Source organism: Pigmentiphaga daeguensis, from assembly GCF_039523035.1.
Classification (GTDB): domain Bacteria; phylum Pseudomonadota; class Gammaproteobacteria; order Burkholderiales; family Burkholderiaceae_B; genus Pigmentiphaga; species Pigmentiphaga daeguensis.
The window spans coordinates 270,532-385,085 of record NZ_BAAAEN010000002.1; the positions used below are offsets into that span (position 1 = coordinate 270,532).

At 67.7% G+C, this 114,554-nt stretch carries 102 protein-coding genes (2 of these 102 only partly in view); 56 read left to right on the plus strand and 46 right to left on the minus strand.

Annotated elements, in window-relative coordinates; genetic code table 11:
- Positions 1–944, plus strand: partial view of an NADP-dependent isocitrate dehydrogenase gene (icd, locus tag ABD104_RS04030; protein ID WP_087841436.1) — the 3' portion only. It extends 316 nt beyond the left edge of the window; the window shows 944 of its 1,260 coding nt (coding positions 317–1,260); its start codon lies beyond the left edge, outside the window; it ends in the stop codon at positions 942–944.
- A 49-nt stretch (positions 945–993) separates the two neighbouring features.
- On the opposite strand, the gene ABD104_RS04035 is transcribed toward icd, so the two are convergent.
- The 4 genes from ABD104_RS04035 to ABD104_RS04050 all read right to left on the minus strand — a co-directional run bounded on the left by ABD104_RS04035 (position 994) and on the right by ABD104_RS04050 (position 4,597).
- Positions 994–2,130 carry a PepSY-associated TM helix domain-containing protein gene (locus ABD104_RS04035; RefSeq protein WP_087841435.1) on the minus strand — a complete coding sequence of 379 codons (1,137 nt, stop codon included), beginning with the start codon at positions 2,128–2,130 and terminating at the stop codon, positions 994–996.
- Between the two features lie 59 nt (positions 2,131–2,189).
- A complete protein-coding gene (locus ABD104_RS04040; protein ID WP_279818651.1) occupies positions 2,190–2,399 on the minus strand; it encodes a hypothetical protein in 210 nt (69 codons plus the stop codon).
- A 148-nt stretch (positions 2,400–2,547) separates the two neighbouring features.
- Positions 2,548–3,522, minus strand: a complete 975-nt coding sequence (locus ABD104_RS04045) for a Bug family tripartite tricarboxylate transporter substrate binding protein (protein WP_279818646.1) — start codon at positions 3,520–3,522, stop codon at positions 2,548–2,550.
- A 100-nt stretch (positions 3,523–3,622) separates the two neighbouring features.
- A complete protein-coding gene (locus tag ABD104_RS04050; RefSeq protein ID WP_279818643.1) occupies positions 3,623–4,597 on the minus strand; it encodes a Bug family tripartite tricarboxylate transporter substrate binding protein in 975 nt (324 codons plus the stop codon).
- A 286-nt stretch (positions 4,598–4,883) separates the two neighbouring features.
- Between ABD104_RS04050 and ABD104_RS04055 the strand changes: the two genes are divergently transcribed.
- From ABD104_RS04055 to ABD104_RS04090, 8 genes are read left to right on the plus strand one after another with little or no spacing between them, the layout of a single operon-like run.
- Positions 4,884–6,080, plus strand: coding sequence for an FAD-dependent oxidoreductase (locus tag ABD104_RS04055; protein WP_279818640.1), 1,197 nt, complete (start codon positions 4,884–4,886; stop codon positions 6,078–6,080).
- A gap of 16 nt (positions 6,081–6,096) precedes the next feature.
- Complete coding sequence (locus ABD104_RS04060) at positions 6,097–6,711, plus strand: isochorismatase family protein (protein ID WP_087841430.1); 615 nt, start codon at positions 6,097–6,099, stop codon at positions 6,709–6,711.
- A gap of 10 nt (positions 6,712–6,721) precedes the next feature.
- Positions 6,722–7,462: a maleate cis-trans isomerase family protein gene (locus ABD104_RS04065; protein WP_087841429.1), complete on the plus strand. Its 741-nt coding sequence runs from the start codon at positions 6,722–6,724 to the stop codon at positions 7,460–7,462.
- A gap of 18 nt (positions 7,463–7,480) precedes the next feature.
- Positions 7,481–8,803 carry a histidinol dehydrogenase gene (hisD, locus tag ABD104_RS04070; protein WP_279818637.1) on the plus strand — a complete coding sequence of 441 codons (1,323 nt, stop codon included), beginning with the start codon at positions 7,481–7,483 and terminating at the stop codon, positions 8,801–8,803.
- On the plus strand, positions 8,800–10,203 hold the full coding sequence (leuC, locus tag ABD104_RS04075; protein ID WP_279818634.1) for a 3-isopropylmalate dehydratase large subunit: 1,404 nt from the start codon (positions 8,800–8,802) through the stop codon (positions 10,201–10,203). Before hisD ends, leuC begins: the two co-directional genes overlap by 4 nt.
- Entirely contained in the window at positions 10,200–10,805 is a 606-nt protein-coding gene (gene leuD / locus ABD104_RS04080; protein ID WP_087841426.1) for a 3-isopropylmalate dehydratase small subunit, read from the plus strand. The genes leuC and leuD overlap by 4 nt, the downstream gene beginning before the upstream one ends.
- A 33-nt stretch (positions 10,806–10,838) precedes the next feature.
- A complete protein-coding gene (locus ABD104_RS04085; RefSeq protein WP_279818632.1) occupies positions 10,839–11,702 on the plus strand; it encodes an isocitrate lyase/PEP mutase family protein in 864 nt (287 codons plus the stop codon).
- Positions 11,703–11,721: 19 nt separating this feature from the next.
- Positions 11,722–12,879 carry an iron-containing alcohol dehydrogenase gene (locus ABD104_RS04090; RefSeq protein WP_279818629.1) on the plus strand — a complete coding sequence of 386 codons (1,158 nt, stop codon included), beginning with the start codon at positions 11,722–11,724 and terminating at the stop codon, positions 12,877–12,879.
- Here ABD104_RS04090 and ABD104_RS04095 read toward each other — a convergent pair.
- The 9 genes from ABD104_RS04095 to ABD104_RS04135 all read right to left on the minus strand — a co-directional run bounded on the left by ABD104_RS04095 (position 12,861) and on the right by ABD104_RS04135 (position 21,823).
- A complete protein-coding gene (locus tag ABD104_RS04095; protein ID WP_165963221.1) occupies positions 12,861–13,607 on the minus strand; it encodes a GntR family transcriptional regulator in 747 nt (248 codons plus the stop codon). The genes ABD104_RS04090 and ABD104_RS04095 overlap by 19 nt on opposite strands.
- 86 nt (positions 13,608–13,693) lie before the next feature.
- Positions 13,694–14,296: a class I SAM-dependent methyltransferase gene (locus ABD104_RS04100; RefSeq protein ID WP_132980053.1), complete on the minus strand. Its 603-nt coding sequence runs from the start codon at positions 14,294–14,296 to the stop codon at positions 13,694–13,696.
- 27 nt (positions 14,297–14,323) lie between these two features.
- On the minus strand, positions 14,324–14,419 hold the full coding sequence (cydX, locus tag ABD104_RS04105; protein WP_087841421.1) for a cytochrome bd-I oxidase subunit CydX: 96 nt from the start codon (positions 14,417–14,419) through the stop codon (positions 14,324–14,326).
- A gap of 20 nt (positions 14,420–14,439) precedes the next feature.
- Positions 14,440–15,594: a cytochrome d ubiquinol oxidase subunit II gene (gene cydB / locus ABD104_RS04110; RefSeq protein ID WP_087841420.1), complete on the minus strand. Its 1,155-nt coding sequence runs from the start codon at positions 15,592–15,594 to the stop codon at positions 14,440–14,442.
- A 3-nt stretch (positions 15,595–15,597) separates the two neighbouring features.
- Entirely contained in the window at positions 15,598–17,187 is a 1,590-nt protein-coding gene (locus tag ABD104_RS04115) for a cytochrome ubiquinol oxidase subunit I (RefSeq protein WP_279818625.1), read from the minus strand.
- A gap of 16 nt (positions 17,188–17,203) precedes the next feature.
- Positions 17,204–18,889, minus strand: coding sequence for an amino acid ABC transporter ATP-binding/permease protein (locus tag ABD104_RS04120; RefSeq protein ID WP_279818624.1), 1,686 nt, complete (start codon positions 18,887–18,889; stop codon positions 17,204–17,206).
- Positions 18,886–20,613 (minus strand): thiol reductant ABC exporter subunit CydD, encoded by a 1,728-nt coding sequence (cydD, locus tag ABD104_RS04125; RefSeq protein ID WP_343927210.1) that lies wholly within the window; start codon positions 20,611–20,613, stop codon positions 18,886–18,888. The genes ABD104_RS04120 and cydD overlap by 4 nt, the downstream gene beginning before the upstream one ends.
- A 148-nt stretch (positions 20,614–20,761) precedes the next feature.
- On the minus strand, positions 20,762–21,073 hold the full coding sequence (locus ABD104_RS04130) for a hypothetical protein (RefSeq protein WP_087841416.1): 312 nt from the start codon (positions 21,071–21,073) through the stop codon (positions 20,762–20,764).
- 138 nt (positions 21,074–21,211) lie between these two features.
- Entirely contained in the window at positions 21,212–21,823 is a 612-nt protein-coding gene (locus ABD104_RS04135; protein WP_087841415.1) for an NAD(P)-dependent oxidoreductase, read from the minus strand.
- A 318-nt stretch (positions 21,824–22,141) separates the two neighbouring features.
- Here ABD104_RS04135 and egtD point away from each other — a divergent pair, with 318 nt between their 5' ends.
- The 3 genes from egtD to ABD104_RS04150 are packed head-to-tail and all read left to right on the plus strand — an operon-like array spanning position 22,142 to position 24,646.
- Positions 22,142–23,137, plus strand: coding sequence for an L-histidine N(alpha)-methyltransferase (gene egtD / locus ABD104_RS04140; protein WP_279818622.1), 996 nt, complete (start codon positions 22,142–22,144; stop codon positions 23,135–23,137).
- Entirely contained in the window at positions 23,134–24,405 is a 1,272-nt protein-coding gene (gene egtB / locus ABD104_RS04145) for an ergothioneine biosynthesis protein EgtB (RefSeq protein ID WP_279818621.1), read from the plus strand. Before egtD ends, egtB begins: the two co-directional genes overlap by 4 nt.
- 10 nt (positions 24,406–24,415) lie before the next feature.
- Positions 24,416–24,646, plus strand: a complete 231-nt coding sequence (locus tag ABD104_RS04150; RefSeq protein WP_087841412.1) for a hypothetical protein — start codon at positions 24,416–24,418, stop codon at positions 24,644–24,646.
- A 15-nt stretch (positions 24,647–24,661) separates the two neighbouring features.
- Here ABD104_RS04150 and ABD104_RS04155 read toward each other — a convergent pair whose 3' ends face one another.
- Together ABD104_RS04155 and ABD104_RS04160 are read right to left on the minus strand one after the other, a co-directional pair.
- Positions 24,662–26,611: an AsmA family protein gene (locus tag ABD104_RS04155; protein ID WP_279818620.1), complete on the minus strand. Its 1,950-nt coding sequence runs from the start codon at positions 26,609–26,611 to the stop codon at positions 24,662–24,664.
- 49 nt (positions 26,612–26,660) lie between these two features.
- Positions 26,661–28,103: an RNA polymerase factor sigma-54 gene (locus ABD104_RS04160; RefSeq protein WP_279818619.1), complete on the minus strand. Its 1,443-nt coding sequence runs from the start codon at positions 28,101–28,103 to the stop codon at positions 26,661–26,663.
- A gap of 217 nt (positions 28,104–28,320) precedes the next feature.
- On the opposite strand from ABD104_RS04160, the gene cls reads away from it, so the two are divergent.
- Positions 28,321–29,712, plus strand: coding sequence for a cardiolipin synthase (gene cls / locus ABD104_RS04165; protein WP_279818617.1), 1,392 nt, complete (start codon positions 28,321–28,323; stop codon positions 29,710–29,712).
- 8 nt (positions 29,713–29,720) lie between these two features.
- On the opposite strand, the gene ABD104_RS04170 is transcribed toward cls, so the two are convergent.
- Positions 29,721–30,797, minus strand: a complete 1,077-nt coding sequence (locus ABD104_RS04170; protein ID WP_243724576.1) for a sigma-54 interaction domain-containing protein — start codon at positions 30,795–30,797, stop codon at positions 29,721–29,723.
- 286 nt (positions 30,798–31,083) lie between these two features.
- On the opposite strand from ABD104_RS04170, the gene ABD104_RS04175 reads away from it, so the two are divergent.
- From ABD104_RS04175 to ABD104_RS04195, 5 genes are read left to right on the plus strand one after another with little or no spacing between them, the layout of a single operon-like run.
- Complete coding sequence (locus ABD104_RS04175; protein WP_087781354.1) at positions 31,084–31,245, plus strand: DUF1328 domain-containing protein; 162 nt, start codon at positions 31,084–31,086, stop codon at positions 31,243–31,245.
- A gap of 32 nt (positions 31,246–31,277) precedes the next feature.
- Positions 31,278–31,598 (plus strand): ElaB/YgaM/YqjD family protein, encoded by a 321-nt coding sequence (locus tag ABD104_RS04180; protein WP_087841408.1) that lies wholly within the window; start codon positions 31,278–31,280, stop codon positions 31,596–31,598.
- Between the two features lie 54 nt (positions 31,599–31,652).
- A complete protein-coding gene (locus tag ABD104_RS04185) occupies positions 31,653–33,038 on the plus strand; it encodes a sigma-54-dependent transcriptional regulator (RefSeq protein ID WP_087841407.1) in 1,386 nt (461 codons plus the stop codon).
- Positions 33,039–33,087: 49 nt separating this feature from the next.
- On the plus strand, positions 33,088–33,261 hold the full coding sequence (locus ABD104_RS04190; protein ID WP_165963223.1) for a hypothetical protein: 174 nt from the start codon (positions 33,088–33,090) through the stop codon (positions 33,259–33,261).
- A 54-nt stretch (positions 33,262–33,315) separates the two neighbouring features.
- Positions 33,316–33,933: a hypothetical protein gene (locus tag ABD104_RS04195; protein ID WP_279818613.1), complete on the plus strand. Its 618-nt coding sequence runs from the start codon at positions 33,316–33,318 to the stop codon at positions 33,931–33,933.
- Positions 33,934–33,954: 21 nt separating this feature from the next.
- Here ABD104_RS04195 and ABD104_RS04200 read toward each other — a convergent pair whose 3' ends face one another.
- The 6 genes from ABD104_RS04200 to fdxA all read right to left on the minus strand — a co-directional run bounded on the left by ABD104_RS04200 (position 33,955) and on the right by fdxA (position 38,274).
- Entirely contained in the window at positions 33,955–34,242 is a 288-nt protein-coding gene (locus tag ABD104_RS04200) for a hypothetical protein (RefSeq protein WP_279818611.1), read from the minus strand.
- A gap of 101 nt (positions 34,243–34,343) precedes the next feature.
- Positions 34,344–34,985 carry an endonuclease III gene (nth, locus tag ABD104_RS04205; protein ID WP_087841406.1) on the minus strand — a complete coding sequence of 214 codons (642 nt, stop codon included), beginning with the start codon at positions 34,983–34,985 and terminating at the stop codon, positions 34,344–34,346.
- A gap of 40 nt (positions 34,986–35,025) precedes the next feature.
- A complete protein-coding gene (gene rsxB, locus ABD104_RS04210; RefSeq protein ID WP_087841405.1) occupies positions 35,026–35,670 on the minus strand; it encodes an electron transport complex subunit RsxB in 645 nt (214 codons plus the stop codon).
- 13 nt (positions 35,671–35,683) lie between these two features.
- Positions 35,684–36,937, minus strand: coding sequence for a polyhydroxyalkanoate depolymerase (locus ABD104_RS04215; protein ID WP_087841404.1), 1,254 nt, complete (start codon positions 36,935–36,937; stop codon positions 35,684–35,686).
- Between the two features lie 97 nt (positions 36,938–37,034).
- The gene (locus ABD104_RS04220) at positions 37,035–37,841 is read right to left on the minus strand and encodes a ferredoxin--NADP reductase (RefSeq protein WP_279818608.1); all 807 of its coding nucleotides are present in this window, start codon (positions 37,839–37,841) and stop codon (positions 37,035–37,037) included.
- A 109-nt stretch (positions 37,842–37,950) separates the two neighbouring features.
- The gene (gene fdxA, locus ABD104_RS04225; protein ID WP_087841403.1) at positions 37,951–38,274 is read right to left on the minus strand and encodes a ferredoxin FdxA; all 324 of its coding nucleotides are present in this window, start codon (positions 38,272–38,274) and stop codon (positions 37,951–37,953) included.
- Positions 38,275–38,465: 191 nt separating this feature from the next.
- On the opposite strand from fdxA, the gene panB reads away from it, so the two are divergent.
- Together panB and pncB are read left to right on the plus strand one after the other, a co-directional pair.
- Positions 38,466–39,317: a 3-methyl-2-oxobutanoate hydroxymethyltransferase gene (panB, locus tag ABD104_RS04230; RefSeq protein ID WP_087841402.1), complete on the plus strand. Its 852-nt coding sequence runs from the start codon at positions 38,466–38,468 to the stop codon at positions 39,315–39,317.
- Between the two features lie 2 nt (positions 39,318–39,319).
- Positions 39,320–40,519, plus strand: coding sequence for a nicotinate phosphoribosyltransferase (gene pncB / locus ABD104_RS04235; RefSeq protein WP_132980054.1), 1,200 nt, complete (start codon positions 39,320–39,322; stop codon positions 40,517–40,519).
- A gap of 21 nt (positions 40,520–40,540) precedes the next feature.
- Here the strand turns inward: pncB and ABD104_RS04240 are convergent, their stop codons facing one another.
- The 9 genes from ABD104_RS04240 to ABD104_RS04280 form a co-directional block, all read right to left on the minus strand.
- Positions 40,541–41,251, minus strand: a complete 711-nt coding sequence (locus ABD104_RS04240; RefSeq protein ID WP_132980055.1) for an ABC transporter ATP-binding protein — start codon at positions 41,249–41,251, stop codon at positions 40,541–40,543.
- A gap of 28 nt (positions 41,252–41,279) precedes the next feature.
- Positions 41,280–42,026, minus strand: a complete 747-nt coding sequence (locus ABD104_RS04245) for an ABC transporter ATP-binding protein (protein ID WP_132980056.1) — start codon at positions 42,024–42,026, stop codon at positions 41,280–41,282.
- Positions 42,023–43,069, minus strand: coding sequence for a branched-chain amino acid ABC transporter permease (locus tag ABD104_RS04250; RefSeq protein ID WP_132980057.1), 1,047 nt, complete (start codon positions 43,067–43,069; stop codon positions 42,023–42,025). The genes ABD104_RS04245 and ABD104_RS04250 overlap by 4 nt, the downstream gene beginning before the upstream one ends.
- Before the next feature lie 153 nt (positions 43,070–43,222).
- Positions 43,223–44,092, minus strand: a complete 870-nt coding sequence (locus tag ABD104_RS04255; RefSeq protein WP_087841397.1) for a branched-chain amino acid ABC transporter permease — start codon at positions 44,090–44,092, stop codon at positions 43,223–43,225.
- A 199-nt stretch (positions 44,093–44,291) separates the two neighbouring features.
- Entirely contained in the window at positions 44,292–45,431 is a 1,140-nt protein-coding gene (locus ABD104_RS04260; protein ID WP_243724593.1) for an ABC transporter substrate-binding protein, read from the minus strand.
- Positions 45,432–45,590: 159 nt separating this feature from the next.
- Positions 45,591–46,442: an alpha/beta fold hydrolase gene (locus ABD104_RS04265; RefSeq protein ID WP_425543311.1), complete on the minus strand. Its 852-nt coding sequence runs from the start codon at positions 46,440–46,442 to the stop codon at positions 45,591–45,593.
- Entirely contained in the window at positions 46,439–48,028 is a 1,590-nt protein-coding gene (locus tag ABD104_RS04270) for a benzoate-CoA ligase family protein (protein ID WP_254914688.1), read from the minus strand. Before ABD104_RS04270 ends, ABD104_RS04265 begins: the two co-directional genes overlap by 4 nt.
- Positions 48,029–48,107: 79 nt before the next feature.
- Positions 48,108–49,685, minus strand: coding sequence for a 3,4-dehydroadipyl-CoA semialdehyde dehydrogenase (locus ABD104_RS04275; RefSeq protein ID WP_087841394.1), 1,578 nt, complete (start codon positions 49,683–49,685; stop codon positions 48,108–48,110).
- A complete protein-coding gene (locus ABD104_RS04280; RefSeq protein ID WP_279818602.1) occupies positions 49,682–50,146 on the minus strand; it encodes a 4-hydroxylaminobenzoate lyase in 465 nt (154 codons plus the stop codon). Before ABD104_RS04280 ends, ABD104_RS04275 begins: the two co-directional genes overlap by 4 nt.
- Before the next feature lie 171 nt (positions 50,147–50,317).
- Here ABD104_RS04280 and ABD104_RS04285 point away from each other — a divergent pair, with 171 nt between their 5' ends.
- The 7 genes from ABD104_RS04285 (at position 50,318) to ABD104_RS04315 (ending at position 58,258) form a co-directional block, all read left to right on the plus strand.
- On the plus strand, positions 50,318–51,247 hold the full coding sequence (locus ABD104_RS04285; protein WP_087841392.1) for a helix-turn-helix transcriptional regulator: 930 nt from the start codon (positions 50,318–50,320) through the stop codon (positions 51,245–51,247).
- Between the two features lie 322 nt (positions 51,248–51,569).
- A complete protein-coding gene (boxC, locus tag ABD104_RS04290) occupies positions 51,570–53,249 on the plus strand; it encodes a 2,3-epoxybenzoyl-CoA dihydrolase (protein WP_279817362.1) in 1,680 nt (559 codons plus the stop codon).
- A gap of 33 nt (positions 53,250–53,282) precedes the next feature.
- Positions 53,283–54,710: a benzoyl-CoA 2,3-epoxidase subunit BoxB gene (gene boxB, locus ABD104_RS04295; RefSeq protein ID WP_087841390.1), complete on the plus strand. Its 1,428-nt coding sequence runs from the start codon at positions 53,283–53,285 to the stop codon at positions 54,708–54,710.
- Positions 54,711–54,723: 13 nt separating this feature from the next.
- Positions 54,724–55,995, plus strand: coding sequence for a benzoyl-CoA 2,3-epoxidase subunit BoxA (boxA, locus tag ABD104_RS04300; protein ID WP_132980061.1), 1,272 nt, complete (start codon positions 54,724–54,726; stop codon positions 55,993–55,995).
- A gap of 112 nt (positions 55,996–56,107) precedes the next feature.
- Positions 56,108–56,893, plus strand: coding sequence for an enoyl-CoA hydratase-related protein (locus ABD104_RS04305; protein ID WP_279817360.1), 786 nt, complete (start codon positions 56,108–56,110; stop codon positions 56,891–56,893).
- Between the two features lie 91 nt (positions 56,894–56,984).
- Complete coding sequence (locus ABD104_RS04310) at positions 56,985–57,809, plus strand: enoyl-CoA hydratase/isomerase family protein (protein WP_087841387.1); 825 nt, start codon at positions 56,985–56,987, stop codon at positions 57,807–57,809.
- Positions 57,806–58,258 (plus strand): MaoC family dehydratase, encoded by a 453-nt coding sequence (locus ABD104_RS04315; protein WP_132980063.1) that lies wholly within the window; start codon positions 57,806–57,808, stop codon positions 58,256–58,258. The genes ABD104_RS04310 and ABD104_RS04315 overlap by 4 nt, the downstream gene beginning before the upstream one ends.
- Before the next feature lie 20 nt (positions 58,259–58,278).
- Here the strand turns inward: ABD104_RS04315 and ABD104_RS04320 are convergent, their stop codons facing one another.
- Genes ABD104_RS04320 through ABD104_RS04330 form a run of 3 tightly spaced genes read right to left on the minus strand, consistent with a single transcriptional unit; the run spans position 58,279 to position 60,670 of the window.
- Positions 58,279–58,557, minus strand: coding sequence for a DUF6587 family protein (locus ABD104_RS04320; RefSeq protein WP_087841385.1), 279 nt, complete (start codon positions 58,555–58,557; stop codon positions 58,279–58,281).
- A 16-nt stretch (positions 58,558–58,573) separates the two neighbouring features.
- Entirely contained in the window at positions 58,574–60,421 is a 1,848-nt protein-coding gene (gene feoB, locus ABD104_RS04325; RefSeq protein ID WP_279817357.1) for a ferrous iron transport protein B, read from the minus strand.
- Between the two features lie 6 nt (positions 60,422–60,427).
- The gene (locus ABD104_RS04330; RefSeq protein ID WP_087841524.1) at positions 60,428–60,670 is read right to left on the minus strand and encodes a FeoA family protein; all 243 of its coding nucleotides are present in this window, start codon (positions 60,668–60,670) and stop codon (positions 60,428–60,430) included.
- 197 nt (positions 60,671–60,867) lie between these two features.
- On the opposite strand from ABD104_RS04330, the gene ABD104_RS04335 reads away from it, so the two are divergent.
- On the plus strand, positions 60,868–61,086 hold the full coding sequence (locus ABD104_RS04335) for a hypothetical protein (protein ID WP_087841383.1): 219 nt from the start codon (positions 60,868–60,870) through the stop codon (positions 61,084–61,086).
- Between the two features lie 18 nt (positions 61,087–61,104).
- On the opposite strand, the gene ABD104_RS04340 is transcribed toward ABD104_RS04335, so the two are convergent.
- The 5 genes from ABD104_RS04340 to ABD104_RS04360 all read right to left on the minus strand — a co-directional run bounded on the left by ABD104_RS04340 (position 61,105) and on the right by ABD104_RS04360 (position 67,194).
- The gene (locus ABD104_RS04340) at positions 61,105–62,007 is read right to left on the minus strand and encodes a UDP-2,3-diacylglucosamine diphosphatase (RefSeq protein ID WP_425543312.1); all 903 of its coding nucleotides are present in this window, start codon (positions 62,005–62,007) and stop codon (positions 61,105–61,107) included.
- Between the two features lie 62 nt (positions 62,008–62,069).
- A complete protein-coding gene (locus ABD104_RS04345; RefSeq protein ID WP_279817353.1) occupies positions 62,070–62,993 on the minus strand; it encodes an esterase/lipase family protein in 924 nt (307 codons plus the stop codon).
- Positions 62,990–63,751: a tetratricopeptide repeat protein gene (locus ABD104_RS04350; RefSeq protein WP_279817364.1), complete on the minus strand. Its 762-nt coding sequence runs from the start codon at positions 63,749–63,751 to the stop codon at positions 62,990–62,992. The genes ABD104_RS04345 and ABD104_RS04350 overlap by 4 nt, the downstream gene beginning before the upstream one ends.
- A 511-nt stretch (positions 63,752–64,262) precedes the next feature.
- On the minus strand, positions 64,263–66,521 hold the full coding sequence (locus ABD104_RS04355) for a TonB-dependent receptor (RefSeq protein ID WP_243724580.1): 2,259 nt from the start codon (positions 66,519–66,521) through the stop codon (positions 64,263–64,265).
- A 235-nt stretch (positions 66,522–66,756) separates the two neighbouring features.
- Positions 66,757–67,194, minus strand: coding sequence for an RDD family protein (locus ABD104_RS04360; protein WP_132980067.1), 438 nt, complete (start codon positions 67,192–67,194; stop codon positions 66,757–66,759).
- Between the two features lie 457 nt (positions 67,195–67,651).
- Between ABD104_RS04360 and ABD104_RS04365 the strand changes: the two genes are divergently transcribed.
- The 3 genes from ABD104_RS04365 (at position 67,652) to ilvC (ending at position 71,075) form a co-directional block, all read left to right on the plus strand.
- Entirely contained in the window at positions 67,652–69,373 is a 1,722-nt protein-coding gene (locus ABD104_RS04365; protein WP_279817350.1) for an acetolactate synthase 3 catalytic subunit, read from the plus strand.
- 9 nt (positions 69,374–69,382) lie between these two features.
- Entirely contained in the window at positions 69,383–69,874 is a 492-nt protein-coding gene (gene ilvN, locus ABD104_RS04370) for an acetolactate synthase small subunit (RefSeq protein ID WP_087841377.1), read from the plus strand.
- A gap of 184 nt (positions 69,875–70,058) precedes the next feature.
- Complete coding sequence (ilvC, locus tag ABD104_RS04375; protein ID WP_087841376.1) at positions 70,059–71,075, plus strand: ketol-acid reductoisomerase; 1,017 nt, start codon at positions 70,059–70,061, stop codon at positions 71,073–71,075.
- Positions 71,076–71,196: 121 nt separating this feature from the next.
- Here the strand turns inward: ilvC and ABD104_RS04380 are convergent, their stop codons facing one another.
- Positions 71,197–72,105: a LysR family transcriptional regulator gene (locus ABD104_RS04380; protein WP_087841375.1), complete on the minus strand. Its 909-nt coding sequence runs from the start codon at positions 72,103–72,105 to the stop codon at positions 71,197–71,199.
- 103 nt (positions 72,106–72,208) lie between these two features.
- On the opposite strand from ABD104_RS04380, the gene ABD104_RS04385 reads away from it, so the two are divergent.
- The 3 genes from ABD104_RS04385 to ABD104_RS04395 are packed head-to-tail and all read left to right on the plus strand — an operon-like array spanning position 72,209 to position 74,608.
- On the plus strand, positions 72,209–72,811 hold the full coding sequence (locus ABD104_RS04385; protein ID WP_087841374.1) for an amino acid synthesis family protein: 603 nt from the start codon (positions 72,209–72,211) through the stop codon (positions 72,809–72,811).
- Positions 72,808–73,599 carry an alpha/beta fold hydrolase gene (locus tag ABD104_RS04390; RefSeq protein WP_279817344.1) on the plus strand — a complete coding sequence of 264 codons (792 nt, stop codon included), beginning with the start codon at positions 72,808–72,810 and terminating at the stop codon, positions 73,597–73,599. Before ABD104_RS04385 ends, ABD104_RS04390 begins: the two co-directional genes overlap by 4 nt.
- Positions 73,600–73,633: 34 nt before the next feature.
- Complete coding sequence (locus tag ABD104_RS04395) at positions 73,634–74,608, plus strand: Bug family tripartite tricarboxylate transporter substrate binding protein (RefSeq protein WP_279817343.1); 975 nt, start codon at positions 73,634–73,636, stop codon at positions 74,606–74,608.
- A gap of 178 nt (positions 74,609–74,786) precedes the next feature.
- Here ABD104_RS04395 and ABD104_RS04400 read toward each other — a convergent pair whose 3' ends face one another.
- Positions 74,787–75,755, minus strand: a complete 969-nt coding sequence (locus tag ABD104_RS04400) for a Bug family tripartite tricarboxylate transporter substrate binding protein (RefSeq protein WP_087841371.1) — start codon at positions 75,753–75,755, stop codon at positions 74,787–74,789.
- A gap of 4 nt (positions 75,756–75,759) precedes the next feature.
- Positions 75,760–76,674: an alpha/beta hydrolase gene (locus ABD104_RS04405; RefSeq protein WP_087841370.1), complete on the minus strand. Its 915-nt coding sequence runs from the start codon at positions 76,672–76,674 to the stop codon at positions 75,760–75,762.
- 311 nt (positions 76,675–76,985) lie between these two features.
- Between ABD104_RS04405 and pssA the strand changes: the two genes are divergently transcribed.
- The 8 genes from pssA to ABD104_RS04445 all read left to right on the plus strand — a co-directional run bounded on the left by pssA (position 76,986) and on the right by ABD104_RS04445 (position 97,038).
- Positions 76,986–77,771 (plus strand): CDP-diacylglycerol--serine O-phosphatidyltransferase, encoded by a 786-nt coding sequence (gene pssA, locus ABD104_RS04410; protein WP_165963228.1) that lies wholly within the window; start codon positions 76,986–76,988, stop codon positions 77,769–77,771.
- A gap of 389 nt (positions 77,772–78,160) precedes the next feature.
- Entirely contained in the window at positions 78,161–79,702 is a 1,542-nt protein-coding gene (locus ABD104_RS04415) for a 2-isopropylmalate synthase (protein ID WP_279817340.1), read from the plus strand.
- The gene (locus tag ABD104_RS04420; protein ID WP_243724581.1) at positions 79,702–80,232 is read left to right on the plus strand and encodes a GNAT family N-acetyltransferase; all 531 of its coding nucleotides are present in this window, start codon (positions 79,702–79,704) and stop codon (positions 80,230–80,232) included. The genes ABD104_RS04415 and ABD104_RS04420 overlap by 1 nt, the downstream gene beginning before the upstream one ends.
- Before the next feature lie 162 nt (positions 80,233–80,394).
- Positions 80,395–80,895 carry a YbaB/EbfC family DNA-binding protein gene (locus ABD104_RS04425; RefSeq protein ID WP_279817337.1) on the plus strand — a complete coding sequence of 167 codons (501 nt, stop codon included), beginning with the start codon at positions 80,395–80,397 and terminating at the stop codon, positions 80,893–80,895.
- A 203-nt stretch (positions 80,896–81,098) separates the two neighbouring features.
- On the plus strand, positions 81,099–81,752 hold the full coding sequence (locus ABD104_RS04430) for an STN domain-containing protein (RefSeq protein ID WP_279817335.1): 654 nt from the start codon (positions 81,099–81,101) through the stop codon (positions 81,750–81,752).
- Positions 81,749–82,357, plus strand: coding sequence for an RNA polymerase sigma factor (locus ABD104_RS04435; protein WP_279817333.1), 609 nt, complete (start codon positions 81,749–81,751; stop codon positions 82,355–82,357). Before ABD104_RS04430 ends, ABD104_RS04435 begins: the two co-directional genes overlap by 4 nt.
- Positions 82,358–82,375: 18 nt before the next feature.
- A complete protein-coding gene (locus ABD104_RS04440) occupies positions 82,376–83,371 on the plus strand; it encodes a FecR family protein (RefSeq protein WP_279817332.1) in 996 nt (331 codons plus the stop codon).
- Positions 83,372–83,529: 158 nt separating this feature from the next.
- Positions 83,530–97,038: a filamentous haemagglutinin family protein gene (locus tag ABD104_RS04445; protein ID WP_279817330.1), complete on the plus strand. Its 13,509-nt coding sequence runs from the start codon at positions 83,530–83,532 to the stop codon at positions 97,036–97,038.
- A gap of 63 nt (positions 97,039–97,101) precedes the next feature.
- On the opposite strand, the gene ABD104_RS04450 is transcribed toward ABD104_RS04445, so the two are convergent.
- Entirely contained in the window at positions 97,102–97,467 is a 366-nt protein-coding gene (locus tag ABD104_RS04450; RefSeq protein ID WP_279817328.1) for a hypothetical protein, read from the minus strand.
- A 236-nt stretch (positions 97,468–97,703) separates the two neighbouring features.
- Here ABD104_RS04450 and ABD104_RS04455 point away from each other — a divergent pair, with 236 nt between their 5' ends.
- From ABD104_RS04455 to ABD104_RS04500, 10 genes are all read left to right on the plus strand, one after another.
- The gene (locus ABD104_RS04455) at positions 97,704–99,335 is read left to right on the plus strand and encodes a ShlB/FhaC/HecB family hemolysin secretion/activation protein (RefSeq protein ID WP_279817326.1); all 1,632 of its coding nucleotides are present in this window, start codon (positions 97,704–97,706) and stop codon (positions 99,333–99,335) included.
- 55 nt (positions 99,336–99,390) lie between these two features.
- Complete coding sequence (locus ABD104_RS04460; protein ID WP_279817325.1) at positions 99,391–101,190, plus strand: DUF2341 domain-containing protein; 1,800 nt, start codon at positions 99,391–99,393, stop codon at positions 101,188–101,190.
- A gap of 14 nt (positions 101,191–101,204) precedes the next feature.
- A complete protein-coding gene (locus tag ABD104_RS04465; protein ID WP_087781292.1) occupies positions 101,205–101,615 on the plus strand; it encodes an ExbD/TolR family protein in 411 nt (136 codons plus the stop codon).
- A gap of 10 nt (positions 101,616–101,625) precedes the next feature.
- Positions 101,626–102,342 (plus strand): energy transducer TonB, encoded by a 717-nt coding sequence (locus ABD104_RS04470; protein ID WP_254914687.1) that lies wholly within the window; start codon positions 101,626–101,628, stop codon positions 102,340–102,342.
- Positions 102,343–102,392: 50 nt separating this feature from the next.
- Positions 102,393–104,219 carry a putative porin gene (locus ABD104_RS04475; RefSeq protein WP_087841360.1) on the plus strand — a complete coding sequence of 609 codons (1,827 nt, stop codon included), beginning with the start codon at positions 102,393–102,395 and terminating at the stop codon, positions 104,217–104,219.
- A 10-nt stretch (positions 104,220–104,229) separates the two neighbouring features.
- The gene (locus ABD104_RS04480) at positions 104,230–104,925 is read left to right on the plus strand and encodes a hypothetical protein (protein ID WP_132980082.1); all 696 of its coding nucleotides are present in this window, start codon (positions 104,230–104,232) and stop codon (positions 104,923–104,925) included.
- Positions 104,926–105,058: 133 nt separating this feature from the next.
- Positions 105,059–105,991, plus strand: a complete 933-nt coding sequence (locus tag ABD104_RS04485; RefSeq protein WP_132980083.1) for a peptidylprolyl isomerase — start codon at positions 105,059–105,061, stop codon at positions 105,989–105,991.
- Positions 105,992–106,016: 25 nt separating this feature from the next.
- The gene (locus tag ABD104_RS04490) at positions 106,017–106,529 is read left to right on the plus strand and encodes a YbjN domain-containing protein (protein ID WP_087841357.1); all 513 of its coding nucleotides are present in this window, start codon (positions 106,017–106,019) and stop codon (positions 106,527–106,529) included.
- 43 nt (positions 106,530–106,572) lie between these two features.
- Positions 106,573–106,812, plus strand: a complete 240-nt coding sequence (locus tag ABD104_RS04495) for a hypothetical protein (protein WP_087841356.1) — start codon at positions 106,573–106,575, stop codon at positions 106,810–106,812.
- 175 nt (positions 106,813–106,987) lie between these two features.
- A complete protein-coding gene (locus tag ABD104_RS04500; RefSeq protein WP_087841355.1) occupies positions 106,988–108,643 on the plus strand; it encodes a tannase/feruloyl esterase family alpha/beta hydrolase in 1,656 nt (551 codons plus the stop codon).
- A 174-nt stretch (positions 108,644–108,817) separates the two neighbouring features.
- On the opposite strand, the gene ABD104_RS04505 is transcribed toward ABD104_RS04500, so the two are convergent.
- Positions 108,818–109,684, minus strand: coding sequence for a pirin family protein (locus ABD104_RS04505; RefSeq protein ID WP_087841354.1), 867 nt, complete (start codon positions 109,682–109,684; stop codon positions 108,818–108,820).
- Between the two features lie 116 nt (positions 109,685–109,800).
- On the opposite strand from ABD104_RS04505, the gene ABD104_RS04510 reads away from it, so the two are divergent.
- Positions 109,801–110,703: a LysR family transcriptional regulator gene (locus ABD104_RS04510; RefSeq protein WP_087841519.1), complete on the plus strand. Its 903-nt coding sequence runs from the start codon at positions 109,801–109,803 to the stop codon at positions 110,701–110,703.
- 11 nt (positions 110,704–110,714) lie between these two features.
- A complete protein-coding gene (locus ABD104_RS04515) occupies positions 110,715–111,641 on the plus strand; it encodes a LysR family transcriptional regulator (RefSeq protein WP_087841353.1) in 927 nt (308 codons plus the stop codon).
- A 15-nt stretch (positions 111,642–111,656) separates the two neighbouring features.
- Here the strand turns inward: ABD104_RS04515 and ABD104_RS04520 are convergent, their stop codons facing one another.
- A complete protein-coding gene (locus tag ABD104_RS04520) occupies positions 111,657–112,631 on the minus strand; it encodes a Bug family tripartite tricarboxylate transporter substrate binding protein (protein ID WP_087841352.1) in 975 nt (324 codons plus the stop codon).
- 151 nt (positions 112,632–112,782) lie between these two features.
- On the opposite strand from ABD104_RS04520, the gene ABD104_RS04525 reads away from it, so the two are divergent.
- Complete coding sequence (locus tag ABD104_RS04525; protein WP_132980084.1) at positions 112,783–113,502, plus strand: class II aldolase/adducin family protein; 720 nt, start codon at positions 112,783–112,785, stop codon at positions 113,500–113,502.
- A gap of 99 nt (positions 113,503–113,601) precedes the next feature.
- Positions 113,602–114,021 carry a cupin domain-containing protein gene (locus ABD104_RS04530; protein ID WP_087841350.1) on the plus strand — a complete coding sequence of 140 codons (420 nt, stop codon included), beginning with the start codon at positions 113,602–113,604 and terminating at the stop codon, positions 114,019–114,021.
- A gap of 5 nt (positions 114,022–114,026) precedes the next feature.
- Here the strand turns inward: ABD104_RS04530 and ABD104_RS04535 are convergent, their stop codons facing one another.
- Positions 114,027–114,554, minus strand: partial view of a fumarylacetoacetate hydrolase family protein gene (locus tag ABD104_RS04535; RefSeq protein ID WP_243724584.1) — the 3' portion only. The gene runs 447 nt beyond the window's last position; only the last 528 of its 975 coding nucleotides appear in the window; its start codon lies off the right edge, out of view; it ends in the stop codon at positions 114,027–114,029.

The following is a 114,554-nucleotide window of genomic DNA, read 5'->3' on the forward strand; positions in this document are numbered from 1 at the left end:
TGGGCACGCCGCCGGGCGGCGGTTTCCGTTCGCTGAACGTGATGATGCGGCAGGCGCTGGACCTGTACGTCTGCTTGCGGCCCATCCAGTACCTGCGCGGGGTGCCGTCGCCGCTGAAGCAGCCGGAGAAGACCAACATGGTCATCTTCCGCGAGAACTCCGAGGACATCTACGCCGGGATCGAGTACGCCGCGGGTTCGCCCGAGGCCGTGGAGCTGATCACCGTGCTGGAGGAGAAACTCGGGGCCAAGCACCTGCGCTTCCCGGCCACCTCCGGCATCGGCATCAAGCCGGTCTCGCGCGAGGGCACCGAGCGCCTGGTGCGCAAGGCCATCCAGTATGCCCTGGACCACGACCGCCGCTCGGTCACGCTGGTGCACAAGGGCAACATCATGAAGTACACCGAGGGCGCGTTCCGGGACTGGGGCTACGAGATCGCCCGCCGCGAATTCGCCGCCGAGACCATAGACGCGGGGCCGTTCTGCCGCATCCGCAACCCGCGCACCGGCCGGGACGTCCTGATCAAGGACTGCCTGATCGACACGTTCTCGCAGACCATGCTGCTGCGCCCGGTCGAGTTCGACGTGATCGCCACGCCCAACCTGAATGGCGACTATCTTTCATCGGCGCTGGCCGCGCAGGTCGGGGGCGCCGGCATCGCCCCGGGCGCGAACATGAGCGATTCGGTGGCCGTGTTCGAAGCCACCCACGGGACGTCCGCCAAGTACGCCGGCAAGGATTACGTCAATCCCAGTTCCGAGATCCTGTCGGGCCGCATGATGCTGCAGCACATGGGCTGGCACGAGGCGGCCGACCTGATCCTGCCGGCCATGGAGCGAACCATCCAGTCCAAGCGCGTGACCTACGATTTCGCGCGCCAGATGGAGGGCGCGACCCAGGTGTCGTGCTCGGGATTCGGGGAATCGGTCATCGCCAACATGTAGGCTGCGAGTCCGCGCCCCCCGCGCCGCGCCCCCAAGGGGGGCGGCGCGGTCACGCGGACGCCGTGGCCTGCTTGCGCCGCGCCGCCGTGGCGGGTTGCCGCTTCCTGAGCCAGAGGTACAGGCCGCTGCCAAGCACAATGATGGTCGCGATGTCCAGCAGCGCCCAGATGATCTGCATGGGCAGGCCGCCGTAGTCGCCGAAGTGCAAGGGCTGAGAGACCAGGAGCGCCGTCAGGTACCAGGGCAGCCTGGGCGCCGCGGTGACCTCGGCGGTCTTGGCGTCGACCAGCACCGGCTGCAGCAGCTTGGAGGTGAGCGGTTCGTTGCCGGCCAGGAAGAAGGTGTTGTGGTGGGGGCTGGAGAACGCCGTGCCGGGGAAGGCGATGAACGACAGGCGGGTGCCGGGGGCGGCCGCCTTGGCTGCTTCCATGGACCGCTGCAGCGAGGCCCGCTCGGGCGCCGGCGTGAGGGGCTGGCCCTGATAGGGCGCGAGCAGGGTGCTGAGCTGATCGTACTGCCAATACTTGATCATCAGGTCGGCCCAGGTATTGATCATGCCCGTGCCACCGACGACGAAGGCCCAGACCAGGGTCACGATGCCCAGCAGATTGTGCAGGTCCAGCCATTTCACGCGCTTGGTGCGATGGCGCCGGACCTCGCCGAAGTCCAGCTTCTTCGTGAAGGGACCGTACAGGACGGTGCCGCTGACGATGGCGATGAGCAGCAGCAGCCCCATGAAACCCAGGAACAGCTTGCCGGCCAGGCCCGCGAACAGGTCGACGTGCAGCTTGAGCATCACGTACATGAAGCCTTCGTCGAAGCGCGGCTCGGCCAGGATCTCGCCGGTGCGCGCATCCACCGCCACGGAACGGAAATCGTCGGTGGGGGCGGGCGTGGGGGTAAGCGTGACGAACCAGATGCGCTCGTCATCCTCGTCTTGCGAGGCGAACTGGATGACCCGTTCGGGGTAGCGCGCATGCGCGACTTCCAGGATGCGGTCCAGGCTGACCCGGGCACTGTCGTCCTGCATCGCGGGCGCTTCGACCTCGGTTCCCAGCAGGTGGCCGATTTCATGGTGGAAGATCAGCGGCAGGCCCGTCAGGCACAGCAGCAGCATGAACACCGTGCAGACCAGGCTGCTCCATTTGTGCAGCCAGGCCCAGGTCTTGAGCGAGCGGGCGGACATGCGTCAGTCCTTCGTGAAGGTGGTGGGGCCGCGGGTGCCGGCGGAGTGGGTCGAGACGTTCATGAGCGGTGGGGCGATCCATGGGCGCGGGCCCGGACGGGACGGCGGCGCAAGCCGAACCAGAGCATGACTGCGACCGGGGTGCCCAGGCCGACCCAGGACCAGGCGTCGCCCCAGGTATCGGACACGAGGGCGCTGAGCAGTCCGGTGATGGTGAGGATGCCAAGCGCGAGCGGCCAGGCCCAGATGCGAAGCGTCAGGGTCGACATCGGTCCTCCATGGGAACCGAGAAAAAGAAGAATAATAATGATTTTTATTTAAAAAATAAACCGTGCGCGTGGGGCGCAATGGCGGTCCGGGGGAGGGGGAGGCAGGGGCGGAGGGCGGCGCGCGACCGCTCTCCGGTCGGCGGGGCCGCTACTTGCTGCGCTTGTCCAGCAGCGGGTCGATCTTGTTCCGTTCCTCCGTGAGGAACTTGGCGAAGCTGGCCGCACCGGGCTCCATGGCGCTGGCGCCGGCATCGACGAAGATCTTGTCCACTTTGGGGTCGGCCAGCGCCTTGCCGGCGGCTTGTTCGAGGCGGGCGATGATCGCGGGTGGCGTTCCCCTGGGCGCGAACAGGCCGAACCAGCCGTTGAAGTCGAAGTCCGGCAGGTTCAGGGCTTCGGCCACGGTCGGCACGTCAGGCAGTAGCGGCGATCGGGTCTTTGACGTAACGGCCAGCGCGCGCAGGCGGCCTTCCTTAAGGAAGGGGGCGGCCACGGGCGTGTTGACGAATCCCATCTGCAGCGTGCCACCCAGCAGGTCGGTCATGGCTTGGGCGTTGCCGCGATAGGGCGTGTGGGTGAATCGGGCGCCGGTCCGGGCGGACAGCATTTCGCCCGCGATGTGGCTGGAGGTGCCTTCGCCGGGCGAGCCGTACACGAACCGGTCCGGCGATTTCCTGGCCTCGGCTACCAGTTCGGGCAGCGACTTGACCGGAACCGACGCGTTGACGGTGATGACGTTGGTCATCTTGGCGACTCCCGAGATCGGCACCAGGTCGGTCGCGGGGTTGAAGCCCAGGTTGGAGAAAAGATGGGGGTTGGCCACGATGGGCAAGCCGTTGATGAGGATGGTGTAGCCGTCCGGCTTGGCGCGTACGACGTATTCGGTGCCGATGTTCGTACCTGCTCCGGGCTTGTATTCGACGATGACGGGTTGTCCGAGCGTCGATGCCATGTGGTCGCCGATGGCGCGCGCAAAGACATCCGAGGATCCTCCCGCCGCGCCGCCGATGATCATCCTGATCGGCCGGGTGGGGTAGGCGTCCTCCGGTTGAGCCGCGTGGGCGCCACCCGAGATGGCAACCATGAGTGCGAAGCAGCTGGCCTTGAGTCGCGTGTTACGCATGGTACGTGCTCCCTGCGTTGTCGGTCGGTCCATCGTCGAGGTCCGGGCACGAGGCGTGCCACGGACCCCTGCTCGAGCATCCTGGCTTTCCCGGGACGGGCTATTTGTTGACGGAGGCGCCCGATTGCTTGACCAGCTCCGTCAGGCGCTCGGTGTCCACGCGCAGTGTGCGCGCGAAGTCGGCGCTCGATCCGCCAACCACTTCGGCGCCCGCGTTCATGATCGTCTCGCGCGAGGAGGGGTCGGCCAGGGCCTGGGCCGAGGCCTTGTGCAGCTTGGCGATGATGTCGCCGGGCGTGCCGGCCGGGGCCAGCAGGCCGAACCAGCCCGTGAGTTCATAGTCGATGTTCAGGGCCTCGGCCACCGTGGGCACGTCGGGCAACAGCGACGAACGGGTCGAGGATGTGACCGCCAGCGGTCTCAGCTTGCCGGATTTCACGAACGGCAATGCCACGGGCAGGTTGACGAAGCCGACCTCCAGCAGCCCCGCGAGGTGATCGTTCGTCGCCTGGGCGTTGCCCTGGTAGGCCACGTGCGTCAGCTTGGCGCCCGTCTTCATCTCGAGCAGTTGGCCGGACAGGCTGGCGGAGCTGCCGAAACCGGGCGAGCCGTAGTTGTACTTGCCGGGGTTCTTCTTCGCCAGCGCGATGAGTTCCTTCAGGTTGTGGACCGGCAACTGGGGATTGACCGTGATCACGTTGGACATGGCGGCGGCTTCGATGATCGGTGTCAGGTCTTTCAGCGGGTTATACGGCAGGTCGGGATATAGCACCTGGCTCGTCGCCATCGAGATGCCATTGAGCAGCAGCGTGTAGCCGTCCGGTGCCGCCTTGGCCACGTAGTCGCTGCCGAGGTTGGTGCCGGCACCGGCCTTGTATTCCACGATGAAAGGCTTGCCCATGGACTCTTGCAGCTTCATCGCAAGCAGCCGGGCAACGATGTCCGAAGTGCCGCCCGCGGCTGCGGGGACGATGATCCGTACCGGCTTGCTGGGGTAGGACTGTGCGTTGGCCGTTGCGGGAAGGATCGCGACGGCGGCCGCGATGTGCAGGGAGGCTAGAAGCGGTCGAAGCATGGTGGTTCCTCGGTTGTGTTCGGGAGGGGCGGCGACTGCCACGATGGCATCCTGAGGATGTCTTGTTTTGTACACAATCCAATCCTAATCCTTATTTGCTCGATTGGTTCGATGTTTTGGTGAAAACCCCGAGAAAATTTTCGAATTCACCATTTTGGCGTTTGTTTTCGCCAGTTTGCGCTTGATTGGTGCATGGGCGGGAAAGTTTGAAAAGGAACTAAGCGCTGGACTGGCGGTTTTCTTTGGCTCATAATTTTTCTCAGATTGTGTACAAAGCGAGAAAGAGATGCCCAAAGCAAGAGTTCTGGTGGCCGGGGCCGGCCCGGTGGGCCTGGTCAGTGCCATGGTGCTGGCCGATGCCGGGATCGAAGTCGAGTTGTTCGAGCGCAATGCCAGCGTGATGGAGGACCTGCGTGCCTCGACCTTTCATCCGCCCACGCTCGATATGCTCGATCGCTACGGTATTGCCGACCCCCTGGTCGAGGCCGGCCTGAAGGCGCGCTATACCCAGCAGCGGGACCGTCGCAAGGGACTGATCGCCGAGTTCGATCTGGCTCGGCTGGCCGGCAGCACCAAGTATCCCTTCCGGTTGCAATGCGAGCAGTGGAAGCTCAACGACGAGCTGGTCAAGAAACTGGCCAGTTATCCGAATGCCAGAGTGCGGTTCGGCTGCGCGGTCGAGTCGGTGCAGCAGGACGAAGGCGGCGTCACGGTGCAATTGCGCACGGCCGACGGCATCGAGACCGCCCGCGGCGACTTTCTCATCGGCGCGGATGGCGCCTGGAGCGCGGTGCGCAACAGCGTCGGCATCGAATTCGAGGGCTACACCTATCCCGAGCGTTTCCTGGTGGTGTCGACGCAGTTCCCGTTCGAGCAGCACTTCGAGAACCTGTCGCTGGTGAACTACATCTCGGATCCGGAGGAATGGTGCGTGCTGCTCAAGGTGCCGTCGCTGTGGCGCGTGCTGTTTCCCACGCCCGAGCACGAGTCCGACGAGCGGGTCCTCTCGGATGCCGTCATCGAGCGACGCCTGCAAGGCCTGCTGCCCCAGCCGCGGCCCTACCAGATCGTTCATCGCACGCTGTACAAGGTGCACCAGCGCGTGGCCGCGCAGTTTCGCAAGGGCCGGGTACTGCTGGCGGGAGACTCCGCGCACATCAACAACCCGCTGGGCGGCATGGGCATGAATGGCGGCGTGCATGACGCCTTCAACCTGACCGGCAAGCTGATCGAGGTCCTGGCCGGACGCGCGCCCATCGAACTGCTCGACCTGTATGAACGCCAGCGCCGCACCGTCGCCATCGAATACATCAACGCCAACACCGCGCGCAACAAGAAGATGATCGAAGAACGCGACGAGGCCGTGCGCTCCCGCATCCACGATGAGCTGCGCGCCACCGCGACCGACCCGGTCGCGTCGCTGGACTATATCCGCAAGACCTCGATGTTCGACGCGCTGGAGCGCGCGGCGGAAATTGCGTGACCTGAAGGGGAAGGACATGGATGAACTGGATGTCTACCAGCGCCAGGGCCTGGGACATGCAAGCGGCGTGGGACGCCAGTGCGGGCTGGTGCTGGTCGATTTCATCAATGGTTTCGTCGATCCGGCGCTGTTGGGAGGCGCGCATGTGAGCGAGGCGGCGCAACGCACGCAAGGCCTGCTGCATGCCTTCCGTCAGCGCAACTGGCCAATCGCGCATGCGCGCATGGTGTATGCCGAGGATGGCAGCGATCACAACGTTTTCTGCCGCAAGACACCGAGCCTGACCCGATTCACCGAAACAGCCGAGTGTTCGCAGATCGTCCCGGGGCTCGCGCCAACCGCCGGCGAGTACATCGTGCGCAAGCAGGGCGCCTCGGCTTTCTTCGCGACAGGCCTGGCCGACTGGCTGCGCGGCAAGGGCGTGGACACCGCGGTGGTGGTGGGTTGCACCACCAGCGGCTGCGTACGCGCAACTGCGCTTGACGCCATGCAGCACAACTTCCTGACCGTGGTGGTGGCCGATTGCGTGGGCGACCGCGCGATGGGCCCGCACCAAGCCAGCCTGTTCGACATGGGGCAGAAGTATGCGGACGTGATGGATCGCGACGAACTGATTTCACTTTTTTCTTGAGGAGCAAGCCATGGATCACCTGGGTTATCGGATGAAGTTCGGCGTGATTGGACCGTCGACCAATACCATCGTGCAACCGGATTTCGACGACATGCGCCCGGTAGGCGTCACCAACCACTACAGCCGCATCGAGATTCCCGACTTCAAGGTCGATAGTGACGAGAGCTTCGTGCACATGATGGAGTCGATTTCGGGCAACACCATGCAGGCGGCCAGTGTGCTCAAGACCTGCGAGATGCAATACCTGATCATGGGCATGTCGGCGGTAATGTTCTGGGGGGGCAAGAAAGGGGCTCAGGCGTATCTGGAAAAGATGCGCGAGCACGTGGGCGTGGATGTGAGCTGCGGTTCGTTCGCGCTGGAGGCAGCGTTGAATGCCTACGGCGCGCGCAGGATTGCCTTTCTTTCTCCCTACTACCCCGTGGCGAATGCGGAAGCGCGGCAGTTTTTCGAGGACTGCGGCTTCACGGTCGTGCGCGACATCTGCCTGCGCCGCCCGAGCCCGGTCCAGATCGCGCATACCACCGACCAGATGTGCCGCGACGCGATAAACGAGCTCAATGGCGATGACGTCGACGCCATCGTGCAACTCGGTACCAATCTCTCCATGGTCCGGCTGGCCGCCGCCGCCGAACTCTTCCTGGACAAGCCCGTCATCGCGATCAACACGGCCACGTACTGGCACGCGCTGCGCCAGTGCGGCATCCAGGACAAGGTCCAGGGGCTGGGGCGCCTGTTGTCGCACTACTGAACACGATCAGGAGACGCCATGATTCGCTATCTCAAGCGCGGCCGTGATGTCCAGGCCCGTGCCAACGACGACGTCGCCGTCCGCAACACCGTCGAGGGCATCATCCGCGACATCGAGGCTCGCGGCGACGAGGCCGTCCGCGAGTACAGCAGGAAATTCGACAACTGGGATCCGCAGGACTTCCGCCTGTCGCGGCCGGCCATCGAGCGGGCGATGAAGAGCCTCTCGTCCGGCGAACTGGACGACATTCGCTTCGCCCAGGCGCAGGTGCGCAACTTCGCCCGGATCCAGCGCGAATCCATGCTGGACGTGGAGGTCGAGACTCGTCCCGGCGTTTTCCTGGGGCACCGCCATATTCCCCTCAACGCGGTCGGCTGCTACATCCCCGGGGGCAAGTATCCGCTGCTGGCGTCGGCGCACATGAGCGTGCTGACCGCGAAGGTGGCGGGCGTGAAGCGGGTGGTGGCTACCGCGCCTCCTTTCCACGGGGAACCCCACCCGGCCATCGTCGCCGCGATGCACATGGCGGGCGCGGACGAGATCCTGGTCCTGGGCGGCGTGCAGGCCGTGGTGGCGATGGCGGTCGGCACGTCTTCGATCGCACCGGTGGACATGCTGGTCGGTCCGGGCAACATGTTCGTGGCGGAAGCCAAGCGCCAGCTGTTCGGCCGCGTGGGAATCGACCTGTTTGCCGGCCCTACCGAAACGCTGGTCATCGCGGACGAGTCGGTGGATGGCGAAATCTGCGCGGTCGACCTGCTTGGACAGGCGGAACATGGGCCGACTTCGCCGGCCGTGCTGCTGACCGACAGCGAAGCGCTGGCGCACGCCACCATGGCCGAAGTGGAACGGCAGCTCAAGATCCTGCCCACCGCCGAGATCGCGGCTCGTTCGTGGGCGGAGTTCGGCGAGGTCATCGTCTGCGATACGCGGGAAGAAATGCTGCAGAAGGCGGATGAGCTGGCCTCGGAGCACGTGCAGGTGATGACCCGCGATCCGGACTGGTTCCTGCAAAACATGACCAACTACGGCGCGCTGTTCCTGGGGCCGCGCACGAACGTCGCCTTCGGCGACAAGGTGATCGGCACCAACCACACGTTGCCCACCAACAAGGCGGCGCGCTACACCGGCGGCTTGTGGGTCGGCAAGTTCCTGAAGACCTGCACCTTCCAGCACGTGACGACCGACGCGGCCAGTGCCGAGATCGGCGAATACTGCTCGCGCCTGTGCCATATGGAGAATTTCGCGGGGCATGGCGAGCAGGCCAACATCCGCGTGCGTCGCTACGGCAACCGGCCGGAACTGCCGTGGTACGAGCCAGTGGCGGCCTCGCAGCCATGACCACGCTATTCGACAAGATCTGGGCGGAACACTCGGTCGCCCGCAATGATTCCGGCGAAGACCTGATCTATATCGACCGGCATCTGGTGCAGGAGGTATCCAGCCCGCAAGCCTTCGCCAGCATGGCCGAGGCCGGCCGCTCGCTGCGTTCGCCGCGGCGGCACATCGCGGTGCAGGACCACAATGTACCCACCACGGCCGACCGGCTGTCGAACATTCCCAATGCGGAAAGCCGGGAGCAGATCGCCACGCTGCGGCGCAATACCCGGCGCACGGGCATGCGCCTGTTCGACCTCGACCATCCGCTGCAAGGCATCGTGCACGTCATCGCGCCGGAGCTGGGCTACGTGCTGCCGGGCAGCACCGTGGTCTGCGGCGATTCGCACAGTGCCACGCTGGGCGCGCTGGGGGCGCTGGCCTGGGGCATAGGCACCTCGGAAGTGGGCCATGTGATGAGCACCCAGAGCCTCTGGATGCGCAAGCCGAAGACGATGGGTGTCCGGATCTCGGGGCAGTTGTCCGCGGGAGTCTATGCCAAGGATCTCGCGCTGGCCCTGATCCACCACATCGGCACCAGCGGCGGGACCGGCCATGGCATCGAATACCTGGGCCCGCTGGTGCAGGCGCTCTCGATGGAGGCGCGGCTCACGCTGTGCAACATGACCATCGAGGCCGGCTCGCGCTTCGGCCTGATTGCGCCCGACGCCATCACGCTGGCCTACCTGCGCGAACGGGTCCAGGGGGCGGCGCGCGAACATTTCGAACAGGCGGCACAGGCCTGGGCCGCGCTGCGCACCGACGAGACGGCCGACTATGACCGTTACGTCGAGTTCGACGCCGACGGGATCATGCCGCTCGTGACCTGGGGCACGACGCCGGCCGACAGCGCCCCGTTCTCGGGCCGCGTGGGCGACGGGATCGTGCCCAGGGACGACGCCGACCGCGACCGCCTGCGGGAGAGCCTGGCCTATATGGGTCTCGAACACGGCCAGCCGCTCGCTTCGGTGCCCATCGACGTGGCTTTCATCGGCTCGTGCACCAACGGCCGCCTGGAAGACCTGCGCGCCGCCGCGCAAGTGGTGCGCGGCCGTCGTGTCGCCGCGGGCGTGCGCGCGCTGGTGGTGCCGGGCTCGACCAGCGTCAAGCGCGCGGCCGAGACCGAAGGCCTGGCGCAGGTTTTCGTCGACGCCGGCTTCGAGTGGCGAGAGTCCGGCTGTTCCATGTGCATAGGCATGAACGGCGACAGCCTGATGCCGGGCCAGCGCTGCGCATCCACCTCCAACCGCAATTTCGAGAACCGGCAGGGGCAGGGGGGGCGGACCCACCTGATGAGTCCCGCCGCGGTGGCGGCATCCGCCCTTCGGGGCCGCCTGGCCGATCCCCGGGAGTACCTGGCATGAAAGCAGTCATTGCGGAAGTCCACGGCCGCGCCGTCCTGCTGCCGCGCGACGATATCGATACCGACGCCCTGTTTCCCGGCCGCTTCCTGCGCGCGGTGCACCGCACGGGCCTGGGGGCGCACCTTTTCGCCGACTGGCGGGCCGAAGGCCGGCCCGAGGTGGCCTTCATGGAACAGGCCGAGCCGCCCAGCGTGCTGGTGGCGCTTTCCAACTTCGGCTGCGGATCGTCGCGCGAACATGCGGTGTGGGCGTTGGCGGACTATGGCGTGCGGGCGGTCGTGGCCCTTTCCTTCGGCGATATCTTCCGCAACAACTGCGTGAAGAACGGCCTGGTGCCTGCCACGGTGACGCCGGCCGACCACGAACGCCTGGTACGGGCATGGGCGGGGCCGGCCCAGCCCATGCTGCGCCTGCGGGTGGCGCAGCGGACTCTCACGCTCCCGGATGGCGGCGCCATCCCGATCACACTGGCCGACGGCCATGCGGAACAACTGCTTTCGGCCGAGGACGAGATAGACCGCACATTGCGTCACGACGCGGCGCTGCGCGCCTATGAAGGGCGTATCCAGCGCGACCGGCCCTGGCTGGCGTCCATGGACTGAATGGTTCCCTTTTCTTCGCTTAGTGGAGGCCGCATGGCCAATCCGATTCTCAGACAAAAACTCTCCAGCGGCGAATTCATCGTCATCCCGGGCGTGCAGGACATGATCGCCACCATCATGACCACCAAGGTCGGTTTCGACATCGTCTACGGTTCGGGCTATTGGCTCACGGCCTCCAACCTGGGGTTGCCGGACGCCGGCATCGCCACCTATACCCAGATGGTGGATCGCATGCGCACCATCACGCGCACGACCTCGGCGGCACTGATCGCCGACGCGGATACGGGCTATGGCGGCTTGCTCAATGTGCACCACACCGTACGCGGCTACGAGGAAGCCGGCGTCACCGCCATCCAGCTGGAAGACCAGGAGTTTCCCAAGAAGTGCGGCCATACGCCCAACAAGCGTTGCGTACCGATCGAGGACATGGTCGACAAGATCAAGGTTGCCTGCGATGCCCGGCAAGACAAGGAAAACTTCCTCATCATCGCCCGCACCGATGCGCGCGCCAGCCTGGGCGTGGATGACGCCATGCGCCGCATGGAAGCCTATGCGAAAGCCGGCGCCGATATCCTGTTCTTCGAGGCCCCCCAGAGCGAAGAGGAAATGCGCCGCGTTTGCGAGGCCTTCGACCTGCCCATGATCGCCAACATGGCCGACGGCGGCAAGACCCCGATCCTGCCGGCTCATGTGCTCAAGGAAATTGGTTTCTCGCTCGCGATCTTTCCGGCCATGACCAGCCTGGTCGCGGCCGCGGCGATGGAAAAGGCGCTGCGCCACCTCAAGGAGACGGGCACCAGTCTGTCGCCCGACATTCCCATGGCCGATTTCAGGGAGTTCTGCGAACTGATCGGCTTCGGGGAGGTGTGGGATTTCGAGAAGCGCTGGGCGCGTTGACGTATTCGGGAGCCCGAACGTGGACAGGTTCGAATTTTCCACCGTACCGCAGCTGATCGTGGAGCGGGGCGCCGCGCGTCGCTTGGGCCGGCTGCTGCGGGACCGTCATTCCGCCATGCGCCTGTGCCTGGTCACGGACCGGTTCCTGCATGCCAGCGGACTGCTGGCGCCCGCGCTGGCCGATTTGCGGGACCACGGCTGGGAGGTCACCGTCATCGACGACGTGGTGGCGGATCCACCCGATCATGTGGTGGCGAAAGCGGCCGATCGCGCGCGCGATGCCAGGGCGCAAGTCGTGCTGGGCATGGGCGGCGGGTCTTCGATGGACGTGGCCAAGCTCATCGCCGTGCTTTGCGGCTCGGCCCAGCCTCTGGCCGAGATGTATGGCATAGGCAAGGTCGCCGGTCCGCGCCTGCCGTTGATCCTGATGCCCACCACGGCGGGCACGGGTTCCGAGGTGACGGCGATCTCGATCGTGACGACGGGCGAGACCAGCAAGAGCGGGGTCGTCTCGCCGTTGCTGATGGCAGACCTGGCCATCCTGGATGCCGAACTGACCGTGGCACTTCCGGCCGCCGCCACGGCAGCGACGGGCATAGACGCCATGGTCCATGCGATCGAGGCCTATACGTCGGCGCGATTGAAGAACCCCTTGTCCGACATGCTGGCCCGGCGCGCCATGCAATGGCTGTCGAGGAATCTGCTGCTGGCCTGCCGCGAACCCTCGAATCTGGATGCGCGCGAGGCCATGCTGCTCGGGGCCATGCTGGCCGGGCAGGCGTTTTCCAATGCGCCCGTCGCGGCGGTTCATGCATTGGCCTATCCCCTGGGTGGGCATTTTCACGTGCCGCATGGACTGTCCAATGCCCTGGTCCTGAACCACGTGCTGCGTTTCAATCTCCCTGCCGCGCGGCCGCTGTACGCCGACTTGGCACGCGTGGTGCAGGCAGAGTATGCCGGCGCCGATGATCTGGCGGCGGCGGATGGCTTCATCCGCTACATGGAAGAGCTGGTGCGCGCAACCGGCATTCCCCGTTCGTTGCGCGAAGTGGGCGTGGCGCAGGCCGATCTTCCCATGCTCGCGCGCGATGCCATGATGCAGCAGCGATTGTTGGTCAACAATCCGCGGCCGGTGTCGGAAGAGGACGCGTTGGCGATCTATCGAGCGGCGTTCTGATCCACGGGGGACGAGGCGCGTTCGAGCAGCGCGAACTGGGCCGACCGCAGGTGGCCATGCATGACCGCGCGTGCCCATTCGGGGTCGCGCGCGGTGAATGCATCGATCAGTTCACGATGATGCTGGAAAGTACGCGCCAGGCGCGAGCGGTCGTAGCTGCGCCGCGTCAGCAGGATGATCTTGATGTCCACGCCCTTGGTGCGCATGGCCAGCAGCCGCGGGTTGCCGGCGGATTCGGAGATGCGCGCGTGGAAGTTCCGGTTCAGCGGGGCGATGCGGTCGAGGTTGGCGGGACTGATGTCCGGGCCGCGTGATTCCATCTCGTCCTGGATCTCGTGCAGCTCGGCCAGCGTGGCCGGGCTCATGCGGGTCGCGGCCAGGGCGGCCAGTTCCGATTCGATCAGGATGCGCACCGCGTAGAGATCCCGGATTTCCTGGGTGGTCCAGGTTCGCACGGTGGCCCCCGCGTTGGCGCGCAAGATCAGCAGGCCATCGGCCACGAGCAGCCTGAGCCCTTCGCGTACCGGCGTGCGCGATAACCCCAGTGCTTCCGAAACTTCCTTTTCCGTGATGCGCGCGCCCTCGGGAAACCGGCCCGAGATGATGCCGTCCCGCACGTAAGCGTAGGCTTGCTGGACGGACGGGGCCCGCGTGGTCAGATCGGAGGACAGCGAATACGTATCGGACGAGAGCGTCGGTACGGACGAAGATTTCGAAGTAGGGGACATGCGCGCGGCAGCCAGGCTTGGTGCAACAACTATAGCGGATATGCCGCCAGGCATGGGGCGGCTGGCATGGGCCGGCGTGCCGCAGATTAGGCCGCGCGCCGGCCCACGTAGCGGGTAACGAAGGCCGGCCCGCGGTGCCCGTCTCCTTCGTCCAGTTCCACCTCGCCTTCCCAGCCGTGCACTTCCTCGAGCAGGCCGGCGAAGTCCGCGCGTATCGTGGCCAGGTCGCTCAGCATGTCGACGTCACGGGGACCGCCGCTCCGGTAGGCCAGCTGGCGCGGGTGGAAGGATTCCAGGACCAGCCAGCCGCCGGGAGCCAGCGCGCCCGCCAGGCGACGGTGGGCGTCGGCCCGGAAGCCGCTGGGCAGGTGGACATAGATCAGCACGACCGCTGCACAGGTGGCCGGCGGCGGTGTCCAGGCGGCCAGGTCCGCGTTCAGCGTGGTGATGGTGACGCCGCGGTTCGACGCCAGGGCCAGCGCCTTGTCCAGTCCGACCTGCGAATTGTCGACCGCCAGCACCTGGTGTCCGCGCTCGGCCAGCCACACGCTGTTGCGGCCCTCGCCATCGCCGGGCAGCAGCACCCGGCTACCGGCCGGCAGGCGGGGTTCCTGCTCGGCCAGGAAGCGGTTGGGCGCGGTTCCGTACTTGTAGCCAGGTTCGGAAAAGCGTTGATCCCAAGTCTTCATACCGCTCGATATCTCCGATAGGGGGACTTACTCGTCTTGTTCCCTGAGTTCGTACCACATGGCGTTCAGGACGGCGAAGGTCGCCGCCAGGCCCAACCCCAGTATCCAGGAAAAGTACCACATGCTCGTTCCTCCCAGGTGTGTCAGTAGGCGTGGTTGCCGGGTTCTTTCAGGGACGCTTCGTCGACCTTGCCCCACAGGACCCGGTAGACCCAGGACGTGTAGGCGACGATGATCGGGACGAAGATGGCCGATGCCACCAGCATGATGAACAGCGTCAGGTGGCTGGACGAGGCATCCCAGACGGTCAGGCTGGCCCGCGGGTCGGCGGACGACGGCAGCAGGAACGGGAAGATCGAGACGCCCACGGTCAGGATGATGCCCAGTATGGCCAGCGAGCTGGCCAGCAGCGCACCGACCTCGCTGCGCACCCGGAGCAGCAGCAGGGCCAGCGCGGAGCCGGCCAGGCCGGCGGCCGGTGCGAGCATCAGCCACGGATGGGCCGCATAGTTGTCGAACCAGGCGCCCGTCGCGGTTTCCGCCGTCTTGCGCAGCGGATTGGAGGCGCCCAGGGGATCGATGGCGCTCGTGATCCGGTACCCGTCCACCCATGCCCACAGCGCGATGCCGCCCAGCGCGAACAGCAGCAGCGTCAGGAACGCCGCCGCGCTGCCGTAGCGGCGCGCGCGCTCGGCCACCTCGCCGCTGGTCTTCAGGACCAGCCAGCACGCGCCTTGCGTGGCCAGCATGGCCACCGATACCAGGCCGCACAGCAGGGCGAAGGGCGACAGCAGTCCGAAAAAGCTGCCGTCGTAGAAGATGCGCAGATCGCCGTCGAGCCTGAAGGGCACGCCCAGCAGCACGTTGCCCACCGCCACGCCCAGGATCAGCGAGGGCACCAGGCCGCCGGCGAACAGCGCCCAGTCCCAGACCGCGCGCCAGCGCGTGCCTTCGCGCTTGCTGCGGTACTTGAAGCCCACCGGCCGCAGGATCAGCGCGAACAGGATGGCGAACATCGCGAGATAGAAGCTCGAGAAGGACACCGCATACAGCGGCGGCCAGGCGGCGAAGATGGCGCCGCCTCCCAGGATCAGCCACACCTGGTTGCCTTCCCACACGGGGCCGATGGTATTGATGACCACGCGGCGCTCGATGTCGGTGCGGCCAACGAAGGGCAGCAGCATGCCCGTGCCCAGGTCGAAGCCGTCGGTCAGCGCGAATGCGATCAGCAGGATGCCCAGCAGCGCCCACCAGATCAGGCGCAGCACGTCGTAGTCGATGAGTGTGTGCAGAATCATGGCTTACTCCTGGGCGGTAAGGCGTTGGGACAGGTGCGGGGCCACGAGCCGGACTTCCGGATCGGGGTCGGGTTCCACGCCCTTGCGAATGGCGCGCAGCATCAGGCTCATCTCGACGATGAACAGCACGGTGTAGAGCGCGGTGAAACCCAGGATGGTCAGCAGTACCGTCTCCACGCCCAGGTCGGAGACGGCGGCGGCGGTGGGCAGCACGCCTTCGATGACCCACGGCTGGCGGCCGAACTCGGCCACGATCCAGCCCATCTCGGCGGCGATCCAGGGCAGCGGGATCGAGAACACCGCGACCTTGAGCAGCCAGCGGTGCGCGTCGAGCCGGCGGCGGGCCGACATGATGAAGAACGTGGCCGTCAGCAGGATGAAGAAGAAACCCAGGCCGACCATGATGCGGAAGGACCAGAACAGCGGCAGGACCATGGGCACGGTGTCCCAGGCGGCCTGGTCGATCTGCGCGGCCGTGGCCTGGCGCGGGTCGTCCAGGTAGCGCTTGAGCAGCAGGGCGTAGCCGAGGTCGCGGCCGTGCTCCTCGAACGCGTCGCGGTCGGCAGGCGCGATGGCGGCGGAGCTTCCCGCCGCGCGTATGCGCTGCAAGGCGTCGAAGGCCACGATGCCGCTGCGTATGCGGTCCCGTGCGTGGTCGACCAGCGTGGTGATGCCGGGGATCTCGGTGGTGAGCGAGCGCGTGCCGATCAGGCCCATGACGGCCGGGATGCGGATGGCGTAGTGGGTCTCGCGCGCCTGCTGGTCGGGGATGCCGACGATGGTGAAGGGAGCGGGCGCGGGCTCGGTTTCCCACATGCCTTCGATGGCGGCCAGCTTCATCTTCTGGTGCTCGGTCGACAGGTAGCCGCTTTCGTCGCCCAGGACCACCACCGACAGCGCCGAGGCCAGCCCGAACGAGGCGGCCACCGTCATCGAGCGCTTGGCCACGTCGATGTGCCGGCCCTTCAGCAGGTACCAGGCCGATACGCCCAGCACGAACACCGAGGCGGTCACGTAGCCGGCCGATACCGTGTGGACGAACTTGGCCTGTGCCACCGGGTTCGTCAGGACGGCGAAGAAGTCGCTGACTTCCATGCGCATGGTCTCGGGATTGAAGGCCGAGCCGACGGGGTTCTGCATCCACCCGTTGGCGATCAGGATCCACAGCGCCGAGAAGTTCGATCCCAGCGCCACGCACCAGGTCGCCACCAGGTGGCCGACGCGCGACAGCTTGTTCCAGCCGAAGAAGAACAGGCCGACGAAGGTCGCTTCCAGGAAGAAGGCCATCAGGCCTTCCAGCGCCAGCGGCGCGCCGAAGATGTCGCCGACGTAGTGGCTGTAGTAGCTCCAGTTCATGCCGAACTGGAACTCCATCACCAGGCCGGTGGCCACGCCCAGCACGAAGTTGATGCCGAACAGCGTGCCCCAGAATTTGGTCATCTGCCGCCAGATCTTGCGCCCGGTCATGACGTAGACCGTCTCCATGATGGCGATGACGACCGACAGGCCCAGCGTGAGCGGGACGAAAAGGAAGTGGTAGAGCGCCGTCAATGCGAACTGCAGGCGCGAGAGTGAAACGATGTCGAGGTCCATGGTGCCAGCTTCCTCCTCAGTCCGGGCGCAGGGTGTGAAGTTGATGATCGAAGGCGGGAGTGCCGCGGCGCAGGTCGGCGGCCACGATGCCGGCGGCCAGCACGACGATGCGGTCCGCCAGGGCGGCCTCCCGCCTGATATGGGTGGCGATGAGAAGGGTCCGGCCATGGGCCTGTCCGGCCAATCGGTCGACCACGTCGCGCGCGGTCGGCGCGTCCAGCCCTTCCGTGGGTTCGTCCAGCAGCCACAGCCGCGTGGGGCGCAGGAACAGCCGCGCCAGCGCGAGCCGGCGTGCCTGTCCGGCGGACAGCCCCAGGCCGCCTTCGCCCAGCCGCGTATCCAGGCCGGCGGGCAGGGCGGCGATGGCCTGGTCCAGGCCCGCGGCCCGCAGCGCGGCCCACAGCTCGTCGTCGCTGGCATCGGGGCGGGCCAGGCGCAGGTTGTCGCGCACGCTGTCCTGGAACAGCTCGGTGCGCTGGGTCAGCAGACAGGAGGCGGGGGCCTGGACCCGCCCGCCGGAGGGCAGCCGTTCGCCCGCCACCAGGGCCAGCAGCGTCGACTTGCCCGCGCCGCTGGGGCCGACCACCGCGACTCGCTCGCCGGGCCGGACCACGAGCGTGACATCCGCCAGTGCCAGGCCGGCGGGCAGGCCGGGCCGGCTTTCGTGGCCCAGGCTGGCGTGTTCGAGCCGGATGTCGCCGGAGGCGGCGCGGGGCGGGGGCGCGGCGGGTGCGTCCAGTCTTGGCGCCAGGCGGCGGATGGCCAAGAGGGTGCGGCCCAGCTCCAGGATTCCCCGCCGCAGCGGCGTGAGCGGTTCGGCGCTTGCCAGCACGAGCAGCAGCGCCAGCGCCGCCACGGGGGCGCCGATGGCCGAGCCGGCCACCAGCAGGACACAGGCCGCCAGCGTGGCGCCCATGGCAAGCGTGCCCGCCATGGCCTGCAGGAACCCGCCTTGCGTGTCGGCGCGGTTGATGGTGTCGTCGGCGGCGGCCAGCCGGTGTTCGGTCCGTGCCAGCAGCCGGCATCGCTGCGCCAATTGGCCGGCCATGGCCAGTTCGGTCTGGCCGGAGACGAGGTCGATGGCCTGCGCACGCAGGGCTTCGAGCGCATGGGCGCGGCGGCAGGCGGCGCGGCGGCTGCGGCGCATGGTCCAGGCCAGTATGCCGGCGCCGGCGGCCAGCAGCCAGCCGGCCATTGCCAGGCCCAGCGGCAGGCTGATCACGCCCAGCGTGACGCCGGCCAGCGCGATGGCGGCACAGGCGGCCCCGGCGGGAACCAGCACGCGCAGGTACAGCGCGTCCAGCGCGTCGGCGTCGGCGGTCAGGCGGAACAGCAGCCGGGCCGGCCGGGCGAGCAGCTTGCGCGCGGCCTCGGGCCGGGCCCAGCCCGCGAACAGCCGGGGACGCAGCGCGGCGATGACCGCCAGCGCCGCATCGTGGGTGACGACCCGCTCGCCATAGCGGGCCGCCGTGCGGACCAGGGCCAGCAGCCGTATGCCGGCGCCGGGAGTGAACACGTCGAACGCCAGGGCGGTGCCGGCGGCCAGTCCTGCCAGCGCGGTGGCGGTGATGAACCATCCGGACAGGCCCAGCAGCCCCATGCCGGCGAAGACCGTCAGCGCGGCCAGCGCGATGCCGCTCCACAACAGGCGCCGCCGGCCGGCGAAGAACAGCCGCAAGACGGCGCCAATGGAGGCCTTCATGACGCGGCCTCCATGACGTCCAGCGCGGCCAGGTCCATGCCGGCCGGCGCCGCGCGCGGGGGGGCCAGGTCGATCACCCGGTCCATGCGCGAGGCCAGTTCGGGGTCGTGCGTGGCGACGATCAGGGTCTTGCCCGCGGACTGCGCCAGCAGCCGGCGGGTCAGCTCCCGGGCCGTGGCGGCGTCCAGGTGGGCGGTGGGTTCGTCGGCCAGCCACAGGTCGCTGCCGGGCGCGGCGACTGCCCTGGCCATTGCCAGGCGCAGGCATTCTCCGCCGGACAGGCCGGTGCCGGCTTCGCCCAGCGGGCGTCCAGCTTCGCGTCCCGCGAGCAGCTCCAGGGTCGCGGCCCGCAGGGCGCGGTCCACCGCCCGCGGGTCCACGTCCGGGCGGCCCAGGGCGACGTTGGCGGCCAGCGTACCGGCAAAGACATGCGGCTTCTGCCCTATCCAGGCCATGCGTGCCCGCAGACGCGGCGCGTTCTGGTCATCCAGCGCCACGCCGTCGATGAGGACGGCGCCGGACTGGGCCGGCACGAGGCCGGCGATCAACGCCAGCAGCGTCGACTTGCCCGCGCCGCTCGGTCCGACGATGGCTACCCGCTCGCCCGGGGCCACGCGCAGGTCCAGGCCGTCGATGACCGGTGGCGCCGAATCGGCGTGCGCGAAGCGCAATTGGACGAGTTCGACGGCGGGGGGAGGGCGACGGGCGGGCGCGTCGTCCGGCGAGGGCAAGGGGAGGATGCCGCCCACCAGCTTCGTGGGCGCGGCGGCGAGCGCCCGCAGCGCCTCCAGCGCCGCCCGGCCCGCGGCCCGGTCATGCCAGGCCGTGGAAAGGTCGCGCAGCGGTTCGAAGAAACTGGGGGCCAGCAGCAGGACGAAGAGCCCCTGGCCGAGGGAGAGCGGACTGCCCCAGGTGCCGAAGGGCAAGGTGCCCAGCAGGTGGAATCCTACGTAGACCGCGACCATGGCGACCCCGATGGCGGAAAACAATTCCAGCACCGCCGAGGACAGGAAGGCGATGCGCAGTACCGCCATGGTACGCGTATGCAGTGTTTGTGCAACGTATGCCAGCCGTCCGGTGGTGGCGTCGACGGCGTCCAGCGCACGCAGCGTGGCCAGCCCGCGCAGGCGATCCAGCAGGAAGGCGTTCAGCGTGCCCATCTCCGCCAGGTGGGCCTGGCTGGCGCGCTGGGCGCGCCAGCCCACCAGCGCCATGAAGACCGGGATCAGCGGGGCCGAGGCCAGCAGGACCAGCGCCGCGACCCACGACAGCGGCGCGACGGCCGCCAGGATGGCCAGCGGCACGACCAGTATCTTCAACTGGATGGCGGGATAGCGGGCCAGGTAGGGCAGCGCGGCATCGGCCTGTTCGGCCAGCACGCTGGCCGCGTGGCCGGCGGCGGGGCGGCGCTTGTCCAGCGGGGAACCGCTTGCCAGCGCGTCGACCGCGGCGGCACGCAGCGCCGACAGGCGGCTCCTTGCGACCTGGAAGCTCAGGCGCGTTCCCCACGCATCGCACGCCGCGCGCAGGGCGCCGGCAAGCAGGAAGGCCGCGGCGGACACCAGGCCTGCGGCCACGTCGCCGGGATCCGCCGCCATGCGCTGCACCGCCGCGGCCAGGATGCCGGCCTGGGCCAGCCACGTCAGCGATCCGGCCAGTTGCAGCCAGTCGCCGGGGGAGGGGCGAAGCGCGTCGCCGGAGCGCGCGCAGGCGGGGCGGGACAGGGGCGTACTCCCGTTGTACGTTGGGCTACGCCTAAGGTATCAGTGCTCGGCCGTACGTGACAATGATCTACGTCAAGTCGCGACATTCGGTCGCGCCTTCGGGGGCGGCCGGCGGCAAAAAGAAACGGCCCCGTCCAGGGGCCGTCGTTCAATCGCGGTAGCCGTGGCGCCGGTAGTGGCGCTCTTCGCGGTAGCGCTCGCGCTCCCAGCGCCGCTCCTGTTCCCAGCGCCTTTCCCGCCAGTACGGGTCGTAGGGCACGTAGCCGACCGGCCCGGGGATCACCATGACGGGGGGAGGCGGGGGCACGTAGACCGGCGCGGGGGCCACGTAGACCGGTGGCGGGCCATAGACGATACCTGGTATACCGATGCCTATGGATACGCTCACGCGGGCCTGGGCCGTCGCGCTGACGGCCAAGAGGGCCGCGGCCATCAGCCCTGCCATTGCCAGCCGTTTCATACAGATTCTCCGAAACTGCGATAGTCCGACTGTAGGGGCGATTTCCGGCCGGCGGTTTGTGCGGGCTGTTGCAATCGTCGCTACATGTAACGGCCCCGGGGCGGGCGTCGCGGTTCGCGTTGCCCCGCCGCGACGCCATCAGTATCCGACGGTGAAGCGCCGCCCCGTATGCGCGGGCTTTTCCACTTCGTCCAGCATCGCGATGGCGAAGTCTTCCATGGAGATCCAGCTGCGGCCGTCCGCCGCGGTCAGCAGCGTATCGCCGCCCAGGCGGAACGTGCCCGTGCGCTCGCCCGGCGTGAACAGCGCCGAGGGCGACAGGAACGTCCAATCCAGGTCCTTCTCGGTCCGCAGGGCGTTCAGCCAGTCACGCCCGGCCAGCGCCTCGGGCTTGTACTCGGCCGGGAACGTCGGCGTGTCCACCAGCGCGATTCCGGGAGCCACCTCCAGGCTGCCGGCGCCGCCCACTACCAGCAGTCGCCGCACGCCGGCCTGCCTGACGGGGCCGAGGACGGCGGCCAGAGGCGAGGTGGCGAAGCGCACACTGCTGATGACCGCGTCCTTGCCGCGCAGGGCGTCGGCCAGCTTCGCGCCGTCGGCCAGGTCGACGTCCAGGGTCTCCAGGCCGGGGCGTGCGGCGAGCTTCGAGGCGTGGCGGGCGAGGGCGGTGACGTGGTGGCCGCGGGCCAGGGCTTCGTTGACGAGGCGGCTGCCGACGTTGCCGGTGGCGCCGAGGATGGCGATGTTCATGGAAACTCCTTGATAGTGAGGGGACGGAGGGAAACCGTCGCGACAGCCATCAGCTTAGGGGCTGTCCCATGAGGGAAAAACAGGGGTGGCCGCCATAGTTTGTTTCGGTTTACGGTCAAATGCGGGCTCCTTTCGCAGCGTCGTAGGCAAGGGTTACATCCCATTCCTGTTCCCCGGGAAGCGACAAGCGTATAGATAGGGCCCATGTCCGACGGCCGCGGCCGGGCATTGCGCTTGCTACGGCCCGGGGCGGACACTCTGCCGCTGTCCCCCAAGGAGCCCATATTGACCACCATGCTTCGAGGTCCCGCGCACAGAATGGCCGGGAACGACACCGCCTTTTCGATGGAAGGCGCGCCGTCCCCCGGGCGGCGCGCCGATACGGCGCCGCTTGACAATCGCGCGGCGGAACTGGCCGCCGGCCTGCGGGATGCGCAGGCCCATATCGATCCGAAGTTTCTTTACGACGCGCAAGGGTGCGTCCTGTTCAACGCCATCTGCGAACTCGAGGAGTACTACCCGACCCGCACCGAGCGGGCCATCTTCGAGGCCCATCGTCCGGCCATCGCCCGGTCCCTGCCGCGCCGCATCCAGTGGGTGGACCTGGGCTGCGGAGATTGCGCGAAGTCCCGTTCCTGGCTGGCCCACGTGGACGCCTGCCGATATCTGGGCGTGGACATCGCCGCCGACTGCCTGCGGCACGAGGTGGCGGCGCTGGGGCGCAAATTCCCCCAGATCGCCTGCGTGGCCGTGGAGGCGGACTTCTCGGGCGACCTGGACCTGCGCCGCCACCTGGTCGATATCGAGGAGCATCCGCCGGTGTTTTTCTACCCCGGATCGTCCATCGGCAACTTCGATCCGGAGCGAGCCGTCGCGCTGATGGCCGCGATCTGCCGCCAGGCCGGTCCGCGCGGCAGTCTGTTGATCAGCGCCGACCTGCGCAAGGACAGGCGCGTGATGGAGCGCGCCTATGCCGACGACCTGGGCGTGACGGCGGCATTCAACCGCAACGTGCTGCGCGTATGCAACCGGGTGCTGGGCAGCGACTTCCAGCCGGCCGAGTTCGACCATGAGTCGCGCTTCGACGATGGCCACGGCCGTATCGAGATGCGGCTGCGGGCCCGGCAGCGGCAGCGCGTACGCTGGGGGACGTCGGAGCGGATATTCGAGGCAGGCGAGGAGATCGTGACCGAGCATTCCTACAAGTACACGCCGGCGCAGTTCGATGCCATGCTGGCGCAGGCGGGTTTTTCGGTGCGCAACATGTGGACCGATCCCCGTTCGTGGTTCGGCGTTTTCCTGGCCCAGCGATGAACGCGCGCGACGATGTGTTCGTTCCCGAGTTGCTGGCCCGCCGCGTGGCGGCCGTGCGCGAGGCGACGCTGGCCCTCCTGGACGGGTTGACGCCCGAGGACTGCATGCTGCAGTCCATGCCCGAGGCCAGTCCGGTCAAGTGGCACGTCGGCCACGTCGCGTGGTTCTTCGAGACCTTCGTGCTCGAACCGTGGCAGCCGGGCTTCAGGCCCTTCGATCCCGCCTTCCGCGAGCTGTTCAACTCCTACTACGTGGGCGTGGGCGAGCGGCATCCGCGCGGCCAGCGGGGGCTGCTCTCGCGTCCGTCGCTGGACCGGGTCATGGCCTACCAGCAGTCGGTGCTGGAACGCCTGCTGGCCTGGATGGACGATGACGCGCCGCCGCGGGCGCTGGCGCTGGTCGAGCTCGGCCTGCATCACGAACAGCAGCACCAGGAACTGATCGCGACCGACCTGAAGCACCACTTCTGGCACAACCCTCTGCTGCCCGCGTGGCGGCCGGCCCGGGCCAAGGAACCGCCGTCGGAACCCGGGCCGGCGGCATTCCTGCGCTATGACGAGGGACTGGCGGACGTGGGGCATGCGGGCGAAGGCTTTGCCTTCGACAACGAGGCGCCGCGGCACCGCGTGTGGGTCGATGCGTTCGAACTGGCGCAGCGCCCGGTCTCGAATGCGGAATACCTGGCCTTCATCGAGGACGACGGCTATGGCCGGCCGGACTTGTGGTTGTCCGACGGCTGGGATGCGCGCGTGCGCGGTGGATGGGACATGCCGCTGTACTGGATGCGGCGCGACGGCCGATGGATGTGCCATACGGTGGCCGGGCCGCTCCCCATGGACCCGGCCGAGCCCGTCTGCCACTTGAGCTATTACGAGGCCGATGCCTATGCCCGGTGGGCGGGCGCCCGGCTGCCGACGGAACAGGAATGGGAAATCGCGGCCGCGCGGGCCATGGCCGAAGGCGCCGGCCTGCCGGCCGATGGGGACTTCGCCGAGTCGGGGCTGCTGCATCCAGCGCGGCTGCGCGCCGATGCGCCCGGTTTCCTGGGCGGTGTCTGGCAGTGGACGCAAAGCGCCTACCTGCCGTATCCGGGTTTTCGTCCCGCCGCCGGCGCGGTGGGGGAATACAACGGCAAGTTCATGATCAACCAGATGGTGCTGCGGGGCGGGTCCTGCGCCACGCCTCGCAGTCACATCCGTGTCACGTACCGCAATTTCTTTGCGCCTGGCTCGCGCTGGCAGTACGCCGGCCTGCGGCTGGCGCGATAAGGAGCCGAGCATGAAGGAACCCGAGAAGCGGCGGCCGGAACGGACCCGGGCCCAGGACGACATGGGCCGGGGCGAGCCGCGGCTGCCCCACGAGCACGACGAATCGCACGACAGCCAGGAAAGCGCGCCGCGCAAGGTGATCGAGCAGGCCTACGAGGATGTGCAATCGGGCCAGGAAGACACCGACCTGCGCTCCAGCGGAGGCCGGCGCGAGCCGAGCGTGCCGCGCAACGAACGCTGAAGCGGGCGGGGCCGTTCAGCGCGCCTTGCCCTTGGGGGCGGCGGTATCGGCGTTGCGGCGGGCCTCGCGCAGGTTGGCCAGCAGGCCCTGGCAGTCGGCGTCGGTGCCAGGGCCGGTCTCGATCAGCGGGATCAGCGCGGCCAGCGGATTGATGAATGCCAGCGCGACGGAAGCGCCCGCGCGCGCGAACAGCGAGGCTTTGTCGATCTTGAAGTCGGGGGCGCCGAAAGTGCCGACGATGTCGATGGGCGAGCGGGCCACCAGTATGCTCTTGTCCTTGGGCCGGGGTTCGAAGCGCAGCCCCAGGCGTTCGTTGCGCAGGTCTATGGTCCCATGGCCGTCGATGCGCGTGTCGTCGGTGTCGACGACCAGGGCCTGCGAAGTGGCGATGCCGTCCTTGACCCCGAAGGTGGCGACCGCGCAGCGCAGCCGCGTGTCCTTGTCTCCGCCGATCAGGAATCCCAGCGCCTGGGAGGCGTCCAGGCCGATGGCCTCGACCAGCAGGTTGGAGATCTCGCCGCCGGTCACGGCCACGCCCACGGTGCCGTCGGCACGCCCCAGCATGGCCCGTATCGAGTTGCCGGCGGTCTTGAGCTTCACGTCGGCGCCCAGCGTACCCTCGCTTTTCTGCATCAGTTTCACGTCGGGGAACAGCCGGTTCAGCCGGGCCCGCCGCACGCCGATATGGGCGTCGGTGCGTATCACCGGCTGGCGTGCGTCCAGCGTGATGTCCGAGCGCAGCTCGCCGCCCGCATAGCCGAAATTCAGCGGCACCAGCTTGAGCACGCCGTCCTGCAGCACGAGGTGGGCCGAGAAATCGTCGAAGGCCCAGGGGCCTCGCACGCGCACGTCGCCCGCGTCCAGCGTGACGTCGGCGTCGATGGCGTTGAGCCGCTCCAGCCTGAACTCGGCGTCGGGCAGGATGCGGCGGTCGGCCGCCGGCCGGGGCGCGGCCTGCTCCTTCTGCGCCGTGGCATCGTCGCGCACGCCGATCAGGGGGCCGAGATCCTTCATGTCCAGCACGCGGCTCTTGAGCTTGGCGCGCAGCATGGGCTTGTCGCGGCGCATCTCGTAGCTGGCGTCGCCGGAGATGTCGGTCGAGCCTATCCTGCCGTCCATGCCCGTCAGGCCGAAGTTCATGCCGTCGCGCTTCAATCGGCCCTTGATGCGGTAGGGCGGGGTGGTGGGCAGGGGCAGGTTGATGTACGGATACAGCGTGGACAGGGTCGGCCCGGCGATGTCCAGCGCCACGTCCACGGAGGCATCGCCGAACGGATCGCCCACCTGGCCCTCGGCCCGGATGCGGGTGGGGCCGCCCTTGGCATCGATGAAGAACGGAAAGGGCGTACCCGAATCGCGCAGCGTCAGGATGCCGCCGGTGCGCGCCACGCCGCCGAAGGCGGCGTCATGGTAGTGGCCGCCGAATTCCAGCTTCATCCCGTAGGCCGGCCCGGAGGCGGGCGTCTCCATGCTGTCGGCCTGCAAGTAGGCATCGGCCTTCAGCACGCGGTCGTCGTAGTTCACCTTCACGCGGTTCAAGGACAGCGCGCGCACCACCACGTCGGGGGGCGGTCCGCCATCGTCCTGCCGGGCCAGGGTCCAGTTGTTGGCGCCCGACGCATCGCGGGCCAGATGGGCCTGGGCGCCGTCCACCGACAGCAGGTCCAGCACGACGGCGTGCCGCAGCAGGGGCAGCAGCCGGACCTGGACCTCGATGGATTCGGCCTGCAGCATGCGCTCGGGCTTGGCGCCGGGAATGTTGTCCACGGCCAGCCCGTGCAGGCGGATGCGGGTGACGGGCCGCAGCCGCATGCGGAAGTCCTCGAGCACCACTTGCCGCCCCAGCCTTTCGGTGGCCAGTCTTTCCACCGGCCCCCGCAGGAAGCGCCAGTCGGTCAGCAAGGCGGCGACAACCAGAAGGACGACGACTCCAGCAACGGCGGCAAGGATTCCTTTTGTTCGCATCGGCAGGTTCCGCGAGTGGGGGATACCCCTGTCCCCGCGTTTTAACGGCTCACGGCTGTTTGCGCAATTCCGCGGGCGGCAGCTTCATCAGGTCGCGGTACTTGGTTACGGTGCGCCGTGCCACCACCACGCCCTGTTCGGCCAGCATCCTGGTCAACGAGACGTCGGACAGGGGGTCGCGGCGATCCTCGGCGGCGATCATGTCGCGGATCAGCGCCCGCACGGCGGCGGCCGAACATCGGCCGCCGGTTTCGGTGGCCAGTTCGCGCGAGAAGAAATGCTTGAACTCGAACACGCCGCGCGGCGTGGCCATGTACTTGTTGTTCGTCGCCCGCGACACCGTGGATTCATGCAGGTCCAGTTCTTCGGCCACCTTGCGCAGCACCAGCGGCTTGAGCGCGATCTCGCCATAATCGAAGAAGGTGCGCTGGTGCGCGACGATGGCCTCGGCCACGCGCTGGATGGTGGTGAAGCGCTGTTCGACGTTGCGTATCAGCCAGCGTGCTTCCTGCAGTTCCTGCGCGAGCGGGGCGCGGTCGTCGCAGCGCGCCTTGCGGAACAGGTTGGCATAGGCGTGGTGCAGGCGAGCCTTGGGCATGACCGCGGGATTGGTGGAGATCACCCATTTGTTCCGGACCTTGCGCACGATCACGTCCGGCACGATATGGTCGGTGCCTTCTTCCGAGAACGCCAGGCCCGGCCGGGGCGTCAGGCTGCGAATAAGGCGGCAGGCCACCGCCAGGTCTTCGTCGTTGCATCCCAGCCGGCGGCGCAGTTCGGCCGTCTCGCGGCGCGCCATCAGGTCCAGGTAGCGGTCGGCGATCGCCATCGCCAGCGCGCGCCCCGGCGTCGTCTCGGCCAGCGCTGCCAGCTGCAGGCGCAGGCATTCTCCCAGGTTGCGCGCGGCAAGCCCCGGAGCGTCCAGGTGCTGGACCAGGGTCAGGGCGACCATCCATTCGTCGTGCGTGGGGGCGGGTTGTACGGCGAGCGTGGCCGCCAGATCGTCGAAGTCCTGGCGCAGATAGCCGTCCTCGTCCAGCGCCTCGATGATGATCTCGGCCAGCAGCCGGTCGCGGTCCCCGAGCCGGTAGCCGCACAACTGCTGGTGCAGGTGGTCGTGCAGCCCCATGGAACTGTGCGTCCACTGCCCGATGTCGGGACGATCCTCGCCATCGTCGTCGCGCGTCCGGGTGCCGGCGTAGCTGCCGCCATAGGGTTCCGGGTCGAACGCGGGCGGTGGGGGTTCCTGGGCATCGTCGGCCTCGGCGGAGCCGGTGGTGTTGCGGTCCACGGAAAGGATCGAATCGCCGGCTTGCGCCCCCGAAGAGGCTTCCTGGTCGTCTTCCTCCAGGAAGGGATTGTTCGCGATGGCTTGCTGCAGCTCCTGTGTGAACTCGAGCGCGGACATCTGCAACAACTTGACGGACTGCTGGAGCCTGGGCGTCAAGGAGAGTTGCTGCCGCACACGCATGTCGTAAGTAGCTTGAACCAATGCTGTCTCCCATGCTTGGCCGGAGGGTCGGCCGTTGATGTCGCAATCCCCCTACTTGCAAGCTTCGTGCCAATGCGAAGACGTAGGCACGGCGCGCCGGACGGTGGAAAATAGCGTGCAGCTCTTGCCGGTCCGGTAAGTTTTACCGGTGCGGTCGCCGGCGGCCAGGGTCCATGCTCGACGAAACGGGTCTGTCTCGTAACAGAATGAGAAGAACATGCGAAGCTTCCTGCGCGTCCTCCTGTACGGCCTGTGCGCGGCGCTGTTGTGCCACTGCGCCAGTCCGCTTCCCGATCCGGCCAGCGGCGTGGAGCCGCGCCGCAAGGTACGCATCTCCAGCGACGCGGGGCTGCTGACCTACCGCGAGAGCCGCCGCATCATCCAGCAACTGGACGCGCGGGCCAAGGCGGGTGATTTCCTGGCGCGGCACCTGCAGGTCGAGGAAGCCGTGGCCGATGCGCCGCTGGTCGTCGGCAACGAAGTGCGGCTCTTCGGCGACGGGCCCAGCACCTACCGCGCCATGGAAGAGGCCATAGGCGCCGCTCGCCGCTTCATACACCTGGAAAGCTACATCTTCGAGGACGACCAGATCGGCAACCGCATCGCCGAGATGCTCATCGCCAAGCGTGCGCAGGGGGTCGCCGTGGCCGTCATGGTCGATGACATCGGCACCTTGTCCGTGCCGCCCGATCTTTTCGACCGCATGCGGCAGGCCGGCGTCCAGGTGGTCTTCTTCAATCCCGTCAACCCGCTCAAGAGCCGGGGCGGATGGTCCATCAACGAGCGCAGCCATCGCAAGATCCTGGTGGTCGATGGCGAGATCGCCTTCGTGGGCGGCATCAATCTGAGCGACGTGTACGCGTCCCGGCCGGTGGCCGGTTCGGCCCGGGCCCACGACGCCGGCAGCCGGGAGGACGCGCCCTGGCGGGACACGCACATCAGCATCCGCGGTCCCGCCGTGCCCGACGTGGAGCGGGTATTCCTGGAGGGGTGGCGCAGCCAGGGCGGGCCGCCGCTGGGCGATCTCGATTTCCTGCCGCAGCAGCCCCGGCGCGGGCCGCACGTGGTCCGCATCCTGGTCAACCGCCCGGGTTCGGCGGACAACCACGCCATCTACCTGACGCTGCTGTCCGCCATCAACAGCTCGCAACGGTCCGTGCACATCACCATGGCCTATTTCGTGCCCGATCCGGGCTTCATCGAGGCCCTGGCCGATGCCGCGCGCCGTGGTGTCGACGTGACGCTGCTGCTGCCGGGATTCAGCGATTTCTCGATCGTGCTGCATGCCGGCAGATCCCACTACGAAGAACTGCTCGAGGCCGGCGTGAAGATCTACGAGCGCAAGGATGCGCTGCTGCACGCCAAGACCGCCGTGGTGGACGGCGTCTGGTCCACGGCCGGATCCAGCAATCTCGATTGGCGCAGCTTCACCTTGAACCACGAGATCAACGCGGTGATCCTGGGCGCCGATTTCGGCGCCCAGATGGAAGCCCTGTTCGAGCGCGACAGGCAGGCGTCCGAACCGGTGTCGCTGGAGCAGTGGAAGCGGCGGCCGCTGACGGACAGGCTCAAGGAATTCATGTCGCGCCTGCTGGAGCGGTGGCTGTAGCGGCGGTTCTAGGCGTCGCCGCCGTGCTTGTAGGTGTCCAGCCGGTTGTAGAGCGTCTTGAGGCTGATGCCCAGCGTGCTGGCAGCCTGGCGCTTGTCGCCGCCGAAGTGGGCCAGCGTCGCGAGGATCAGCTCCCGCTGCGCGTCGGGCAGCGGTATCCCCACCGCCAGTTCCAGGCTGCCCTCGCGCCGGACCACCCGGCGATTGCGCGGAGCGGGTTCGGGATTCTGCACCTCGACCTCGTCGTCGGCCAGAATGAACGCCCGGTGCACGGCGTTCTTCAGTTCCCGGACGTTGCCCGGCCAGTGGTACTGGCGCAGGCCGTCCAGGGTGCCGCGGGCGAAACGCTTGCGGGTCTTCTCGGTTGCGTTGAGCTGGTCGAGGAAGCGCTGGGCCAGCAGTTCGATGTCGGCGGGACGCTCGCGCAGCGGCGGGACCCGCAGCGGGAACACCGCCAGCCGATAGAGCAGGTCTTCGCGGAAGCGTCCTTCCCGCACCGCCACCTGGGGGTCGCGGTTGGTCGCGGCGATGACCCGGACGTCCGCGGAAATCTGTTCCGTTCCGCCGACACGGTGGAAGGCCGAGGTCTCCAGCACGCGCAGCAGCTTGATCTGCATCTCCGGGGCCATTTCCGTGATCTCGTCCAGGAAGATGGTGCCGCCGGCCGCACGTTCGAAATATCCCACGTGCTGCTGGATGGCGCCGGTGAAGCTGCCTTTCTCGTGTCCGAACAGTTCTCCCTCGATCAGCGTCGAGGGGATGGCACCGCAGTTGACCGGGATGAAGGGGCCGGTATCGCGCGGGCTCTTCTCGTGCAGGGTGCGCGCGACCAATTCCTTGCCCGTGCCGCTTTCGCCCACGATAAGCACCGTCAGCGCGGTGGGCGCCACTTTGTCGATCTGCTGGTACAGCTCCCGCATGGGTATCGAGGCGCCGTACAGCAGCCCGTAGTGCTGGGGCGGCGGAGCCGGGCGCACGGGTTCGGCCGCGATCGGGGCGGCGGGGCCGGACGCCTCGTAGGGCGTATCGGTGTCCAGGATCGGTGCCAAGGCTTCGTCAGGGCGCATCGCCTGTTCCTTCCGCATGAGTCTCCAGGGTGGGGCCGGGGCGGGAGTGCCCACGGCAGGGCGGGAGTCCCATTCTAAGCAAGGCGTCCCCCGCCCAGGAAGCCGGTCGCGGGGGGTATGGTAACGGGCTGTCGCAAGCCCCGCGCGGGTCGGGGGAATTTACAAGTTTTCATGTAATTCTTACCTATTGCTTGCACTTGGGCCAGGAGAGCGCGGGCCGGAACGGAAACTGCGGCGGCATGGGGCCGAACACCGCGCCGGATCCGTCCCCGGCCCCTGGGGCAGTCTATACAAGGAGTAAGCAATGTTGCGATGGGCAGCCATTTTCTTCGTAATTGCCTTGATTGCCGCATTATTCGGGTTTGGCGGGATCGCCTCCGGAGCGGCGGAGATCGCGAAGATCCTGTTTTATATTTTCGTCATCGTCTTCGTGGTCACGCTCCTGCTTGGAGCGTTCCGACGATAGGGATGGCGTCTGGAACGTCAAAAGGAGCGAATATGGGCAAGTATCGGGTTGCGGGACTGCGCGACGTGGAGGGCGCCATCGGCCAGGTTCGGAGCCTGGTCGAGGATGCCGAGGCGCTCCTGCGGAACACCGCCGGCCACGCGGGCGGCGAACTCGAGGCGGCGCGGGCGCGGCTGCGCGACCAGCTGGACCGGGCCCAGGACCTGTTCCAGGACGCGCGCCGCAGCGCCGCCGAGTCCTACCGGCAGGCGTCCGCCCAGACCGATGCCTATGTCCATGACAATCCCTGGCGGGCGGTGGGCATCGCCATCGCGGTGGGCGTCGTCATAGGCCTGCTCGCGCCCAGGCGCTAGCCGCCGTTTCCGTCCCCCCGTTTCCAACCTCATCGTATCGAGGAGCCTGACTGCATGCCGCATGTCCTGATCGTGGACGACGAACCGAATACCCGGGCAGCCCTGGCGGAAATCGTCAGCGCCGAGGGGTTCACCAACGCCGTTGCGGGCGACCTCCGGGAGGCCCGCATTCAGATCGTGCGCCAGAGTCCCGACGTCGTGCTGACCGACCTGAAGCTGCCGGACGGCAGCGGGATGGACCTGTTCAAGGAGCTGGACCCGTCCATCCCCGTGGAGGTCATCCTGATCACCGGCCACGCCAGCGTGGAGAGCGCGGTCGACGCTCTTCGCCTGGGCGCGGCCGACTATCTCATCAAGCCGATCAACATGCAGCGCCTCAAGGCCATCCTGGACCGCATTCCGCGGGCGGGCGACCTGAAGGCCGAGATCGGTTCGCTGCGCGGCGAGCTGCGCCGCTTCGGCCGCTTCGGCCGCATGCTGGGCGGTTCTCCCGCCATGCAGGACCTGTACGACCAGATCGGCAAGGTCGCGCCCACCGAGGCGACCGTGCTGCTGATCGGCGAAAGCGGCACGGGCAAGGAGCTGGCGGCCCAGACGCTGCACGACCTGAGCCTGAGGCGCAAGCGCCCGTTCCTGGCGGTGAACTGCGGCGCGATTTCGCCCAACCTGATCGAGAGCGAGATGTTCGGCCACGAGCGCGGCAGCTTCACCGGCGCCGAGCGCCAGCACAAGGGCTATTTCGAACGTTCGCACGGCGGCACGCTGTTCCTGGACGAGATCACGGAGATGCCCATCGAGCTCCAGGTCAAGCTGCTGCGCGTGCTCGAGACCGGATTGTTCATGCGCGTCGGTACCAACCAGGAAACCGAATGCGACGTGCGCATCATTGCCGCCACCAACCGCAACCCGCAGGAAGCGGTGGCCGACGGCAAGCTGCGGGAAGATCTCTATCACCGCCTGAACGTCTTTCCCATCCATCTTCCGCCCTTGCGCGAGCGGGCCAAGGACGTCGAACTCCTGGCCCAGAGTTTCCTCGACATGCTCAACGAGACGCACAAGTCGGCCAAGGCCTTCTCGCCCGCCATGCTGGCCGACATGGCCTCGCATGCCTGGCCCGGCAACGTGCGCGAACTGAAGAACTACGTGCATCGTGCCTTCATCATGACCGATGGCGGCCTGATCGACACGGTGGCGGCGCCCATTCAACTGGCGCCTGCCGGCAAGACGGAAAGCGAGCCCATCGTCACCATACCCGTGGGTACATCGCTTGCTGAGGCGGACCGGCGGCTGATCTTCGCCACCCTGCAGCACTGCGGGGGAGTCAAGAAGCACGCGGCCGAAGTGTTGGGCATCAGCCTGAAGACGCTCTACAACCGGCTGGAGGATTACGCCGCAGACGACGCCCGCGAGGCGGACATGCAGGACGTGCCGGTTTCCTGAGCGCGCCTGCTGCCGTCGCGAAAGGCGCCAAGCGCCATGGAGCCCTGATATGTCCCCGTCGTACGCGCATTCCGTTCCCCCGGATCCTCCCGTCAAGGATCCGCCACCGGTCGGCGATCCCCCCAACCAGCCGGTGGGGGATCCGCCGGTGCCGCCGGCCCAGCAGCCCGATCCCATCGATCCCGAGCTGCCTCCTCCGCCTCCCGCGCCGCCGGGCGAATAAGGCGCGGCACGCTACGTGCTGGCAACTCCTCATCCGTGATTCGAGGAGATTGCCGTGTCGCTCATCGTCGCTGCCCGTTTCGACTCCTTTCCCGAGGCCGAGGAGGCCGGCCGCAAACTGTTCGTCGCCGGCTTTGCCCATGAGGACGTCTCCATCTTCTTCGTCAATCCCGCCGGCCAGCATGACCGCTATCCCCTGGGCGGAGACCAGGCCGCCGACCCGGGCGCGCGCAAGACCCGGCGCGGCGCCGTGGCGGGCGCTGCCCTGCTGGGCCTGCTCGGAGCCGTCATCGGCTCCATCGTCTGGCTGTATGCCGCCGGCTCCGTGCTCGCGCTGATCATCGCGGTGGGTGTCGGCGCCTACATCGGCTCGCTGGGCGGCGCACTGGTGGCCACCCGCAGCGCCTCGCGCGCCTACCGGGCCGGCCACAGCACGGGAATGCGGCGCGCCGGCGTCCTGACGGCCGTCCACGTCACCGTTGCCACCGAAGCCGCCGCCGCGCAGGTGCTCAGGGACTGCGGCGGCAAGGACGTGGAGCAGGCCGAGGGCCGGTGGCGCGACGGCGACTGGGTGGACTTCGACCCCGTGGCCGCTCCCGTCCTGAGCGACAAGGTGCAGGCCAGGCCGTCCGATGCCATGGATTCCCGGGAATCCCGCGCCATGCAGCACTGACCCCGAGCGCTACCCGGGATGTCAACGGCCGCGGGTCGCGTCGTCTTCGTCGTCGCCGGGGTGCGAGCGGGCCAGGCGTTCCTCGTCCACCACCTCGTCGGGCAGCACGTCGGCGCCGGTACGTTCTTCCTCGTCGGGGTCGACGGAGAGCCGTTCTCCCGTCCTGCTCGAATCCGTGCCGGCCTCGTCCTCGGGCAGCCCGGCCAGATCGCTGCCGGAGTCGGAGGTATCGCTGGGACCGAGTTTGCCGTTCTTGCTGCTGTCTTCCGGCAGGCTTTCGCCCGTGCCTAGCAAGGTACTGTTGGACATGGCGTGCTCCTTTTCACAAGCTTGGCAGGGGAATTGTCGCGCCGCGCGACATCCCCGCTCAAGCCTGCCGACGCAAACCGCGTACCCGGCCGCGAGCCGCCCTAGGCGGTGGCCGGCGTCTTGTCCTTGTATTCGCACAGGTCGGCGATGCCGCATTGCGGACATTTGGGCTTGCGCGCGACGCAGATGTAGCGTCCATGCAGGATCAGCCAGTGGTGGGCGTCCAGCAGGAACTCCTTGGGCACGACCTTGAGCAGCTTGTCCTCGACCTGGCGCACGGTCTTGCCCGGCGCGATGCCGGTGCGGTTGGAGACCCGGAAGATGTGCGTATCGACCGCCATGGCCACCTGCCGGAAGGCGGTGTTGAGCACCACGTTGGCGGTCTTGCGGCCCACGCCCGGCAGGGCCTCCAGCGCGTCGCGGTCGGCGGGTACTTCCCCGCCGTGCTGTTCCAGCAGGATGCGACAGGTGGCGATCACGTTCTTGGCCTTGGTCTTGTACAGGCCTATGGTGCGTATGTACTGGCTCAGCCCCTCTTCGCCCAGGGCCAGCAGCCGCTCGGGCGTGCCGTGTTCGGGGAAGAAGCGCCGCGTGGCCAGGTTGACCGACTTGTCCGTGGCCTGCGCCGACAGCATGACGGCGATCAGCAACTGGAAGGTCGACCCGTATTCGAGTTCGGTCTGGGGGGAGGGATTGGCGGCGCGCAGGCGCTCGAAGATCGCTAGTCGTTTGGCGGTGTTCATTCGGACACGGCTTGGGCCGTTGTTGTGATGAAGGACGAGGTCAGTGCGCGCGCCGGGAACGGGCCCGGGCGAGAGCGGCCTCCAGTATGGCACGCTTGCGCTCGGCCGCCTGATCGCCGGCCTGCGCTTCGGCCGGCAGGGCGGGGGACGCAGGCTCTGCCACGGCCGAACGGGCGCGCAGCCGCTCCTGGTCCTCGCGGCTCTCGCGGTCCAGCCGCGCCTGGCGACGCTGGTGGCGGGCGCGGGCCGCGGCGGCGTCGCCGTCGGTCCAGGCGCGCGCCGGTTCGACGGGCTCCATGCTGATGCAATCGACGGGACAGGGGGCCACGCACAAGTCGCAGCCCGTGCACAGGGCCGCCAGCACGGTATGCATGGCCTTGTTGGCGCCCACGATGGCATCCACCGGGCAGGCCTGGATGCACAGCGTGCAGCCTATGCAATGCTGCTCGTCGATACGGGCTACCTGCAGGGGAAGATGCCGGCCCCGCGTCTCGTCCAGGGGCAGGATGGGCTTGCCGAGCACCGCCGCCAGCCTGGCGATGCCGACATCGCCTCCGGGCGGACAGCGGTTGATGGGTACCTCGTCATCGACCAGCGCCTGCGCATAGGGCCGGCAGCCGTCATAGCCGCACTTGGTGCACTGGGTCTGCGGCAGTTGCGCATCGACGAGATCGACCCGATTCACGGCTGGCTTCCGGTCAAGCCGCGTCCCGGTGCTGGCGGATGAACTCGGCGATCTGGGGACAGATGACTTCGCGCCAGCGCCGGCCCGAGAAAATGCCGTAGTGCCCGCAGCGCGGGGCGGTGAAATGGCGCTTGCGATCCGCCGGGATGCCGCTGCACAGGTCCTGCGCGGCCTGGGTCTGGCCCGACCCCGAGATGTCGTCCAGCTCGCCTTCGATCGTGAACAGCGCCACCGAGCGGATGTCGGAAGGCTTGACCAGGTGGCCGTTCACCTTCCAGACGCCGCGCGGCAGCTCGAAGTCCTGGAACACGGTGCGTATCGTGTCCAGGTAGTATTCGGCGGGCATGTCCAGGACCGCGTTGTACTCGTCGTAGAAGCGGCGGTGGGCCTCGGCATCGTCATCGTCGCCGCGCACCAGGTCCAGATAGAAGTCGTAGTGCGACTTGAGGTGGCGGTCGGGATTCATGCTGACGAAGCCCGCGTGCTGCAGGAAGCCGGGATAGACCTTGCGCCCCGAGCCGGGGAAGCGCGGCGGCACTCGGTGGATGAGGGTGTTCTCGAACCAGGAGTAAGGCTTGGTCTTGGCGAGGTTGTTGACCTGCGTGGGGGACTTGCGCGGGTCGATGGGGCCGCCCATCATGATCATGCTGCGCGGCAGCTTGGGGTCGTTGTCCGAAGCCATCAGCGATACCGCCGCCAGCACCGGCACCGTAGGCTGGCACACCGAGATGACATGGACGTCCGGGCCCAGCTGGCCGATGAAGTCGCGGATGTAGTCGACGTAGTCGGCCAGGTGGAAGGGGCCGGCCGACTGCGGCACCATGCGGGCGTCGATCCAGTCGGTGACGTAGACGTCGTGTTCGGGCAGCAGGGCGCGCACGGTATCGCGCAGCAGCGTGGCGTGGTGGCCGGACAGCGGCGCCACCAGCAGCACCGTGGGGTCGGGCTTGCGCCGGGCCGCGGCCTTGCGGGGCGACACCGGGGTGCGCACGAAATGCACCAGGTTACAGAAGGGCCGGGCCGCCGCGATCTGTTCCGTGACGGTGGCCTCGGCGCCGTCGAGCGTGGTGGTGGGCAGGTCCCAGGCCGGTTTCTCGTAGTCCTTGCCCAGCCGGTACAGCAGCTCGTAGCCGGCCGCCAGCCGCCGCGACAGCGGGGTGTAGGCAAGCGGGCTATAGGGATTCGAGAACAACTGGGCCGACGCATCGGCGAAGTGGGCAAAGGGCGTCAACAGGGCGCGCTGCCATTCATGTAATTGGTACAGCATCTTTGCTCCAGACCACGGGATGGGCAATCGATTCACCAGTAAACCGATTATATTGCATTGCACAATCGGTGTGTCACGCCGGCCGCGCAACTCGGTGTCACCAATAGTTTTCCACGGCCAGATTGCCTGGTTTACCCCGCCGGGAGGCCCCGAAACCGCGTTCCGCCAGCAATTTGCGCAAATCAGACACCATTTCGGGGTTGCCGCACAACATGATGCGCGAACGCGACGGATCCAGCGTGACGCCGGCCCGGCGTTCCAGCTCGCCGCTGGCGATCAGCGTCGTGATGCGGGCATCCATGGCGCCCTCGACCCGCTCGCGCGTGACCGAGGGCAGGTAGATCAGCTTGCCCGGCTGTTCCCGGCAGAATTCGCCGAAGACCTCGTGGTCGCGCAGCCCTTCTATGGTGTCCCGGTAGACCAGTTCCTCGGCCGTGCGCACGCTGTGGACCACGATCAGATGATCGTAGGTCTCCCACACCTCCAGGTCCTGCAGGACGGAAACGAACGGGGCGAGCCCCGTGCCGGAGGCCAGCATCCACAGATCCTTGCCGCTGGGGAACGCGGCGGTGGTCAGGAAGCCGAAATTGGTCTTGTCGACGTAAAGCTTGTCGCCTTCGCGCAGGTGCTCGAGCGCGCTGGTGAACTCGCCGTCGGGCACGACGATGGAGAAGAACTCCAGGAAATCGTCGTAGGGCGCCGACACGATCGAATAGGCCCGCCAGACGATGCGGCGGCCCGACCCGTCCTCGGCGTCCGGATCCGGGCGCTCGATGCCCAGCCGCGCGAACTGTCCCGGCACGAACCGGAAGCCGGGCGAGCGCGTGGTGCGGAACGAGAAGAGCTTGTGCGGCACCCAGGTCTTGACCCAGGTAACCGTCTCGACGGTGTACTTGTCCGACATCAATCCATTAATTCCGGGCGGCGGGTTACCCCAGGGCACAGCGGATCCGGCTCCGCCGGTCCGCCAGTGCCGCCCCCTGGGGGGCGCGCGTCAGCGCGTAGGGGGGGGCCTACCTCTCGAGAAGATCCAGCTTGCCTTCCTTGTCCTTCCACTCGTCGGCGTCGGGCAGGGGCGGCTTGGTGCGCGTGATGCTGGGCCAGCTTTGCGACAGGTCGGCGTTGATCTGGATGAAATGCATCTGGTTGGCGGGGACGTCTTCCTCGGCCAGGATGGCATTGGCCGGGCATTCGGGGATACAGACGGCGCAGTCGATGCACTCGTCGGGATCGATCACCAGGAAGTTCGGGCCTTCGCGAAAGCAGTCGACCGGGCAGACATCCACGCAATCGGTGTATTTGCACTTGATGCAGTTCTCGGTCACGACGTGAGTCATAGGCGGCTCCAGGACGATGCTGGATAAAAGTTCAGGTCAGCCCATGATTTTACCGGACTCGGGCGGTTCGGCCGGCCATTCCCCTTGAAGGGCCATGGGAGTGGGCGGTGGAGGGCGGCCTTGGGCGGGGGTAAGTCCTCTCTTGTGCTATTTTCTTCGGTTACACAACAGGCATCCCTGGAGACCGTACGATGCGATCCACCCTGAACGTCCTGCGCAAGAAGCTTGCCGCGGGGCGGAAGATTTCCATGCTGACGTGCTACGACGCCGGTTTCGCCAAAGTCATGGAGGACGCGGAGGTCGATTGCATCCTGGTGGGCGACACGCTGGGCATGCTCGTGCAGGGCAGGGATTCGACGCTGCCGGTCCTGTTGCAGGACATCGCCTATCACGTCTCCTGCGTCGCGCGTGGCACCCGGCGTCCGTTCCTGCTGGCGGACATGCCTTTCGGCACCTACCAGGAAAGCCCGCAGCAGGCCCTGCGCAACGCCGTGACGCTGATGCAGGCCGGCGCGCAGATGGTCAAGATCGAGGGCGGGGCCGAACTGGCGCCCACCATCGAACTGCTGACCCGCAGCGGCATCCCCGTCTGCGGCCACATCGGCCTCCTGCCGTCCCACGTGCATGCCCTGGGCGGCTACCGCGTGCAGGGCAAGGAAGACGCCGAGGCGCGCCGCATCGTGGCCGATGCCCGCGCGGTCGAGGCGGCCGGCGCGGCCATGATGGTGATCGAGGCGGTTCCCGACCCCGTCGCCCGCCAGGTGTGCGAGGCGGTGCAACTGATCACCATCGGCATCGGCGCCTCGGTGGCGTGTTCCGGCCAGGTGCTCGTCCTGCACGACATGCTGGGCCTCACGGCCACGCCCGCCAAGTTCGTCAAGAACTACATGGTGGGGGCGCCCGCCGGCGGCGATGCGGTCCTGCAGGCTTTCCGGCGCTATGCCCAGGAAGTGGAGACCGGCGCGTTTCCCGGCGTGGAGCACGTCTACGGCATGACCGCCGGCAACATCGGTACCCCCTACGGCAACCAGAGCGGTTCTTAGCCATGATCATCACGTCTTTGCTGGATACCGACCTCTACAAGTTCACGATGATGCAGGTCGTCCTGCATCAGTTCCCCGCGGCGCAGGTCGAGTACAAGTACAAGTGCCGTACCCCGGGGATAGACTTGCATCCCTATGTGGACGAGATCCGCGAAGAAATCGAGGCGCTGTGCGAGCTGCGCTTCACCCAGGAGGAACTGGACTACCTTGGCGGCATGCGCTTCATCAAGAGCGATTTCGTCGACTTCCTGAGGCTGTTCCACCTGCCCCGGCGGTGCATCTCGGTGTCCAAGTCGCAGTCGCCGGGTGAGCTCGACATCATCGTGCAGGGGCCCTGGCTCCACACCATCCTGTTCGAGATCCCGGTGCTGGCCATCGTCAACGAGGTCTATTTCCGCAACAACCACCTGGTGCCGGCCTATGCCGAAGGCCGCCAGCGCCTGATGAGCAAGGTGGAACTGGTGCGCGGCGACCCCGCCCTGCGCGACTTCCATATCGCCGACTACGGCACGCGCCGCCGCTTCTCCAAGGCCTGGCACGAGGAAGTCATCATCACGCTCAAGGACCAGATGCGCGAGCATTTCGCGGGCACCAGCAACGTGTATTTCGCGATGAAGCACGGGTTGACGCCGCTGGGCACCATGGCGCACGAATACCTGCAGGCTTGCCAGGGCCTGGGGCCGCGCCTGCGCGACTCGCAGATCTACGGCTTCGAAGTGTGGGCGCGCGAATACCGCGGCGACCTGGGCATCGCGCTGTCCGACGTCTACGGCATGAGCGCCTTCCTGCGCGATTTCGACATGTATTTCTGCAAGCTGTTCGACGGCGCGCGGCACGACTCGGGCGATCCCTTCAACTGGGGCGAGCGGCTGCTGGAGCACTACAAGCAGAACCGGGTGGATCCCCGCACCAAGACGCTGGTGTTCTCGGACGGCCTGACTTTCCCGCTGGCGATCAGCCTGGCCAAGCACTTCGCGGGGCGTTGCATCACCGCCTTCGGCATCGGCACCAACCTGACCAACGACCTGAGCTACCAGCCCCTGCAGGTGGTGATGAAGATGGTCAAGTGCAATGGCCAGCCGGTGGCCAAGGTGTCCGACACGCCCGAGAAGACCATGTGCGAGGACAAGGCCTACCTGGCCTACCTGCGCCAAGTGTTCGAGATCCCGCCGGAGCAGGTGGGCGAGACCGCCGACGATTGAGCGGGGCGGCTGGCCCCGGGGCTACACCCCCAGGTAGCGGCTGAGCGCCTCGGGCCGGTGCGCGAGGTCCTGCGCCTGGCCTTCCAGCACCATGCGGCCCTTCTCCATCACGACCAGCCGGTCGGAATTGGCCATGACCATCCGGTAGTTGCGGTCCACCACCAGGGTGGCCAGGCCGCTGCGCCGGATGTCGCCGATCACCCGCCAGATCTCGGCCACGATCAGCGGCGCCAGTCCTTCGGTGGCTTCGTCCAGGATGACGGCGCTGGGATTGGTCATCAGCGCGCGGCCGATGGACAGCATCTGCTGTTCGCCGCCCGAGAGCTGCCAGCCCAGGTTGCCCATGCGTTCGGTCAGCCGGGGAAAGGTGGCCAGCACGCGTTCCAATGTCCAGTCGGCCTGGCCGTCGACGCCGCGGCGCGCAGCCATGACGAGGTTTTCCTTCACGGTCAGGTTGGGGAAGATGCCCCGGCCCTCGGGCACGTAGGCGATGCCGGCCTTGGCGGCTTCGTAGGGCTTGCCGCGCGACAGGTCGCGGCCGGCTATCGAAATGCGTCCGTCGCGTTGCTTGACGTGGCCCAGCAGGGTGCGGATCAGGGTGGATTTCCCCATGCCGTTGCGGCCCAGCAGGCCGACGGTTTCCCCGCGCCCCAGGCGGAAATCCACCCCGTGCAGGATATGGCTGCTGCCGTACCAGGCGTGCACCTGGCTGGCGTCGATGAGCGCTTCCATCTGTCTTCCTTTTCTCCGGCCGCCGGGGTCAGTGGGCCGCGCCCAGGTAGGCTTCCTGGACGTCCGGGTTGTTGCGCACGTCGGCCGGCAGCCCGCTGGCGATGGGGCTGCCGTTGACCATCACGGTAATGTCGTCCGCCACCGCGAATACCGCGTCCATGTCGTGCTCGACCAGCAGGATGGCATGGCCCTGCCGCAGCCGCCGCAGCAGCTCCAGCATGCGTTCGGATTCTTCCGCGCCCATGCCGGCCAGCGGCTCGTCCAGCAACAGCACCGTGGGCGAGGTCGCCAGGCACATCGCCACTTCCAACTGGCGCTTCTGGCCGTGCGACAGGCTGGCGGCGGTCTTGCCCGCCACCGCGGCCAGCCCGGCGCGCTCCATGACTTCATCGGCGCGGTCCAGACTGGCGCGGCAGGCTTGGGCCGATTGCCAGAAATGCCAGGGACGCTGCGTCCGCGCCTGCGCGGCCAGCCGGCAGTTCTCGCGCACCGTCAGCGGCAGGAAGATCGTGTTGCGCTGGTAGCTGCGCCCGATGCCTGCCTGCGCGCGGCGGGGTTGCGACCAGTTGGTGATTTCCCGCCCATGCAGGCGGACGTGGCCGGCCGTGGGGGGCAGCTCGCCGGACAGCAGGTGGATGAGGGTCGACTTGCCCGCGCCGTTGGTGCCGATCACGGCATGGATGCGGTCTGGGGCGAGCGACAGCGAGACGTTGTCGATGGCCCTGAGCGCGCCGAAGTGGCGGCTCAGGCCCTGGGCTTGGAGCACTGCCGTCATGTCGTCTGTTCCGTAGCGGGGGTCGGGGTGGGGGAGGCCTCGTCGCCGGCTGCCGTGGCGGCGGGAGGCAGGGCGCGGGGCCGTCCGCGGCGCGGCATGCGCAGGCGCGAGAAACCTCCCGCCAGGCCCTGCGGCATCCAGGCGACGGCAAGGATGATGAAGCCGCCCATGAGCAACTGCCAGTGCTTGGTCAGATCCTGGAACCACTCCGCCAGCAGGACGAAGGCGAAGGCGCCGATCACCGCGCCCGCCAGGCTGCCCAGCCCGCCCAGGATGATCATCAGCAGCGCGTTGCCGGACTGGTGCCAGGACACCAGTTCGGGGTTGACGTAGCCGTGCTGGGTGGCATACAGGAAGCCCGCCAGCCCCGCCAGCGCGCCGCCCAGGGTGAAGCTGGCGAGCTTGTAGGCAAGGGTGTTGTAGCCGGCCGCCCGCATGCGCGGCTCGTTGTGCTTGATGCCCACCAGCGCGTGGCCCAGGCGCGACCGCAGCACCAGCCCCAGCACGGCCAGTGTCAGGGCCAGCCCGGCCAGCGTGAACCAGTAGAACTGCGGCGCCTGGTCCAGGTCCACCAGGGCGCGCCCGGCCAGCGTGAAGGCCGGCTTGTTGTAGATGTAGGTGCCGTCGCTGCCGCCGAAGGCCTCGACGTCGTGGAACACGAAGTACACCAGTTGTCCGAAGGCCAGCGTGACCATGATGAAATAGATGCCGCGCGTGCGCATCACCAGCAGGCCGATCAGGAGCGCCAGCAAGGCGGCGCATCCGACGGCGGCCAGGAGCAGCAGCCAGCCGTTGCCCGCCTCGTAGCGCGGCGTCAACATCGCGACCGCATACGCCGCGGCGCCGAAGTAGGCCGCGTGCCCCAGGCTGACCAGTCCCGTGTAGCCCACCAGCAGCTGCAGGCTCAGCGCGAAGATCGCCATGATCAGCACCTTGGCGCCCAGCTCGACGTGGAACGGCGTGCCGACCGGCTCGGGCAGCACCGGCAGCAAGGCCAGCACCGCCAGCGCCACGATCCAGGCAAGAAGAGAAGAAGCTTTCATTCCATATCCACCGTTGCTCCCGTTGGCAGCCAGCGAAGCGCCGCTGCCACAACCCAAAATAAAAGCACTAGACCCAGGATGCGGAGGATCCGGCTCTGCCGGTCCTCTCGCATCGCCCCCTGGGGGGCGCGCGAAGCGCGTAGGGGGGGGCCTCTAAGTCCCTTGTTTGAAGAGGCCTTCCGGTTTCCACAGCAGGATGGCGGCCATCAGCACGTAGATCAGCGCGCCGGCGGCCTGCTGCCAGAACACCTTGCCGAAGGTGTCGACGAAGCCGATCAGCAGCGAGGCCACCAGCGCGCCCTTGATCGAGCCGATGCCGCCGATGACCACGACGACGAAACAGATGATCAGCACCGATCCCCCCATGCCCGGATACACCGAGGACACCGGCGCCGCGATCATGCCGGCCAGCACCGCGATGGCCACGCCCACGGCGAAGACGATGCGATACAGCAGCGAGATGTTGATGCCGAGCGACTGCACCATTTCGCGGTTGGTCGCCCCAGCGCGCACCATCATGCCGAGCCGTGTCTTCTTGAGCGCGGCATACATGGCCACGGCCAGCAGCACGCACACGCCGGAAATGAACAGCCGGTAGATCGGGTACGTCATGTCGTTGCCGATGGCAATGCCGCCGGCCAGCCAGTCGGGCACCGGCACCCCGTGGACGTCGTCGCCCACCAGGATGCTGCGCATTTCCTCGAACACCAGGATCAGCCCGTAGGTCATCAATACCTGCTGCAGGTGCTCGCGTTCATACAGGAAGCTGAAGAAGCACCACTCCAGCACATACCCGAACGCCACCGCCAGCACCACGCCCAGCACCAGCGCCGCCACGAAATTGCCCGTCAGCGACGACAGCGAGAACGCCATGTAGGCGCCGATCATGTAGAAACTGCCATGCGCCAGATTGATCACGCCCATGATCCCGAAGATCAGCGTCAGCCCGCTGGCGATCAGGAACAGCAGCAATCCATACTGCACGCTGTTCAAACACTGAATAAGAAACGTCGTCAAATCCATCCCACACTCCGCCATCTAGATACGACAACCAGGCCAGCGTCGAACGGCATGCTCGGCTTTCCCACATGGAACCAAAACACGCCCCCCCCCCCGCTAGCCTGGTTTTTCCCCAGGGCACAGCGGATCCGGCTCCGCCGGTCCGCCAGTGCCGCCCCCTGGGGGGCGCGCGTAAGCGCGTAGGGGGGGGCATTCCCTTGGGTTACATCCTGCAGCCCCGCGCCGGATCGGCCAGCGCCTTCACCGCCACGCCCACCAGCTGGTTGGTCTTGTTCTCGACCTTGCGCAGGTAGATGTCCTGGATGGGGTTGTGGGCCTTGGACATCGTGAACGGGCCGCGCGGGCTGTCGATCTTGGCCTGCTCCATGCCCTTGACGACGGCGTCGCGCTTGCTGATGTCGCCGCCCGCGGCCTTCAGCCCGGCGTCCAGCAACTGGGCGGCGTCATAGCCCTGCACGGCGTAGACGTCCGGCTGCAGCTTGTAGGTCTTGGCGTAGTCCGTGCGGAAGGCCTTGTCCTTGGGCAGGGTCAGGCCGTCGGCGTAGTGCAGCGTGGTCAGCAGGCCGTCGGCCGCCGCGCCCTGGGCCTCCAGCGTGCCGTCGGTCAGGAAGCCGGCGCCGTACAGGGGGATCTTGTCCTTCAGGCCCGCCGCGGCGTAGTCCTTGACGAACTTGACCGCGCCGCCGCCGGCGAAGAACACGTAGACCGCGTCGGGCTTGAGCGCGGCGATCTCGGTCAGCAGCGCCTGGAATTCCACGTTGGGGAAGGGCAGGTTCAATTGCTTGATGACCTTGCCCCCCTTGGATTCGAACCCCTCCTTGAAACCGTTGGTGGATTCGTCGCCGGCCGCGTATTTCCAGCTGAGCGTGACGGCGGTCTTGTGCTTGAGCTGGGTGGCGGCGACCAGGCCCATGGCGTAGGCCGGCTGCCAGTTGCTGAAAGACGAGCGGAAGATGTTGGGCGCGCACAGCGGGCCGGTGACGTCGTCGGCGCCGGCGTTCGGGATGATGAGCAGCGTCTTGTTGTCCTTGGCGACCTTGGCCATGGCCATCGCGACGCCGGAGTGGACGGTGCCCACCAGCACGTCGACCTGGTCGCGCTTGACCAGCTTGTTGGCGTTGTCCGAGCCCTTGGCCGGATCGGATTCGTCGTCCACCTTGAAGTACTCGATCTCGCGCCCGGCCAGTTTGCCGCCCTGTTCCTGCACGTACAGCCGGAAGCCGTTCTCGATGGCGGTGCCCAGGGCGGAATAGGTGCCGGTGTAGGGCAGCATGAGGCCGACCTTGACCTTGCCGGGCGCCTGGGCGCCGGCGGGCACCGCCAGGCACGAGGCAGCCATCATGGCGGCGGCGAGGACGGTGAATTTGCGTTTGGAAGCGTTCATCGCGAGTCTCCTGGTGGGCGGCCATGCTGCGTGGTCGGCTGCCCTGTTCTTGGTGGAAAAGGCCGATGCGCCATGCGGATGCGCATCGTTGCGGCGTCCGGCAAGCCGGACAGGGTGCTACGTGCGGTGGCGCCGCATGAACGCCACGCTTGCCTCGATCAATCGGGCGGGCTGGTCGCGGTGCGGCGAGTGGCCGCAGTCGTCCAGCTTGAGCAGTTCGGCATGGGGAACCTCCTGGGCGATGCCGTCTATCTGGGCCATGGAGCCGTATTCGTCGTCATGGCCCTGCACCGCCAGTACGGGACAGCGTATGGCGGACAGCAGCGCCTGGATGTTCCAGTGCTTGAATTCCGGGTTCAGCCAGACGTCGTTCCAGCCCCAGAAGGCCGAGTCCGGGTCGGCGTGGTAGCGCGCGAGCTTGCTGCGCAGGTCCGTCGTGACGTAACCGTCGCGTGCCTGCTGGATGCTGGCCAGCGTGACGGGTTCGACGAACAGGTGGGGCGCGGCCACGATCAATCCGCCCACGCGGCCGGGCCAGGCCGCCGCGTGCAGCAGCGCGATCGATCCGCCGTCGCTGTGCCCGTACAGCCAGGGCGGATCGGCCCGGGTGTCGTGGCCGACGGCCTCGAAGAAGGCCGGCAGGAAGTCGCGCGCCTGGCGGTGCATGAAATCGACCGGCCATTTTTCGTGCGCGGGACGCGGGCTGGACTGGCCGTAGCCCCAGCGCGACAGGACCAGTCCGCGGCAGCCGGCGGCCTCGCACAGCGCATAGGGGAAGTCCTTCCACATCGTGACCGATCCCAGGCCTTCGTGCAGGAACACGAGCAGGGGCTGCCGGGTCCGCTGGGGGGCGATGAGCACGTACTCGATGTCGTGCCGCATGCCGTCCCAGGAGACGTCGGCGAACCGTACGGGCAGATCCTCGGCGATGCCCGAGACGGCGGCGTTCAACGGGGCGCGCGAGTTCATGCGTGGACTCCCTGCGACGCGGCCTCTTGTTCGCGCAGGCGGAAGCGCTGGATCTTGCCGGTGGCGGTCTTGGGCAGGTCGCCGACGAATTCGATCTGGCGGGGATACTTGTGCGGCGCCAGCCGCGACTTCACGAACGCCTTCAGGTCGGCGGCCAGCGCATCGCTCGCCTGCTGGCCGGGCTTGAGCACCACGTAGGCCTTGGTCTTGGTCAGGCCTTCGGCGTCGGCCACGCCGATGACGGCGGCCTCCAGCACGGCCGGATGCTGCACCAGCGTGGCCTCGACCTCGAAGGGCGAGACGTACTGGCCGCTGACCTTGAGCATGTCGTCGCTGCGGCCCGCGTAGGTGTAGTAGCCGTCGGCATCGCAGCTGTACTTGTCGCCGCTCCTGGTCCAGGCGCCCAGGAAGGTCTCGCGGCTCTTGTCGCGATTGTTCCAGTACATCAGCGCCGAACTCGGACCGCGTATGTAGAGGTCGCCGATCTCGCCGACCGCCACCGGCTTGCCGTCCTCGCCCCGCAGCTCGACCTCGTAGCCGTCGACCGGCTTGCCCGTGGTGCCGTAGCGCACGTCGCCCACGCGGTTGGAAATGAAGATGTGCAGCATTTCGGTCGAGCCGATGCCGTCGATGATCTCGCAGCCGAAATGCGAGGTGAAGCGTTCGCCGATGTCCTGGGGCAGGGCTTCGCCGGCAGACGAGCACAGGCGCAGGGCGACCTGGTCGCGCGGCGGCAGCGCGGGACTGGCGAGCATGCCGGCATAGCCGGTGGGCGCGCCGCAGAAGATGGTGGGCCGCAGGCGGGTGAGACGCTCGAAACAGGCTTCGGGGGTGGGGCGTTCGGCCATCAGGACCACCGTGGCGCCCACGCTGAGCGGAAAGGTCAAGGCATTGCCCAGGCCGTAGGCGAAGAACAGCTTGGCGGCCGAGAACACGGTATCGTCTTCGCGCATGCCCAGCACGGGCTTGGCGTAGAGCTCGGCCGTCCAGTAGGGGTTGCCGTGGGTGTGCACCGTGCCCTTGGGCTTGCCGGTGGACCCGGACGAATACAGCCAGAACGCGGGTTCGTCGGCAAGCGTGGGGGCAGGCGCCGCGAGCGGCTCATGCCCGGCCAGCAGGTCGTCGAAGTCCAGCGTGCCGCCCGCTTCGCCGTCTGAGCCATCGCGCGAGACGACGATATGGCGCACGCCGTGCCGGCACGCGCCTAGCGCGGCGGAAAGCTTGGGCAACAGGGCGCGGGAGACCAGCGCGGCGCGGGCGCGGCTGTGTTCCAGCATGTAGGCGTAGTCGGCCGGAGTGAGCAGCGTGTTGACCGCCACCGGCACGATGCCGGCATAGAGCGCGCCCAGGAAGGTGACGGGCCAGTCCGTGCAGTCGTTCATCAGCAGCAGGACGCGGTCCTCGGGCCGGATGCCCAGGCCAAGCAAGGCGCCGGCCGCGCGGCGCACTTTTTCGTCCAGTTCGCCGTATGTCAGCCGGCCGCGATCGTCGATGTAGGCGGTCTTGGCGGCGCGCTCGGCATTGATCGCCAGCAGGTGGCCGGCGAAATTGAATTCCGGCGGTGGGGCGGAGCAATCGGCAGGCATGATGGTCTCCTCGTTCATGCAATAAGGCGCGAAATCGCCGGCGGCCTCTGGTCGGGCCTGGCGCCGGCGGGCTCTCGTGTCAATGTCCTGGGACGCCCTCCGGCGCGGTGCCGTCCAGAAGGTCCGTCACGGCGGCGGCGGCCTGGACGGCGGCGCGGCGGTGATAGAAGCCGAGGGCCCGCAAGCCGCCCAGTTCCTCGCCGCCGCCGGCCCGGCCGGGGCCGCCGTGCAGCGACATGGGCATGACGTTGCCGTGGCCGGTATGGACGGCTGCCACCTCGGGAGTCACGACGTGCACGCGTCCATGGCTGTCGGCCAGCGCCAGCGCCGCATCGGCGGCCCGCGCGGTATCGGCCGTGTAGAGGGAGGCCACCAGCGATCCCTGCCCCAGGCGTATCTGGGCCAGCGCGTCGGACCATCCGTCATAAGGCAGCAGCGTGGCGACCGGACCGAACACCTCGGTGTCGTGCACGATGCAGGCGGCCTCGCGGCGGCCGGCGCCCAGCAGCGTCGGGCCGACACAGGCGGCCACGGCCGGGTCGGCATCCACCAGCGGGGCCGCCGAACCGTCGTGCAGGACGTCCGCGTGCCGGCGCAGGGCCGCGGTGCCAGCCCGCACGCTCTCCCATTGCTGGCGGCTGGCCAGCGCGCCCATGCGGACCGTTTCGTTGCGCGGATTGCCCACGGTGATGCGCGACAGTTTCGCGGCGATGGCCTCGCCCGCTGCCGCGTAACAGGACGCGGGAACGAAGATGCGCCGGATGGCCGTGCATTTCTGCCCCGACTTGACCGTCATTTCACGCACCACTTCGCGTACCAGCAGATCGAAGGCCTCGGAGCCGGGCTGCGCGTCGGGCAGCAGCAGGGCGCTGTTCAGGCTGTCGGCCTCGATGTTGACTCGCACCGAGCGGCGCACGACGGCATCGTGCGAGCGTATCGCCGAGGCGGTCTCGGCCGAGCCGGTGAACGACACCACGTCGAACGGCTGCAGGGGCGACAGCAGCCCTTGCGCGCTGCCGCAGACGACGGACAAGGCGCCGGCCGGCAGAATGCCCGCGGCGATCACGTCGGCGACCATCGCCTGCGTCAGCCACGCGGTGGCGGTGGCCGGCTTGGCGACGACAGGTACTCCCGAGAGCAGCGCCGGCGCGGCTTTCTCCCACAGGCCCCAGGCGGGGAAATTGAAGGCGTTGATGAACAGGGCGAGGCCGCGCGTCGGCACCTGCACGTGGCGGCTGCGGAACGCGCCGTCCTTGGCCAGGGGAACGGTCTCGCCATCCGGCAACCAGTGCGTGCCGCCCAGCGACGCGCCCCAGCGGGCGTATTGGCCCAGCGTGAAGATGGCGCCGTCGATGTCGACGGCGGAGTCCTGCCTCGTGGTGCCGGAGTTGGCCAGCGCGATGTCGAAGTAGCGATCGCGGTTGGCCTTGAGCACGTCCACGATGCCGGACAGCAGGCCCGCGCGCTGCGCATAGGTCAGGGCGCGCAGCGCGGCGCCGCCTTCGTCGCGGGCGTAGGCATAGGCTGCTTCCAGGTCCAGTCCGGCGTTCGAGACGCGGACCAGCTCGGTGCCCAGCACCGGGTCGAAGAGCGGTGTGCCGGGGCCGCCGCCGGTCTGCCAGCGGCCCGCCAGGTGGTTGGGAAGAAGTTCGCTCATGATTGGGTGAATTCGATGGCGCCGTCGGGCAGCAGATACAGGACCAGCGCGCGGCCGCCCGCGACGGTGGGGCGATGGGCGCTGCCGGGCGGATAGACCTTCCAGCCCGCCGGCGTGCCGTCGAAGCGGGCGCCGGCCGTCTGGGGCATGACCATGTCTATTTCGCCGTTGGGATGGACGTGGTGGGGGCCGGCCAGGTCGGTCATGTCGACCACGTCCACCGAGAAGCCGGCGGAGCCGGGCCCGGGCTTGACCACCCGGCCGTAGCGCACGCCGCCGGCTTCCCGGTTGCACAGCCAGCCCTCGTCCACGCCGGCTTCACAGGCGCGGGTCATGTCGCGGAACCAGTCCGAGCCGGGGCCGTGCTGGCGGTTGAGGTAGGCCTCGAGCGCGGCGTCCACGGGGCGGCCGGCAATGGACTGGGTTATCGTCTTTACCAGGGATTCAAATGAATCGCGCATGAACTCGTCTCCTCAGGCATACTGAACTTCATGTCGCCGCATTCTTGATCATGAAGTATCGTGCATGTTCATGTGTCGAGACAATACGCGGCATGCTTGGGTCGTGTCAAAAAGAATCTGCATCCTGCGGGTAAATCCCAGGGGTGCGCATCATCTTGCGGGTGAGGTCCGATGAAAGAAGAGGCAGTTTCCGAAGCGGGGCAGGCCGCGGCCAACGACGCGCCGGCCAAGGAGCCTTTTCTGGTGACGCTGGGAGAACGAATACGGACGCTGCGGGCCAGGCGAGGCCTGACCCGCAAGGCCACGGCCTCGGCAGCCGGGATTTCCGAGAGGCATCTCGCCAACCTGGAGCTGGGCACGGGCAACGCCTCCATCCTGATCCTGCTGCAGGTTTCCCAGGCCTTGCAGTGCTCGCTGGCCGAAATCCTGGGCGATGTCACCACCACCAGTCCGGAATGGCTGTTGATCCGCGAGTTGCTGGAAGGCCGCTCCGAGGCGGACCTGCATCGCGCCCGCAATACCTTGACGGAAATGTTCGGCTCGCGCGGGGACAATCATTCCCGCCTGTCCCGCATCGCCCTGGTCGGCCTGCGGGGGGCGGGCAAGTCCACGCTGGGGCGGATGCTGGCCGAGGACCTGGGCTACACCTTCATCGAGCTGAGCCGGGAAATCGAGAAAGTGGCCGGCTGCAGCATCGTCGAGATCCATTCGCTGTACGGCGCCAACGCCTATCGCCGCTACGAGCGGCGGGCGCTGGAGGAGACCGTGCAGATCCATCCCGAGGTCGTGATCGCCACGCCGGGCGGCCTGGTGTCGGACGTCTCGACCTTCAATCTGCTGCTGTCGCACTGCTATACGGTCTGGCTGCAGGCCGACCCCGAGGACCACATGCGCCGGGTCGTGGCGCAGGGCGATTTCCGCCCGATGTCGGGCAGCCGCGAGGCCATGGACGACCTCAAGCGCATCCTGGCGGGGCGGGCGGCGTTCTATGCCAAGGCCGACGCCCGCTACAACACCAGCGGCCATTCGCTTGAAGAGGCTTTTGCCGGCCTGCGTTCGCTGGTGCGCAATGCGGCGGGCATGGTGGACTGGAGTATGTAGTAGAGCCCCCCCCTACGCGCTGACGCGCGCCCGGCATGGTGAGCCCCCAGCCGCTACGCGGCAGCCCCCCGAGGGGGGGGGGGCGGGGCCCGCCTTGGGTCGGCCCGGCGCCGGGCCCCGTAGGGGCGAAACCGGTGGCCCGGCGGAGCCGGATCCGCGGTTTCCTGGGTCTGGGGCGGTTGTCTGGGTTTGGGAGGTTCGGTTTTCTGAATCGTCAGGGTTGATCCTAGTTGGCGGAGGCTTGACGCGCTTAGGTTCATGAACTATCTTTCATTCAACAGCTGGTTGATGCACTAAGATGCATAAACGTCGAGGAGATATCATGAGCAACGTCGTTCAGGCCGATCAGGCTGCCGGGAAGGTGGACTACCGCACGGATCCGTCCCGGTACCGGCATTGGAAGCTGAGTTTCGAGGGGCCGGTGGCGACGCTGGGCCTGGATATCGCCGAGGATGGCGGGTTGCGGCCGGGGTATCGGCTCAAGCTCAATTCCTACGACCTGGGCGTGGACATCGAGCTGCACGACGCCCTGAACCGTATCCGTTTCGAGCATCCCGAAGTGCGCACGGTGGTGGTTACCAGCATGAAGGACCGGATTTTCTGTTCGGGCGCCAACATCTTCATGCTGGGCCTGTCGAGCCACGCCTGGAAGGTGAATTTCTGCAAGTTCACCAACGAGACCCGCAACGGCATCGAGGACTCCAGCCGCCATTCCGGGTTGAAGTTCCTGGCCGCCATCAACGGCGCCTGCGCCGGCGGCGGTTATGAACTGGCGCTGGCTTGCGACGACCTGGTGCTGATCGACGACAAGTCCTCGTCGGTGTCGCTGCCCGAGGTGCCGCTGCTGGGCGTGCTGCCCGGTACGGGCGGCCTGACCCGCGTCACCGACAAGCGCCACGTGCGCCATGACCTGGCGGACATTTTCTGCACGACCAGCGAAGGCGTGCGGGGCCAGCGCGCGGTGGAATGGCGGCTGGTCGATTGCGCGCCCAAGCCTTCGCAGTTCGCCCAGGTGGTACAGGAGCGCGCGCAACGGCTGGCCGAGTCCAGCGATCGCCCTGCGGGCGCCCGCGGCGTGCCCCTGGCCCGCATCGAGCGCACCGAGGAGGCCGATGCGCTGGGCTATCGCTACGTGGACGTGCGCATCGACCGCGCCAACCGCAGCGCCGTGTTCACCGTGAAGGCGCCGGATGCCGCGCAGCCCGAGGACGTGGACGGCATCGTGGCGGCCGGCGCGGATTGGTGGCCGATGGCGATGGCGCGCGAACTGGATGACGCCATCCTGCACATGCGCACCAACGAACTGGACATCGGCACCTGGCTGCTCAAGACCCAGGGCGATGCCGACCGGGTGCTGGCCTGCGACGCCACGCTCCAGCGGCATGCCGGGAACTGGTTCGTGCGCGAGGTCACGGGCCTGCTGCGGCGTACGCTGGCTCGGCTGGACGTTTCGTCCCGCTCGCTGTTCGCGCTGATCGAACCCGGTTCATGCTTTGCCGGCACGCTGGCCGAACTGGCCTTCGCCGCCGACCGCGCCTACATGCTGGCGCTGCCCGACGAACCCGGCCGCGCGCCGCGGCTGACGCTGTCGGAACTGAATTTCGGCACCTACCCGATGGTCAACGGCCAGTCGCGCCTGGCCCGCCGGTTCTACGAAGAGGCCGAGCCGCTCGCCGCCGCGCGCGCCCGGGCCGGCCAGGCGCTGGACGCGGACGCGGCCTACGCGCTGGGCCTGGTGACGGCGGCGCCGGACGACATCGACTGGGCCGACGAGATCCGCATCGCCATCGAGGAGCGCGCCGCCATGTCGCCGGATGCCCTGACCGGGCTGGAGGCCAACCTGCGCTTCGCCAGCCAGGAAACCATGGAAACCCGGATTTTCGGCCGTTTGAGCGCGTGGCAGAACTGGATCTTCAACCGTCCGAACGCGGTGGGGGAAAAGGGCGCCCTGAAGGTGTACGGCAAGGGCGAGAAAGCGGCCTTCGATCTGAATCGAGTGTAACCATCCCGCAGTCCGGACCAACGGAGTCGAGACATGTCCAGCATCAACTACAGCGAGAAGATTCCCAACAACGTCAATCTGTCGGAGGACCGCACGCTGCAACGCGCGCTGGAACAATGGCAGCCGAACTTCCTGAGCTGGTGGGGCGACGTCGGTCCGGAAGGAAGCACGAACTACGACGTCTACCTGCGCACCGCCATCAGCGTCGATCCGCAGGGCTGGGCCCAGTTCGGCCACGTGAAGATGCCCGACTACCGCTGGGGCATCTTCCTGAACCCGGCCGAGAAGGACCGCAAGATCCATTTCGGCGATCACATGGGCGAGGCCGCGTGGCAGGACGTTCCGGGCGAGCACCGCGCCAACCTGCGCCGCATCATCGTCACGCAGGGGGATACCGAGCCGGCGTCGGTGGAGCAGCAGCGCCACCTGGGGCTGACCGCCCCGTCCATGTACGACCTGCGCAACCTGTTCCAGGTCAACGTCGAGGAAGGCCGCCACCTGTGGGCCATGGTCTACCTGCTGCACCGCTATTTCGGCCGCGACGGCCGCGAGGAAGCCGAGGCGCTGCTGGATCGCCGCTCGGGCGACCAGGACAACCCCCGCATACTGGGGGCCTTCAACGAGCGCACCCCGGACTGGCTGTCCTTCTTCATGTTCACGTATTTCACCGACCGCGACGGCAAGTTCCAGTTGAGCGCGCTGGCCGAATCGGGTTTCGATCCGCTGGCCCGCACGACCAAGTTCATGCTGACCGAGGAAGCGCACCACATGTTCGTGGGCGAGTCGGGCGTCTCGCGCGTGATCCAGCGCACCTGCGAGGTGATGAACCAGCTCAAGACCGACGACCCCGCCCGCATCCGCGCGGCCGGCGTGATCGATTTCGGCACCATCCAGCGCTACCTGAATTTCCACTACAGTGTCACGATCGACCTGTTCGGCGCCGACGAGTCTTCCAACGCCGCGGCCTTCTACAGCTCCGGCCTGAAGGGGCGCTACGAGGAGGGCAAGCGTACCGACGACCACAAGCTGCGCAACGAGAGCTACAAGGTGCTGGAAGTGCGCGACGGCAAGCTGGTCGAGAAGGACGTCCCCATGCTGAACGGCCTGAACGAAGTCCTGCGCGACGACTACATCAAGGATTCGATGGCGGGCGTGGCGCGCTGGAACAAGGTGATCGAGAAGGCCGGCATCCCCGTGCGGCTGACCGTGCCGCACAAGGCGTTCAACCGCCAGATCGGTTCGTTGTCCGGCGTGCGCGTTTCGCCCGAGGGCCAGGTCGTGTCGCAGGCCGAGTGGGACGCCAAGAAGGACCAGTGGCTGGCCACGCCGGAAGACCGCGCCTTCGTCGCCTCGTTGATGGGGCGCGTGGTCGAGCCGGGCAAGTTCGCCAACTGGATCGCGCCTCCGGTCATGGGCATCAATCGCCAGCCGGTGGATTTCGAGTACATCCGGTTCAACTGAGCAAGCCCCCATCATGGATACGCCAGTCCAGACGGTCGTCATCAAGCAGCACCTGATCGACCCGGAAATCTGCATACGCTGCAACACGTGCGAAGCGACGTGTCCCGTCGGGGCCATCACGCACGACGACAACAACTACGTCGTGCGGGCCGACGTATGCAACAGTTGCATGGCCTGTGTGCCGCCGTGCCCCACGGGGGCGATCGACAACTGGCGTTCCGTTCCGAAATCCGCCGCCTACAGCATCGAGGACCAGTTCACGTGGGACGAGCTGCCCGGCGAACTTACCCCCGATCAACTGGCGGCGGCGGGCGCGGAAGCGATCGAGGAAGAGGCCGTCCAGGAAGCGGCGCCGCTTCCCGTTGCGCCTGGCGCCGACGAGGCGTTCAATTCGGGCGCCTATGGCGCCACCACGCCTCCGTGGTCGGCCGCCCATGCCTATACGAACCTTTATGGCCCGCGCAATCCGATCACGGCCACCGTGGTCGGCAACGTGCGCGTCAACGAGCCCGGCACGCAGAACGAGACCCATCACATCGTGCTGGATTTCGGCTCGCTGCCGTTTCCGGTGCTGGAAGGGCAGTCCATCGGCATCGTGCCGCCGGGGACCGACGGCCAGGGCAAGGCGCACCACGCGCGCCAGTACTCCATCGCCAGTCCCCGCAACGGCGAGCGGCCCGGCTACAACAACATTTCCCTGACGGTCAAGCGCGTGACGGCCGATCATCAAGGCAATCCGGTGCAGGGCCTCTGTTCGAATTACGTGTGCGACCTGAAGGTGGGGGACAAGGTCCAGGTCATCGGCCCCTTCGGCGCGTCGTTCCTGATGCCCAACCATCCGCGTTCGCACATCGTGATGATCTGTACCGGGACCGGCAGCGCGCCCATGCGGGCCATGACCGAGTGGCGCCGCCGCCTGCGCGGAAAGGGGCGGTTCGAGAGCGGCAAGCTGATGCTGTTCTTCGGCGCCCGCACCAAGGAAGAACTGCCTTATTTCGGTCCCCTGATGAGCCTGCCCAAGGATTTCATCGACATCAACCTGGCGTTCTCGCGCGCGCCGGGCGCGCCCAAGCGCTATGTCCAGGATCTGATGCGCGAGCGCGCCGCCGACCTGGCGGGGCTGCTGCAGGATGCCAATACGCATTTCTATGTCTGTGGACTCAAGAGCATGGAAGAGGGCGTCGTCCTCGCATTGCGCGACGTGGCCTTGCAGGCCGGGCTGAACTGGGAGGCCATCTCGGGTTCGCTCAAGCGCGAAGGCCGCCTGCATCTCGAAACCTACTAAAGGGAAGCCCACCCCCCGCGCGCTTCGCGCGCCCGGTATGGCGAGCTCCCAGCCGCGACGCGGTACCCTGGATCAAGAGACGATCAAGGGGTAAGACACCATGGAATCCGACATGGAAACATTGCAGATAGCCAGGAACGAATCGGGCGTGGTCGACGTGCGCATGGCGCGGCCCGAAGTCTTCAACGCCTTCGACGAACGGATGATCGAAGAACTGGCGCAGGCCTTCGCCGAACTGGGCAGCGATCCGTCCACGCGCGCGATCGTGCTTTCCGGGGAAGGCAAGGCGTTCAGCGCGGGCGCGGACCTGCAGTGGATGCAGCGCGCCAGCCAGGCCAGCGAGGAATGGAACCTGGAGGACGCGCGGCGCTTCGCCGCCATGCTCGATGCCATCGCGTCCTGTCCCAAGCCGACGATCGCCCGCGTCCATGGCGTGGCGCTGGGCGGCGGCGTGGGGCTGGCCTGCGCGTGCGACATGGCGGTGGCCAGCAGCGATGCCCGTTTTGCCGCCAGCGAGGCCCGCTTCGGCATCCTGCCCGCCGTCATCAGCCCCTATCTCGTCAATGCGGTGGGCAAGCGCCATGCCTTGCGCCTGGCGCTGACCGCCGCGCGCATCGACGCGCAGACGGCGCTGCACATGGGTATGGTGCAGCAGGTGGTCGACGCCGCCGGCCTGGATGCCGCGGTGCAGGCGATCGTGGCCGAACTGCTGGCCAATGGTCCGCATGCGCTGGCCGAGATCAAGGCCTTGTTCGGACGGCTGGAGGTCGGTCCCGTCACCCCCGAGGTGCGCGAGCTGACGGCTCGCACGATCAGCCGGGTGCGGGGCACGGACGAGGCGCGCGAGGGATTCGCCGCCTTCCTGGCCAAACGGCCCGCGGCCTGGATCCGGCAATAGTCAGGCAGGGCCGCCAGCTTCCGCGCACGGCGGTCCGCCGGACCGCCGTTCTTGCATGTCCACGATCCCACCGTCTCCAAGGAGAGCCGCGATGCCTCGTTCCCTAGCCGTAGAAACCCAGGATTTCCGCATCGACCTCGCCGACGACGGCGTGGCCGAACTCGTGCTGGGGCCGGCGGGCGGCATGCCGGCGCTGGGCGCCGACGGCCACGCCGAACTCGCCGCCGTCTGGCCGCGCCTGGCGCGCGAACCGGGCGTGCGCTGTGTCCTGGTACGCAGCGAGGGCAAGGGGTTCTGCGCCGGCGGACACATGGAACTGGTGCAGGGCATGCTGGAACACGAGAGCGACCGGCTGCGCGTCATGCGCGAGGCGCGCGACATCGTCCAGGGCATGATCGACTGCGACCTGCCCGTGGTGTCCGCCATCAACGGCGCGGCGGTGGGGGCCGGCGCGGTGCTGGCCCTGCTGGCCGACGTGTCCGTCGCAGCCAGAAGAGCCAAGCTGATCGACGGCCACACCAAGCTGGGCGTGGCGGCGGGCGATCACGCGGCCATCATCTGGCCGCTGCTTTGCGGCATGGCCAAGGCCAAGTACCATCTGCTGACCTGCGCGCCCCTGGACGGCGAAGCGGCCGAACGCATCGGGCTGGTCAGCCTGTGCGTGGACGATGCCGAGCTGCTGTCCACGGCGCGGGGCATCGCCGCGCAACTCGCCGCTGGCAGCCCTACCGCGCTGGCCTGGACCAAGCGCAGCCTGAATCACTGGCTGCGCGCCGCCTGGCCGGCCTTCGAGCATTCCCTGGCGATGGAGATCATGGGATTCGCGGGGGCCGACGCGCGCGAGGGGCTCGCGGCATTGAGCGAAAAGCGGCCGCCGCGTTTCGGCGCGTCCACGACCAGGAGAACGACCCAATGAAGTTTGCCGATTTCCAGCCCGGCATGATCATCGAAGCCGGCCCCCGGCGGATCGAGGAAACGGAGATGCTGGCGTTCGCGCGCAGCTACGATCCGCAGTGGTTCCATGTGGACGGCAAGGCGGCGGGCAAGGGCCGGTTCGGGGCGCTGATCGCCAGCGGATGGCAGACCTGCGGCATCGCGATGGAGCTGGCGGTCAGGGCCGTGCTGCACGACTCCGAGTCGTTCGCGTCGCCGGGCGTGGAGGAGGTCCGCTGGCCCCATCCGGTCATGTCGGGAGACGAATTGCGACTGCGCGCCGAGGTGCTGGAAGTGCGGACTTCGCGCAGCCGGCCCGAACTGGGCGTGCTGCGGTGGCGCTGGCATCTGTTGAACCAGGACGGCAAGGAGGTCCTGGAGTTGACGGCCACGAGCCTGTTCGACCTGAAGCCCGAGGCGCCGCGAGGCTGACGCCCGGCTTCGTCGCGGCCTTATTTCCTGGCGTGGACCTGGATGGTCTTGGTTTCGCCGGGGCCGCAGGTTCCGCATGTTCCGCAGCCGCTGCCGCAGCCCGCATCGGGCGTCGCGGCGCCCAGGCTCCTGCCCAGCTTCCGCACCCAGGCGGCCTGGCCCGGACGGTCCATGCGGCGCGCGAGCCAGGACTGCATGCGCATGCGAGTCTTGGGCGCGAACCGGCCGAAGGCCTTGATCACGCAGGCGGCGACGATCAGCGCCACCAGCGTCATTTCGAACAGGGAATAGGCGCTCACGGAAGCCTCCCGGAAATCAGGTCAGCAGCCTCGTCACCTGGTAGGTGATGAAGGATGCGATGTAAGCCAGCCCGAACAGGTAGCCCGCGGTCAGCGCGACCACCTTCCAGGAATTCGTTTCGCGCCGGATCACGGCCAGCGTCGACAGGCATTGCGGCGCGAAGATGAACCAGGCCAGCAGCGAGAACGCGGTCGCCAGCGGCCATTGGGCGGCGATCAGCGGCGTCAGCATGGTCGAGGCCGCGTCGTCGTCGGCGGCCGACAGCGCGTACACCGTGGCCAGCGCGCCCACCGCGACTTCCCGCGCGGCCAGGCCGGGGATCAGCGCGATCGATATCTGCCAGTTGAAGCCGATGGGCGCGAACACGGTCTGCAGGGCTTCCCCGATGCGGCCGGCGAAGCTGTACTCGATGGCCGGGCCGGTGGCGCCCTCGGGCGGGCCGGGGAAGCTGGACAGGAACCAGATCAGCACGGTCAGCGCCATGATGATGCCGCCCACGCGCGCCAGGAAGATGCGTGCCCGCTCGACCAGCCCGGTGGCCACGTCGCGCAGGTTGGGGATGCGGTAGGAGGGCAGTTCCAGCAGCAGCGAATGTTCCGTGGCGTCGCGGCGCAGCAGCTTCATGACCCAGGACACCACCAGGGCGCTGACGATGCCGGCCACGTACAGCGCGAACAGCGTGACGCCCTGGAGGTTGAAGATGCCGAGCACCGTCCGGCTGGGAATGAAGGCGCCGATCAGCAGCGTGTAGACCGGCAGGCGCGCCGAGCAGGTCATCAGCGGCGCGACCAGGATGGTGGCCAGCCGGTCGCGCGGGTCCTGGATGGTGCGCGTGGCCATGATGCCCGGGATCGCGCAGGCGAAGCTCGACAGCAGCGGGATGAAGGAGCGGCCGGTCAGGCCGGCGCCCACCATCATACGGTCCAGCAGGAAGGCGGCGCGCGGCAGATAGCCCGACTCTTCCAGCAGCAGGATGAAGAAGAACAGGAACAGGATCTGCGGCAGGAACACCAGCACGCTGCCGGCGCCGGCGATGATGCCGTCCACCAGCAGGCTGTTGAGCATGCCTTCGGGCAGCGTCTGGCCCACCCAGGCGCCCAGGGACGAGACCGACGTCTCGATCAGGTCCATGAGCGGCTCGGCCCACGAGAACACGGCCTGGAACATCAGGAACATGACGATGGCCAGCGTGACCAGCCCCAGCACGGGGTGCAGGACCCAGCGGTCGATGGCGTCGTCGATGGCGGCGGTGCGCCGCGGCATCGACACGGCCTCGCTCAGCAGCCCGTTGACTGCCTGGTGCAGGTCGGTGCCGGCGGGCAGCGCGGGCGGCGCGGCGGGCATGTCGTCGTCGATGCGCGCCAGCAGCTGCGCCGCGCCGTCGCGCTTGATCGCGATGGTTTCGACGATGGGGATGCCCAGCGCCTGCTGGAGCTTGTCGCGGTCGATCCGGATGCCGCGCTTGGCGGCGGCGTCCACCATGTTGAGCGCCAGGACCATGGGCAGCCCGAGCCGCTGCAGTTCCAGCACGAAGTGCAGGTGCAGGCGCAGGTTGGTCGCGTCCACCACGGCCACCAGCAGGTCCGGACGGCGCTCGCCGGCGAAGTTGCCCATGCAGACGTCGCGGGTGATGGCTTCGTCCGGGCTCGTGGCATGCAGGCTGTAGGCGCCGGGCAGGTCCAGCACGCTGACCTGCAGGCCCGAGGGCGTGACCAGCCTGCCCTCCTTGCGCTCGACGGTGACGCCGGCGTAGTTGGCCACCTTCTGGCGGCTGCCCGTCAGCAGGTTGAACAGGGCGGTCTTTCCGCAGTTCGGGTTGCCGACCAGGGCAACGCGCAGATTGGACAAGGTAGTGGTGGACATCGGGATTCAGGAGGCGAGCGGTTCGACCAGGACCCGCGCGGCTTCGGAGCGGCGCAGGGCGAAACGGGTGAAACCGATCTGGATCAGCAGGGGGTCGGCTCCGATCGGGCCGCGCGCCACGATGCGCACGCGCTCGCCCGCCACGAAGCCCAGGTCGCGCAGGCGCACGGCGATGGGGTCCGCCGGGGCGGCGTCTTCGACGGCGTTGACGGCGGCGTCATGGCCATAAGGTAGCTCGGAGAGGCGGATAGCCATGTGCTCGGTTGGTAGAAGAAAATGAAAACGATTACTAATTATAAAAGTTTTGCACCGATCCGGGGCGAATAGCCGCCATATCGACAAGGGCAGGGGAAGCGGGCGGCCAGAGGTAAGGAATTGCTAGCCGCTCCACCGTGGCGGCCGGGCATCGGTTATCTTGATGCCGTCACATCACCGAAGGGGGAGATATGAAGGCATCCGTCATCATCGGCCTGCTGCTGATCGTGCTGGGCGTGGTCGCGCTGGGCTACAAGAGTTTTTCGTACACGTCGGAAGAAACGCTGCTCAAGGTGGGTCCGGTCGAGGCCACGGCCGATACTCGTAAGACGGTTCCCATTCCCACCTGGGCCGGCGTGGCCGCCATCGTGGTCGGCGCCGCGGTGATCGTGCTGGGACGCCGGCGCTAGCCGCCGCGCCCGGGCGGCTCAGACGTCGGCCGTCTCGGTCTGCGAGCTTTCGCGCGCCGGCTGGGAAGCGGGCCGGGGCGCCAGCGCCGAAGGAAGCGCAGGCAGCTCCAGCGGCCGGCGCCGCTTGGACTTCACCACCGCCGGCTCGCCCGCGTCGGTCAGGTGGGTCCAGTACACGAGCCGCAACTGGCCGTGCTCGTCCTCGACCAGGGCCGACAGGCTTTCCACCCAATCCCCGTCATTGCAGTACAGCACCCCGTCCACATGCCGGATCTCCGGCTTGTGGATGTGGCCGCACACGACGCCATCGTAGCCCTGGCGCCTGGCCTCGTTGACCAGCACGTCCTCGAAGTTGGTGATGAAGGACACGGCGTTCTTCACCTTGTGCTTCAGGTATTGCGACAGCGACCAGTAGTGCAGCCCCAGCCGGCGGCGCACGCGGTTGAAGTGCAGGTTGAGCCATAGCGCGAAGGTGTAGAGCGTATCGCCCAGGTGGGCCAGCCACTTGCTGTGCTGGATCACGCCGTCGAACTGGTCGCCGTGGGTGACCCACAGGCGCTTGCCGTCGGCCGTGACGTGGACCGCGTCTTCCTGGACCTGGATGTCGCCGAAGGCGTAGCCGATGAACTGGCGGGCGAATTCATCGTGGTTGCCGGGAATGAAGATGACCCGCGTGCCCTTGCGCGCCTTGCGCAATACTTTCTGCACCACGTCGTTGTGGGCCTGCGGCCAGGTCCAGCTTTTGCGAAGCTGCCAGCCGTCGATGATGTCGCCGACCAGGTAGAGGGTCTCGGCCTCGTTGTGCTTGAGGAAGTCCAGCAAGTGGCTGGCGTTGCAGCCGGCGGTTCCCAGATGCAGATCCGAGATCCAGATGGTGCGCCATTGGGTGGGGGGCGATGTCGTCACGCTGGCCGGGAGGATGTTTCCATGGAATGAATGGAAACATGCCGCGATGACGTGTTTGTGACGGTGCGGGACCGTTGTCAGGCCGCGTCGCTTTTCGCCGTGTCCGAAGCGTGCAGGGCGTCCAGGCGCTCTTCGACGAAGGCCCGCACACCGGCGTCATGGGCAAGGGCCATGTGCCCGACGCGGGCGACCACGAGACAGGCCGCTGCACCCGGCAGCAGGGCGCGGTCGACCGGGCAGACGATGTTGTCGTGGTGCGAGGCGATGCAGGTGCAGCGGCTGGCCACGGCCGGTGTCTCGGCGGTCTGCAGGTCGCACAGCCACGGGCTGTCGGGCAGCATCTGGGCCGCGCACAAGCCGCGTCCGAAGCGCGCGTGCCAGGTACCCCGGTGCGGCGTGCCCAGCGTGATGACGTGGTCGATGGGCGCGTCGGGCGCGATGCGCAGCGCGGCCCGCGCCGCGAGGCCGCCCATGCTGTGGGCGATCACGGTCACGCGCTCGTGGCCCGCGCGCAGCGCCAGCGCGGCGGCCTCGGCGGCCACCTGCGCGCCGAATCCGTCTATGCCGGCCCGCGGAGGTTCCAGGTCCAGCGCGGCGACGATCCAGCCGCGCGCGGCCAGCCAGGTATCGAAGTCGCGCCAGATGCCCCGATTGCAGCCGTAGCCGTGCACCAGCAGCACGGCGCCCCGGGGGCGGGCCGGCACGCGGATGGGCCAGCGGTGCCGCCACGGGATGTCGAGGTACATGTTGCGCAGGGACAGGTAGATTTCCTCGGGCATGGCGGCCAGCCAGCCGGGCGGGCCGGCGGGGCCGGTGCGATCGGTCAGCAGCCGGGCCAGCGCGAAGCCCAGGGCGACGATCGCCGCGTGGATGACGACGGCCAGCAGGAGCGCGGTCAGCAGGGCCGCGGGCCAGGGCAGCCATGCCGACAGCGCCCAGGAGGTCAGGGCCACCAGGATCGCCACGCCGAGCGTGAACCCGCGCATGGCCCAAGCCATCATGCGGCGGGACCTCGCGTGGCCGGGCGTGCGGCCAGTTCGGCGGCCTTGGCGCGCACGCGCGCATCGGCCGCCTGTTCCAGGAAGGCGCGGGCCTTGGCGAGAAAGGCCGGGGTGGCGGTCTCGGGCAGGCGGTCGAGCCAGGGCAGCGCGGCGTCGATGTCGCCGCGCTCGATCAAGAGGCGAGCGTAGTTGAACTGTCCGCGGAAGTCGCCTCCCTCGGCCGCGCGTCGGTAGTGTTCGAACGCCTGCTGCCTGTCGACGGGCACTTCCCAGCCGTCCTCGTGGAAGCCGCCGATGATATTGATCGACTTGGCATGGCCCAGGGCCGCCGCCTTTTCGAACCACGCCAGCGCCTGCGCCCGGTCCGCGGCAACACCCTCGCCCAGCGCCAGGGCGGTCGCATAGTTGTACATGCCCCAGTCCAGCCCCTGTTGCGCGGCCAGCCGGTACCAGTAGGCCGCCAGCACGAGGTTGACGGGCACGCCCCAGCCGTGGTGGTGGCATTGGCCGAGCATGTTCATGGCCATGGGGTGGTCGGCGTCGGCGGCACGCTTGAACCAGTACACGGCCTGTTCCCGATCGACGGGCAGGCCCTGGCCGTCCAGCAGCATCTGTCCGAACACCGCCTGCGCCTCGACGACACCGCCTTCAGCCGCCGCCCGCACCCAGGCCGCGGCGCGCTCGCGCGGGCCGCGCAGGATCTCGGCCAGGTCGTCGGCGGTGGCGGCGTTCAGTCGCTGTGGAGAGATGGGCTCCATGGTTTTGCGGGTGTTGATGGGACTCATGGAATTGTGCATCAAGAACTTGGGTTCCAAACACGGCCGTGTCCGGAGGCGCGGGGCCGCATGGGGCGCAACGGAGCCGGTCCTGGCCTTTGGCCAGGACTTCCCGGCGTTCAGGTGCTTGGCGGGGCGGGCGCAGAACTCGGGCGGGCACAGTCCCCCGGACTGTGCCTACTGCCGCGCTCAGACAGCTGCGCCCTTGCTTCCCCACCAAGCACCTGAACGCCGGCGGCTCCAATGCGCCCCATCCGGCCCCGCGCCCCCGGACACGGCCTGCAACGTCGCGAAGCGTGGCTCACATGGAGCGGGGTAGGGCGGAAAAGAAAAGAGGCGCCTTACTCACGCAAGGCACCTCCCACAGGCCAACCAGGACACGCAGAATAGCCGCCCCCCGCCAGCCTATTAGTCCCCCACGGCACAGCGGATCCGGCTCTGCCGGTCCGCCAGTGCCGCCCCCTGGGGGGCGCGCGTAAGCGCGTAGGGGGGGTCAATACTTCAAGTTGAGGTTCAGGATCGCGGCGCGGCCGGCGCCGACCGACGCGTAGTGGGTCGAGTAGGTCGTGGTGAAGTAGCGCTTGTCGGTCAGGTTCATCAGGTTCAGCTGCAGGCTGACGTTGCGGTTGATCCGGTAGGCCGCCATCGCGTCGAAGCGGGTGTAGCCGGGGATGTAGCGGCGCACCGCCGCGTTAGAACCGTATTGCTTGCTGGAGATGAACACGCCGCCGCCGATCGAGAAGTCGCTGTTGATGGCATACGTGGTCCACAGCGTGGCCGTGTGCTTGGGCGTGTTGGGGAACGCCTGGCCGCTGGCGGCGGCGGTGTCCCGGCCCAGGTCGCGGACTTCGCTGTCCAGGAACGTGTAGCCGCCGAACACTTGCCAGGCCTTGGTGATGTTGCCCGAGGCACCGATTTCGAAGCCGTTGATGCGGCGGTTGCCGGCCATGGCGTAGGTGCCGTCGGGCTGGGTCACGCGGGCGTTGGTGGTGTCGATGCGGAAGATCGCCCCGGACAGCGCCAGGCGGTTGTCCAGCACGTTCCACTTGGTGCCGACTTCCAGCGAACGGTTCTTCTCCGGAGCCATGTCCTTGGCGTTGACGCCCACGCCGTTGCGTCCCGGGACGATGCCCTGGGATTCCGAGCCCTGGCCCAGGGTGGAGTTCGCCGGCGTCGACGACGTGCCGTACGACACGTAGACGCTGCCGTTCTTGGCCGGCTTGTAGATCAGGCCCAGCTGGTAGTTGAACAGCGTGTCGCTGCGGCCCACGTCGGCGGTCGGGCTGACCAGGCCGGTCTTGTAGTTGTCCACGCGCGCGCCGAGGTTGGTCAGCCACTTCTCGCTCAGCTTGATGGTGTCGAAGCCGTAGACCGAGAAGGTGGTGGCCTTGAAGTGATTGTTGCGCTGGCCTTCGACCGTCGAGCCGTTCCACGGATCGTTGGGGTTGGGGTTGTAGAGGTCCGTGCAGTTGTAGCCGGACGGCGCGCCCACGCCCGCAGCGCAAGTCGCGGCTCCGGTATTGTTGGGGCTCGGCAGCGTGCGCGCGACGGTGTACGAGCCGGTGTCCGATTTCTCGCGCGAGATCTCGATGCCGGTGTTGAAGCTGTGCTCGTAGCCGCCCAGGTTGGCCTTGCCGAACAGTTCGGTCTGGTTGGCGATGGTGTGCACGCCGCCGGTGCGGGACTTCGCGTTGCGCCAGACGCGGCCGTCGTTCACGTTGCCCTGGCTGTCATCGGGGTTGGTCCACACGTAGCGCTGGTCCACGGACGTGTAGCGCAGCGTGTTGCGTACCGTGAGGTTGCTGCTGATGTCGTGTTCGACGCGGGCGGTGGCAACGTCCGAGCGGGTCTTGTAGAAGTCGCTTTTCAGGCCGTAGAAGTTGTCCATGTTGACGGTGACGGGGCGGATCGCCGTCACGCCGGCCGGGACCCGGTTGCCGTACATGAACGGGATGCCGGAGTCCGGCGTATCGTCGGTCTGGATGTGCGAATAGCTGAGGGTGACGCGGGTGGGGGTGTTCAAGCCCCAGGTAAACGACGGCGCGATACCCCAGCGGGATACGTCCACGCCGTTGCGGCCTGCGACGTCGGCGTCGTGCGCCATGGCATTCAGGCGGAAGGCCATGCTGTCGCCCAGCAACCAGTTGCCGTCGACCGTGGCGCGCTTGTAGTTGTCCGTGCCCAGGCCCAGCGTGGCATTGGTGAACTTCTCGGCCTTGGGGGTCTTGGTGATCAGGTTGATGCTGCCGCCCGCGCCGCCGCGGCCGCCGTAGGCGCCGTCCGGTCCCTTGATGACCTCGATCTGTTCGAGGTTGAAGACTTCACGCGTCACGGCGCCGATATCGCGCATGCCGTCGATGTACGTGCTCGATTGCGCGTCGTAGCCGCGGATGAAAGGCCGGTCGCCCAGCGGGTTGCCGCCTTCACCGGCCCCGAACGAGATGCCCGGTGTCAGGCGCAGCGCTTCGGTCAGCGTGGTGGACGCGGTGTTCTCGATGATTTCCTGAGGGATGACGGTGACGCTCTTGGGCGTGTCCAGCAGCGGCGCGGTGAATTTCTGCGAGGCGGACTGGTCGGCCTTGTACGCCGATTCGGCCTCGCCGCGCACCGTGATGGGCGCGAGCTGGCCGCTGGTGCGGGGCGCGTCGGCCGAGTTGGCGCTCTGCGCCTGGGCCTGGGCGGCGGGCACGAACGTGAGCGCGCTGATGGCGGCCGCCAGGGTATTGAACCGGAACTGGTTCGTAGATATCACCGTGAAATCCCCCGAAGGTGGGCGCGAGGCCCGTCATAGATGCGGGGCGGGGTGTCTGGCCCCCGCCCTCGTGAGATGAGATGAAACTCTAACGAAGAATGATTCGCATTCTTCGTTGACCAGGGAAGATAGGCGCCGTGAGCTTACAGATAGCTGAACAGTGGCCGACAAGCCGGGGATTTCGTGAAAAATGCAACACCAGGCGCCGGATTTCCGGCGCCTGGCCGGGGACGGATCACCGCGTGGAGACGAGCCGGGTGCCGACGATGCGATCGTGGGGGAACTGGCGGTCGTGGTCGAAGAAGGTCCAGACGAAACCCAGTCCGGTCAGCGTGAAGGGCCAGGCCAGGACGTAGCGCAGCACGGCTTTCCAGACCGGCGGGCGGCCGCCGCCGGCGTCGATCAGCCGGATGTGCCAGGTCTTCATGGGCAGGGTCTGTCCACCCAGCCGCCAGCACAGCACGAAATAGACGCCGATGACGCAGAACAGCCACGCCTGCCGCTCGTGCCGCAGCATGAGCGCATGCCGGCTCTGGGTCAGGGTATCGAACAGATAGTCGGCCACGAACACCACCCCGAACAGCAGGATGGCTTCATACATCATGCAGGCGAACCGGCGCCAGCGGCCCGGCGCGGCCTGGAGGGCGGGAGAGGCGGAAGGGGTGTCGTTCATGGGGCGCTACGATAACCGAGCATGGCCGGCTCCGTCCGCCCGTGGCCGCGACCCGGGGGAAAATCCCAGTCACTGCGGTGAGCCTTGACCGCATCGCAACATTCCTGATAGCCTAGCGGGCTCGCCGAAAGCGTTACAAAAGTCGACGGCAGAGAGCTTCATCTGACGCCAGGCACCCTTCGGCGTCATGCAGTGCAGTCAACCAAGCCTGGCCCGCGCCAAAAGCGTTGTGGCGGCCTTAGCCCCAGGGCGAAGGCAGTCCGGTCCCGGCCTTCCGTTTCAACCTTCAGTGCTCGTTCCGGTGAACGTGCGCGAGGTCGGCAAGGTGGGCGAGTGGAACGGTTCCGTGAACCGTGAAGCGTCGCCGCATGTTGCCGGTGCCCGCGCAGGTTTGGTTTCCCTGCCTGAGGCAGTACCGCCCGGGGCGTCAGCGCGAACTTGAATGGACGAAAATCCAATGGAACTCACAGGCGCAGAGATCGTCGTGCGCGCCCTGGCCGACGAAGGGGTCGAACATGTGTTCGGCTATCCGGGCGGCTCGGTCTTGTACATCTACGACGAGATCTTCAAGCAAGACAGATTCAAGCACATCCTGGTGCGTCACGAGCAGGCAGCCGTGCACGCCGCGGACGCGTATTCGCGCGTATCGAACCGCGTCGGCGTGGCGCTGGTCACCAGCGGTCCCGGCGTGACTAACGCGGTCACCGGCATCGCCACCGCCTACATGGACTCCATCCCCATGGTGGTGCTGACCGGCCAGGTGCCCACCTCGGCCATCGGCCAGGATGCCTTCCAGGAAGCCGACACGGTCGGCATCACCCGGCCGTGCGTCAAGCACAACTTCCTGGTCAAGGACGTCAAGGACCTCGCGGACGTCATCCGCAAGGCCTTCTATATCGCCCGCACCGGCCGTCCCGGCCCTGTGCTGGTCGACATCCCCAAGGACATCACGATCGCCCGCGGGAAGTACACCCCGCCGACGGGCGAGATCAAGATGCGTTCCTACTCGCCCGTCGTGAAGGGGCACCAGGGCCAGATCAAGAAGGCGGTCCAGCTGCTGCTGCAGGCCGAGCGCCCCATGATCTACACCGGCGGCGGCGTGATCCTGTCCGACGCCGCGCCCGAGCTGACCAAGCTCGTGCAGATGCTGGACATGCCCTGCACCAACACGCTGATGGGCCTGGGCGCGTTCCCGGCGGACGACCGGCGCTTCGTGGGCATGCCCGGCATGCACGGCACCTACGAAGCCAACATGGCGATGCAGCACTGCGACGTGCTGGTGGCCATCGGCGCCCGCTTCGACGACCGCGTCATCGGCAATCCCAAGCATTTCGCGCAGAACGCCCGCAAGATCGTCCACATCGACATCGACCCGTCGTCGATCTCCAAGCGCGTGAAGGTCGACGTGCCCATCGTGGGCGACGTCAAGGACGTGCTGGTGGACTTCCTGGCGCAGGTCGAGGCCTCGCTCAAGGAAACCCGGCGCAATCCCGAGCAGATCGCCGGATGGTGGAAGCAGATCGGTGCCTGGCGCGAGCGCGAGTGCCTGAAGTACAAGTCCTCCAATGACGTCATCAAGCCGCAGTTCGTGATCGAGAAGCTGTGCGAGATCACCCGCGGCGAGGCCTTCGTGACCTCGGACGTGGGCCAGCACCAGATGTGGGCCGCGCAGTACTACCGCTTCAACAAGCCGCGCCGCTGGGTCAATTCCGGCGGCCTGGGCACCATGGGTGTGGGCCTGCCGTACGCCATGGGCGTGCAGATGATGCATCCGGATGCCGACATCGCCGTCATCACCGGCGAAGGCTCGATCCAGATGAACATCCAGGAGCTGTCGACCTGCCAGCAGTACCACCTCAGCCCCAAGATCCTGTGCCTGAACAACCGGTACCTGGGCATGGTGCGCCAGTGGCAGCAGATCGACTACGGCTCGCGCTATGCCGAGTCGTACATGGATTCGCTGCCTGACTTCGTCAAGCTGGTCGAGGCGTACGGCCACGTCGGCATGCGCATCGAAAGCCCCCGCGACGTCGAGGGCGCGCTGCGCGAAGCCTTCACCACGCACAAGAAACGCCTGGTGTTCCTGGACATCATCACGGACCGCACGGAAAACGTGTGGCCCATGGTGAAGGCCGGCAAGGGCCTGACCGAGATGCTGCTCGGTTCCGAAGACCTGTAAGGAGCGCACATGAGACATGCCATATCCGTGCTCCTGGAGAACGAAGCCGGTGCACTTTCCCGGGTGGTCGGGCTTTTCTCGGCCCGCGGCTACAACATCGAGACCCTGACCGTCGCCCCGACCGAGGATGCCACCCTTTCGCGCATGACCATCGTCACCTCGGGCTCCGACGACGTCATCGAGCAGATCACCAAGCACCTGAACCGCCTGGTCGAGGTGGTCAAGGTGGTGGACCTGACCGAGGCGCCCCACATCGAACGCGAACTGATGCTGATCAAGGTTCGCGCGGTAGGCAAGGAGCGCGAGGAAATGAAGCGGATGGTCGATATCTTCCGCGGCCATATCGTCGACGTGACCGACAAGAGCTACACCGTCGAGCTGACCGGCGACAAGGGCAAGCTCGACGCGTTCATCGAAGCGCTCGATCGCGCCAGCATCCTTGAAACGGTGCGCACCGGCAGTTGCGGCGTCGGCCGTGGCGAACGGGTATTGAAGATCTAACCCCCTGATTGGTAGTCCCCCCCTACGCGCTGACGCGCGCCCCCCAGGGGGCGGCACTGGCGGACCGGCAAAGCCGGATCCGCGGTGCCCTTGGCCTCTCGGGTTCACCCGCGGGGCCGAGGTGGGGGTGGTACGTGTTTGATTGAGTTTGAATTGATTCTGGATTGAATTTTGGAGAGCATCCATGAAAGTTTTCTACGATAAAGATTGTGATCTGTCGCTGATCAAGGGCAAGACCGTCGCCATCATCGGCTACGGCTCGCAAGGCCATGCCCATGCCCAGAACCTGAACGATTCCGGCGTCAAGGTCGTGGTCGGCCTGCGCAAGGGCGGGGCTTCGTGGGACAAGGCCGCCAACGCCGGCCTGACGGTCAAGGAAGTGAACGAGGCGGTGAAGGAAGCCGACGTCGTCATGATCCTGCTGCCCGACGAGAATATCGCCAAGGTCTACGCCGAGAACGTCGGCCCCAACATGAAGAAGGGCGCCGTGCTGGCCTTCGCCCACGGCTTCAACGTCCACTACGGCGCCGTCGTGCCCCGTGAGGACGTGGACGTCATCATGGTCGCTCCCAAGGCCCCCGGCCACACTGTGCGCTCCACCTACACCCAGGGCGGCGGCGTGCCCCACCTGGTGGCCGTGTACCAGGACAAGTCCGGTGCCGCCCGCGACATCGCCCTGTCGTACGCCATGGCCAACGGCGGCGGCCGTGCCGGCATCATCGAGACCAACTTCCGCGAAGAAACCGAAACCGACCTGTTCGGCGAGCAGGCCGTGCTGTGCGGCGGTACCGTCGAACTGATCAAGGCCGGCTTCGAGACGCTGGTGGAAGCCGGCTACGCGCCCGAGATGGCCTACTTCGAGTGCCTGCACGAGCTCAAGCTGATCGTCGACCTGATCTACGAAGGCGGCATCGCGAACATGAACTACTCGATCTCGAACAACGCGGAATACGGCGAGTACGTCACCGGCCCGCGCATCGTGACCGAGGACACCAAGAACGCCATGCGCGCCGTCCTGAAGGACATCCAGACCGGCGAATACGCCAAGAGCTTCCTGCTGGAGAACATGGCCGGCGCCCCGACGCTGAAGTCGCGCCGCCGCCTGACGGCCGAGCACGACATCGAGCAGGTCGGTGGCAAGCTGCGCGAAATGATGCCCTGGATCCGCAAGAACAAGCTGGTCGACCAGAGCAAGAACTAGACCCCCCCTACGCGCTTACGCGCGCCCCCCAGGGGGCGATGCGGGTGGACCGGCGGAGCCGGATCCACCGCATCCTGGGTCTTGAACCCTCACGCTTGCGTGGGGGTTTTTCTTTTGCCGGTCAGGAGAGGAGTTCGCCGCCTTTGTCGGCGGCGAGTTCGCGCATCAGGTCGACCAGCAGGTCGTGCATGTGGCGGGCGGCGGGGGAGAGGCTTTGGCCGGGGCGGGTGACGAGGCCGACGGTGCGGGCGATGACGGGGCGGTGCAGGCGGACGAAGGCCAGTTTGTGGCGGCGTGCCGGGCGGGCCAGGGTGGGAAGGATGGTGATGCCCAGGCCCGAGCGCACGCTGGCGATGAGCGAGGTCCGGTTGGTGACGGTCATGCCGGGCGTGGCCACCCATGGCGGGATGTCGGGGTGGCGCAAGGCTTCGAAGGTGGCGTTGGCGATCAGGCGTTCGCCCTGCAGTTCGCTCCAGTCCACCGGCTTGCGCCGTCCGGCCAGGCGATGCGAGGGCGGGCAGATGATGCCGAATTCGTCGCGCGCGATGGGCAGGAAGTCCAGCCGGGGTTCGTCGGCCAGGAGGCCGGCGATGCCGATGTCGACTTCGCCGCTCAGCACGAGTTGGCGCACGGCCTGTGAAGGCATGTCGATGGCGCGCAGGCGGACCTGGGGGAACTGGCGGGTGTAGCGGGCCAGGATGTCGGGCAGCCATTCGTCCGCCAGCGAGGGCATGACCGCCAGCGAGACCGAGCCGTGGCGTGCTTGCGCCAGTTCGTTGGCTTCCAGCCGGACACGGTCGTGTATCGCCAGCAGTTCGCGGAACAGGGGCAGGACGCTCCAGCCGAGCGGCGTGGGCCGGGCCCGCTTGCCGGGTTCGAACAGCGGGGCGCCTACCTGCCGTTCCAGATCGTCCATGGCGGCGGAGACGGCGGCCTGGGAGCGGAAGGTAGCCTGCGCCGCCGCGAGAAAGCTGCCGCTGTCGACGGCGGCCACGAATTGCCTCAGGTGCTGGATCTTGAAGGGGTCCATAGCAGTCCGTAAATTCAGGTTTTCCGAATTTTATTTCCACAAATTTGGCTTGGCAAAAATCAGGGCCATGGCGACCATATCCGCAGGACAAGAAGGAGGTCGCATGACGCTGGAAGTGCGCAAAGTCGTTTCGTATGTCGAGGAAACGCGGGTGGAGGGCGGCAGGAAGGCCGAACGGCCCCTGCTGATGGTGCTGAGCGCCGCGGTCCTGAAGAATCCGTGGGCGGGGCGGCCATACACCGAGGACCTGCAGCCCGAGATCCTGCGCATCGCGCCGCCGCTGGGCGATCTGCTGGTGGGGGAGATCCTGAAGTACACGGGCTCCGGCGAGCGGGTCGAGGGCTACGGCAAGGCCGCCGTGGTCGGTGCCGACGGCGAGGTCGAGCATGCCTCGGCGCTCATCCATACGCTGCGATTCGGGAACAAGTACCGGAACGCGGTGGGAGGCACGAGCTATCTGAGTTTCACCAACTCGCGCGGACCGATGGGGTGTCCCATCGTCGTGCCGATGATGCACAAGAACGACGAGGGGATGCGGTCCCACTACCTGACGGTGCAGGCCACCATTGCCGATGCGCCCGCGGCGGACGAGGTCGTCGTCGCGCTGGGCGCCAGCGTGGGAGGGCGGCCGCACCATCGCATCGGCGACCGCTACCAGGACATGCGCGAGATGGGGCTGGCCCCGGCCGGGAAGGAGGCCTCGTGACCTGGCCGACCCGAGTAGTCCGCAGCGGCTCGGGGGCGCCCGTCGTCCTGGTCCACGGCGTCGGCCTGGATCTGGGCATGTGGGACGAACTGGCGCGCGAGCTGGGGAACGAGTTCGAGCTGATCCGCTATGACATGCTGGGGCATGGCGGCACACCGCTGCCGGCGGGCGAAGCCGGGCTGGACCGGTACGTGGCGCAACTGGGCGACGTGCTGCGCGAGCAAGGGTTGCGCCAGCCCGCCGTGGTGGGGTATTCGATGGGCGGGCTGGTTGCCGGGCGGTTCGCCGCGCGCCATCCCGGCGAAGTGGGGAAACTGGTGCTGATGAGTACCGTCTTTCGCCGTACCGAGGCCGAGCGCCTGGCGGTACGGGCGCGGCTGGAGCAGGCCGAGGGCGGGGACGGGGCGGCGAGCGCGCAGGCATCCGTGGCGCGCTGGTTCTCGCCGGCGTTCGTCGAGGCCGCGCCGGGCCGCGTCGAAGCGATCCGGCAGCGGCTGCTGGCAAACCGGCGCGAGGATTTCCTGGCAGCCTATCGCATCTTCGCGGGCGCCGACGGCGTCCTGCCCGAGGCGGCGCCGCAGATCCTCTGTCCGACGCTGGTGATGACGGGCGACCAGGACACCGGGTCCACGCCCCGCATGGCGGAGGAGCTGGCGCGGTCCATCCCTCACGCCGCGCTGCGGATCGTGCCGGGACAGAAGCACATGTTGCCCGTAGAGGGCGTGACGGCTGCCGCGGCGGCCCTCAGGGAATTCCTGGGGTCGGGTGGCACGCGGCGGGCCGCCTGAACGGGCGGCACCATACCAAGCAAGGAGACAAGACATGCAACGCAGACACATGCTGGGCGCGATGGCCGCGCTCGCGTCCTCGGCATACCTGGGGAAGGGATACGCGCAAGGTGCGGGAAGCAGCGTACCGCTGCACGTGGTCGTGCCATTCCCGCCCGGAGGCGGCACGGACGTGCTGGGGCGGGCCATCGGCTACCGGCTGGAAAAGCTGCTGGGCCGCCCGGTCGTGGTCGAGAACAAGCCCGGGGCCAGCGGCATCGTCGGCGCCGAATACGTGGCGAAGTCCGACCGCGACGGCAACACCCTGCTGTTCTCGGGACTGGTGCCTTCCGTGCGCTACTACAGCCGCCCGATCTCGCAGATCGGCGCCGAACTGGCGCCGGTGTGCATGATCGCCCGGTCGCCCTATCTGGTCGCGGTCAATCCCGGCGTGCCGGCGAAGACGCTGGGCGAGTTCGTGCAACTGGCCAGGAGCAAGCCCGGCACGCTGACCTTCGGGTCGCCGGGCAATGCCACGCCGCAGCACCTGGCGACCGAGCGTTTTCGTTCCCAGGTCGGCATCGACATCCTGCACGTGCCGTATCGCGGCACGGGCCCGATGATGACCGACCTGCTGGGCGGCCAGATCCAGCTGGTGTTCGCGACGGTGGCGGCGGCCGAGCAGCACGTGAAGTCCGGGCGCCTGCGCGCGCTGGCGGTGACCAGTGCCGATCGGCTGGATCGCCTGCCCGACGTGCCCACCGTGGCGGAGGCGGGCATCGCGGACTTCGTGGCCGAGATCGCCTTCGGCACCTATGTCGCGGCAGGCACGCCGGCGGCGGCGATAGGCGGGCTCAACCGCGCGATCAACCAGGCGCTGGCCGACGGCGACGTGCGCGGCAAGCTGGTGGAGCAAGGCTTCATTCCCGTCGGCGGCGCCCCCGCGGACCTCGAGAAAAGCCTGTTGGCGGAGGTCAAGGCGGTGTCCGAGCTGGTCCGCTCGGGCAAGGTGCGCATCGACGCCGCCTGAAGCCGGCTGCCAGCGGCGGGGGCGTGCCTCCATCCGCCGCGGAGCAGCGTCCACTGCCCACCCAGGCGATGGGGCCAGCCCGCTGGCGATAGAGTAGGCCGTCCTGTGACATGCTCGCTTGTTCGAGCGGTGGACGCGCGGCCACGCGGTGGCGTTCTCCCAACTGGAAGCCGCGCGGTCAATCGATCCGGATTTCCAGTCCGCGGATGACGTCGCCCCACATGGCGTTCTCCTGCGCCATGTATTGCGCCAGTTCTTCCGGCGTGGAAACCGCCACGTCCACGCCCGCCCCGGCCAGGGCTTCCCGCGCCTCGGGCCTGGACAGCCCGGTTCGCACCGCCTCGTTCAGGCGCGAGACGATGTCCTTGGGCATTCCCGCCGGTCCCAGCAGCGCCAGCCATACCACTGCGTCGTAGTCCGGGACGCCCGCTTCAGCCAGGCTGGGTACGTCCGGCAACTGGGCGTTGCGGCGCGTGCTGGTGACGCCCAATGCCCTGATCTTGCCGCTCTTGACGTGGGGCAGGCCGTTGGACACGGCGGCAAAGCTGGTTTCCACGAAACCCGCGGCCAGGTCCTTCATGGCGCCGCCGCTGCCACGGTAGGGAACGTGTTCCAGCTTGGCGCCGGACTTGGCCAGGAACAGCGCTCCCATCAGGTGCTGCGTGCTGCCGTTGCCGGACGAGGCGTAGCGCAGGTGCGCACCGTTGGACTTGGACAGTGCAATGAGTTCCTGTACCGACTGGACGGGCAGCTTGGTGTTGACGAAAAGCACGTACGGGCTGTCCGCCAGCTTGGAGATAGGCGTGAAGCTCTTGATCGGGTCGTAGTCCAGGTTCTTGTACAGCCGATGGCTGGTGACGTGGTTGGTCGAGACGATCTCGAGGGTGTAGCCGTCGGGAGCCGCCTTGGCCACGAAGTCCGTGCCTATGGTCGATCCCGCGCCGGGCTTGTTCTCGACGATGAAGGACTGGCCCAGCGCGCTGCCGAGCTGCTGGGCGACGACGCGCGCCACGACGTCGGTGAAACCGCCGGGCTCGAAGGGAACGATGACCTTGACCGGGCGTTCCGGATAGGTCTCGGCGGCCCCTGCATGCAGCGAAAGTGCGAGCAGCGGCGCTGCCCATGCCATGCCGTGGATGCGCTTCATGGAGTCAACCTCCGTATCGGGCTTCGGGGAGCGTGAGAAAAGCGTGCAGGATGTGATAGACGCGCAGGTAGTTCTTCTGCTGGAAGCTGGCGTGCGAGATGCCCGACATGACGGTGAACTGCTTGTCCATGTTGGGGAGCTGCTCGAAGAAACGCATCAGGTCGTCGAAGCTGGCGATGCCGTCGTACTCGCCGCGCATGACCAGGGTCGGTACATGCAGGCGACGCGGGTCGATCAGCGGCAGCTTCGAGCACATGTCCACATAGGTGCCCGTGGGCATGGAGTCGTCCAGGGTCAGGATGGCATCGGCGAAGGCCTCGACGGTGGCGTCGTCGGCGGTGCCGGGGTGGTCGCGGTTGAAGATGCTGTGGACGAAGGCACGGTCGATGGGGCGGCGCGTCTTGGCCAGGAACTCGGGCAGCTTCTTGGCCCGTTCCTTCAGGGTCGGGCTGCCTTCGCCGGTCCAGACGAAGGCATCGAGCGCGAGGCGGGCGACGCGCTCGGGATGTCGCTGGGCGAAAAGCGCCGCTTTCAGCGCGCCCGACGATATGCCATAGACGAACAACGGCTTGCCGCCGTTGCGAGCCAGGATGTATTGCGATCCCGCGTCGAGGTCGTCGGCGCCGTTGGCGATGTCGAAGTTGATGGGACGATGCTTGTCGGAACGGCCGTAGCCTTCGTTGTCCATGCACCAGGTATCGAAGCCCCGGCGCGCGAACCAGTCCATGACGGAGGAGTCCGGCCGGCCGGGGACGGACAGGTCGAAGGTGGGCTGCGACGCCATGGACGAACCGTGTACGAAAAGGATGGTGCCGGCGAACGGCACGTTCGCGGCGGCCGGCTTCTGCCAGAGGAAGAGGCGGATGTCGTCCTTGGTCGTCCAGTGTTCGGTACCGCCTTGCCATTCGACGTGGGCCATGTTGTCTCCAATTGGTACATTTATGGTTTTGATATTTGTACCAATCTTGCAGCGTGGCATTTTGCAAGTCAATAGAAGCGGGGGCGGAACGTAACCCGAAGAGTCAGGGATATCCAGGATTTAATGACGTTTCAACATGTCCCGGCATTGCGGCAGGGAGTGGACCAATTTGGTTCATTTCATGAAAATTGGTCTTGGTGGGCGGCTCCCCAGCCAGTCCCGCGCAATTGGCCTGCCGGCACGGCATCGGTTAACCTTCATCCCATGCTCAAAACCACTCTTTCTCCTTATTCCATGGGGGGCATTGCAACGTGGGTGCACCTCGACCATCCCTCTTCCGGCGGAGTCCAGTCGTGAAAGATCTGGAGCATCGCCATCGCGGCATCTACCTGCTGCCCAACGCATTCACGACGGCGGCGCTGTTCGCCGGCTTCTATGCCATCGTGCAGGCCATGAACGACCGCTTCGAGGCGGCGGCCATCGCCATCTTCGTCGCGATGGTGCTCGACGGCATGGACGGCCGCGTCGCGCGCCTGACCAATACCCAATCGGCATTCGGCGAACAGTACGATTCGCTGTCCGACATGACCTCGTTCGGCGTCGCGCCGGCCCTGGTCATGTATGAATGGATCCTGACCGGCCTGGGGCGGTGGGGCTGGCTGGCGGCCTTCATCTACGTGGCCGGCGCGGCATTGCGGCTGGCCCGTTTCAACATCAATGTCGGCGTGGTCGACAAGCGCTTCTTCCAGGGGCTTCCCAGCCCGGCGGCGGCGGCGCTGGTGGCGGGATTCGTCTGGCTCGCGGTCGACAACAAGCTGCCCATCCGCGAACTGTGGATGCCCTGGGTGGCCTTCGGCCTGACCGTCTATGCGGGCGTCAGCATGGTGTCGAACGCGCCCTTCTTCAGCGGCAAGTCGTTCGCGCTGGGGCGCAGCGTGCCGTTCTGGACCATCCTGCTGGTGGTGCTGGCCTTCGTCTTCATCTCCAGCGATCCGCCCATCGTGCTGTTCGCGCTGTTCGTGATCTACGGCCTGTCCGGCTATGTGCTGTGGGGCATGAAGTGGAGGAAGAGCCGGCGGCCCCTTCCCAGGCCTTGAGCGGCGTCCTTCGGAAAACAGGAACGGCCTTGCCTGCAAGCAAGGCCGTTTCTGTTTCCGGTCGGATCACTTCACCGACGATACTTCCATCGAGCGCTTGAACGTCAGCGTCTTTCCCGGGGGGCAGAAGGAGAAAGACGGGGCCGAGGAATCCGGCTATCCGGCGTAGCAGGCCAGAGGAAGGGCGGGATGTCATGCGTGTCTCCATCGTCGAGGGGCGGCTTGGATTGCCTCGTGATGTTGCGTCAGGCGTCCGCCGCCCATCATCACGCATTTGTGGGTTGCGCAAATTAGCCACATCGTGCCGTGCGGCACCGCATCGAACCGGGCGAAGCGGCATGGGGAAGATGGGAGGGGGGTAGAATCTTCTGTCAGAAGGAGAGATACCCATGAGCGACAAACTGATCGTTTTCGATACCACGCTGCGCGACGGCGAGCAGAGCCCCGGCGCGTCGATGACGCACGAGGAAAAGGTCCGCATCGCCAAGCAGCTCGAGAAGCTGCGCGTGGACATCATCGAGGCGGGGTTCGCCGCGGCCAGCAACGGCGATTTCGACTCGGTCCGGGCCATCGCGCTGGCCATCAAGGATTCCACCGTCTGTTCGCTGGCGCGCGCCAACGACCGCGACATCGCCCGCGCGGGCGATGCGCTGCGGGGCGCGAACAGCGCGCGCATCCACACCTTCATCGCGACCAGCGCGCTCCACATGGAGAAGAAGCTGCGCATGACGCCCGACCAGGTCTTCGAGCAGGCCCGGCTGGCGGTGCGCTTCGCGCGCCAGTACACGGACAACATCGAGTTCTCGCCCGAGGACGGCAGCCGCTCGGATCCGGATTTCCTGTGCCGGGTCCTGGAAGCGGTGATCGCCGAAGGCGCCACCACCATCAACGTGGCCGACACCGTCGGCTACGCGGTGCCCGAGCAATACGGCGAGTTCATCCGCAAGCTGCGCGAGCGCATTCCCAATTCCGACAAGGCGGTCTGGTCGGTCCACTGCCACGACGACCTGGGCCTGGCCGTGGCCAACTCGCTGGCCGGCATCAAGATCGGCGGCGCCCGCCAGGTGGAGTGCACGATCAACGCCCTGGGCGAGCGCGCCGGCAACTGTTCGCTGGAAGAAGTGGTGATGGCGGTGAAGACCCGCAAGGATTACTTCGGCCTGGACGTGGGCATCGACACCACGCAGATCATGCCGGCCTCGCGCCTGGTGTCGGGCATCACGGGCTTCGTCGTGCAGCCGAACAAGGCCATCGTCGGCGCCAATGCCTTCGCGCATGCCTCGGGCATCCACCAGGACGGCGTGCTCAAGGCGCGCCAGACCTACGAGATCATGCGCGCCGAGGACGTCGGCTGGGCGGCCAACAAGATCGTGCTGGGCAAGCTGTCCGGGCGCAACGCGTTCAAGCAGCGCTTGCAGGAACTCGGCATCGAGCTCGATTCCGAGCAGGCGGTGAACGAGGCTTTCGCGCGTTTCAAGGACCTGGCGGACCGCAAGTCCGAGATCTTCGACGAAGACATCCATGCGCTGGTGTCGGGCGAGCAGGGCGAAGCCGGGGAGGGCGCCTACCGTTTCGTTGCGCTCGCGCAGCGGTCGGAAACGGGCGAGCGGCCCCACGCCCGCGTGGTGTTCTCTGAAAATGGCAAGGAAGTGGTGGCCGAGGCGCAGGGCAACGGTCCCGTCGATGCCACGGTGAACGCCATCGAAAGCCATGTCCGCAGCGACGCCGAGCTGCTGCTGTTCTCGGTCAACGCCATCACCACCGGCACCGAGTCGCAGGGCGAGGTCACCATGCGGCTGTCCCGCTCCGGCCGCATCGTCAACGGCGTGGGGGCCGATCCCGACATCGTCGTGGCGGCGGCCAAGGCCTATCTGTCGGCGTTGAACAAGCTGCAATCGCCGGTGGAGAAGGTGCACGCGCAGGGGATCTGATGTCCGGCTCCCCCCGTTTTCCGGCCGGATTCGCCGTCCAGGCGATGCAGCCGGCCGACGTCGAGGCCGTGCTGGTGGTGCAGGCCCAGGCCTATGCCGGCTTCGACCTGCTCGAGGATGCGGGTTTCTTCCTGAACCGCATCGAACTGTCGCCGCGCACCTGCTGGATCGCGCGCGGCGACGGCGAGCTGCTGGGCTACCTGGTGTCCTATCCCTGGACGCTGGGCGAGCCGCCGCAGCTCAATGTCCCGCTGCGCGCCTTGCCCGCGGGCGCGCATAGCTGGTTCCTGCACGATTGCGCCGTGGCGCCCGCCGCCTCCGGCCGGGGCGTGGGCCGCGCACTGGTCAGTGCAGGACTGCGCCATGCGAGTGCGTCGGGCCTGGCCTGCGCGACGCTGGTATCGCTGGGGCCGGCCAGGTCGTACTGGGCCGCGCTGGGCTTCGAGCCGGTGGCGACGGATGCCGGCCTGCTCGACGGCTATGGCACCGATGCCTGCTATATGCGCCGCCTGCTGAGCGCGGAACGCTGACGCCTCGCTTTCCTCTTCGTCGTGTGAAATTTTCGTGACAGCGGGGGGCGCCGGCAGGTTTCCGTCTGGATAGAAGGCGCGGCACGGCCGACATATTCCGGCAATCGTCCAGAGGTAGCTTGTGCGGTTGACGCTGTTTTCCCATTCTTGTGCGTAGTCGACATGGCACGGTCTTTTTCTTCGAATCGATCCCGCTCTCCCGGACGCGGCAGCCCGTTTGCCCGCGTCCGGGAGCGCCTCGCCCGCCTTGCCGGCGCGCTGGGGCTGGGGCTGACCACGGCGGCGGGCGGTCCCGCCACGGCCCAGGCGCCGGCGCAACCCGTGCCGCAGCACTGGATCAGCTACGCGCAGATGACCGGCAACCAGTTCCAGGCCTGGCTGAGCGACCCCGACAGCCAGGCGGTCCAGCGGCTGCATGCCTGGATGCAGGAGCGCATGTTGCAGGAGGGGCCGGCCGGGCCGCCGGCGCCCTTGATCGTGCGCGTCTGGGTGGGGCAGGCGGGCAAGGTCGAACGGCTGGAGTTCGCGTCGCTGGGACAGCCCCAGGCGGACGAGGACCTGCGCGCGCTGCTGACTGCTCAGCCTTTGTCCGAGCCGCCTCCGCCGGACATGCGCCAGCCCATGGTGCTGCAACTGGAACTCGGCTTTGTGGCCAAGGGCTAGGCGGCCTTCGCGTTGCCCGGCCGTTGCCCGCGCGGTAACGCGAATGTAATCCGGTTGTCACGCCTGCCCGCTACGATGCGGCGGCCTTGCCGCATGTCCGGTCCGGCCGTGCGGCCCCTGAAGAACTGCCGCGTTTGGGGTGGAATGTCCTGCCTGCCGTTGCCTGCCTCTCAGCCCGTCGCCTGCCCCTCAGCCGTGTGCGCATGATGTTGCTTGCCTGGATCCTGGGGCCGTTCTGCTGCGGCTTTGCCCACATCGCCCCCGCGCAGGCGGCCGGCACGGCTGCCCGGGCCGAGCCCGCCGCGTTCGCCATCGACAGCCAGCCACTGCACGATGCGTTGCAGGCCTACAGCCGGGCGACGGGGCGGTCGGTGCTCTATGACGCCGGCCAGGTGGCCCACCTGCGGTCGACGGCCATCGATGGAAGCCTGGATCCCGACGCCGCCTTGGCCGCCCTGTTGCAGGGAACCGGGATGCGGGCCAGGTTCGCCTCGACCGGGGCGTTCGTGATCGTGCCGGTCGAGCCGACGGCGCCAACCGCGACGCAGGGCGAAGCAGCAGCCGCGCTTCACGCCGCTTTCTACGGCAGGGTGCAGCGCGTGGCCACCAGTATTCTTTGCGCCGACGCCGGCCTGGCGATCGGCCGGTACCGGCTGGCGATCAGCGCCTACGTCAGCCGATCCGGCGAGCTGCAACGGGTCAAGGCCGCGGCCCAGGGACATGCCGAACTCGAGCCCCGCATCGAAGCCAGCCTGGAGGGGGCGCGGCTGGACATCGAGCCGCCGCCGGCGCTGGTCCAGCCCATCGTGCTGCTGGTGACGCAGCAGGCCGGCCGCTTGAAGGCTTGCGCATCATGACCGGCGGCGGCCTGGCCGAATTGAAGCGGCTGTTTATCGAACGCTACGAAACGCTCAAGGCGCAGTTGGCCAGGCGCCTGGGGTCGGCGGAGCTGGCGAGCGATGCGCTGCACGATGCCTATGTGCAGTTGGCGGACCGCGAGGGCTTGAACGAGGTCAGGCATCCCCAGGCCTATCTGCTGCATACCGCCTTCAATGCCGCGATCGACAGGCTGCGCGGCACCCAGCGTTATCTGAGCGCCGACGAAGTGGCCGATCTGTACGAACTGGCGGACCCCGCGCCCGGTCCGTCGCGCGTGGCGCAGGCCCGCTTCGACCTGGGGCGTGCGGCTGATGCCCTGGCCGCCCTGCCTGCCAGGCAGCGCGACGTGCTCTACGCTGCGCGGGTCGACGGCCTGACGCTGAAGGAACTGGCCCAGCGCTGGGGCGTATCCACGAGGCTGATCAGCCGGGAATTGCAGGCGGCGCACGAATTCTGCGCGCGTCATATGGAAATGGCGGAGGAAACGCCGGCGGCCGTCCCGGACCGTTCCGGCAGAGATGGCAACAAATTGTCAGATCCCGCAGAAAAGCGTGCGCATATCCGTGTCTCCAAACGTCTATAAGAAGAAGGAAAAACGAACATGGACACCAGGCTCCACGGCATGATGGCAGGAGACCCTATGAACGATCCCGGCGCGGACGGCGTCGACGTCGTGTTGCAGCAGGCGCGTGCATGGGCGCGGCGGCTGGCCGTCGGCCGTCCGACCACCGCCGATGCCGAGGCCCTGCGCCGCTGGTGCGCGCAAAGCGCCATGCATGCGCAGATGTGGCGGCGAGCGAGCGCGGAATGGCGCGAAATGGGCGACGTCCTGCAGGCGGTCCGGTGCCGGATCCCGGCGGCGCGGATCGCGCGGCCAGCCTCGCCGGGCCGCCGATGGTTCGTCGGCGCCGCGGTCGCCACGGCCGCGGGCGTGGTGGGCATGGTGAATCCCCCTCTGGGCCTGTGGCCTTCGTGGTCCGAGATGGGGGCGGACTATCGCACGGCCGTGGGCGAGCAGCGCAGCGTGGCCCTGAGCGCGCACATACAGCTGCTGTTGAATACCCAGACCAGCGTCTCGGTGCGGCAGGCCGATCCCCTGCGGGTCGAGCTGATCGCCGGCGAAGCCGAGATCCGCAGCGATGGCCAGGCCGCGCTCGAAATCCAGGCCGGCTCGGGGCGCATCCAGCTCGCGGCGGGATGCGTGGAGGTCAGGCATCTGGCCAACGAGGAAACCCGGGTTTTGTGCACCGAGGGCCGGGCCGAGGTGCGCCACGCCCACGGCGTCCTGACCCTGAACGCTCGCGAGTCGGCTTCGTACGGCGCCGGCCGTACGCTTGCCGCCATGCGCGACCAGCCCGCCGCGCCCTCGGGGTGGCGCCAGGGATACATCGTCTTCCACGATACGCCGCTGACCGACGCCGTGGCCGAGATCAACCGCTACCGCAGCGGCCGCGTGATCCTGATGAACGACGAACTGGCCCGCCAGCGCATCAGTGGCCGCTTCACCATCCAGGACACCGACCAGGCCATCGCGCTTATCCAGCAACTCTATGCCGCCCACGTTCGCCGTGTGGCGAACGTCGTGATGCTGGGGTGACCTGTCACCAAAAATTCATGCGGGTTTCTGTTCCATCTTTTTCCCAGAGGGCGTCTATACGGACATAGGGGCGTGCGGCTTGCGCGCCCGAGTTGATTCATCTGTCTAGGATCCGACCCGATATGTCCGTGCCCGTCCAGCCTGTCGCTTTGCCCCGTGTGGCGTTCCCAATCCGATCCGCGCGCCGCACCGCATGGCGGCGTACCCCGACGGCGGCGGCGATCGCGGCGCTGGCGCTGGCCGGGGCGTTCACCGAACCGGCACACGCGCAGCAGGCGTTCAGTCCGGCGTGGTTCGCGGCCAAGGGGGCGGCGCAGGGCACGGCGACGGCGACGGGGCGCTTGCCCAACGGCCTGCCGGCTTCGTCGCTGACGGCGCCCGAGCAGCAGTCGGCGGCGGCGCGGCAGAAGCTGCAGACCTCGATCAACAACCTGAACCTGGCGGCGCAGGCGATCGCGGCGCAGCAGGCACTGCAGAAGGCGGCGCGGGAAGCGGCGCTGGCGAGCGGATCGGTACCCGATGGCCTGGGCGAGGGGGGCCTGAAGGTCGACACCAACAGCCTGACGGCGGGCTGGCTCAACGCCAGGGATCCGGTGCAGACGGCCGCGGGCGGCCAGACCAGGGTGACGATCGAGCAGACGGCGGACAAGGCGATCCTGAACTGGGAGACGTTCAACGTTGGCCATAACACGACGGTGGCGTTCGACCAGCAGGCCAACTGGTCGGTGCTGAACCGGGTGAACGATCCGCAGGCGCGTCCGAGCCAGATCCAGGGACGGATCGAAGCGCCCGGGACGGTGATGATCGTGAACCGCAACGGGATCGTGTTCAGCGGGTCGAGCCAGGTGAACGTGCGCAACCTGGCGGCTGCCGCGGCGGGGATGACCGACAGCCAGTTCAAGAAGGGGCTGTACAGCGAGGCGCAGGGCAGCGGGCACATCCCGACCTTCGCCAATGACTTGCAGACGACGGCCAGCGGCAATAGCTACGGCGCGGCGACAGGGCAAGTGGTGGTGGAGCGGGGGGCGCGGATCGCCACGCACGTACCGCAGACGGTGACCGAGGGCGGCGGCTATGTGCTGCTGCTGGGCGGCGAGGTGCACAACGCGGGCCAGATCACCACCGATGGCGGGCAGACGGTGATGGCCGCGGGCGATGCCTTCGTGATCAAGAAGGGCATGGGCACCGATGCGAACCAGAGTTCGACCACGCGCGGCAACGTGGTCGGCACGCAGCACCTGGACGGTGGCGCCAGCGGCCTGGCGAGCAACACCGGCCTGATCCAGGCATCGACCGGCGACATCACGCTGGCCGGCCACGACGTGCGCCAGGGGGGCGTCGCGGTGGCGACGACCTCGGTGCACTCGCGCGGCACCATCCACCTGACGGCGAGCGGAGGCGACACCGCGCAGGTCGGTCTGGAAGAGGGCGGCGTCACCGCCATCGTGCTCGATGCAAGCGCCTCGACAGCGCTGGACGTGCAGCGCGAGACCCTGGTCCAGGATAGCGACAAGGCGGGCGACGGCATCGCCCACCGGCGCGACCAGTCGCTGGTGCAGATCGCCAGCAGCGGCGACGTGCGCTTCGAAGGCGATAGCCTGACCCTGGCCACCAGCGGCCAGGTCTACGTCGACGCGTCGGGCACCAGCGAGGTCAAGGACGGCGCCGCGATCGACGTCTCCGGCTACGTCGGCGTGCGCATCGCGATGGAAGCGAACAATGTCCTGGTCAACGTGCAGGGCTTCGAACAGCGCGACACCTCGGTCAACCGCGACGGCGACAAGCTGCGCAACAGCGATATCTGGCTCGATCGCCGCGACCTGGTCCTGGTGCCGGCCGGCACCAATGGCTATGAAACGGATCGCTGGTACACGGCGGGCGGCCTGCTGGAGGTCGGCGGCTATCTTGGCATCACGGGCCATGGCATCGGTGAATGGTCGGCGCAGGGCGGCACCGTGCAATTCAGTGGCGGCAACCTTTTGACGCGCCAGGGTTCGCTGATCAATCTCTCGGGCGGCGCGCTGGACGTGCAGACCGGCTATGTGGCCCAGACCTGGCTCAAGGGTTCGGACGGCAACCTGTATAACGCCTCGACGGCGCCGGGCGATCTGCTATATGCCGGTTTGTACCGGGGTTTCGAGACCGACGCTTCGCGCTGGGGCGATACGGCGAAAGAGAGTTTCTACAACCCGATCATCGCGCCGCTGAGGCGCCTGGAGAATGGTTATACGGTGGGCCGCGACGGCGGCCGACTGGTGGTGGCGACGGCTGCGGCGACGCTGCAGGGCGACGTCGAAACCAGCACTTATCAAGGCGAGCGGCAGCAACGCCCGCGCGAGGCGGGCCTGGACGGCTACCGGCAGGCGCAGACGGCCGCCGCGCGCAACGGCGAGCTGGTCATCGGCACCTGGACGCCGGTCTACGACGCCGACAGCGGCGACCTGCGCCACAGTCCGGGCGCAGTGGTCGACTCCGTCAAGATAGGCGGCACGGGCGGCGACATCGCGCTCGAGGCGGCCTGGCTCAACGCGCTGGAACTGGGCGGACTGCGGGTCTACGCCAAGGGCGGCATCGAGGTGGACGCATCGGTGGCGGTCGCGCCGGGCGGAGAAATCGCCCTGCATGCGACGCAGGTCGATGTCGATGCCGATCTGACGGCGCGCGGCGGCGCCATTGTCCTGGGCAACATGGTCGACCGGCACGTCAGTGCCAGCACGGGCTGGCAGCGGCTTCCGCTGGTGACGGCCGTGCCGGCGGGCTACGTGGCGGGCGTTTCCATTGGCGATGGCGTGACGCTGGACGCGCGCGGCCTGTGGAGCAACCTGCTGCAGGACGGTGTCGGCATCGACAGTCTGCCGTTCGTCAACGGCGGCCGCATCGACGTGCGCAGCAGCGGCGACGTACGGGTGGGTGCGGGCGCGCTGCTCGACGTGTCGTCGGGCGCGGCGCTCATGGCCGACGACAGCCTGCGCGGAGGCAAGGGCGGCGACATCGCGCTGGTTGCCGACGCCTACTCGGCGGCCGCAGGAGCCAAGGGCAGGCTCGTGCTGGAAGGCGAACTGCGCGGCCACGGCGTCAAGGGAGGCGGCACGCTGACCTTGCAAACCGGCAATGCCGTGGTCGTCGGCGGACAGGTCGCAGGCAGCGACGGGGTCCTGAAGGCGGGCGAGACTTCGCTGGTCGACCTGATCACCAGCGAGGCGTTCACCGTCGCCGAGGGCGCGGTGCTGCCGGTGGATTATCACTATGTCCGCACGCACGCCAATCCGGGAGAGGCGATCGGCGGTGCACCGCAGATCGTTGCCGGCAATCCGGCAAGCTGGGTCACGCTGGGCGCGGCCTGGACGCTGCCGAAGGCGGCCAACCAGAACGTCAGCTACGGCGTGACGCTTTCCAACGGCCAGTACCTGACGGTCGACGGCTATAGCTGGAGCACGCCGCCGACGCTGCCGGCGGGCACGGTCATCACGTCGGTGGTGAGTCCGATGAATTTTCCCATCAACTATGTCGTGGATGCCGCCATCCTGCCGAACGGTATCCCGATCGCGCCAACGCCCGGTGTGATCAAGGCCGGCACCGTCGCCGCCAGCGAGGTGACCTATGCCGCGGGCACCGTGATCCGCGCGGGCTCTTCCCTGCCGCAGGCGGTGGCGGTCGGGGCCTTGTTGCATCTGGAAGCCGCGCGCTTCCGGCAGGGTTTTTCGCGTTACGAGGTGACGGGCGGCGATGGCCTGGCCGTGGCCGAAGGCGCCGACCTGCGCGCGACGATGCCGGTCCTGCACGCGGATCTTTCCGCGGCGCGCGGGGTGGCCACCGGCGCTGATCCGCAAGAGGCGCTGGAGCGGCGACTCGCACCGCTGTTCGCCGAGGATGCCGGCAAGGGGCGGATGACGCAGCGCGGTGGCGCGGATCTCGTGCTGACCGCCGGGAACGCGCGCAGCATGGTCGAAGGGGGAGAGAGGCCCACCCTCGCCATTGGCGAGGGCGCTCGCATCGAAGTGGATCCGGGGCGCAGCATCGTCCTGAAGGGCAACGGCCAGATCAATATCGACGGCGGACTGCGCGCCGCCGGCGGCCGCATCGGCGTGTATGGCCTGGGGTTTGGCACCGAGGATGTCGGTAACCTGAAGGGCCACGACGGTTCGGTGTGGATAGGAAGCAAGGCCGTGCTCGACGTGGCGGGCCTTGCCCGGACCGCGGTGGATGCGCAGGGGCGCCGTTACGGCGTGGTGCTGGACGGGGGCCGGATAGAAATCGGCGGCAAGTACCAGGCCTACGCCACCCAGGCCGATGCCATCGACAATTTCATCGTCATCCGGCCCGGCGCGCGCCTGGACGCCTCGGGCGCCGCGGCGAAGCTGGACCTGCCGGGGCTGGGCGAGACCCTGCTGGCTTCCGGCGGCGGCGTGATCCATCTGGCCAGCTTCAACGGCCTGTATCTCGACGGCGATATGCAAGCGGCGGCGGGGGGCGCGGGCGCCGCCGGCGGTACGCTGTCCCTGGCGCTGGAAGCGCCCGCCTACCGGGATGCGGGCAATCCGGCCGATCGCGTACTGGTGCATCGCGAACTGCAATTGGTGAAGGAGCAGGCGCCCGAGAGCCTGGCGGCCGGGCTGCGTCCGGGTCAGGCCGATCCGGGACTGGTCTACGGCCATGGCCGTCTCGGCGCGGATCGCGTCGAGGCGGGTGGCTTCGGCAACCTGTCCATGCTGGTCAACGGCGTGCTTTCCCTGGACGATGGCGTGGATCTTGCACTGGGTCAGAGCCTGCACCTGGCATCGCGCGCGATCGTTCTGGCGGAGGGGGCGCCGGTCGGTGCCAACGTGGACCTGGCTGCGCCTTACGTTCGCCTGGCGGGCACTTCCCGCCCGGGCAAGGACAAGTACACCATACCGTTCCTGAACGATCCCAGTTCCTACCAAGGCGGCATGGTTGCGTTGCAGGACGACACGCGGCTGCGCGTGGAGGCCGGCGTGCTGGACGTGATCAACGGAGTGCGGTTCGGTGCCTATGGCTACTCGGTGCAGAGCGGCAAGGCCCTGGTTGCGCGCCACGGCTTCGAGCAGGTGGAGCTGCGCAGCCAGGACGATCTGAGATTCCTCAAGCATACGGTCGGCGACCGTACTTCCCTGACGACCGAAGGCGACCTGCTTCTGGCCGGTAGCCAGATCTATCCGGCCACCGGCTCGGTGGTCGACGTGATCGCGGGGCGCAAAGGGATTTTCGACCAGTGGGGGACCTATCAGATCACCTACGATCCCGAGCGCAGCCTGCGCATCGAGCGCAGCGGCGATGGCGCGGCGCCGCCGGTGCCGTACTCGGCCTTCGGTACCTTGCGCCTGCGGTCGGCCAACATCGACCAGGGCGGCGTGGTCCGCGCGCCGCTGGGCATGCTGGACCTTGGCGTCGCCGTGGGGAACTACCAGGAACCGGGCAGAATCGTGCTGCGCCCGGGCAGTGTCACGTCCGTCAGCGCCGCGGGACTGGTCATGCCCTACGGCGGCACGGTCGACGGCCTGAGCTACAACTATGCTGGAGCGGAAGCCTGGTTCTCCGGGCTGGGCGGCGGCCTGGGCAATGTGCAGCTGACGGCGGACAGCATCGAAGTGCAGGACGGCGCGCGGATCGACCTGTCCGGCGGTGGCGAACTGAAGGGGGCGGGCTTCTTGACCGGGCGCGGCGGATCCACCGATGCGCGCCTGCATCCGCTGGTGCAGATGGCCAGCGACGGTTTCGTGCTGCCAGGGCTGTCGACCAATCCGGTCTACGCCATCGTTCCTGGCGCGCAACCCGCCGTGGCGCCGATCGCGGCCGAGAAGGGCGCGGGCGATCCGATGATCGGCCGCCAGATCACGGTGGGCGACGGTGTGCCGGGCCTGGCGGCGGGCACCTATACCCTGTTGCCGTCCACCTATGCGCTGCTGCCGGGTGCCTTCCGCGTGGAATTGAACGGACTGGCTTCGAGCCAGGCCGCTTTCGGCAGCGGCACCGCCATGCGCAACGGATCCTACGCCACGGCCGCGCGCCTGGGTATCGCCAACACCGGCATTGCCGACGCGCAAACCACGCAGGCGGTGCTGACGCCGGCGGACACCTTGCGTAGCTATGCGCAGTACAACGAGACCAGCTACGCGCAGTTCGGCCTGGATTGGGCGGCGCGGGACGGCGCGCCGCGGCCGCAGCTGGAGCGCGATGCGCGGCAACTGGGTCTTTCGCCGGGCAGCCGTCTGGATATCGCCGCCGGCACGACGGATTTCACCCCGGCAGCGGGCGGGCGCGGCGGTACCGTGGTGTTGAACGGCAGCCGCATCGAGATCCTTGCCGATGGCGCGGCGCCCACCGAAGGCTTCGACGGCACATCGGTCTACGCCAGCACGCTCAATGGCCTGGGCGCCGCCGGCATCAGCATCGGCGGATCGCCGGTGTCCACGTTCGCTGTGCAGAACGACAGCGGTTCGTCGACCCAGAATGCCTGGCAGGTCGGCCTGGGCAACGGCAGGACCGGCGAACTCGTCCTGCGCCAGGGCGCCGTGCTGGAAGCGGCATCGGTCTTCCTGGCGGTCAACGACAAGAACCAAGGCCTGACCATCGAGCAGGGCGCGGGCATCAATACCTTGGGGCGGGGCAAGGCGCCCTGGGATGCGAACGACGGTTATGTGCTGATGCCGGGCCAGACCGGGGTCTTGGCGGTGACCAACGGCTGGCTGGACGTGACCTCGCCTACTGCCGATGACGCTTCCGGTGTACTCGGCGCGGGCTATCTGCACGTCGGCGCCTGCGCCGCGGGGGCGAGCTGCGTCGGCGAAACGGTGCTGTACTCGGAAGGCACGATCACCGCCGCCACCAACAAGTCGTTCGAGCTGGGCGAGTCGGTGCGCTACGGCACCCGCAACCTGGTGCTGGCCATGGGCGGCATCAACGTGGGCAGCGCGGAGGCGCTGGCGCAGGCCGGGGCCGCGGGCATCCTGCCCTCGGGCCTGACACTGAACCAGGGCGTGCTCGACCGCCTGCTGCGGGGCGATACCCGCACCGGCGCGCCGGCCCTGGAAAACCTCGTTCTGACCGCTGGCGATTCGGTCAATTTCTACGGCAACGTGAATTTGAGCACCATCGATCCGGTCACCGGCAAGTCCGCCCTGGAGCGTTTGGTGCTGGGCACGCCGGCCATCTACGGCCATGGCGGCGCGGGCGACGTCGCCCGGATCGAAACCGGTACCCTGGCCTGGAACGGCGCGACCACGCCGGCGGGCAATGTCATCGCCGGCGGCGCCGGCACCGGCAGCGGAAAACTGGTCATCGATGCGGACGTCATCGAGTTCGGCTACGGCCCCCGAAGCCAGCCCGATACCGTAGGCACGCACGAACGCCTGGCGCTGGGCTTTGCCAGCGTGGATCTCAACGCGGCCGAACGCATCACGGCCAACCACAAGGGCGCGCTGGCGGTGTACCAGTCCCGGGGCGCCTGGGACGACACGGCCAAGGCATGGACCTACAGCGGCGGCGACCTGAACCTCAACACACCGCTGCTTACCGGCCGGGCCGGTTCGGTGAACCGCATCAAGGCCGGCGGCGCCATCGCCGTCTCCGCCCCGGCAGGTTCCGCCGCACCGCTGTCGGACAACGCCTCCCTGGCCGACGCCCTGGGCGCCGAGCTGGCGCTGGACGCCGGTTCGCGCCTGGTGCTGGATACCGCGGTGCTGCTGCCCAGCGGCAAGCTGACGCTGTCGGCGCAGGACGATGTGATGCTGGCGGACGGCGCGCAGCTGGACCTGGCCGGCCGCAAGATCGATTTCTTCGACGTCGACAAATACAGCTGGGGCGGCGACGTGACGCTGTCGAGCCGACAGGGCAGCGTCGTCCAGCAGGCCGGCTCGACGATAGACCTGGCCGCCAAAAACAATCGCGCCGGCAAGCTCACGGTGCTGGCGCTGGAAGGGACGGCCGATCTCGCTGGCGCTGTCCTGGGCGGCAGCGCCGGGCACTACGATGCGGGTGGCACCCGGGTCCCGTTCGCGGCGGGCCACATCGACGTGCGCGCGCAGCACATCGCGGATTTTGCCGGCCTGAACGAACGATTGACCCAGGGCGAAGTCTTCGGCGGCCGCAGCTTCCAGCTGAAACAAGGCGACCTGGTCATCGGCGACGAACTCAAGGCCCGCGAGATCAACGTCTCGGTCGATAACGGCAGCCTGACGGTAACGGGCCGGGTCGATGCCAGCGGCGAGCAGGCCGGCAGCATCCGCCTGGCCGCCAACGGGGGCGTCACCCTGGCCGGCAGCGCCATGCTCGATGCCAGCGCCAGCGTGTTGCGCAAGGACAGCTACGGGCAGGCGATCGACGCGCCCAACCGCGCCGTCATCGAGATCGACTCGGGCAGCGGCCGACTGGTGCTGGCCGACGGCGTGCGCATGGACCTGGGCGTGGCCGGCGCGAGCGTGAATTACGGCACGGTGGCGTTGAACGCCCCACGCCTGGGCGGCGCCAGGGGCAACGACGTCGACATCGAGGCCAGCGGCGCCATCGTGATCGCCGGCGCCAAGTCCGTCGCCGTCAATGCCTTCCACACCTATGACGACGCGGCCGCCGGCACCGAGACCACGGTGGACGGCCGAAGCTACCAGACCATCGACCAGGCCTACCTGGACGGCAAGCACGCCGACAGCCTCGCCTTCATCGACAACGCGCTGGCCAATAGCGCGCTGATGAACGGCAAGCTTGCAGGCTTGCGCGCCCATGCCGGCGCGTTCCGCCTGCGTCCCGGCGTGGAGATCGTCAGCAACGCGGCGGTCAATCCCGACGGCAACCTGCACGTGGACGGCGATATCGACCTGTCCGGCCACCGCTACGCCAGCGTCAATCCGCGCACGCAGAAGACGTCCGCCCATGGTTCTGGCGAAGCCGGCGCGCTGGTGCTGCGCGCCCAGGGCGATCTGGCGATCTTCGGCAGCATCACCGACGGTTTCGACACGAGCAAGCTGGGGGTGACGGCAGACGACAATGGCTGGGTGCTACCCGCGGGACGCATGCCTTTCGGCGGGGATCTCGTCATCCCGCACGGCGGTATGGCGACGCTGGACGCCGGCACCCGGTTCGCCGGCGGCCGCACGCTGAACTATGACCTGCCGGTATCGAGCCTGACCTTGCCGGCCGGCACGCTCCTGTCCGCCGCCATGCCGCTGGCGCAGAGCCTGACGCTGCCGGCCGGCACGGTGCTAGGGGCGGCGGTGCTCGATGGCCAGGGCAACGTGGTGCACGCGGCCGGTACCGTACTGCAAGCGCCGGTGACGCTGGACGCCGGCATGCAGCTGGCCGCGGGCTTTCGATTGCCGGCGCAGGCGCAGATCGGGGCCACGACATGGCCCAAGGGCGTTGTGCTGCCGGTGGCAATGAAGCTGGCCCGGCCGCTGGCGCTGGCCAAGGGTGCCATCGTGCCGTCGGAAACCGACGTGGTGCTGCCGGGCGGCGTGGAGATGGTGGACCTGCGTCCCAAGGGGGCCGACGGCACCCAGGGTCGCACCTTGGCGCTGGCGCCGATGCTGGAAGCCGGTTCGCAATCGTGGGACATCCGGCTGGTGGCCGGCGCCGACACGACGGCGGCCGACGCACGCCTGACATTGCCGGACAGCATGGCGCGCTTGCGCCTGTCCGACACGCATTTCGGCATGGGACACGTGCTCACGCCGATTCCCGGCACCGGTACGCCGGCCACGTACGGGGCCGCCACGTCGCCAGAAGCCGAGGCCTTCTTCGCGGATCTCGCGGCGTGGTACGGCATCGTGCTGACACCAGGCCAGGCGATCACCCCAAGCGACGTGCAGAACCTCAAGGACAACTGGATCATTTCCGAGAGCGTTACCGAACTCAACGACTGGGGCTATGGTGAAGTGGTCCATGTCGTAGATGCCGGGACGCCGCCGGACCTGGAGTTCGTGCCCAAGCTAGCGCGGCAGCAATTGTTCAGCGCGTTGCGCACCGGCACCGGCGACCTGGACCTGGTTTCGGGCGGGGATGTCGAAATGACCTCGCTCTACGGCGTCTACACGGCGGGCACCTCCTCGGCGCCGCCGGGCAGCGGCTATAACCAGGCGCGCGGCCGTTTGACCGACGGTACGGTGCTGCGTCCCGAAGGGGCGATTTTCGAAGCGCTGGTCGATGGCGGCGCCGAAAGCCTGTACGCGGCCTGGTACCCGGAGCAGGGCGGTAATGTGTTGTTGCGTGCCGGCGGCGATCTCAAGGGCGACCTGGTCGGCAACAACGAGAACCGCAGCGACGTTGACGCCTATACCTTCTACAACACGCGCCAGCAGATCGCGACCGCGGCGGTTGGCAACTGGCTGTGGCGGCAGGGTACCGGTAGCGTCGAGGCGGGCACCGACGCGGTGCCGACGGCGTGGTGGATCAACTTCGGCACTTATGTCGCGGGTGGCGCCACCGGCCAGACCGATCCTTACGGTACGAGGCTATTCGGCAATGCCCCTTTCCTGGTGGGCTTCACCGGCATCGGCACGCTCGGTGGCGGCAATCTGGTCGTGGAGGCCGGCGGCGATGCCGGCATGATCGATGCGCGCGGCCTTCAGGCGACCTGGAACGAGACGCGCCATACTCCGCGCAGCCAGGGTCTGCATCTGGCCGTGGCCAGTACCGGTCGCATCACGCCGAGCGGCGAACTGGTGCAGACGGGCGGCGGCGACCTCTCGCTGCGCCTGGGCGGTACCTTGAATCCGAATCCGGAACTGCGAGTCAACGAGCACGACCTGAACAGTACCTTCGTCAATCTGCGCGGCGCCACGATGATCGATGCCGGCGCCATGGGCGGAGTGAAGCTCGGCTATGGCGGGCGGGATCAGATGGATTCCCGCCGGGGCGACGTGTACGCGGCCGGGGGCGGCCAGGCCACCGGCGGGCCTATCCTGGTGCTGGGCGATTCCGCTGTCCGCATTGAGACCCGCGGCGATCTGGTGTTGGGCGGTACGGCCGACCCCGGCCGGACCCTGCTGCTCAATGCAACCCCTTTCACCTACCAGGGCGCGGATTACGCCGGTAACGGCTGGACCTGGTTCTCGCTGTGGACGCCGGCTACCGCCATCGATCTGTTCAGCGCAGGCGGCAACCTGACTCCCGTCACGACCTGGGACGAAAGGGATATCAACGAAAACGTGCGCGGAGGCGGCAAGGGTCGCAACCAGTCGGCCAACGGTGACGGCTCTTTCTACCCGTCCGTCCTGCGAGCGGCCGCCGCCAATGGCAGCCTGTACTACGGCGCCAGCGCCAGCAGCGCGCGCCATTTTTCCACCGGAATCATGCGCTATGCCCACGGCACTGTGCTGGCGCCTTCGCCGGTCGGCGCACAGTTCGTCAATGCCATCGGCAAGAGCGAACTTCAACTGCTGGCGCAGGAGTCGATTCATGGCGCAGGTTATGTGTTCTCGACCTCTACGGCCGACCCGTCGGGGATGGCCAGCCCGTTCCGTCCCGGTTTTGTCGGCATGCTGGCCCAAACAGGTGGCGGCCAGTACGGCACCGATCCGCTTCTGGTCCACAACGCGTCGGCCGAAGCGGCGCTGTACAACGATTGGCTGGGGGGCCAAACCTTGGGACGCATGAATACTGCCGCGTTGTTTACCTTCGGTGGCACGGCGACCGTCGCGGGGGCGGCGGTGGGACGGGAGCCGGCGCGCTATTACGCGGTGCAAGGCGACATCGTCGGCCTGCGCGTCGGCCAGGAAGTGTTGCTGGGCTATCCGGCGGGCTCGGCAGGGTCGCGCTACGAGGCGTCGGGTCCGGTGGCGATACGCGCCGGCCGCGACATTGCGGATTCCGGTACGCCGCTGGGTCAGAAGGATCCGACGGCAGGGCGCCTGGACTCGACCGCCTCGACCCGCGGCAACCTGATCGCTCATGCCTATGCCGACGAGATATCGGTGGTGCAGGCCGGCCGCGATCTGCGCAGCAGCAGCTTCTATATCCTCGGCCCGGGCCTGCTCGATGTATCGGCTGGCCGCCACGTCTATCTGGGCAACAAGGGCGAGATCAAGAGCCTGGGGCCGCTCGGCGGTGTCGAGGCGTCGGGCGGCCGCAGCGGCGGCGCCAGTATCTCGGTGTCGGCGGGAATGGGCGAGGGCGCTTACTGGGATGCCTTTGCCAGGCGTTATCTGGACCCGTCCAACCAGGCCGATCCGGGCCGGCCCTTCGCTGACCAGCCAGGCAAGGCCTTGATCGTCTACAGCGGCAAGCTCACGCTGGCGCAATGGCTGCAAAGCGAGTTCGGCTACACCGGCGACGAGGCCGGCGCGCAAGACTTCCTGGCGCAGCAGCAGGCGCAGCTGGATGAGGCGCGCGCCGCCGCGCTGGCCCAGGGCCGCACCGCCAGCAACCGTTCGCTGGCGCGCGAGTTCCAGCAGCAAAGCCAGCTGCATCTGGTGAACTGGCTGAGCGACCGCTTCGGCGGCGCCAATGGCCTGGGCCAGCATTTCGATGCCGCGACTACAGACGCGCGCGCCTTCTTCGATGCACTGCCGCCGGAGCAGCGGCACGCCTACTTGCGCAATGTCTATTATGCCGAGTTGCGCGAGTCCGGCCGCGAGTACAACGATGCCGACGGCAAGCGCTTCGGCAGCTACCTGCGCGGCCGTGAAGCCATCGCGACCTTGTTTCCCGAGCAGGACGCGCAGGGCAGGGCACTGACGTACGAAGGCGACCTGACCATGTTCAGCAGCGCGCTCTACTACAACGCCGACCATGTAAACAACCCCGTCGGCCAGGCGCGTCCGACGCCGGGCACGACCTACATCACCAAGGCGCAGTGGGAGGCGCTGGGCAGCCCCGGCTACAACGTGTCGTTCTACGACGTGCTCGATGCCGGCATCCATACCAACTTCGGCGGCGACATCAGCATCTTGGCGCCGGGGGGGCGCATGCTGGTCGGCATCGACGGCGGCTTCAACCCGGGCCCGGGCTCGGGCGTGATGACGCAGGGAGAGGGCGACATCAATATTTACGCTCTCGGCAGCATCCTGATGGGGCAGAGCCGCGTCTTCACCACCTTCGGCGGCAATATTCTGGGTTGGTCGGCCGCTGGCGACATCAATGCCGGCAGGGGCTCCAAGACGACAGTGGTCTATACGCCCTCGCGGCGCACGTACGACAGCGTCGGCAACGTCACCTTGTCGCCGCAGGCGCCGAGCACGGGCGCCGGCATCGCCACGCTGAACCCGATCCCGGAGGTGCCTCCCGGCGACATCGACCTGATCGCGCCCTTGGGAACGATCGACGCGGGCGAAGCGGGGATCCGGGTGTCGGGCAACGTGAACCTGGCGGCGCTGCGCGTGGTGAACGCGGAGAACATCCAGGTGCAGGGCAAGGCGGTGGGGATTCCGGTCGTGGCGGCGGTGAACGTGGCGGCGCTGAGCAATGCGAGCGCGGCGGCCTCGCAGGCGGCGACGGCGGCGCAGGACGTAATGCAGCGCGAGCGGGCGGCGTCGCGCCAGGCCTTGCCGTCGGTCTTTACCGTGCGGGTGCTGGGTTTCGGCAACGAGACCGCGCCTGCTTCGCAGGAACCGGTGGCGCCGCGTGCCGTGGAACCTTCGGCTTATCGGCCGGAGGGGTTGGTGAAGGTGGTGGATGCGTCGGCGCTGACGGCGCGGGAGCGGGCGCGGCTGGGGTTGTAAGCGAGACCGCCGTGTCCGGGCGGCGCGCGGGTCGGGTTTTCCGGACCGCGCGCCGCTTTTTTATCAGGGCGCGCCGAAGATCGGGCTGCCGTATTGCGGGGTGGGTGGCCGTTGCGGATAGACCGAGGTGCCGAAGGTGTTGCCCATCCGGTTGGCCATGGCCGCGCGGTTGAACAGGCCTAGTTGGTTGGAAGAGCGTTGGACGATGGCTTCGGACGCGAGTTCGGGGCCGCCCTCCATCTTTCCCGGCGCGGGCTTGGGCTGCAGCTTCTGCGTCAGGCATCCATAGGAAGGCGCGCGCTGGCCGTTGACTTCGACATCGAAGCACGACGGTTCGGCGGTGTCGGGAGCGGCCGAGGCGGCGGCGCCCGACACGAGGGCGCAGGCGAGGGTGGCGAGGGACAGGATCAGGGGGCGGTTCAGGTTCATGGCGTTCTCCTGGTAGCCAGCGTAGCACCCAGCATCGATTCCCTCTACCTCGCCACGGCGCCATTCGCGGGAGATCGCCGGCCGCCGATTTTCTTCATGAACTTTTCATGACAAACGACAGTCCGGGGCCGCCCCGTCCGTCTAAGCAAAAGAACGACCCGGACCCCGTGCCGCTTCCGGCATGACGCCGGGAGGGGATGCCGCGAAGGCTACTACTTGAGAAACGAATTCGACACATGCATGAGCTGAGAAAGAACGGACCGTCGGCGGCATGGCGGGCCCTTTGCGTGGTGGCTCTCTCGCTGGGCACGCCTGCCCTGGCGCCGGCCCAGGAGCAGGGCGCGGCGCCGTCGGCCGACACGCCCAGCGGGGCTGAGCGCCGCGTGGACATCAACGAGTACATCGTGCGTGGCAACACGGTGCTGGACGTACGATCCATCGAGAAGGCGGTGACGCCTTTCCTCGGGCCGGGCCGTACGCTCAAGGACATGGAAGGCGCGCGCGACGCGCTGTTGTCCGCCTACCAGTCCAAGGGCTACCAATCCGTCTATGTCGACCTGCCGGAGCAGCAGGTCGTGGCCGGCATCGTCTATCTGCAGGTTTCCGAGACCAAGGTGGGGCGCGTCCGCGTCGTGGGCGCCGAGTATTCGTCGCCGCTCGAGGTGCGGGACCAGGTGCCGGCGCTGGCCGAAGGCCAGGTCCCCGATTTCAACAAGGCGCAAGCCCAGTTGACCGAATTGAACCGGGCCGGCCGCCGGCAGGTGATGCCCCTGGTCCGGCAGGGCAAGCTGCCCGGGACGATGGACGTGGACCTGAAGGTGGAGGACAACAGCCCGTGGCGCGCCAGCGCGGGCCTGAACAACGACCGCAGCCCGGACACCAAGTCGCTGCGGGCCACGGCCTCCATCGGGCACGACAATTTGTGGCAGATGGGGCACAGCGCGTCGCTCAGCTTCTTCGGCGCGCCGCAGGACCTGGACCAGACCAAGGTGTGGTCCGGTTCGTACGTCGCGCCGCTGCGCGATACGAACTGGAGCCTCGAGGCGTCGGGCTACGTCTCGGACAGCAACGTCTCGACCGTGGGCGGTACCTCGGTGCTGGGCAAGGGCCATGCCATCGGCCTGAAGGCCACCTACACCGTTCCCAACGCGGGCGAGTGGTGGCACGCCTTCAGCGCGGGCATCGACTTCAAGAGCAATAAGGAACAATTGCGCCTGGGCGCCACCGGCGACGAGGTCCCGCTCAAGTACGCGCCGGTCACGCTGTCGTATTCGGGGTTCCGCCAGACCGAGCGTGGCCAGTACGCGCTGGGCATGTCGTTCGTGACCGGCACCCGCAGCCTGTTCGGCTACGGCAGCAATTGGCAGGAATTCAACTACAAGCGCTACAAGGCCAAGCCTGGCTTCATGGTGCTGAAGGCCGACGTCAACGCGACCTACAACTTCGCCGGCGAATCCCAGCTGGGATTCAGGCTGGCCGGACAGATGACCGATTCGCCGCTGGTGTCGGGCGAGCAGATCGCCGCCGGCGGCATGAACTCCGTGCGCGGCTACATGTCGGCCGAATCCACCGGCGATTACGGCCTGGTCGGTTCGGTCGAGTGGCGCACCAAACCCCTGCAGTGGGCCGGAGCCTGGGTCGAGAACTGGCGCGCGTACGCGTTCATGGATGCCGCCCAGCTTCGCCTGCAGGACCCGCTGCCGGAGCAGCAGTCGCGCTTCACGCTGGCCTCGGTGGGGATCGGAACCAGTTTCCGCATCGGCCAGCGCGTGTCCGGCCGGCTGGATTTCGGCTATCCGCTCAGGGACGGCCCCCGCACGGAAAAGCACGATCCGCGCGTGACCTTCAGCATCAACGCCAGTTATTGATCATCGCCACTCGCTTCCATTCATGTCTTTCAGAAAAGATCCCGGAGAGTTTTCCATGCGACGCATTCTGCTTCTCGCGCTCACGATGCTGAGCGCGGTCCTGCCCGGCCTGGCGCAGGCCTGGTGGCAGCCCGACTGGGCCTACCGCAAGCCCATCACCATCGACGCCACGCCGCAGGGCGCCGCCCTGGGCGGCGAGGCCGGCCGCACCCCCGTGCTGGTCCGCCTGCATACCGGCAACTTCAGTTTCGAGGGCGTGGGCGAGAACGGCGCCGACCTGCGCTTCGTCGCGGGCGACGACAAGACCGTGCTCAACCACCAGGTCGAGCAATTCGATCCCTTGCTGGGTATCGCGCTGATCTGGGTCGACGTACCCAACGTCTCGGCCGGCGCCGCGCAGCAGCTGTGGATGTACTACGGCAATCCGAAGGCGCCGGCCTCGGCCAATGGCCAGCTGACTTTCGATCCGGACTACACGCTGGTCTACCACTTCGCCGAGGCCAACGTGCCGGCGCGCGACACCACCGCCTACGGCAACCATGCGCAGACCGCCGTGGTCAGTGTCGACGGCACCGTCATCGGCAAGGGTGCCCAGCTAGGCGTCGCGCCGCTCATGTTGCCGGCTTCGTCGTCGCTGTCGCTGCAGGCCGGCGCGCCTTTCACGTTCTCCGCCTGGGTGCGTCCCGACCAGCTCGGCGCCGAGCAGGCTCTTTACGTCCGCCGCGAAGGCGCCAGCGAATTCATCGTGGGCGTGGATCAGGGGGTGCCGTTCGTACAGGTCAATGGCCGGCGCAGCGCCCCCGGCCAGCCGATCCAGGCAGGCCAGTGGTCGCACATCGCGGTCAAGGCCGATGCCGGCAATGTCGTGCTGTTCGTCGCGGGCCGACAGGCCGCGGCTGTCGCCGCCAGCCTACCCGCGTTCAACGCCTCGGCCGCGGTCGGCGGCGACATCGCCCGCTCCGCGGCGCCCGGCCAGGCGGCTTCCGGCCAGGCGCTGGCGCCGTTCACCGGTGCCATCGATGAACTGCGCCTGTCCAAGGCTGCCCGTCCCGACGCGCTGATCCTGGCCGACGCGATCTCGCAGGGCGCCGATTCGCGCCTGACGGCGTTCGGCGCCGACGAGCAGCAGGCAGGCAAGAGCCACTTCGGTTTCATCCTGGCCGCCATGCCGCTGGATGCCTGGGTGGTCGTGGCCATCCTGGGCCTGATGATGCTGGTCTCTTGGGCCATCATGATCGGCAAGGGTCGCAGCTATGGCGCCATGTCGCGCGCCAACGGCTCGTTCATGGCTTTCTTCCGCGAGGCGGCCGGCGCGCCGCTCGACAGCCTGGCCAACAGCAATCGCGTGCCGGAAGACGTCAAGCAGGATTCGTCGCTGTGGCGCCTGTATGAAGTGGCGATCGAGGAAATGCGTCGCCGCCAGGAACGCGGCTACGACATCAACGCCGTGTCGGATGCCACCATCGGCGCCATCCGCGCCGCGATGGACGGCGTGATGGTGCGCGAGAACGAACGCATGTCCAAGCGCATGAACTGGCTCTCGACCACCATCGAAGGCGCGCCTTACGTGGGCCTGTTCGGCACGGTGATCGGGATCATGCTGGTGTTCGTGGTCGCGGCCATGGCGGGCGCGGTCGACATCAACTCCGTCGCGCCGGGCATGGCGGCCGCGCTCTTGTGTACCGCGGCCGGCCTGGGCGTCGCGATCCCCGCGCTGTTCGGCTACAACTGGCTGGCCTCGCGTTCGGAAGCCATCGGCGCCGACATGGCCGTGTTCGTGGATGAGTTCTCCACGCGCCTGGCCGAAGAGCAGGGCGCGGGCCGCCAGGTCCGCCCCGCCTTGCAGCGCGCTTGACGGAGCGGGCGACCATGGCAACCGCAGTCAAGTTCGGCACCAAGAAGCGTGCCAACGGCATCAACATCACGCCCTTCGTCGACGTGCTGCTGGTGGTGCTGGTCATCTTCATCCTGACCAGCAACGCCAGCATCCCGGGCATCCGCGTGGACCTGCCCAAGGCGAGCGCCTCGGTCCCGCTGGAAAAGCCCAAGACCAAGGCCATCACCATCGACAACGCCGGCCAGGTGTTCCTGGATGCCTATCCGGTCACGCTGCCCGAACTGGAAGAGCGGTTGCGCACGGAGAAGGCGCTGTCGCCCGACTTCCCGGTGATCGTCCGCGGCGATGCCTCGGTCCAGTACGCGAAGGTGGTCGAAGTGCTCGACCTGCTGCGCCGGATCGAGCTCAACCAGGTCGGCCTGGTGACGGGCAAGCCGGCCTGAGGAGAGCAATGTGACCAGTCGTGATCCCGTCTCTCGCCCGGCCTCGCCAGGCAGCCGCCTGTGGCGGCGCTGGGGCGGGCTCGTCATCGGGTTGGGCGTGGCGGCCATTCTTGCCGGGTTGCTGTGGTATCTGCTTGCCGATACCGCCAGTACCAAGCGCGAAGTGGCGGCAACCCCGATGCTGATGCTGCCCCCGCCGCCTCCGCCGCCACCCGAGCCGGAAAAATTGCCCGAGCCTGAACCGGAGATCAAGCCGGAAGTCGTCGAGCCCGAGCCCACGCCCATCGAACCGCTGGATGCGCCGCCGGAAGACGCGCCGCCGAGCCCGTCGCAGGACCTGGGCGATCCCGTCACCATCGACGGCGCCGCCCAGGCCGGCTCGGATGCTTTCGGCGTGGCGGCCGGCCGCGGTGGCGGATCCTCGGGAGCGGGGCGCGGAGGGCTCGGCAATGCCGCCTATTCCTCCTACTACTCGAATGCCTTGCAGCGGTTGCTGGGGCGTGACCCGCGTACGCGCAACCTGGCGTTCCAGGATATACGCATTGACTTCTGGTTGACCGCGGATGGCCAGGTGGCGAAGGTCCAACTGGTGAAGAGCAGCGGCGATCCCGAGGTCGACAAGGCTGTTCTGGACGTCGTGCGCGAAGGAGACATCTCCGACGAGCGGCCCCCCGCCTCGATGCGTTATCCGATGCGGCTCACCATGAAGGGACAGCGTCCGTCATGAGTGCGTCGCCACAACCCCATCCGTTTCCACCCCATTCCGTGAATTCGCTCATGAATCAATCGACAGCATCCGATCGCCGCGCGACCCGCGGCAGCCACAGCCGGGCGCAGCGGCCGGCCGCGCAAGCGACGCACGGCCGCCCCGGCCTCCGAGCCATCGCCGCCGCCGTTGCCTCGGTCGTCGGGCTGCTGGGAACCGTCCCGGCCCAGGCCCAGACCGCAGCGCCCAATGAAAGCGCGATGGTCCGCCTGATCCGCGGCCTGATCCAGAGCGGCGCCCTGGCCAAGGACGTGGGCGAGGCGCTGCTGGCGCAGGCCCAGACCGAGGCGCTTGCCGCGCAGCAGGCGCAGCGCCAGGCGGCGACCGCCGCCACGGCCGGCGCCGCCGGCGGCGCGCTGCGTCCCGAGCCGGGCGACGTACGCGTCCCGTACATTCCCGAGACCGTGCGCGACCAGATCCGCGACGAGATCAAGGGCCAGGTCATGGCCCAGGCCAAGTCCGAGGGCTGGGCGGCCCCCAACGAGACGCCCGAGTGGACCAAGCGCATCCGCATCGAGGGCGACATGCGCGTGCGCAACGAATCGCGCTTCTATTCGGACGGCAACAGCAACATCGAGGTGGACTGGGCCGCGATCAACCGGGGCAGCGGCTATGACGTCAACGGCAACACCAATCTGTCGCTGCCCAACACCATCAACACCCGCGAGAACCGCAAGAACGTGTTCCGCGCCCGAGCCCGGCTGGGCGTCTACGCCGACCTCTCGGACCGGACCGAAGTGGGCGTGAGGCTGGCCACCGGCAGCGACGAAAGCCCGGTGTCGACCACCCAGACACTGGGGGGCGGCCTGGGCAAGAAGAACGTCTGGCTGGACCAGGCCTACCTGGCGCACAAGCCGCTCGACTGGCTGACGGTGGTGGGCGGCCGTTTCGGCAATCCCTTCTTTTCGTCCGACACCCTGTTCTCGTCGGACCTGAATTTCGATGGCCTGGCGGTGAAGGCCGAGCGGCCGTTCGCGGCGAATCCGGACGTGTCGCTGTTCGGCAGCCTGGGCCTGATTCCGCTGGAGTATTCATCGGACAGCTTCCCGGGCACCAGCCAGGACAAGGCGCGCAGCCACAACAAGTGGCTGATCGGCGCGCAGATCGGTTCGAACTGGAAGGTGAACGAGGACAACCGCCTGCGCGGCGCGGTGGCGTACTACGACTTCCGCAACATCAGCGGCAAGGTGTCGCAGCCCTGCGCCCTGTATGCCGGCGCCGACCATTGCAGCACCGACTGGTCGCGTCCCGCCTTCATGCAGAAGGGCAACACGCTGATGCTGTTGCGCAATATCTCGCTCGATCCGCTGGATCCCGCCAACACGAAGATGCCGCAATACGTCGGACTGGCGTCCAAGTTCCAGTTGCTGGACCTGAACTTGCGCTGGGACACCAAGGTCGCCGGCGGCTACGGACTCAGGCTGGATGCGAACTACATCCGCAACCTGGCCTATGACGCCGACGAAATGTGGACCCGCTCGGGCGGCGGCATCGTCAACAACTTCGGCGGCACGGGCGGCACCGGGCGTTCGGACTTCAGGAGCGGCGCCAACGCCTACATGCTGCAGGTCACGTTCGGCAAGCCCGCGCCGGTCGCGCGCGGCGACTGGAACCTGCTGGCCGGCTACAAGCGCATCGAGCCCGATGCCCTGCCGGACGCCTACAACGATTCGTCCTTCCACCTGGGGGGAACGAACGCCAAGGGCTACTACGTGGGCGGTTCGTACGCCATCGACAAGAACACCTGGTTCACCGGCCGCTGGATGTCGACCAAGGAAGTCTACGGCGCGCCGTTCTCCGTCGACATGCTGCAGGTCGAGTTCAACGCCCGCTTCTAAGGAGAACGACGTGCATTTCGCATCCATAGTGCCGTCGGCGGCCGCAGGGCGCCGCGCCGCCTGCGCGGCGGCGCTGCTGCTCGCCGCCGCCGGCGGCGTCCAGGCCCAGCAGGCACCAAGCATGGAGGAACGTTTGCGGGCCCAGCTGCGCATCACGACCTCCCAGCTCCAGCAGGCGCAGAACGAACTGGCTGCGCTCAAGGCCGGCCAGGGGCCCGCCGCGGCGCCGGCCAAGTCCGACGAACTGGCGGCGATGAAGGAGGAACTGTCGCGCGCCAAGGCCCAACTGGCGGCCGAGCGCGAGTCGCGGCAGAAGGCTCGCGATGACAGCGTGCAGCTCAAGGAACAGGCCGAGGCCGCCCTGGAGAAGGCGGGCGCCCAGGTCGCCCAGTACCGCAACGCCTACGACGAACTGCTGAAGATGGCCCGGGCATCGGAGGCCGAACGCCAGCGCCTGGCGTCGGAGACGTCGGCGCAGCGCACCGCGATCGGCCAGTGCGAGGCGAAGAACGCCCAGCTGTATGCCGTGGGCAAGGAGATCCTCCATGCCTACGAAACCATGGATGTCGGCACCGTGCTGGCCGCGCGCCAGCCGTTCGCGGGCGCCGCGCGGGTCAGGCTGGACGAGACGGCCCAGCAGTTCGGCGACAAGCTGTACGAGGGCCGGTTCGACGCCCGTGGCGTGGCATCCGCCGCGGCGCAGTAGCCCGGGCGCGGTGCGGGTGCTGGTGTCGGCCGAGGTGGTCTTGTCACATTGTTTCGCTGCAATAGGGCACACCGGCCGCCACGGCACCGTCATCACCGCGTAGCAGTCACGATCAGAGAAGGAAGTCGAAGTCATGAAACTCAAGCAGAACCCCTCCACGCACTCCATGCCGGCCGTCCTGGCGGCCTTGTTCGCCGCCTGGCTGGGCGTCGCCGCCACGGCTCACGCAGCGGACAGCGGCGCTGCGGTCGCCAGCGTGGGCAGCGTCTCGATCAGGCAACAGGAGGTCGAGCAGCTCCTGCGCGGCATGCCCGATGCCGAGCGCGATGCCGTCAAGGGCAATCGCGCCGGTCTCGAGAACTGGCTGCGCCAGCGCCTGGCCAGCGAGGCGCTGCTCAAGGAGGCCCAGGCCAAGGGCTGGGACAAGCGCACGGAAATCAAGACGCGCGTGGACGCGGCGGTACGCGAGGTCACGGATCGCATCGTCGCCACCTCGTACCTGGATTCGGTCGCGCAGCTTCCCGAAGGCTATCCCTCGGAGGCCGACGTGCGCGCCGCCTACGAACGCGCCAAGGAGGGCTTCCAGCTTCCCGCCGCCTATCACGTAGCCCAGATCTTCCTGGCGGCGCCGGCCGACGACGGCGCTGCGGTGGCCAAGGCCCGCGCACAGGCGCAGGATCTGGCGGCCCAGGCCCGCCGCGGCGATTTCGCCGAACTGGCGCGCAAGCATTCGCAGGACGAGCGCTCGGCGGCGCGCGGCGGCGACGTCGGAACCCTGCCCCTGGCGCAGTTGCTGCCCGAGGTGCGAGAACCCGTTTCCCGGCTGCAGCCCGGCCAGGTGAGCGAGCCGGTCCAGTCCCAGGCAGGAATACATGTACTCAAGCTGCTCGACTCGCAGGCGCCGCGCACCGCGACCCTGGACGAGGTCAGGCCGCGCCTGCAACAGGTGCTGCGGCAGCAGCGCAAGCAGGAACTGATCGAGGCCTACATGGCCAGGCTGGCACCGGCCGGCTCGGTCAAGATCGACAGCGCGGCGCTGGATGCCGCGATGAGCAAGGCCAACTGAACATCATTCATCATCAGGACAGAACATGAGCAAGAACGATAACCAAGCCGCCGTGGAAACCACCGCAGCCCCGGTGCTGACTGTCGTCGGCGCGGACCAGGTGGCCGAAGCCATCAAGGCCGCCGGCTGCGCCGTGACCCCGATCGAACAGGATGGCGTGGTCCGCCTGCACAGCGCCAGTCACGGTGTCGGCTTCCAGGTGCTCTGGGGCAACGCCCAGGCCAAGGACCAGTACGCCGATTTCACCTTCAGCTGCCCGCTGCGGGTACAGGGCGGCGAACTTCCGGCCGGCCTGCTGACCGAATGGCATCGCACCAAGCGCTTCGCACGCGTTTCCCAGCATGGCGATTTCGTCGTGCTGGAGATGGACGTGGTGGCGGCCGGCGGCGTGTCGCCCAACCACCTGGCCGTCGCGGCGCAGATCTGGACGCAGATGATGGGCCAGTTCTTCCTCTACCTGCGCAATTTCCGCGCCGAAGAGGGGCAGCAGGCCGGAATCGGCGAGGCCGAGAACGCGCCCGCCATCGCGACGGCTTGACGCAGCGCAGCCGCCGGATCGCTGGGTGACACGGGAGAAGCACATGCAGGAGACGATCGCTGTCCGCCATGACGCCGAAGGCGCGGCGCAGGAAGCCATCCAGCGGCGATTGAACGCGACGGCGCGTCAGCTGGAGCGGACGCGGCGTGTGGAGACCGCTCGCATCCGGCAGCGCGAGCGGCTGCTGCGCATGCTGGCGGAGTCCATGGCGGAGCTCGGTATCTCGGGCGCGGAGCTCCAGGCCGCGCGCCGCGCCTACAAGCAGGCGACGGACAAGAAGTAGCAGGAGCGGGCCGGTCGGGCCCGCTTTCACGGATCCGGCCTTGATACAAAGTAAGGTGACTTGATTATTTACTTTGTTAATCAATTGAGGCATCTTTGCCGGACGCGCGCCATGGCTCGTGTCCGGGCTGGTGGGTGCGCGAGAACGACAAGAAACTCGCATCCGGGGGAGATCCATGAAGATCCGTCACGTCCCGCTCTCCGCATTCCTGTTCGCCGCCCTGGCGGCCTGCGGCGGCAGCGATGACCCCGCACCCACGCCATCCGACCCCGGTCCGGGGCCGTCCGCCGCCCAGTCGTGCAGCGACCTGAACGGCAGGATGATCGCCAAGGCCGAGATCGGCAAGCCGACCTCGGGCGCCGTGGTGCAGTCGGCCACGCTGGTCAAGGCCGATGCCGAGGGCAACGCCAACGGCGAATACTGCGCCGTGCGCGGCATCGTCATGCCGGTCGATCCGGCCGCGCCCAACCTGGAGTTCCAGGTGAACCTTCCCACGGCCTGGAACAAGCGCGCGCTGCAACTGGGCGGCGGGGCGTTCAACGGTTCGCTGGTGACGGGACTGGGCAAGTATCCGCTGCAGCCGGCCGATTCCAAGGCGCCGCTGGCGCAGGGCTACGTGACCCTGGGCAGCGACGGCGGTCACAAGTCCAGCGCGGGCTTCGATGCCTCGTTCGCGCTGAACGCCGAGTCGCTGATGAACTTCGGCCAGTTGTCCATCAAGAAGACGCACGACGTGGCGATGGCGCTGATCAAGGCCCGCTACGGCGCCGCGCCCGAGCGCTTCTATTTCATCGGCGCTTCGCAGGGCGGCCACGAGGCGCTGGACGCCGCGGCGCGCTATCCCGACGACTATGACGGCGTGGTGTCGAACTACCCGGCCTACAACGTGACCATGCTGCACCTGGGGTCCCTGAACGCGGGCCGCGCCATGTACGGCAACGGCGGCGCCAACTGGATGAACGCGGCCAAGGTCAAGCTCCTGACCGATGCCGTCTATGCCGCCTGCGATCCGCTGGACGGCCTGAAGGACGGCGTCATCAGCAACGTGGCCGGTTGCGACGCGGCGTTCGGCATCGCCGGCGTGCGCGCCACGCTGCGCTGCGCGGGGGGCGGCGACATGGGCGACACCTGCCTGTCCGACGCGCAGATAGCGGGCGTGGAGACGATCGCTTCGCCCTACAAGCCAGGCGTGGAAATCGCCGGCATGACCCAGTTCGAACGCTGGCCGATACTGGAAGGCGCGCTGTTCAACGTGTCGTCCTATGGCACCGTTCCCCAGCCCTCCAACCCGCTGTCGGGCAAGGAGGCGCTGCTGTACTCGGTCGGCGCGGCCACGACCAAGTACATCATCACCCGCGACGTCAACTTCGATCCCATGACGCTCGATCCCAAGACCTACGAGACGCGCATCAAGGAGGTGGGCGGCATCATGGACGTGTCCGACGTCGACCTGGGGCCGTTCATCCAGAAGGGCGGCAAGCTGATCATGATCCACGGCACCGCCGACGACTTCATCACGCCGCACAATTCCATCGTCTATTGGAACAAGCTGGTGGCGGGCAAGGGCCAGTCCACGGTCGACGGGTTCGCGCGCTTCTACGTGGTGCCCGGCCTGGGACATGGCTTCGGGCCGTTCAATGCGACCTACGACGCGCTGGGGGCATTGACCGGCTGGGTCGAGCGGGGAGCCGCGCCGGGCGTGTTGACCGCCATCGATGCCAACCCGGGCGCGGCCCGGACGCGGCCGATGTGCCGGTTCCCGGGATGGCCTAAGTACAAGGGCGAAGGGCCGGTCGGCGACGCGGCAAGCTTCGCCTGCGTGACGGAGTAGGAGAGGGCGCGGGCCGGGGCGCCTTGTGGGCGACCCTGCCCGCCCGCTTACTTCGACGGATTCAGCGTGTTGTAGCTGGTGATCAGGTTGCGCCGGCGATGATGAGCTGCTTTTTGCCGGGGGCAAGCGAAGGCTGCCCCGCGGGCAGGGGCCGGGAGCGGCGCTCCCGGGAAGTCAGGCCGCGGCGCGCTCGAAGCGCCCGGCGTTGTAGTCGTCGATGGCCTGCTGGATCTCGGCCTGCGTGTTCATGACGAAGGGACCATAGCCCACGACCGGTTCGTCGATGGGTTCGCCCGCCAGCCACAGCACGACGGCATCATTGTTGGCCTCCAGCGTGACACCGGTGCCATCGCGCTCGAAGTGGACGAGCTGTCCTTCGCGCGCCACGGTCTCGCCGTTCACCAGCACCGTCCCGCGCAGCACGACCAGCGCCAAGGTGTGGCCAGGCGTGCCGTCGAAGCGGGCGTGGCCGCCCTGCGCCAGGCGGATGTCCCACATGTCGATGGGCGTATGGGTCCGGGCCGGGCCCTTGCCGCCGCCGTATTCCCCGGCGATCACCCGCACGCGGCCGGCGCCGTCGGGCAGGTCGATCGAGGGAATCTGCGCGTCGAGCAGGGTCTGGTAGCCCGGTTCGCTCATCTTGTCCCGCGCGGGCAGGTTGACCCACAGCTGCACCATTTCCATGGTGCCGCCGCGCTCGGTGAAGGCGCGCGAGTGGAATTCCTCGTGCAGGATACCGCCGGCCGCGGTCATCCACTGCACGTCGCCCGGGCCGATCAGGCCGCCGGCGCCGGTGGAGTCGCGATGCTCGACCTCGCCCTGGTAGACGACCGTGACGGTCTCGAACCCCCGGTGCGGATGGCGGCCCACCCCGCGCGGACGGGCGGCGGGCGGAAAGGATGTGGGGGCGGCATGGTCCAGCAGCAGGAACGGGCTGAGGTGGCGGCCCAGGCCGTCGTAGCCGAACAGCGAGCGCACGGGAAACCCGTCGCCCACCCAATGGGGCCGGGGAGCGCTGTAGACGCCGAGGATTTTCTTCATGCCGATCTCCTGGTAGGAACCGTGGTAACGGTCGATGTAGACATGATATGGACGGGACGAAACGCCCGGTAGGTGGCAGAATTCGCATGGAGCGTTCTATTTAAGGAACGATGGACATGCAGGATCTCAACGATCTCTATTACTACGTGCAGGTGGTGGACCACGGCGGTTTCGCCCCGGCCGGGCGCGCCCTGGGCATACCCAAGTCCAAGCTCAGCCGCCGCATCGCGCTGCTGGAGGAACGCCTGGGGGCCCGGCTCATCCAGCGCTCGACCCGCCGCTTCGCGGTGACGGAGATCGGCCAGACCTACTACGGCCATTGCAAGGCCATGCTGGTGGAGGCCGAGGCCGCCGACGAGGCCATCGCCGTGATGCATGCCGAGCCGCGAGGCACCGTGCGCATGTCATGCCCGGTAGCGCTGCTGGATGCGCGGGTGGCCGACATGGTGGCCGAATTCATGGTTGCCCATCCCCGCGTGGAAGTTCATCTGGAGGAGACCAACCGGCGGGTGGACGTGGTGGGAGAGGGCCTGGACATCGCCTTGCGGGTGCGGCCGCCGCCGCTCGAGGACAGCGGGCTGGTCATGCGGGTGCTGGCGAACCGCGGGCAGTACCTGGTGGCATGCCCGGAGCTGCTCAGGAACGGCATCCCTCGCGTGCCGGCGGATCTCGCGGACCTGCCCAGCATGGCGCTGGGCGTGCCGCAGCAGGAGTATGTCTGGAACCTGATCGGACCCGACGGCGCGCATGCCGCCGTGCGTCACCACCCGCGGCTGATCACGCGCGGCATGCCGGCGCTGCGCGCGGCCGCCGTGGCGGGCGTCGGCGTGGTGCAATTGCCGGCGATGATGGTACGCGACGAGCTGGTCAGCGGCGAACTGGTGCACGTCATTCCCGGCTGGGCGCCGCCGCGCGAGATCATCCATGCGGTATTCGCATCGCGGCGCGGCCTGTTGCCTGCCGTGCGGGCCCTGGTCGAGCACCTGGCCGACCGGTTCGCGGAACTGGACGAAGACTGAGGCCCCCCGACATGGACGACGATCGCAAGGGCGCGGACGCCAGGAGTTTCCCCGACTATCGCCAGATCAGCATATTCACCGCCTTGTACGAGGTCGCGAGCATCGCGCGCGTGGCCGCGCGCCTGGGGATGAATCCTTCCACCGTCAGCATGGCGCTGGCCCGGCTGCGCGAGATCTACCAGGACGACCTGTTCGTGCGCAGCGCCGTCGGCATGATACCGACCATCAAGGCGGAATCCATCTATCCGGGCCTGAAGCAGGCCCAGCAGCTGTTGCAGGCCAGCGCACTGGAGGGCGATGCCTTCGATCCCGCGGTGGCGACCCGCCACTTCCGGGTGGCGATGAGCGAAATCGGCGTCTATGTGCTGATGCCCGGGCTACGCTCGTTGCTGGCGGGCGAGGCGCCGGGCGTCAGCCTGGAACAGATCGAGATCACCGCCGATACCCCCTGGCACCTGGAGTCAGGCACGCTGGACCTGGTGCTGGGCCATGTGCCGACCATGGGCAAATCGGTCATCCGCCAGCGGCTGTATCGCGAGCACTATGTCTGCCTGGGGCGCGCCAGCCATCCGGCGCTCCGGGCCGGCATGCCGGTGGAGGATTTCCTGCGGCTGCCGCACCTGTCGGTGGCCAGCCGGGGCCGCAACCGGCGGCGCTGGGAGGACCATGCGGCCGAGAAGCTGGGCGCGCGGCCCAACATCCGGTTGGAGCAATCGAGTTTCGCCGGCATCGAGCACCTGCTGGCCGACAGCGACCTGGTGGCCGTGGTGCCGGCCCGCCTGAGCCGTGCATTGATGCGCTTCGCGCCGCTGATGGCGGTGGACCTGCCGTTCGAGTCGCCCAGCTACGTGGTCCACCAGCATTGGCATTCCCGGCACAGGAAGGATGCCGGGGCGACCTGGCTCAGGAAGGCGCTGGCCCGCATCGCGCAGGGCTGAGCGCCGGCGGGCCGTTTATTCGACCGTGATGTGGTTGCGCTCGATCAGCGATTTCCACATCGCGCGTTCTTCCTTCAACTGCTGGCTGAACCTGGCCGGCGTGTCCGAGACCGGGAGATAGCCTTGCTCGATCAGGCGCTGCTTGACCGACGGCTCCTGCATGGCCTTGACCACGGTCTGGCTCATCTTCTGGATGACGGCGTCGGGCGTGCCGGCGGGCGCCATCACGCTGAAGGACTGCGGCACGTCGGGCAGGCCCTTGTCGGTCCAGACCGGCACCTTGGGGAACAGCGGCGACTTGCTGCTGATGGCGAGCGGGACGGCCTTGCCGGACTTGATGTGGGGCAGCACGGATGCCACGTCCGATTGCAGGAAGTCGAGCCGTCCGCCCAGGAAGTCCTGCATGGTCGGCGCCATGCCCTTGTACGGCACGTGCGTGAACGCGGCGCCGGTTTTTTCTTCCATGACCTTCACGCCCAGGAAGGTGGGCGAACCGTGGCCGGCCGATCCGAAGGCCAGCTTGCCGGGTTCGCTCTTGCCGGCGGCCAGCAGGTCGTCCAGCGTCTTGAAGCGCGAGCCGGGCGGCACGACGTAGACCAGGGGCGCGTCCACGCCGCGGGCCACCGGCACGAGATCCTTCTCGGCGTCGTAGGGCAGGTTCTTGTACAGATAGGGATTGACCGCGATCGCCGGCGTGGCCGAGACCAGGAAGGTGTAGCCGTCGGGCGTGGCGCGCGCCGCCGCCGCCGCGCCGATGTTGCCGCTGGCACCGGGTTTGTTCTCGACCACGACGGTCTGCCTGAGCGCCTTGCCCACGCCTTCGGCCAGCAGCCGGGCGTAGATGTCGGTGCCGCCGCCGGGCGACGAGGGCACGACGAAGGTGATGGGACGGGTGGGCCAGTTGTCGGCCGCGGTGGCGGCCAGGGCGAACGAAAGCGCCAGGCCGCCGCCGATCAGGGCCAGCCCGCGCGCGAGGGGAGTTGGGGTCATGCGTGTCCTCCGGATGTTCTCTTGTTGGGGCCGAGTATTTCACAGGCTGGCCGCCGAGTCGGTCAGCCGGATTGATGTCGAAGATCAAGAAAATTGATGCACGCTTCGGGTGCACAATATGCGATCGATACTACGAGCGGAAACGGGGAGCATGCTCATGAACGAAATCGTGCTGGAGGCGCGCCGCAACCTGGCGCGGGCCAACCGCATCCTCTACCTGAAAGGCATCGTCGACGGGTTCGGACACGTCAGTTGCCGGCACCCCGAGATCGCCGGCCACTACCTGATCTCGTGCAACCGGGCGCCCAACCTGGTCAAGGAAGCGGATATCGTCGAGCTGGACGAGGATTCGAACCCGGTGGGCGGCGATACCCGGCGCCTGTACCTGGAACGCTTCATCCACGGCGAGATCTACCGTACCCGTCCCGACGTCCGCGCCGTGGTCCACAGCCACTCGGCGGCCATGATCACCATCGCCGCCACCGACGTATCCGTCAAGCCCATGTTCCACATGGCCGGGTTCCTGACGCGCACCGCGAAGTTCGACATCCGCGAGGCGACCGGCCGCGAGACCGACATGCTGATATGCGACCACGACCTGGGCCGCCACCTGGCCGACACCCTGGGACCCGCCAGCGCGGTGCTGATGGTCGGCCATGGATCGACCATGGTGGGGACCAGCCTGGAAGAAGCCATCTACCGGGCGGTGTACGCCGAGGTCAACGCGGGCATGCAACTGGGGGCGATGCGGATCTCGGACAATGTGCGCTACCTGTCCGAGACCGAGTCCGACCTGGCCACCGAGACCAACCGCGGCCAGCTCAAGCGGTGCTGGGACCTGTGGTGCGAGGAAGTGGACATCGACGCCTGATCCGCGCGCGGCGCTACGCCGGCGCCGCCACCGGTGGTATCGTGCGATCCGGACGGCACATGGGCCGCCGCATAATAATCAAGGCAAGGGGACATCGCCATGAAACGGATCGTGGGGGGACTGGCCGCGCTGGCATTGGCGCTGGCCGGGGGCACGGGCATGGCGGCGGAATCGCCCGGCGTGCAGGTCGAGAAGCTGATGGAGAGCGGCGCGTCGTGGGACGGCCGTCCCTACGTGGCCTATCCGTCCGGCGCGCCGATGTTGACGGTGCTTCGGATCACGATTCCCGCCCACAGCGCGCTGCCCTGGCATACCCATCCCATTCCGAACGCGGCCTATGTTCTGTCGGGTGAACTGACGGTCGAGAAAAAGGAAACGGGCGAGACGCGCCTGCTCAAGCAGGGCGACGTCCTGCCGGAAATGGTGGGCGAATACCACCGCGGCGTGACCGGCGACCAGGGCGTGGTGCTGATCGTGTTCTATGCCGGCAGCCGCGGCTTGCCGCTGTCGCAGCAATAGGGGCGTCAGCCCGCCTGCACCGGGTTGCTGAGCTTGCCTATCCCCGCCACGGTAACGCTGACGGGGCCGCCGATCTTGTTCAGGTCGGCGTTCTGGACCGCCCGGCCGGGCTTGCCGCCCGAGGCCAGCGCCGTGCCCATCGACACCACGTCGCCCGGCACCAGCGTCATGTAGCTGGAGACGAAGGCCAGGACCTCGGGCAGCTTGTGGAAGAGGTTCGCCGTGTTGTCGCTGGCGTATTGTTCGTCGCGGACGTGGCACGAGATGTCCAGCGCGTGCGGGTTGGGAATCTCGTCGCGGGTGACGATCCACGGGCCCAGCGGCGAGAACGTGTCCGAACCCTTGTAGCGGCCGCTGTACGAGACGTGGCTTTCGACGTAGCGGATGCCTTCGCCTTCCAGCGCCGGATGGATGGCGCGGTAGTGGAAGCTGTCCTCGTCGCGCATGGTGGGCGAGGTCAGGTCGTTGTGGATGGTGTAGCCGAACACATGGTCATAGGCGTCGGCCGCGTCGATGTCGCGCGCCAGCTTGCC

Coding starts and splice junctions, on each gene's coding strand:
- ABD104_RS04400 (WP_087841371.1), bottom strand. CDS start 75,755: ATGAAGCGCATCCACGGCATGGCATGGGCAGCGCCGCTGCTCGCACTT.
- ABD104_RS04485 (WP_132980083.1), top strand. CDS start 105,059: ATGAAACTCAAGCAGAACCCCTCCACGCACTCCATGCCGGCCGTCCTG.
- ABD104_RS04135 (WP_087841415.1), bottom strand. CDS start 21,823: ATGAACATCGCCATCCTCGGCGCCACCGGCAACGTCGGCAGCCGCCTC.
- ilvC (WP_087841376.1), top strand. CDS start 70,059: ATGAAAGTTTTCTACGATAAAGATTGTGATCTGTCGCTGATCAAGGGC.
- ABD104_RS04525 (WP_132980084.1), top strand. CDS start 112,783: ATGCTCATGAACGAAATCGTGCTGGAGGCGCGCCGCAACCTGGCGCGG.
- ABD104_RS04245 (WP_132980056.1), bottom strand. CDS start 42,026: ATGACGGCAGTGCTCCAAGCCCAGGGCCTGAGCCGCCACTTCGGCGCG.
- ABD104_RS04200 (WP_279818611.1), bottom strand. CDS start 34,242: ATGTCCAACAGTACCTTGCTAGGCACGGGCGAAAGCCTGCCGGAAGAC.
- ABD104_RS04425 (WP_279817337.1), top strand. CDS start 80,395: ATGGCACGGTCTTTTTCTTCGAATCGATCCCGCTCTCCCGGACGCGGC.
- ABD104_RS04345 (WP_279817353.1), bottom strand. CDS start 62,993: ATGATGGCTTGGGCCATGCGCGGGTTCACGCTCGGCGTGGCGATCCTG.
- ABD104_RS04430 (WP_279817335.1), top strand. CDS start 81,099: ATGATGTTGCTTGCCTGGATCCTGGGGCCGTTCTGCTGCGGCTTTGCC.
- ABD104_RS04040 (WP_279818651.1), bottom strand. CDS start 2,399: ATGTCGACCCTGACGCTTCGCATCTGGGCCTGGCCGCTCGCGCTTGGC.
- fdxA (WP_087841403.1), bottom strand. CDS start 38,274: ATGACTCACGTCGTGACCGAGAACTGCATCAAGTGCAAATACACCGAT.
- ABD104_RS04275 (WP_087841394.1), bottom strand. CDS start 49,685: ATGAGCGAACTTCTTCCCAACCACCTGGCGGGCCGCTGGCAGACCGGC.
- ABD104_RS04190 (WP_165963223.1), top strand. CDS start 33,088: ATGTCCCCGTCGTACGCGCATTCCGTTCCCCCGGATCCTCCCGTCAAG.
- ABD104_RS04115 (WP_279818625.1), bottom strand. CDS start 17,187: ATGGACCTCGACATCGTTTCACTCTCGCGCCTGCAGTTCGCATTGACG.
- ABD104_RS04120 (WP_279818624.1), bottom strand. CDS start 18,889: ATGAAGGCCTCCATTGGCGCCGTCTTGCGGCTGTTCTTCGCCGGCCGG.
- ABD104_RS04250 (WP_132980057.1), bottom strand. CDS start 43,069: ATGAAAGCTTCTTCTCTTCTTGCCTGGATCGTGGCGCTGGCGGTGCTG.
- ABD104_RS04280 (WP_279818602.1), bottom strand. CDS start 50,146: ATGCGCGATTCATTTGAATCCCTGGTAAAGACGATAACCCAGTCCATT.
- ABD104_RS04365 (WP_279817350.1), top strand. CDS start 67,652: ATGGAACTCACAGGCGCAGAGATCGTCGTGCGCGCCCTGGCCGACGAA.
- ABD104_RS04305 (WP_279817360.1), top strand. CDS start 56,108: ATGGAAACATTGCAGATAGCCAGGAACGAATCGGGCGTGGTCGACGTG.
- ABD104_RS04380 (WP_087841375.1), bottom strand. CDS start 72,105: ATGGACCCCTTCAAGATCCAGCACCTGAGGCAATTCGTGGCCGCCGTC.
- ABD104_RS04465 (WP_087781292.1), top strand. CDS start 101,205: ATGGCAACCGCAGTCAAGTTCGGCACCAAGAAGCGTGCCAACGGCATC.
- ABD104_RS04095 (WP_165963221.1), bottom strand. CDS start 13,607: ATGTCCCCTACTTCGAAATCTTCGTCCGTACCGACGCTCTCGTCCGAT.
- ABD104_RS04415 (WP_279817340.1), top strand. CDS start 78,161: ATGAGCGACAAACTGATCGTTTTCGATACCACGCTGCGCGACGGCGAG.
- ABD104_RS04495 (WP_087841356.1), top strand. CDS start 106,573: ATGCAGGAGACGATCGCTGTCCGCCATGACGCCGAAGGCGCGGCGCAG.
- leuC (WP_279818634.1), top strand. CDS start 8,800: ATGACCACGCTATTCGACAAGATCTGGGCGGAACACTCGGTCGCCCGC.
- boxB (WP_087841390.1), top strand. CDS start 53,283: ATGTCCAGCATCAACTACAGCGAGAAGATTCCCAACAACGTCAATCTG.
- ABD104_RS04260 (WP_243724593.1), bottom strand. CDS start 45,431: ATGATGGCTGCCTCGTGCCTGGCGGTGCCCGCCGGCGCCCAGGCGCCC.
- ABD104_RS04045 (WP_279818646.1), bottom strand. CDS start 3,522: ATGCGTAACACGCGACTCAAGGCCAGCTGCTTCGCACTCATGGTTGCC.
- ABD104_RS04510 (WP_087841519.1), top strand. CDS start 109,801: ATGCAGGATCTCAACGATCTCTATTACTACGTGCAGGTGGTGGACCAC.
- ABD104_RS04530 (WP_087841350.1), top strand. CDS start 113,602: ATGAAACGGATCGTGGGGGGACTGGCCGCGCTGGCATTGGCGCTGGCC.
- ABD104_RS04050 (WP_279818643.1), bottom strand. CDS start 4,597: ATGCTTCGACCGCTTCTAGCCTCCCTGCACATCGCGGCCGCCGTCGCG.
- ABD104_RS04395 (WP_279817343.1), top strand. CDS start 73,634: ATGCAACGCAGACACATGCTGGGCGCGATGGCCGCGCTCGCGTCCTCG.
- egtB (WP_279818621.1), top strand. CDS start 23,134: ATGAACGCGCGCGACGATGTGTTCGTTCCCGAGTTGCTGGCCCGCCGC.
- ABD104_RS04460 (WP_279817325.1), top strand. CDS start 99,391: ATGCGACGCATTCTGCTTCTCGCGCTCACGATGCTGAGCGCGGTCCTG.
- feoB (WP_279817357.1), bottom strand. CDS start 60,421: ATGTCCACCACTACCTTGTCCAATCTGCGCGTTGCCCTGGTCGGCAAC.
- ABD104_RS04215 (WP_087841404.1), bottom strand. CDS start 36,937: ATGCTGTACCAATTACATGAATGGCAGCGCGCCCTGTTGACGCCCTTT.
- ABD104_RS04310 (WP_087841387.1), top strand. CDS start 56,985: ATGCCTCGTTCCCTAGCCGTAGAAACCCAGGATTTCCGCATCGACCTC.
- ABD104_RS04500 (WP_087841355.1), top strand. CDS start 106,988: ATGAAGATCCGTCACGTCCCGCTCTCCGCATTCCTGTTCGCCGCCCTG.
- ABD104_RS04060 (WP_087841430.1), top strand. CDS start 6,097: ATGGATGAACTGGATGTCTACCAGCGCCAGGGCCTGGGACATGCAAGC.
- pncB (WP_132980054.1), top strand. CDS start 39,320: ATGATCATCACGTCTTTGCTGGATACCGACCTCTACAAGTTCACGATG.
- ABD104_RS04255 (WP_087841397.1), bottom strand. CDS start 44,092: ATGGATTTGACGACGTTTCTTATTCAGTGTTTGAACAGCGTGCAGTAT.
- ABD104_RS04455 (WP_279817326.1), top strand. CDS start 97,704: ATGCATGAGCTGAGAAAGAACGGACCGTCGGCGGCATGGCGGGCCCTT.
- ABD104_RS04180 (WP_087841408.1), top strand. CDS start 31,278: ATGGGCAAGTATCGGGTTGCGGGACTGCGCGACGTGGAGGGCGCCATC.
- ABD104_RS04055 (WP_279818640.1), top strand. CDS start 4,884: ATGCCCAAAGCAAGAGTTCTGGTGGCCGGGGCCGGCCCGGTGGGCCTG.
- ABD104_RS04065 (WP_087841429.1), top strand. CDS start 6,722: ATGGATCACCTGGGTTATCGGATGAAGTTCGGCGTGATTGGACCGTCG.
- ABD104_RS04475 (WP_087841360.1), top strand. CDS start 102,393: ATGAATCAATCGACAGCATCCGATCGCCGCGCGACCCGCGGCAGCCAC.
- ABD104_RS04490 (WP_087841357.1), top strand. CDS start 106,017: ATGAGCAAGAACGATAACCAAGCCGCCGTGGAAACCACCGCAGCCCCG.
- ABD104_RS04405 (WP_087841370.1), bottom strand. CDS start 76,674: ATGGCCCACGTCGAATGGCAAGGCGGTACCGAACACTGGACGACCAAG.
- ABD104_RS04265 (WP_425543311.1), bottom strand. CDS start 46,442: ATGAACTCGCGCGCCCCGTTGAACGCCGCCGTCTCGGGCATCGCCGAG.
- nth (WP_087841406.1), bottom strand. CDS start 34,985: ATGAACACCGCCAAACGACTAGCGATCTTCGAGCGCCTGCGCGCCGCC.
- cydB (WP_087841420.1), bottom strand. CDS start 15,594: ATGATTCTGCACACACTCATCGACTACGACGTGCTGCGCCTGATCTGG.
- ABD104_RS04240 (WP_132980055.1), bottom strand. CDS start 41,251: ATGGAAGCGCTCATCGACGCCAGCCAGGTGCACGCCTGGTACGGCAGC.
- ABD104_RS04285 (WP_087841392.1), top strand. CDS start 50,318: ATGAAAGAAGAGGCAGTTTCCGAAGCGGGGCAGGCCGCGGCCAACGAC.
- ABD104_RS04100 (WP_132980053.1), bottom strand. CDS start 14,296: ATGAAGACTTGGGATCAACGCTTTTCCGAACCTGGCTACAAGTACGGA.
- ABD104_RS04130 (WP_087841416.1), bottom strand. CDS start 21,073: ATGAAACGGCTGGCAATGGCAGGGCTGATGGCCGCGGCCCTCTTGGCC.
- ABD104_RS04335 (WP_087841383.1), top strand. CDS start 60,868: ATGAAGGCATCCGTCATCATCGGCCTGCTGCTGATCGTGCTGGGCGTG.
- ABD104_RS04315 (WP_132980063.1), top strand. CDS start 57,806: ATGAAGTTTGCCGATTTCCAGCCCGGCATGATCATCGAAGCCGGCCCC.
- ABD104_RS04440 (WP_279817332.1), top strand. CDS start 82,376: ATGGACACCAGGCTCCACGGCATGATGGCAGGAGACCCTATGAACGAT.
- ilvN (WP_087841377.1), top strand. CDS start 69,383: ATGAGACATGCCATATCCGTGCTCCTGGAGAACGAAGCCGGTGCACTT.
- ABD104_RS04360 (WP_132980067.1), bottom strand. CDS start 67,194: ATGAACGACACCCCTTCCGCCTCTCCCGCCCTCCAGGCCGCGCCGGGC.
- ABD104_RS04450 (WP_279817328.1), bottom strand. CDS start 97,467: ATGAACCTGAACCGCCCCCTGATCCTGTCCCTCGCCACCCTCGCCTGC.
- ABD104_RS04185 (WP_087841407.1), top strand. CDS start 31,653: ATGCCGCATGTCCTGATCGTGGACGACGAACCGAATACCCGGGCAGCC.
- ABD104_RS04515 (WP_087841353.1), top strand. CDS start 110,715: ATGGACGACGATCGCAAGGGCGCGGACGCCAGGAGTTTCCCCGACTAT.
- ABD104_RS04085 (WP_279818632.1), top strand. CDS start 10,839: ATGGCCAATCCGATTCTCAGACAAAAACTCTCCAGCGGCGAATTCATC.
- egtD (WP_279818622.1), top strand. CDS start 22,142: ATGGCCGGGAACGACACCGCCTTTTCGATGGAAGGCGCGCCGTCCCCC.
- ABD104_RS04435 (WP_279817333.1), top strand. CDS start 81,749: ATGACCGGCGGCGGCCTGGCCGAATTGAAGCGGCTGTTTATCGAACGC.
- ABD104_RS04505 (WP_087841354.1), bottom strand. CDS start 109,684: ATGAAGAAAATCCTCGGCGTCTACAGCGCTCCCCGGCCCCATTGGGTG.
- ABD104_RS04385 (WP_087841374.1), top strand. CDS start 72,209: ATGACGCTGGAAGTGCGCAAAGTCGTTTCGTATGTCGAGGAAACGCGG.
- ABD104_RS04220 (WP_279818608.1), bottom strand. CDS start 37,841: ATGTCGGACAAGTACACCGTCGAGACGGTTACCTGGGTCAAGACCTGG.
- ABD104_RS04170 (WP_243724576.1), bottom strand. CDS start 30,797: ATGCGGAAGGAACAGGCGATGCGCCCTGACGAAGCCTTGGCACCGATC.
- ABD104_RS04520 (WP_087841352.1), bottom strand. CDS start 112,631: ATGACCCCAACTCCCCTCGCGCGCGGGCTGGCCCTGATCGGCGGCGGC.
- ABD104_RS04420 (WP_243724581.1), top strand. CDS start 79,702: ATGTCCGGCTCCCCCCGTTTTCCGGCCGGATTCGCCGTCCAGGCGATG.
- ABD104_RS04350 (WP_279817364.1), bottom strand. CDS start 63,751: ATGGAGCCCATCTCTCCACAGCGACTGAACGCCGCCACCGCCGACGAC.
- cydX (WP_087841421.1), bottom strand. CDS start 14,419: ATGTGGTACTTTTCCTGGATACTGGGGTTGGGCCTGGCGGCGACCTTC.
- ABD104_RS04035 (WP_087841435.1), bottom strand. CDS start 2,130: ATGTCCGCCCGCTCGCTCAAGACCTGGGCCTGGCTGCACAAATGGAGC.
- leuD (WP_087841426.1), top strand. CDS start 10,200: ATGAAAGCAGTCATTGCGGAAGTCCACGGCCGCGCCGTCCTGCTGCCG.
- ABD104_RS04175 (WP_087781354.1), top strand. CDS start 31,084: ATGTTGCGATGGGCAGCCATTTTCTTCGTAATTGCCTTGATTGCCGCA.
- ABD104_RS04155 (WP_279818620.1), bottom strand. CDS start 26,611: ATGCGAACAAAAGGAATCCTTGCCGCCGTTGCTGGAGTCGTCGTCCTT.
- ABD104_RS04150 (WP_087841412.1), top strand. CDS start 24,416: ATGAAGGAACCCGAGAAGCGGCGGCCGGAACGGACCCGGGCCCAGGAC.
- cls (WP_279818617.1), top strand. CDS start 28,321: ATGCGAAGCTTCCTGCGCGTCCTCCTGTACGGCCTGTGCGCGGCGCTG.
- panB (WP_087841402.1), top strand. CDS start 38,466: ATGCGATCCACCCTGAACGTCCTGCGCAAGAAGCTTGCCGCGGGGCGG.
- boxC (WP_279817362.1), top strand. CDS start 51,570: ATGAGCAACGTCGTTCAGGCCGATCAGGCTGCCGGGAAGGTGGACTAC.
- ABD104_RS04270 (WP_254914688.1), bottom strand. CDS start 48,028: ATGCCTGCCGATTGCTCCGCCCCACCGCCGGAATTCAATTTCGCCGGC.
- boxA (WP_132980061.1), top strand. CDS start 54,724: ATGGATACGCCAGTCCAGACGGTCGTCATCAAGCAGCACCTGATCGAC.
- hisD (WP_279818637.1), top strand. CDS start 7,481: ATGATTCGCTATCTCAAGCGCGGCCGTGATGTCCAGGCCCGTGCCAAC.